This window comes from Pseudomonas sp. CFII68 (genome assembly GCF_000416195.1).
Lineage (GTDB): Bacteria > Pseudomonadota > Gammaproteobacteria > Pseudomonadales > Pseudomonadaceae > Aquipseudomonas > Aquipseudomonas kilonensis.
In genome coordinates, this window is sequence record NZ_ATLN01000085.1 from 1 (window position 1) to 97,004 (window position 97,004).

At 60.9% G+C, this 97,004-nt stretch carries 85 protein-coding genes, 1 tRNA gene and 1 pseudogene; 49 read left to right on the forward strand and 38 right to left on the reverse strand.

Features of this window, described 5'->3' with window-relative positions; genetic code table 11:
* Window positions 1-422 precede the first annotated feature (422 nt).
* Complete coding sequence (gene tyrS / locus CFII68_RS13720) at window positions 423-1,622, reverse strand: tyrosine--tRNA ligase (RefSeq protein ID WP_018607142.1); 1,200 nt, start codon at window positions 1,620-1,622, stop codon at window positions 423-425.
* Between the two features lie 212 nt (window positions 1,623-1,834).
* Between tyrS and CFII68_RS13715 the strand changes: the two genes are divergently transcribed.
* Window positions 1,835-3,253, forward strand: coding sequence for a peptidoglycan DD-metalloendopeptidase family protein (locus CFII68_RS13715; RefSeq protein WP_018607144.1), 1,419 nt, complete (start codon window positions 1,835-1,837; stop codon window positions 3,251-3,253).
* Between the two features lie 2 nt (window positions 3,254-3,255).
* Window positions 3,256-4,347 carry an anhydro-N-acetylmuramic acid kinase gene (locus CFII68_RS13710; RefSeq protein WP_018607146.1) on the forward strand — a complete coding sequence of 364 codons (1,092 nt, stop codon included), beginning with the start codon at window positions 3,256-3,258 and terminating at the stop codon, window positions 4,345-4,347.
* A gap of 67 nt (window positions 4,348-4,414) precedes the next feature.
* Here the strand turns inward: CFII68_RS13710 and erpA are convergent, their stop codons facing one another.
* Together erpA and argC are read right to left on the reverse strand one after the other, a co-directional pair.
* On the reverse strand, window positions 4,415-4,765 hold the full coding sequence (erpA, locus tag CFII68_RS13705) for an iron-sulfur cluster insertion protein ErpA (RefSeq protein WP_003177727.1): 351 nt from the start codon (window positions 4,763-4,765) through the stop codon (window positions 4,415-4,417).
* Between the two features lie 149 nt (window positions 4,766-4,914).
* Entirely contained in the window at window positions 4,915-5,949 is a 1,035-nt protein-coding gene (gene argC / locus CFII68_RS13700; protein ID WP_018607151.1) for an N-acetyl-gamma-glutamyl-phosphate reductase, read from the reverse strand.
* 135 nt (window positions 5,950-6,084) lie between these two features.
* Between argC and hemJ the strand changes: the two genes are divergently transcribed.
* The 6 genes from hemJ (at window position 6,085) to coq7 (ending at window position 10,530) form a co-directional block, all read left to right on the forward strand.
* Complete coding sequence (hemJ, locus tag CFII68_RS13695; RefSeq protein WP_003206117.1) at window positions 6,085-6,516, forward strand: protoporphyrinogen oxidase HemJ; 432 nt, start codon at window positions 6,085-6,087, stop codon at window positions 6,514-6,516.
* 35 nt (window positions 6,517-6,551) lie between these two features.
* Window positions 6,552-7,520: a nitronate monooxygenase family protein gene (locus CFII68_RS13690; protein ID WP_018607169.1), complete on the forward strand. Its 969-nt coding sequence runs from the start codon at window positions 6,552-6,554 to the stop codon at window positions 7,518-7,520.
* A gap of 51 nt (window positions 7,521-7,571) precedes the next feature.
* Window positions 7,572-8,537, forward strand: coding sequence for a DUF805 domain-containing protein (locus tag CFII68_RS13685; protein ID WP_018607171.1), 966 nt, complete (start codon window positions 7,572-7,574; stop codon window positions 8,535-8,537).
* Between the two features lie 60 nt (window positions 8,538-8,597).
* Window positions 8,598-9,386 (forward strand): SDR family oxidoreductase, encoded by a 789-nt coding sequence (locus CFII68_RS13680; protein WP_018607174.1) that lies wholly within the window; start codon window positions 8,598-8,600, stop codon window positions 9,384-9,386.
* Window positions 9,387-9,468: 82 nt separating this feature from the next.
* Window positions 9,469-9,807 (forward strand): histidine triad nucleotide-binding protein, encoded by a 339-nt coding sequence (locus tag CFII68_RS13675; RefSeq protein WP_018607175.1) that lies wholly within the window; start codon window positions 9,469-9,471, stop codon window positions 9,805-9,807.
* 75 nt (window positions 9,808-9,882) lie between these two features.
* Window positions 9,883-10,530 (forward strand): 2-polyprenyl-3-methyl-6-methoxy-1,4-benzoquinone monooxygenase, encoded by a 648-nt coding sequence (coq7, locus tag CFII68_RS13670; protein WP_018607177.1) that lies wholly within the window; start codon window positions 9,883-9,885, stop codon window positions 10,528-10,530.
* Window positions 10,531-10,643: 113 nt separating this feature from the next.
* On the opposite strand, the gene CFII68_RS13665 is transcribed toward coq7, so the two are convergent.
* The gene (locus tag CFII68_RS13665) at window positions 10,644-11,066 is read right to left on the reverse strand and encodes an OsmC family protein (RefSeq protein WP_018607179.1); all 423 of its coding nucleotides are present in this window, start codon (window positions 11,064-11,066) and stop codon (window positions 10,644-10,646) included.
* Window positions 11,067-11,304: 238 nt separating this feature from the next.
* On the opposite strand from CFII68_RS13665, the gene crp reads away from it, so the two are divergent.
* Entirely contained in the window at window positions 11,305-11,949 is a 645-nt protein-coding gene (gene crp, locus CFII68_RS13660) for a cAMP-activated global transcriptional regulator CRP (protein ID WP_018607181.1), read from the forward strand.
* Here crp and CFII68_RS13655 read toward each other — a convergent pair.
* From CFII68_RS13655 to CFII68_RS13590, 14 genes are all read right to left on the reverse strand, one after another.
* On the reverse strand, window positions 11,946-12,647 hold the full coding sequence (locus CFII68_RS13655) for a lipoate--protein ligase family protein (protein WP_018607182.1): 702 nt from the start codon (window positions 12,645-12,647) through the stop codon (window positions 11,946-11,948). The genes crp and CFII68_RS13655 overlap by 4 nt on opposite strands.
* A gap of 3 nt (window positions 12,648-12,650) precedes the next feature.
* Window positions 12,651-13,487: an indole-3-glycerol phosphate synthase TrpC gene (gene trpC, locus CFII68_RS13650; RefSeq protein WP_018607185.1), complete on the reverse strand. Its 837-nt coding sequence runs from the start codon at window positions 13,485-13,487 to the stop codon at window positions 12,651-12,653.
* A complete protein-coding gene (trpD, locus tag CFII68_RS13645) occupies window positions 13,484-14,533 on the reverse strand; it encodes an anthranilate phosphoribosyltransferase (protein WP_018607187.1) in 1,050 nt (349 codons plus the stop codon). The genes trpC and trpD overlap by 4 nt, the downstream gene beginning before the upstream one ends.
* Before the next feature lie 9 nt (window positions 14,534-14,542).
* The gene (locus CFII68_RS13640) at window positions 14,543-15,136 is read right to left on the reverse strand and encodes an aminodeoxychorismate/anthranilate synthase component II (protein ID WP_018607190.1); all 594 of its coding nucleotides are present in this window, start codon (window positions 15,134-15,136) and stop codon (window positions 14,543-14,545) included.
* Window positions 15,137-15,223: 87 nt separating this feature from the next.
* Window positions 15,224-16,705, reverse strand: a complete 1,482-nt coding sequence (gene trpE / locus CFII68_RS13635; RefSeq protein WP_018607192.1) for an anthranilate synthase component I — start codon at window positions 16,703-16,705, stop codon at window positions 15,224-15,226.
* Between the two features lie 70 nt (window positions 16,706-16,775).
* Complete coding sequence (locus CFII68_RS13630; RefSeq protein ID WP_018607195.1) at window positions 16,776-17,594, reverse strand: phosphoglycolate phosphatase; 819 nt, start codon at window positions 17,592-17,594, stop codon at window positions 16,776-16,778.
* A complete protein-coding gene (gene rpe, locus CFII68_RS13625) occupies window positions 17,591-18,265 on the reverse strand; it encodes a ribulose-phosphate 3-epimerase (protein WP_014340498.1) in 675 nt (224 codons plus the stop codon). Before rpe ends, CFII68_RS13630 begins: the two co-directional genes overlap by 4 nt.
* A 78-nt stretch (window positions 18,266-18,343) precedes the next feature.
* Complete coding sequence (locus CFII68_RS13620; RefSeq protein ID WP_018607197.1) at window positions 18,344-19,492, reverse strand: iron-containing alcohol dehydrogenase; 1,149 nt, start codon at window positions 19,490-19,492, stop codon at window positions 18,344-18,346.
* Between the two features lie 201 nt (window positions 19,493-19,693).
* Window positions 19,694-20,518: an ABC transporter permease gene (locus CFII68_RS13615; RefSeq protein ID WP_018607199.1), complete on the reverse strand. Its 825-nt coding sequence runs from the start codon at window positions 20,516-20,518 to the stop codon at window positions 19,694-19,696.
* 13 nt (window positions 20,519-20,531) lie between these two features.
* Window positions 20,532-21,779 carry an ABC transporter permease gene (locus CFII68_RS13610; protein WP_018607201.1) on the reverse strand — a complete coding sequence of 416 codons (1,248 nt, stop codon included), beginning with the start codon at window positions 21,777-21,779 and terminating at the stop codon, window positions 20,532-20,534.
* Between the two features lie 187 nt (window positions 21,780-21,966).
* Window positions 21,967-23,010, reverse strand: a complete 1,044-nt coding sequence (locus CFII68_RS13605) for an ABC transporter substrate-binding protein (protein ID WP_003206153.1) — start codon at window positions 23,008-23,010, stop codon at window positions 21,967-21,969.
* A gap of 49 nt (window positions 23,011-23,059) precedes the next feature.
* Window positions 23,060-24,184: an ABC transporter ATP-binding protein gene (locus tag CFII68_RS13600; RefSeq protein WP_018607204.1), complete on the reverse strand. Its 1,125-nt coding sequence runs from the start codon at window positions 24,182-24,184 to the stop codon at window positions 23,060-23,062.
* 348 nt (window positions 24,185-24,532) lie between these two features.
* Window positions 24,533-25,162, reverse strand: coding sequence for a response regulator transcription factor (locus CFII68_RS13595; RefSeq protein ID WP_003206156.1), 630 nt, complete (start codon window positions 25,160-25,162; stop codon window positions 24,533-24,535).
* A gap of 121 nt (window positions 25,163-25,283) precedes the next feature.
* Window positions 25,284-27,686: a PAS domain S-box protein gene (locus tag CFII68_RS13590; protein ID WP_018607207.1), complete on the reverse strand. Its 2,403-nt coding sequence runs from the start codon at window positions 27,684-27,686 to the stop codon at window positions 25,284-25,286.
* A 74-nt stretch (window positions 27,687-27,760) separates the two neighbouring features.
* Between CFII68_RS13590 and CFII68_RS13585 the strand changes: the two genes are divergently transcribed.
* Window positions 27,761-28,753, forward strand: a complete 993-nt coding sequence (locus CFII68_RS13585; protein ID WP_018607209.1) for an alpha/beta hydrolase family protein — start codon at window positions 27,761-27,763, stop codon at window positions 28,751-28,753.
* 218 nt (window positions 28,754-28,971) lie between these two features.
* On the opposite strand, the gene CFII68_RS13580 is transcribed toward CFII68_RS13585, so the two are convergent.
* The 3 genes from CFII68_RS13580 to CFII68_RS13570 are packed head-to-tail and all read right to left on the reverse strand — an operon-like array spanning window position 28,972 to window position 31,434.
* The gene (locus tag CFII68_RS13580; RefSeq protein ID WP_018607211.1) at window positions 28,972-29,739 is read right to left on the reverse strand and encodes a TerB family tellurite resistance protein; all 768 of its coding nucleotides are present in this window, start codon (window positions 29,737-29,739) and stop codon (window positions 28,972-28,974) included.
* A gap of 1 nt (window position 29,740) precedes the next feature.
* Window positions 29,741-30,412, reverse strand: a complete 672-nt coding sequence (murU, locus tag CFII68_RS13575) for an N-acetylmuramate alpha-1-phosphate uridylyltransferase MurU (protein ID WP_018607213.1) — start codon at window positions 30,410-30,412, stop codon at window positions 29,741-29,743.
* On the reverse strand, window positions 30,409-31,434 hold the full coding sequence (locus CFII68_RS13570) for an aminoglycoside phosphotransferase family protein (protein ID WP_018607215.1): 1,026 nt from the start codon (window positions 31,432-31,434) through the stop codon (window positions 30,409-30,411). The genes murU and CFII68_RS13570 overlap by 4 nt, the downstream gene beginning before the upstream one ends.
* 130 nt (window positions 31,435-31,564) lie before the next feature.
* Between CFII68_RS13570 and CFII68_RS13565 the strand changes: the two genes are divergently transcribed.
* The 11 genes from CFII68_RS13565 (at window position 31,565) to CFII68_RS13515 (ending at window position 45,654) form a co-directional block, all read left to right on the forward strand.
* Complete coding sequence (locus CFII68_RS13565) at window positions 31,565-34,363, forward strand: LPS-assembly protein LptD (RefSeq protein ID WP_018607216.1); 2,799 nt, start codon at window positions 31,565-31,567, stop codon at window positions 34,361-34,363.
* Complete coding sequence (locus CFII68_RS13560; protein WP_018607218.1) at window positions 34,344-35,660, forward strand: peptidylprolyl isomerase; 1,317 nt, start codon at window positions 34,344-34,346, stop codon at window positions 35,658-35,660. Before CFII68_RS13565 ends, CFII68_RS13560 begins: the two co-directional genes overlap by 20 nt.
* Complete coding sequence (gene pdxA, locus CFII68_RS13555; RefSeq protein WP_018607220.1) at window positions 35,657-36,646, forward strand: 4-hydroxythreonine-4-phosphate dehydrogenase PdxA; 990 nt, start codon at window positions 35,657-35,659, stop codon at window positions 36,644-36,646. The genes CFII68_RS13560 and pdxA overlap by 4 nt, the downstream gene beginning before the upstream one ends.
* On the forward strand, window positions 36,643-37,461 hold the full coding sequence (gene rsmA / locus CFII68_RS13550) for a 16S rRNA (adenine(1518)-N(6)/adenine(1519)-N(6))-dimethyltransferase RsmA (RefSeq protein WP_018607222.1): 819 nt from the start codon (window positions 36,643-36,645) through the stop codon (window positions 37,459-37,461). Before pdxA ends, rsmA begins: the two co-directional genes overlap by 4 nt.
* A 115-nt stretch (window positions 37,462-37,576) precedes the next feature.
* The gene (apaG, locus tag CFII68_RS13545) at window positions 37,577-37,957 is read left to right on the forward strand and encodes a Co2+/Mg2+ efflux protein ApaG (protein ID WP_003206172.1); all 381 of its coding nucleotides are present in this window, start codon (window positions 37,577-37,579) and stop codon (window positions 37,955-37,957) included.
* The gene (locus CFII68_RS13540; RefSeq protein ID WP_018607225.1) at window positions 37,957-38,832 is read left to right on the forward strand and encodes a symmetrical bis(5'-nucleosyl)-tetraphosphatase; all 876 of its coding nucleotides are present in this window, start codon (window positions 37,957-37,959) and stop codon (window positions 38,830-38,832) included. Before apaG ends, CFII68_RS13540 begins: the two co-directional genes overlap by 1 nt.
* Window positions 38,833-38,865: 33 nt before the next feature.
* On the forward strand, window positions 38,866-39,195 hold the full coding sequence (gene glpE / locus CFII68_RS13535) for a thiosulfate sulfurtransferase GlpE (protein ID WP_018607227.1): 330 nt from the start codon (window positions 38,866-38,868) through the stop codon (window positions 39,193-39,195).
* Between the two features lie 299 nt (window positions 39,196-39,494).
* Entirely contained in the window at window positions 39,495-41,417 is a 1,923-nt protein-coding gene (locus CFII68_RS13530) for a PrkA family serine protein kinase (protein ID WP_018607229.1), read from the forward strand.
* A 113-nt stretch (window positions 41,418-41,530) separates the two neighbouring features.
* Window positions 41,531-42,802: a YeaH/YhbH family protein gene (locus CFII68_RS13525; protein ID WP_018607231.1), complete on the forward strand. Its 1,272-nt coding sequence runs from the start codon at window positions 41,531-41,533 to the stop codon at window positions 42,800-42,802.
* Window positions 42,799-44,364: a SpoVR family protein gene (locus CFII68_RS13520; RefSeq protein WP_018607233.1), complete on the forward strand. Its 1,566-nt coding sequence runs from the start codon at window positions 42,799-42,801 to the stop codon at window positions 44,362-44,364. Before CFII68_RS13525 ends, CFII68_RS13520 begins: the two co-directional genes overlap by 4 nt.
* Window positions 44,365-44,427: 63 nt before the next feature.
* Entirely contained in the window at window positions 44,428-45,654 is a 1,227-nt protein-coding gene (locus CFII68_RS13515) for a multifunctional CCA addition/repair protein (protein ID WP_018607235.1), read from the forward strand.
* A 151-nt stretch (window positions 45,655-45,805) separates the two neighbouring features.
* Here CFII68_RS13515 and folK read toward each other — a convergent pair whose 3' ends face one another.
* Window positions 45,806-46,324 (reverse strand): 2-amino-4-hydroxy-6-hydroxymethyldihydropteridine diphosphokinase, encoded by a 519-nt coding sequence (gene folK, locus CFII68_RS13510; RefSeq protein ID WP_018607237.1) that lies wholly within the window; start codon window positions 46,322-46,324, stop codon window positions 45,806-45,808.
* Window positions 46,315-46,668 carry a dihydroneopterin aldolase gene (gene folB / locus CFII68_RS13505; RefSeq protein WP_018607238.1) on the reverse strand — a complete coding sequence of 118 codons (354 nt, stop codon included), beginning with the start codon at window positions 46,666-46,668 and terminating at the stop codon, window positions 46,315-46,317. Before folB ends, folK begins: the two co-directional genes overlap by 10 nt.
* A 74-nt stretch (window positions 46,669-46,742) precedes the next feature.
* Between folB and plsY the strand changes: the two genes are divergently transcribed.
* The gene (plsY, locus tag CFII68_RS13500) at window positions 46,743-47,312 is read left to right on the forward strand and encodes a glycerol-3-phosphate 1-O-acyltransferase PlsY (protein WP_018607239.1); all 570 of its coding nucleotides are present in this window, start codon (window positions 46,743-46,745) and stop codon (window positions 47,310-47,312) included.
* 8 nt (window positions 47,313-47,320) lie between these two features.
* On the opposite strand, the gene tsaD is transcribed toward plsY, so the two are convergent.
* On the reverse strand, window positions 47,321-48,346 hold the full coding sequence (gene tsaD / locus CFII68_RS13495) for a tRNA (adenosine(37)-N6)-threonylcarbamoyltransferase complex transferase subunit TsaD (RefSeq protein ID WP_018607241.1): 1,026 nt from the start codon (window positions 48,344-48,346) through the stop codon (window positions 47,321-47,323).
* A gap of 199 nt (window positions 48,347-48,545) precedes the next feature.
* Between tsaD and rpsU the strand changes: the two genes are divergently transcribed.
* From rpsU to CFII68_RS13465, 6 genes are all read left to right on the forward strand, one after another.
* Window positions 48,546-48,761 carry a 30S ribosomal protein S21 gene (gene rpsU / locus CFII68_RS13490; protein WP_002551877.1) on the forward strand — a complete coding sequence of 72 codons (216 nt, stop codon included), beginning with the start codon at window positions 48,546-48,548 and terminating at the stop codon, window positions 48,759-48,761.
* 479 nt (window positions 48,762-49,240) lie between these two features.
* On the forward strand, window positions 49,241-51,199 hold the full coding sequence (gene dnaG, locus CFII68_RS13485) for a DNA primase (RefSeq protein ID WP_018607333.1): 1,959 nt from the start codon (window positions 49,241-49,243) through the stop codon (window positions 51,197-51,199).
* A 67-nt stretch (window positions 51,200-51,266) separates the two neighbouring features.
* Complete coding sequence (gene rpoD / locus CFII68_RS13480) at window positions 51,267-53,114, forward strand: RNA polymerase sigma factor RpoD (RefSeq protein ID WP_018607334.1); 1,848 nt, start codon at window positions 51,267-51,269, stop codon at window positions 53,112-53,114.
* Between the two features lie 126 nt (window positions 53,115-53,240).
* Window positions 53,241-56,984, forward strand: coding sequence for a bifunctional diguanylate cyclase/phosphodiesterase (locus CFII68_RS13475; RefSeq protein ID WP_018607335.1), 3,744 nt, complete (start codon window positions 53,241-53,243; stop codon window positions 56,982-56,984).
* A gap of 15 nt (window positions 56,985-56,999) precedes the next feature.
* Window positions 57,000-57,076 (forward strand) — tRNA-Ile (locus CFII68_RS13470).
* Window positions 57,077-57,182: 106 nt separating this feature from the next.
* Entirely contained in the window at window positions 57,183-57,425 is a 243-nt protein-coding gene (locus CFII68_RS13465; protein WP_018607336.1) for a hypothetical protein, read from the forward strand.
* 140 nt (window positions 57,426-57,565) lie between these two features.
* On the opposite strand, the gene CFII68_RS13460 is transcribed toward CFII68_RS13465, so the two are convergent.
* Window positions 57,566-57,817 carry a helix-turn-helix transcriptional regulator gene (locus CFII68_RS13460; protein WP_018607338.1) on the reverse strand — a complete coding sequence of 84 codons (252 nt, stop codon included), beginning with the start codon at window positions 57,815-57,817 and terminating at the stop codon, window positions 57,566-57,568.
* A 215-nt stretch (window positions 57,818-58,032) separates the two neighbouring features.
* Here CFII68_RS13460 and CFII68_RS13455 point away from each other — a divergent pair, with 215 nt between their 5' ends.
* Window positions 58,033-60,396, forward strand: a complete 2,364-nt coding sequence (locus CFII68_RS13455) for a hypothetical protein (RefSeq protein WP_018607340.1) — start codon at window positions 58,033-58,035, stop codon at window positions 60,394-60,396.
* Window positions 60,397-60,432: 36 nt separating this feature from the next.
* Entirely contained in the window at window positions 60,433-60,894 is a 462-nt protein-coding gene (locus CFII68_RS13450; RefSeq protein WP_018607342.1) for an Lrp/AsnC family transcriptional regulator, read from the forward strand.
* Between the two features lie 122 nt (window positions 60,895-61,016).
* Here CFII68_RS13450 and CFII68_RS13445 read toward each other — a convergent pair whose 3' ends face one another.
* Window positions 61,017-61,331: an XRE family transcriptional regulator gene (locus CFII68_RS13445; RefSeq protein ID WP_018607344.1), complete on the reverse strand. Its 315-nt coding sequence runs from the start codon at window positions 61,329-61,331 to the stop codon at window positions 61,017-61,019.
* Window positions 61,324-61,689 (reverse strand): type II toxin-antitoxin system RelE/ParE family toxin, encoded by a 366-nt coding sequence (locus CFII68_RS13440; RefSeq protein WP_018607346.1) that lies wholly within the window; start codon window positions 61,687-61,689, stop codon window positions 61,324-61,326. The genes CFII68_RS13445 and CFII68_RS13440 overlap by 8 nt, the downstream gene beginning before the upstream one ends.
* Before the next feature lie 363 nt (window positions 61,690-62,052).
* Here CFII68_RS13440 and CFII68_RS13435 point away from each other — a divergent pair, with 363 nt between their 5' ends.
* The 9 genes from CFII68_RS13435 (at window position 62,053) to CFII68_RS13400 (ending at window position 72,454) form a co-directional block, all read left to right on the forward strand.
* A complete protein-coding gene (locus tag CFII68_RS13435; RefSeq protein ID WP_018607347.1) occupies window positions 62,053-63,735 on the forward strand; it encodes an NAD(P)/FAD-dependent oxidoreductase in 1,683 nt (560 codons plus the stop codon).
* Between the two features lie 12 nt (window positions 63,736-63,747).
* Window positions 63,748-64,542 carry a carbon-nitrogen hydrolase family protein gene (locus CFII68_RS13430; protein WP_018607349.1) on the forward strand — a complete coding sequence of 265 codons (795 nt, stop codon included), beginning with the start codon at window positions 63,748-63,750 and terminating at the stop codon, window positions 64,540-64,542.
* Window positions 64,543-64,604: 62 nt separating this feature from the next.
* Window positions 64,605-67,046 carry a pyrroloquinoline quinone biosynthesis protein PqqF gene (pqqF, locus tag CFII68_RS13425; RefSeq protein WP_018607352.1) on the forward strand — a complete coding sequence of 814 codons (2,442 nt, stop codon included), beginning with the start codon at window positions 64,605-64,607 and terminating at the stop codon, window positions 67,044-67,046.
* Between the two features lie 170 nt (window positions 67,047-67,216).
* Entirely contained in the window at window positions 67,217-67,291 is a 75-nt protein-coding gene (gene pqqA, locus CFII68_RS26800; protein ID WP_003177660.1) for a pyrroloquinoline quinone precursor peptide PqqA, read from the forward strand.
* A gap of 80 nt (window positions 67,292-67,371) precedes the next feature.
* Window positions 67,372-68,283 (forward strand): pyrroloquinoline quinone biosynthesis protein PqqB, encoded by a 912-nt coding sequence (pqqB, locus tag CFII68_RS13420; protein WP_018607354.1) that lies wholly within the window; start codon window positions 67,372-67,374, stop codon window positions 68,281-68,283.
* Between the two features lie 210 nt (window positions 68,284-68,493).
* Window positions 68,494-69,246, forward strand: a complete 753-nt coding sequence (gene pqqC / locus CFII68_RS13415) for a pyrroloquinoline-quinone synthase PqqC (protein ID WP_014340538.1) — start codon at window positions 68,494-68,496, stop codon at window positions 69,244-69,246.
* A complete protein-coding gene (gene pqqD / locus CFII68_RS13410) occupies window positions 69,243-69,518 on the forward strand; it encodes a pyrroloquinoline quinone biosynthesis peptide chaperone PqqD (protein ID WP_018607357.1) in 276 nt (91 codons plus the stop codon). The genes pqqC and pqqD overlap by 4 nt, the downstream gene beginning before the upstream one ends.
* Window positions 69,490-70,659, forward strand: a complete 1,170-nt coding sequence (gene pqqE, locus CFII68_RS13405) for a pyrroloquinoline quinone biosynthesis protein PqqE (RefSeq protein ID WP_033062648.1) — start codon at window positions 69,490-69,492, stop codon at window positions 70,657-70,659. The genes pqqD and pqqE overlap by 29 nt, the downstream gene beginning before the upstream one ends.
* On the forward strand, window positions 70,625-72,454 hold the full coding sequence (locus CFII68_RS13400) for a S9 family peptidase (protein ID WP_018607361.1): 1,830 nt from the start codon (window positions 70,625-70,627) through the stop codon (window positions 72,452-72,454). Before pqqE ends, CFII68_RS13400 begins: the two co-directional genes overlap by 35 nt.
* A 59-nt stretch (window positions 72,455-72,513) precedes the next feature.
* Here the strand turns inward: CFII68_RS13400 and CFII68_RS26805 are convergent, their stop codons facing one another.
* From CFII68_RS26805 to bioB, 9 genes and pseudogenes are all read right to left on the reverse strand, one after another.
* A complete protein-coding gene (locus CFII68_RS26805; RefSeq protein WP_003177654.1) occupies window positions 72,514-72,672 on the reverse strand; it encodes a YqaE/Pmp3 family membrane protein in 159 nt (52 codons plus the stop codon).
* Window positions 72,673-73,017: 345 nt separating this feature from the next.
* Window positions 73,018-74,796 (reverse strand): acyl-CoA dehydrogenase C-terminal domain-containing protein, encoded by a 1,779-nt coding sequence (locus tag CFII68_RS13390; protein WP_018607384.1) that lies wholly within the window; start codon window positions 74,794-74,796, stop codon window positions 73,018-73,020.
* A 218-nt stretch (window positions 74,797-75,014) separates the two neighbouring features.
* Window positions 75,015-76,815: pseudogene (locus tag CFII68_RS0125990) on the reverse strand (acyl-CoA dehydrogenase C-terminal domain-containing protein).
* Window positions 76,816-77,090: 275 nt separating this feature from the next.
* Window positions 77,091-77,387, reverse strand: coding sequence for a hypothetical protein (locus CFII68_RS13385; RefSeq protein ID WP_018607389.1), 297 nt, complete (start codon window positions 77,385-77,387; stop codon window positions 77,091-77,093).
* Between the two features lie 121 nt (window positions 77,388-77,508).
* Window positions 77,509-78,189: a dethiobiotin synthase gene (bioD, locus tag CFII68_RS13380; RefSeq protein ID WP_003206233.1), complete on the reverse strand. Its 681-nt coding sequence runs from the start codon at window positions 78,187-78,189 to the stop codon at window positions 77,509-77,511.
* Complete coding sequence (gene bioC / locus CFII68_RS13375; protein WP_018607393.1) at window positions 78,186-78,998, reverse strand: malonyl-ACP O-methyltransferase BioC; 813 nt, start codon at window positions 78,996-78,998, stop codon at window positions 78,186-78,188. Before bioC ends, bioD begins: the two co-directional genes overlap by 4 nt.
* Window positions 78,991-79,722 (reverse strand): alpha/beta fold hydrolase, encoded by a 732-nt coding sequence (locus tag CFII68_RS13370; protein ID WP_014340548.1) that lies wholly within the window; start codon window positions 79,720-79,722, stop codon window positions 78,991-78,993. The genes bioC and CFII68_RS13370 overlap by 8 nt, the downstream gene beginning before the upstream one ends.
* Window positions 79,715-80,893 (reverse strand): 8-amino-7-oxononanoate synthase, encoded by a 1,179-nt coding sequence (gene bioF / locus CFII68_RS13365; RefSeq protein ID WP_014340549.1) that lies wholly within the window; start codon window positions 80,891-80,893, stop codon window positions 79,715-79,717. The genes CFII68_RS13370 and bioF overlap by 8 nt, the downstream gene beginning before the upstream one ends.
* Before the next feature lie 184 nt (window positions 80,894-81,077).
* Window positions 81,078-82,133 carry a biotin synthase BioB gene (gene bioB / locus CFII68_RS13360; RefSeq protein WP_014340550.1) on the reverse strand — a complete coding sequence of 352 codons (1,056 nt, stop codon included), beginning with the start codon at window positions 82,131-82,133 and terminating at the stop codon, window positions 81,078-81,080.
* Window positions 82,134-82,224: 91 nt separating this feature from the next.
* Here bioB and CFII68_RS13355 point away from each other — a divergent pair, with 91 nt between their 5' ends.
* The 5 genes from CFII68_RS13355 (at window position 82,225) to rarD (ending at window position 88,011) form a co-directional block, all read left to right on the forward strand.
* Entirely contained in the window at window positions 82,225-82,965 is a 741-nt protein-coding gene (locus tag CFII68_RS13355) for a ComF family protein (RefSeq protein WP_018607400.1), read from the forward strand.
* A gap of 58 nt (window positions 82,966-83,023) precedes the next feature.
* Window positions 83,024-83,788 carry a TOBE domain-containing protein gene (locus CFII68_RS13350; RefSeq protein WP_018607402.1) on the forward strand — a complete coding sequence of 255 codons (765 nt, stop codon included), beginning with the start codon at window positions 83,024-83,026 and terminating at the stop codon, window positions 83,786-83,788.
* Window positions 83,789-83,854: 66 nt separating this feature from the next.
* Complete coding sequence (locus tag CFII68_RS13345; RefSeq protein ID WP_018607404.1) at window positions 83,855-85,750, forward strand: PhoX family phosphatase; 1,896 nt, start codon at window positions 83,855-83,857, stop codon at window positions 85,748-85,750.
* 196 nt (window positions 85,751-85,946) lie between these two features.
* Window positions 85,947-86,921 carry a serine/threonine protein kinase gene (locus tag CFII68_RS13340; protein ID WP_003206247.1) on the forward strand — a complete coding sequence of 325 codons (975 nt, stop codon included), beginning with the start codon at window positions 85,947-85,949 and terminating at the stop codon, window positions 86,919-86,921.
* A gap of 202 nt (window positions 86,922-87,123) precedes the next feature.
* Window positions 87,124-88,011, forward strand: coding sequence for an EamA family transporter RarD (gene rarD / locus CFII68_RS13335; protein ID WP_018607406.1), 888 nt, complete (start codon window positions 87,124-87,126; stop codon window positions 88,009-88,011).
* 217 nt (window positions 88,012-88,228) lie between these two features.
* Here the strand turns inward: rarD and CFII68_RS13330 are convergent, their stop codons facing one another.
* Window positions 88,229-88,747: a glycine cleavage system protein R gene (locus tag CFII68_RS13330; RefSeq protein ID WP_018607409.1), complete on the reverse strand. Its 519-nt coding sequence runs from the start codon at window positions 88,745-88,747 to the stop codon at window positions 88,229-88,231.
* 537 nt (window positions 88,748-89,284) lie between these two features.
* On the opposite strand from CFII68_RS13330, the gene CFII68_RS13320 reads away from it, so the two are divergent.
* The gene (locus CFII68_RS13320) at window positions 89,285-91,462 is read left to right on the forward strand and encodes a malate synthase G (protein WP_018607412.1); all 2,178 of its coding nucleotides are present in this window, start codon (window positions 89,285-89,287) and stop codon (window positions 91,460-91,462) included.
* 208 nt (window positions 91,463-91,670) lie between these two features.
* On the opposite strand, the gene CFII68_RS13315 is transcribed toward CFII68_RS13320, so the two are convergent.
* The gene (locus tag CFII68_RS13315; protein ID WP_003206256.1) at window positions 91,671-92,117 is read right to left on the reverse strand and encodes a response regulator; all 447 of its coding nucleotides are present in this window, start codon (window positions 92,115-92,117) and stop codon (window positions 91,671-91,673) included.
* A 252-nt stretch (window positions 92,118-92,369) separates the two neighbouring features.
* On the opposite strand from CFII68_RS13315, the gene CFII68_RS13310 reads away from it, so the two are divergent.
* The 4 genes from CFII68_RS13310 (at window position 92,370) to CFII68_RS13295 (ending at window position 96,747) form a co-directional block, all read left to right on the forward strand.
* The gene (locus tag CFII68_RS13310; protein WP_033062651.1) at window positions 92,370-94,310 is read left to right on the forward strand and encodes a putative nucleotidyltransferase substrate binding domain-containing protein; all 1,941 of its coding nucleotides are present in this window, start codon (window positions 92,370-92,372) and stop codon (window positions 94,308-94,310) included.
* Window positions 94,307-95,014 (forward strand): PolC-type DNA polymerase III, encoded by a 708-nt coding sequence (locus tag CFII68_RS13305; protein WP_018607415.1) that lies wholly within the window; start codon window positions 94,307-94,309, stop codon window positions 95,012-95,014. The genes CFII68_RS13310 and CFII68_RS13305 overlap by 4 nt, the downstream gene beginning before the upstream one ends.
* A gap of 243 nt (window positions 95,015-95,257) precedes the next feature.
* On the forward strand, window positions 95,258-95,776 hold the full coding sequence (locus CFII68_RS13300) for an RNA polymerase sigma factor (RefSeq protein WP_018607416.1): 519 nt from the start codon (window positions 95,258-95,260) through the stop codon (window positions 95,774-95,776).
* Entirely contained in the window at window positions 95,773-96,747 is a 975-nt protein-coding gene (locus CFII68_RS13295; protein WP_018607418.1) for a FecR domain-containing protein, read from the forward strand. The genes CFII68_RS13300 and CFII68_RS13295 overlap by 4 nt, the downstream gene beginning before the upstream one ends.
* The last annotated feature ends 257 nt before the right edge of the window (window positions 96,748-97,004 follow it).

The following is a 97,004-nucleotide window of genomic DNA, read 5'->3' on the forward strand; positions in this document are numbered from 1 at the left end:
TTGATTCAGTTGTTAAAGAGCGGTTGGTTGAGTCTTTCATCTCAACCGAGGCGCGCATTCTACAGCGCCCCGTGTATCTGTCAAGCGGTTATTTTAAGAAGTTTTCAAAGTTTCGCTTCGGAAACATCAACAACTTCAACCACTTGCGCTTCCGATCTCTCGTTAGCGGGAGGCGAATTCTACAGCGTTACTCGCTGCTGTCAACACCTCTTTTTCACCGCTTTCGACCGAGAAGATCGAATCGCCGATAGAGCCAAACAACACCGCTCTATCTGCTCCTTCCGGGCTTCGATGACCTGAAGCCCAACACCTTCGAAACTTACTTAACTCATTGAATCTCAAGGAGTTTTCCGTTTCGACTGCGCCGGAAGTGGGGCGAATTATAGACTTCCAGAATCTGCCGTCAACACCTATTTTCAGCTTTATTCAGATTTCAGCGTAATACGCGCAAAAGCCTTCTTGCCGGCCTGACAGACATGAGTAGAACCCAGCTCATATATATAGGTGCGATCCACAACCTCACCATCGATACGCACACCACCCGAACCCAAAAGGTCTCGCGCCACCGCTGCGTTCTTGACCAGGCCTGCTTTATTAAGGACTGCCGCAATCGGCATATCCTCGGCAGCAGTCAACTCGATCTCCGGCAGATCGTCCGGCAGCTCGCCATCCTTCATGCGATTACCCGCCGCGCGATGAGCATTGGCCGCAGCCTCCTCACCATGGAAACGCGCAACGATCTCTTCGGCCAGCTTGATCTTGATGTCACGCGGATTGGCGCCAGCCTCGACATCGGCACGGAACGCATCGATCTCATCCATGGACCGGAAACTCAACAGCTCGAAGTAGCGCCACATCAGCACATCAGGAATGGAGACCAGCTTGCTGTACATGACGCCCGGCGCTTCCTGGATACCCACGTAGTTGCCCAGCGACTTGGACATCTTCTTCACACCATCCAGACCTTCCAGCAACGGCATGGTCAGGATGCACTGTGCCTCCTGACCGTAACCACGCTGCAGCTCACGCCCCATCAACAGGTTGAACTTCTGGTCGGTACCGCCAAGTTCAACGTCCGCGCGCAACGCGACCGAGTCATAGCCCTGCACAAGCGGATAGAGGAACTCATGAATGGCGATTGGCTGATTGGATTTATAGCGCTTGTCGAAATCATCGCGCTCAAGCATGCGAGCCACGGTGTATTGGGACGTCAGACGAATGAAATCCGCCGGCCCCATCAGATCCATCCAAGTGGAGTTGAAAGCCACTTCGGTCCTGGCCGGATCAAGAATCTTGAAAACCTGAGTCTTGTAGGTCTCGGCGTTATCGAGAACCTGCTCACGAGTCAGCGGTGGGCGCGTAGCACTCTTGCCGCTTGGATCACCGATCATCCCGGTGAAGTCACCTATAAGGAAGATGACCTGGTGCCCCAGGTCCTGGAACTGGCGCAGCTTATTAATAAGCACGGTATGGCCCAGGTGCAGATCGGGTGCCGTCGGATCGAAACCTGCCTTGATACGCAGCGGCTGCCCGCGCTTGAGCTTTTCGATCAGCTCGGACTCGACCAACAGTTCTTCCGCACCACGTTTGATCAGCGCTAGCTGCTCTTCAACCGACTTCATAACAGACCCGTAAGGCTCAGATTCAAAGGGCCCCAACCATACAAGATCGCGCACCAAATACAAGGTTTGCCCGGCGCGCGGACGCCAATCCACAGAACAGAGCGTTCGCGGGCTTGCTTCGCAGGGGTTTTGGTTATATTTTATACAGTTATTTCATCTTCATCATGTCAGTCATCTTTTCCAATTCATCTTTTCAAAAGTCAAAATTACCTATGACCACAGAACCGTCTAAAGCGCCGCCGCTTTACCCGAAGACCCACCTGCTTGCCGCAAGTGGCATCGCAGCCCTCCTTAGCCTGGCGCTGCTGGTGTTTCCCTCCAGCGATGTTGAAGCCAAAAAGACGACCCTGAGTCTTGAACTGGAAAGCCCTGCTGAACAACTGACACAAGAACAAGACGCCGCCGAAACCGTTCAAGCCACAAACGAACCGGCCGCCTCTCCTTTTGCGCAGATTGAAAACAGCCCGCAAGACACCACCGAGGCAGCCGCTCAGGTAGAAGCGCCTGTAGCAGAAGAAAAGAAGGGACCAGACCATCGCGAAGTGATTGTTGCCAAGGGCGACACACTTTCCACCCTCTTCGAAAAGGTTGGCCTGCCCTCGACTTCGGTCCATGAAATCGTGGCCAGCGACAAGCAAGCCAAGCAGTTCACTCAACTGCAGCGCGGCCAGAAACTCGAATTCGAACTCGATCCAGAGGGCCAGCTGACCAACCTGCACACCAAGCTGAGCGACCTGGAAAGCATCACCCTGACCAAAAACGACAAGGGTTATGTATTCAATCGCGTCATCACCAAGCCTACCGTCCGCTCGGCCTACGTTCATGGCGTCATCAACAGTTCATTGTCCCAGTCGGCTGCACGCGCAGGCCTTTCCCACAGCCTGACCATGGACATGGCCAGTGTATTTGGCTACGACATCGACTTCGCCCAGGACATTCGCCAGGGTGACGAATTCGACATCATCTATGAGCAGAAAGTGGTCAATGGAAAAAGCGTCGGCAACGGCCCGATTCTCTCCGCGCGCTTCACCAACCGCGGCAAGACATACACCGCCGTGCGCTACACCAACAAGCAAGGCAACAGCAGCTACTACACCGCCGACGGCAACAGCATGCGCAAGGCCTTCATCCGTACACCGGTTGATTTCGCCCGCATCAGCTCGAAGTTCTCCGCCGGCCGCAAGCATCCAATCCTGAACAAGATCCGCGCCCATAAAGGTGTCGACTACGCAGCTCCCCGTGGCACGCCAATCAAGTCTGCCGGCGACGGCAAGGTATTGCTGGCCGGACGTCGCGGCGGTTACGGCAACACCGTGATCATCCAGCACGGCAATACCTACCGCACGCTGTACGGCCACATGCAAGGCTTCGCCAAGGGCGTGAAGACTGGCGGCACCGTCAAGCAAGGCCAGGTGATCGGATACATCGGCACTACCGGCCTGTCCACCGGCCCGCACTTGCACTATGAATTCCAGGTCAACGGCGTCCACGTCGATCCGCTTGGCCAGAAACTGCCGATGGCCGATCCGATCGCCAAGGGCGAACGCGCGCGCTTCCTGGCTCAAAGCCAACCCTTGATGGCTCGCATGGATCAAGAGAAAGCCACCATGCTGGCCTCGAGCAAGCGTTAAGCATGGCGCTCTATATCGGTGTGATGTCCGGGACCAGCCTGGATGGCCTGGATATCGCACTGATCGAACTGACCCCGGCGATCAAATTGATCGCCACGCACTACATTCCGATGCCCGCCATCCTGCGTACCGAATTGCTCGGATTGTGCAGCAGTGGGCCCGATGAGATCGCCCGCTCCGCCATTGCCCAGCAAAGCTGGGTAAAGCTGGCCGCACAGGGTATCCATACCCTGCTCAACGAACAGAAACTCAAGCCTGAAGACATCACGGCGGTCGGCAGCCACGGCCAGACCATCCGCCATGAACCAGCCCGCGGGTTTACCGTACAGATTGGCAATCCGGCCTTGTTGAGTGAGTTGACCGGCATCACCGTCGTCAGCGATTTCCGCAGCCGTGACGTCGCCGCCGGTGGACAAGGCGCCCCGCTGGTTCCGGCATTTCACGAAGCACTGTTCGAAGAACGAGCCGGTAAACGTGCCGTACTGAATGTCGGCGGTTTCAGCAATCTCAGCCTGATCGAGCCGGCAAAACCCGTCGCTGGTTTCGACTGTGGTCCAGGCAACGTATTGCTCGATGCCTGGATACATCAACAACGAGGCGACCATTTCGATCGTGACGGTCAATGGGCTGCCAGCGGGAAAGTCGAGCCAGTTCTGCTCAAGACGCTGCTCAGCGATCCCTTCTTTGTCACGAAGGGTCCGAAAAGTACCGGGCGAGAGGTATTCAACCTGCCTTGGCTGAGCCAGCATTTATCGCAGTTGCCAGCCTTCACCCCGGAAGACGTGCAGGCAACGTTGCTCGAACTGACAGCCCTGACCATCGTCGAATCACTCCAACATGCCCAGTCCAATACTCAAGAGTTGCTGGTCTGCGGCGGCGGTGCACATAACCAGACGCTCATGAAGCGCCTGGCCGATTTGCTGCCGGACGCCAAAGTCAGCAGCACGGCGGTGTACGGCGTAGACCCGGATTGGGTTGAAGCCATGGCTTTCGCCTGGCTTGCCCATTGTTGCCTTGAAGGTATTCCAGGTAACCGTCCAAGTGTCACCGGCGCCCGCGGCCTGCGCGTACTCGGCGCCATCTACCCAGCCTGAATCCAGTAATTACGGACAGAAAAAAGCCGCAGGGCCCTAAGGCTCTGCGGCTTTTTTATTGAAGCACTCAGATCGAGAACGAAGAACCGCACCCACAGGTCGTGGTCGCGTTTGGGTTCTTGATCACGAACCGCGAGCCTTCCAGGCCTTCCTGATAATCCACCTCGGCACCTGCCAGGTACTGGAAGCTCATCGGATCGACCACCAGGCTGACCCCTTCGCGTTCAACGATGGTGTCGTCTTCGGCCACTTCTTCATCAAAAGTGAAGCCGTACTGAAAACCGGAACAACCGCCGCCCGTTACAAACACGCGCAGCTTCAAACGATCATTGCCCTCTTCATCGACCAGGCTCTTCACCTTGTGCGCGGCACCGTGGGTGAATTGCAAAGCCGTGGGGGTGAAGGTTTCGACGCTCATGCTGAATATCTCCCGGCGCTTACGCCGCCATAATGCGTGATGGCGGGCATTATCCGCTTCTCCTAGAAAATCGGTCAACTATTTACAAGAGCAGCGGCGAACTACAAGCCCCAAGCTTGTAGCTGCCGACTTGAAGCGTGTGGCTGCCGTTATGGCAACATCCCCGCATGGGAGAGCCCCAAGCGCTCATCCAGCCCGAACAGGATGTTCAGGTTCTGCACGGCCTGGCCGGACGCGCCCTTGACCAGGTTATCGATGACCGACAACACCACCACCAGATCACCGTCCTGCGGACGATGCACGGCGATCCGGCAAACGTTCGCACCGCGCACGCTGCGGGTTTCCGGGTGGCTGCCGGCTGGCATTACGTCGACGAACGGTTCGTTGGCATAACGCTTTTCAAACAACGCCTGCAGGTCCACCGAACGATCGACGACGGTTGCATAAAGAGTGGAGTGGATGCCACGAATCATCGGCGTCAGGTGCGGCACGAAGGTCAGGCCGACCTCCTTGCCCGCGGCCCGGCGCAATCCCTGGCGAATTTCCGGCAGGTGGCGGTGCCCCTTGACCGCGTACGCTTTCATGCTTTCCGCCGTTTCGGCGTACAGCGAGCCGACACTGGCGCCACGCCCGGCCCCACTGACACCGGACTTGCAGTCGGCAATCAGACGCGAAGCATCGGCAAGACCGGCCTCGAGTAGCGGCAGGAACCCCAGCTGCGTCGCCGTCGGATAGCAACCCGGTACCGCGATCAGTCGGGCCTGCTTGATTTTCTCGCGATTGACTTCCGGCAATCCATAGACCGCCTCGTCGAGCAGATCCGGCGCGCCGTGAGGTTGACCGTACCACTTGGCCCATTCATCGGCGTCCTGCAGGCGGAAGTCCGCCGACAGGTCAATGACCTTGGTCCCGGCAGCCAGCAGTTCACCCGCCAGGGCGTGGGCGACACCGTGAGGTGTGGCGAAGAACACCACATCGCAGGCGCCAAGGGTCTTGATGTCCGGAACACTGAACGCCAGGCCGTCGTAATGACCTCGCAGGTTCGGGTACATGTCGGCAACGGCCAGGCCGGCCTCGGATCGGGAAGTGATGACCACCACCTCAGCTTGCGGATGCTGTGCCAACAGACGCAGCAGTTCGACACCGGTGTACCCCGTGCCGCCGACGATACCGACCTTGACCATAAACCTGCCCTCAACGAACCCACTGGAAAGCCGTCGATGATAGGGGCCGCAGGGCCCGGCGACAACCGCCAAGGTGACGTGCGGACGCTCTAACCTCTACTATCGGGCTACCGTGAATCCTGGGAATAACTAAAAATGCTCTATCTGTGGCTCAAAGCACTTCATATCGTCAGCATGGTCTGCTGGTTCGCCGGCCTGTTCTACCTGCCTCGCCTGTTTGTCTATCACGCCCAAAGCGAGGACAGCGTCAGCAAAGAACGTTTCAGCGTCATGGAGCGCAAGTTGTACCGCGGCATCATGGGCCCGGCGATGATTGCCACGCTCGTATTCGGCATCTGGCTGCTCAGCCTCAACGCCGGCGCCTACTTCACCCAAGGTGGCTGGATGCACGCCAAGCTGACCCTGGTCGTGCTGCTGATCGGTTACCACCATATGTGCGGCGCCCAGGTAAAGCGCTTCGCCCGTGGCGAAAACACCCGCAGCCATGTCTTTTATCGCTGGTTCAATGAAGTGCCGGTTCTGATATTGCTGGCTATCGTAATTCTGGTCGTCGTCCGACCGTTCTAATCTCCAATCAGCATCCATTATCCGGGGTACTTGCGATGTCGTTGCCCGCTCTGCTTGAACAACGCTTGCGCCTGCCCGTCGTGGCAGCGCCAATGTTCCTGATTTCCAATCCGAAACTGGTGCTGGCCTGCTGCCGCAACGGCATCGTCGGAAGTTTTCCGGCGTTGAACCAGCGCGAAAGCAGTGGCTTCAAGGCCTGGCTCGAGGAAATCGAAGCAGGCCTGGCGACCCTGGAGAATCCGGCACCCTACGCCGTGAACCTGATCGTCCATCACAGCAACCCGCGGCTTCAAGCCGACTTGGCCATCTGCATCGAACACAAGGTGCCGATTGTCATCACCAGCCTGGGCGCGGTGAAGGAGTTGGTGGATGCCGTCCATGCTTATGGCGGACTGGTGTTCCATGACGTGACGACCCGGCGTCATGCCGAGAAAGCCGCCGAAGCCGGTGTCGATGGCTTGATCGCCGTTGCCGCTGGTGCAGGCGGGCATGCCGGAACATGGAGCCCGTTTTCACTAGTCGCCGAGATCCGGCAGTTTTTCGACAAAACCGTGCTGCTTGCAGGATGCCTGAACCATGGCCATCAGATTTTGGCCGCACAATTGCTCGGCGCCGATCTGGCCTACTTCGGCACGCGCTTTATCGCTACGAGCGAAAGCCACGCCCCTGACGCTTATAAAGAGATGTTGCTCACATCCAGAGCCGCAGACATCGTGCATACTCCCGCTGTATCCGGAGTGCCGGCCAGTTTCATGCGCCAGAGCCTGGAGAGCGCCGGTTTCGATCTGGCCGCTCTGCAGAACAAGGGCGAGGTGGATTTTGGCTCGAAACTCAAACCGCTGAACGATGAAGCCAAGGCCTGGAAAACCGTATGGTCCGCTGGCCAGGGCGTGGGTGAAATCGATGATTTGCCCAGCGTCGATCAGTTGGTGGCACGCCTGGATGAAGAATACCGTCAGGCACATGCCCGGGCGGCGCAGCTTGGCGGGCAATGGCCCCGCTGAAGCAACCCCATAAAAACAGTTATTTAACTTTCAGAGACAAGGATGCCGGGCATGAGCGAAACCCGTTTCAACATTGTATTCGACGGAGGCCTGATGCCGGGCGTCGATACCACCACAGCCAAACTCAACCTCGCCGACCTGTTTAAAAGCGACATCAGCGCCATTGAACGGCTGTTCACTGGTCGCAAGGTAGCCCTTAAAAGCAACCTGTCCCAGAGCGAAGCGCAGCAATACCTGGAAGCGCTCAACAGGAGCGGAATCGATGCCCGAATCGAAGCTGAACCTGCCCTCCAACTGAGCCTCGGCGAAGTGCAGGAGTCGCCACAACAGCCGAGTGGGCGCCACCCGGAATCTATCGTCGACCCCGTCTCGCCGTATGCGCCTCCCCGGGCCGAAGTGGGTGAAACACTCGCCGAGTACAGCACCCTCAAGCCGTTCAGCTTCGATGGGCGTATCGGCCGTTTGCGCTACCTGGCCTGGACCATGGTGTTGACCCTGGCCCTGCTGCCCCTGGTCGGCCTGGGCTTCTGGTTAGCCACGGCCTGGCTGCTGGCTTCCGACTCGATAGCGGGACTCATCGTCGGCGGCCTGCTCGGCGCAGCCGTCGTACTAGCCTTTGCCTTCGTGAGCATCCAGTTCAACGTCCAGCGCCTGCATGATCTCGGCTGGTCGGGGTGGTTGTGGCTGGTCAACCTCGTTCCATTCGTGGGCAGCATCTTCCCGTTCATCCTCATCATCGCCCCGGGCAATACCGGTGCAAACCAGTATGGTCCGCCGCCACCGCGCAATACCACGGCGGTCAAATTGCTGGCGTCGCTTTGGCTTGTGATGATCGTCCTGATTTTCATGGCTACCTTTGCCGGCATCTTCGGAGCCCTCCAGGAGGACTACGACAGCAGTACCCTGAGCAGCTATGAAAGCAGCGAGTCCAGCACCGACACCGCCGAAGAACCCGCCGTCGAGGCAGCCGAGCCCGCTTCGCCTTCTGTAGACTATGAAGAAGAAGAGGAACAATAAGCGCGCTTCATGCCGGTGACAGCCCAGTCGCCTGGCGGCGGGCTGTTGATGGAGAACTGCATGACCCGTTACGCACTGATCACTGGCGCTTCCAGCGGCATTGGCCTGGCCATGGCCGAAGCGCTGGCCCGGCGCGGCCGCAACTTGATACTGGTGGCTCGACAACGTGATCGGCTGGAAAGTATTGCAATCGAACTGACTCAGCGGTTTGGCGTGGAGGTGTTGTTCCGGGCTTGCGACCTGGGCGAACCGCTGAGGCTTTCAGGCTTTCTCCTGGAACTGGAGGAAGGTGAGCGGCAGATCGACCTGCTGGTCAATTGTGCAGGCATCGGCACCAGCGGGCCGTTCCTGGGCCAGGACTGGATGACCGAGCAGGATCTGATCGAAGTCAACATCCTCGCCCTGACACGGCTTTGTCACGCCATCGGTAACAGCATGGCCCTGCTTGGCGGCGGCCAGATCCTCAACGTCGCCTCGATTGCCGCGTTCCAGCCCGGCCCCTGGATGAGTACCTATTACGCCAGCAAGGCCTATGTGCTGCACTTCTCCGAAGCCCTGCGGGTCGAGCTGAAGAAATGCTCGATCAAGGTCTCGGTGCTTTGCCCTGGCCCGACCCGGACCGGCTTCTTTTCCAGGGCGCAGATGGACGAACAGAAACTCATCGACAGCAAGTTGCTGATGAGCCCGGAAGAGGTGGCCCTGTACGCCGTGCGCGCGCTGGACCGCAACCGCGCCATCATCATTCCCGGACGCCGCAACCGCTGGCTGGCCGCACTGCCGCGACTGGGGTCGCGATGGCTGGTACGAACCATCGCCGGCATGATCAACAAGGCTTATTGCCCGCGCTGATCCCTTCAAGTTGAATAACCAGGCGCCTCAACCGGAGCCTTCAAGACACCCGACCTCGACGAACCCAACGGAGAAAACAGCTGTGGATACTCTGTTTACCAAGATCATCAACCGGGAAATCCCGGCGAAGATCATTTACGAGGATGACCAGGTATTGGCCTTCCACGACATCGCCCCGCAGGCGCCTGTACATTTCTTGGTCATACCGAAAAAACCGATCCGCACCCTCAATGACCTGGCCGAAGAAGACAAAGGCCTGGCTGGACACATCTTGTTCACTGCCCAGCGCCTGGCACTGGAATTGGGCTGTGCAGAAGGTTTTCGCGTGGTGATGAATTGCAATGAACTGGGTGGGCAAACGGTCTATCACATTCATATGCATGTGCTGGGGCAGCGCCAGATGAACTGGCCGCCGGGCTGATACCCCTGACCCAACGCAAATCTTCGGCGGTCGATTGGGTTAAACTGGCCGCTGTGATTTTTCCCGGAGGTAAGCATGACTACCCAACGTCACTACTCGCCGATTGACCGCCTGTTGCTGCAAGCGGATACCGCGATGCGCACGCTGCTGCCCTTCAGTGGCCAGCCGTACCGCCCATCACCGGCTATCGTGCAACCAGACGCGCAACTGAGTGACGAGCAAACCCGCCACGTCGCCGGACTGATGCGTATCAACCACACCGGCGAAGTCTGTGCCCAGGCGCTGTATCAGGGCCAGGCGCTGACAGCGAAGCTACCGCAAGTGCGTAAGGCAATGGAGCATGCCGCCGAGGAAGAAATCGACCATCTGGTCTGGTGTGAACAACGGATTCGCCAGCTGGGCAGTCATACCAGCGTCCTGAATCCGCTGTTCTATGGGATGTCATTCGGGATCGGCGCCGTTGCCGGGCTGATCAGCGACAAAGTCAGCCTCGGCTTCGTTGCGGCGACCGAGCATCAAGTGTGCAAGCATTTGAATGAACACCTCGAACAACTGCCGGCCGAGGATGAAAAATCCCGGGCGATCCTTGAACAGATGCGCGTGGACGAGGAACACCATGCCGAGAGTGCGCTTGAGGCCGGTGGCTTCCGTTTTCCGGCCCCGGTGAAGTTCGGCATGAGCCTGCTGGCCAAGGTCATGACCAAGAGCACTTATCGGATTTGACGGCAATTGAGGACTGACTAGCTCATTCCCACGGAAATTAAAAAGGCGACGTCCCCAAGGGAAGTCGCCTTTTTTCTGTCCGAATACATCAATACGGCCAGTCGACTCTCGACTCAACCCAACTCGATGATTTCATAATCGTGGGTGATTTCGACCCCGGCGACGCCAAGCATGATCGAAGCCGAGCAGTATTTCTCGGCGGACAGCTCGATGGCGCGCTTGACCTGGGCTTCCTTCAGGGCGCGCCCCTTCACCACGAAGTGCATGTGGATCTTGGTAAACACTTTGGGATCTTCAGTGGCGCGCTCTGCCTCCAGGAAAGCTTCGCAGCTTTCGACGGCCTGGCGAGACTTTTTGAGAATGCTGACCACGTCGAAGTTGCTGCAACCGCCCACGCCCAGCAGGAGCATTTCCATCGGCCGAACACCCAGGTTCCGCCCACCGGCCTCTGGCGGGCCGTCCATGACGACCACATGACCACTGCCTGACTCACCGAGGAACATGGCTTCGCCAGCCCATTGGATGCGTGCCTTCATCGCCAAGACTCCACTGTTAAAAAAGGGTCGCCAGCTTAGCACAGCGCTCCGGCATGACCGCTCTCCGTCTTAGGAGACCTGACCGACCAGCATGTAGGTAAATTCTCAAATCAATTAAGGACGCCTCTGTTAAGCTGGCCATACGCCAACTCGATGGCGCATGGCCAGCCTTTAGCGATAGCCATTCGCGTCTATAAAAAAACCAAACCATCACTGCGCAGTCTTTCGGGATACAACCATGGTTGCCATTACTCCCACGTTCAAGATCAAGAATCTCGACAAACTCTTGATGCATTGCCAGCGCCGCCGCCATCCAGCCAAACACAACATCATTTGTGCGGGAGATCGTTCCGAGACGCTGTTTTTCATCATCAAGGGGTCGGTCACTATCCTCATAGAAGATGACGACGGTCGGGAAATGATCATCGCCTACCTCAATTCCGGAGATTTTTTCGGCGAGCTGGGGTTATTCGAACAGGCGGGCAAGGAACAGGAACGCAGTGCCTGGGTACGGACCAAGATTGAATGTGAAGTGGCGGAGATCAGCTACGCCAAATTCCGAGAACTGTCCCTGCAAGACCCGGACATTCTTTACGTCCTCAGCGGACAAATCGCACAGCGCCTGCGCAATACCACCCGCAAGGTGGGCGATCTCGCATTTTTCGACGTCACCGGACGTGTAGCACGCTGCCTGTTGGAACTGTGCAAGCAACCCGATGCCATGACCCACCCGGACGGCATGCAGATCAAGGTGACGCGCCAAGAGATTGGTCGGATTGTCGGTTGTTCGCGTGAAATGGTCGGTCGCGTACTCAAGGACCTGGAAGAACGCAACCTGGTCAGCGTCAAAGGCAAGACCATGGTGGTGTTCGGAACGCGTTAAGCACCCAGCAGCTTGGTCAGCAGCTCCCGATACAACGCCTCGAGTCGCTCCAACGCATGAGGCGCCGGGAATTTTTCACGCAGGGCAATATGACTCTCGGCACGCACTCGCTGCTCCAGGCCACAGGCCTCATTGAAGCGATTGACTGCCGCGACCATGGACTCGCGCTCGCCCACCAGTAAAAGCGCACCATGGACCAGCCCCACCGGACGTTGACCACCCTTGCTCTGGCGCCAGCGCTGAGCGGTGCCCACCATTTTCCGGCCGTCGAGGTTGACGTTGAAGCGTCCGTCACAGAAAGCCCCCTCCACCTCTCCCAGCGAAGCCACTCCGCCCAGCTCATCCAACAGTTGGCAGATGGGATCGCACAACCGGCGATACCCGGTTTCGATACGTCCGTGGTCGCCTTCGCTGCGCGGTGGTGCGTAGACCAGGGCGATATTGACGGTGGCGGCCGATTGCGGCACCGGTTCGCCACCGGTTTCGCGCAGCAGGACCGGCCAGCCATGGGCAGCCGATACTTCACAGGCGTGTTCAAAGCCCGGTAGGCGACTCAAACGGCGCGGCATGACCAGCGCACGGTCTTTGGGCTGCCAGAACAGCAGGCCGAACTCAGCGTCGCCCGCGCAGATGCTGGCCAACAGATCCTGTTCGGCTTGCAGGCCAGCTTCGACGGTCAGGGAAATCACAGGCGACATGGATCAGTCCAGCGTCGAGCCGCTCACCGGCAGGCCACGTTCAGGAAAGAACAGTCGTTGCAACTCCGTACCCGGGTTCTCGGCGCGCATGAACGCTTCGCCCACCAGGAACGAGTACACATCGCTGACTTCCATCAGCTCGACATCGGCCCGGTTGAGGATGCCGCTTTCGGTGATGACCAGGCGATCGCGCGGAATGCGCGGCAACAGGTCCAGGGTGGTTTCCAGGCTCACTTCGAAAGTGTGCAGGTTACGATTGTTCACGCCGACCAGTTTGGTATCGAGGGTTTTCAGGGCTCGTTCCAACTCGTCACCGTCGTGGACTTCCACCAGGACATCCAGCCCGACGCTTTTGGCAACGGCCGCCAGCTCGGCCATTTTCACGTCGTCCAAGGCGGAAACGATCAACAGCACGCAGTCGGCACCCAACGCACGCGCCTCGACGATCTGGTACGGATCGATCATGAAATCCTTGCGGATCACCGGCAACTTGCACGCCGCCCGCGCCTGCTTCAGGTAGTCGTCGGCCCCTTGAAAAAAGTCGACGTCGGTCAGCACCGAGAGGCAGGTAGCACCGCCCTTCTCGTAGCTTCGCGCGATCTCGTCCGGGACGAAGTGCTCACGAATCACGCCCTTGCTGGGGGATGCCTTCTTGATTTCGGCAATCACCGCCGGCTGTTTTTTCTTGGCCTGATCGATCAAAGCCTGGGCAAAGCCGCGCGGCGCATCCGCTGAACGCGCCAGGTTTTCCAGCTCGGCCAGACTGACCCGAGCGCTGCGCTCGGCCACTTCCTGGGCCTTGCGAGCCAGAATTTTTTCCAGAACCGTTGGCACGCTCATCCTTCATTCTCCACTTTGAATACGGCGGTAAATGCACCCAGCTCTTCGAGCTTTTCCCTGGCCAGGCCAGTGTGCAGCGCATCATGGGCCAGTTCCACGCCTTGCTTGAGACTGCTGGCGTGGTCAGCGGCGTACAACGCAGCGCCGGCATTGAGCACGATCATCTCAGCGGCTTTCTGGCCATTCTCGGTTTTGCGACGCCCCAGGGCATCGCGAATCAGTTCCAGCGATTGGGCCGGGCTGTCGACCGCCAACCCGTGCAAACTCTGGCTCTTCATGCCGAGGTCTTCAGGTTCGACCCAGTACTCGCTGATCTGATCATTTTTTAGTTCGGCCACGAATGTAGGCGCCGCCAGGCTGAACTCATCCAGCCCATCCTTTGAATGGACCACCAGCACGTGCTTGCTGCCCAGGCGTTGCAGGACTTCAGCCAATGGCCGGCACAACGCCTGGCTGAACACACCGACTACCTGATGTTTCACGCCGGCCGGATTCGTAAGCGGGCCGAGCATGTTGAACAGCGTACGCAGCCCCAGCTCGCGGCGCGGCGCGGCGGCGTGTTTCATGGCGCTATGGTGGGTCTGGGCAAACATGAAACCGATGCCGACGTTATCGATGCAGCGTGCCACCTGGATCGGCGTCAGGTTCAGGTAAATGCCGGCCGCCTCCAGCAGATCGGCACTGCCGCTCTTGCCGGAAACTGCCCGATTGCCGTGTTTGGCAACGGTGCAACCGGCCGCCGCGACGACAAACGACGAAGCCGTGGAAACGTTAAAGATATTGGCGCCGTCACCGCCGGTACCGACCACATCCACCACACCGTCCAGCGTCTTGAGTTCGACCTTGTCCGCCAGCTCACGCATCGCCGAAACCGCACCGACGATTTCATCGATGCTCTCACTCTTCATGCGCATGGCCATCATGAACGCGCCGATCTGCGCATCCGTGCATTGGCCAGTCATGATTTCGCGCATCACGTCGCGCATCTCGTCGGTGCTCAGGTCGAGATGGCCGACGATACGGCTCAGGGCTGTCTTGATATCCATGAAAAGTCCTTAGCGCGTGCCGCCGGTTTGTTTGAGAAAGTTGGCGAACAGTTCGTGGCCCTGCTCGGTGAGAATAGACTCGGGATGGAATTGCACACCCTCGATATTCAATGTCTTGTGGCGCAGCCCCATGATTTCATCGACCGAGCCGTCTTCAAGCTGGGTCCAGGCCGTCAGTTCCAGGCAGTCCGGCAGAGTTTCGCGCTTGACGATCAGGGAGTGGTAGCGGGTTACGGTAAGCGGATGATTCAGCCCCTCGAACACGCCCTTGTCCTCGTGGAATACCGGGCTGGTCTTACCGTGCATGACTTGTCGGGCGCGCACCACGTCACCGCCGAACGCCTGGCCGATCGACTGATGCCCCAAACAAACACCCAGGATCGGCAGCTTGCCAGCGAAATACTTGATGGCGTCGATGGAAATGCCCGCTTCGGTCGGCGTGCACGGGCCGGGTGAAACCACGATGCGCTCAGGCTTGAGGGCTTCGATTTCGGCGATGGTCAGTTCGTCGTTGCGCACGACCTTGACCTCGGAGCCCAGCTCGCCGAGGTACTGCACAACGTTGTAGGTAAAAGAGTCGTAGTTATCGATCATCAGCAACATGGCGTAAGCAACCTATTGAATTCACTGGCTTTAAATACAGCCTTCAGGGCAAAAAAGCCCCTTGGCCGCAGGTTGTCGGGGAGGACTTCAGGCGCCTGAAGTCTGCTCCGCCAGCGCCACGGCGCGAAACATGGCCCGTCGCTTGTTCAGGGTCTCTTCCCACTCCAGTGCCGGCACCGAGTCGGCGACAATACCGCCGCCGGCCTGCACGTGCAGTTCACCGTTCTTGATGACCGCGGTGCGAATGGCAATGGCGGTGTCCATGTTGCCGTTCCAGGCGAAGTAACCCACGGCCCCGCCGTACACGCCCCGCTTGACCGGCTCCAGTTCGTCGATGATTTCCATCGCGCGGATTTTCGGCGCGCCGGACAAGGTGCCCGCCGGCAGGATCGCCCGCAACGCGTCCATCGCCGTCAGCCCGGCCTTCAACTGGCCGGTGACGTTGGAAACGATGTGCATCACGTTGGAGTAGCGCTCGATGACCATCTTCTCGGTGAGCTTCACCGAGCCGATTTCCGAGACCCGCCCGGTGTCGTTGCGCCCCAGATCAATCAGCATCAGGTGCTCGGCGATTTCCTTGTCATCCGACAGCAGGTCCTCTTCCAGCGCCCGGTCAGCTTCCTCCGTGGCGCCACGGGGGCGAGTGCCGGCGATCGGCCGCACCGTGATCAGGTTGTCTTCGACCCGCACCAGCACTTCCGGCGAACTGCCCACGACATGGAAGTCGCCGAAGTTGAAGAAGTACATGTACGGCGTCGGGTTGAAACAGCGCAGCGCCCGATAGAGATCGATGGGCGCCGCCTTGAAGTCGATGGACATCCGTTGCGACGGCACGACCTGCATGCAGTCACCGGCGAGGATGTACTCCTTGATGGTATCGACGGCGCGTTCGTAATCGTCCTGGGTGAAACTGGAACGAAACACCGGGTCGGCCGCCGACTGCTTGCTGAAGTCCAGGCCGGGACGCGGAGCGATCGGCTGACGCAACTTTTCCAACAGTGCTTGCAGGCTTTGTTGACCTTGCTCGTAGGCATCTTCCTGGGACGGATCGGCCAGGACGATGGCGTGCATCTTGCCGGCGAGGTTGTCGAAAACGACGACCGCGTCGGACACCATCAGCAAAATATCCGGCACGCCCAGCGGATCGGGGTTCGGGCAGGTGCCCAGGCGTTTTTCCACGTAACGCACGCAGTCGTAGCCGAAATAACCCACCAGGCCACCGTTGAAGCGCGGCAGGCCGGGGATGGTCGGCACGTTGTAGCGGGCCTTGAAGGTTTCGACGAACGCCAGCGGGTCTTCGACTTCGAGGCATTCGATTTCGACGCCGTCGTGGGTCACGCTGATGCGATGGTCATGGACTCGCAGCACCGTGCGGCACGGCAGGCCGATGATGGAATAACGGCCCCATTTCTCGCCGCCCTGCACCGATTCGAGCAAGTAGGAGTTGGGTTGGTCGGCCAACTTGAGGTAGATCGACAGCGGTGTGTCGAAGTCGGCCAGGGTTTCACAAGCAAGGGGGATGCGGTTGTAGCCGGCAGCGGCTAGACGCAGGAATTCTTCGCGGATCATGGGGTGCCTCGTGGCAAGAGGAGCTGACAGTCAGGTATGCAAACGCGCCGGATAACCGGCCAGGATCACGTCAGGCGCGCCAACGCCAGCGGGCCAGGGCCTTCATGACTTTCATCCAGAGTTTGCGAGTGACCACCACGATGGCGTTTCCAGAAGAGGATTGAACAGCGTCGGGCAACGTTATCTCAGCGGCCGGGTCCAGGCAACCGGGAATTAACAGACGCAAATCGTCGATCACCAGCGTCGGAAACTCTTCGGCGATGGGCCGGCCGTGGTTGTAGCCATAACTCAACGCCACGCACTTGACCCCTGCCGCCTTGGCCGCCAGCACATCGCTGCGCGAGTCGCCGACGAACAGGGATTGGGAAGCCGGGATGTTGGCCATTTTCATCACGAAAAACAGCGCGGCCGGATCCGGCTTTTTCTGCGGCAAGGTATCGCCGCCGATGATCCAGCGGAAATAGCGGCCGATTTTCATCTGGTCCAGCAACGGCGCAACGAAGCGCTCCGGTTTGTTGGTAATCAGGGCCATTTCCACGCCCTGCTTTTTCAGCCATTTGAGGGTGGAGCGCACGCCGGGATAGACCACCGTCAGTTGGTGATTGTCTTCGTAGGCGTCATTGAACAACGCCAGCGCCCGCTCGGCCTCGGCATCATCGACACCTTGGGCATCGATGTCATTGGCCAAGGCCCGGCGCACCAGCATGGGCGCGCCGTTGCCGACCCAGTGGCGCACCGAGTCGATACCGGCAGGCGGGCGTCCAAGCTTGAGCAGCATCGTGTCCACGGCCGCCGCGAGGTCCGGGACCGAATCGACCAATGTGCCATCGAGGTCGAACATCACCAGACGCGGCAAGCTGCCGGGGAACAGCTGCTCGAAGCCGCTCATGGGCGCGCCAGGGCCAGTTCGGCGCGCATTTTTGCAATCACCTCTTCGTAGTTCGGTGCGTTGAAGATCGCCGAACCCGCGACGAACGTATCGGCACCGGCCGCGGCGATTTCACGGATATTGTTCACGTTCACGCCACCGTCGATTTCCAGGCGGATATCACGGCCCGAGGCATCGATCAGCGCACGGGCTTCGCGCAGCTTGTCGAGCGTACCCGGGATGAACTTCTGCCCGCCGAAGCCAGGGTTGACGCTCATCAGCAGGATCATGTCGACCTTGTCCATCACGTACTTGAGCACGTCCAGGGGCGTGGCCGGGTTGAACACCAGGCCGGCCTTGCAACCGCCTTCGCGGATCAACTGCAGGGAGCGGTCGATGTGCTGCGTGGCTTCAGGGTGGAAAGTGATGTAGGTAGCACCGGCTTCGATGAAGTCACCGACGATGCGGTCCACCGGACTGACCATCAAGTGCGCGTCGATCGGCGCGGTGACGCCGTACTTGCGCAGCGCCGCGCAGACCATCGGGCCGATGGTCAGGTTGGGCACGTAGTGGTTGTCCATGACATCGAAGTGGACGATGTCGGCCCCGGCGGCCAGAACGTTGTCCACTTCCTCGCCCAGGCGGGCGAAGTCGGCAGAGAGAATCGACGGAGCAATAGCGAAGGGCTGCATGACGCACCTGTTTTGAGCGAAATCACGATGGCGCGCATTGTATACCTCAAGATTTGGCGCGCCCACCGTGACAATCGATCAATACGCCGCGCGGTAGATCTTCTCGATATCGGCGGCGCTCAGTTGGCGTGGATTGTTGCGCATTAGCCGTTCTATTCCCGCCGCTTCCACCGCCATGGAGGGAATCACGTCATCGGTCACGCCCAGGCTGCTGAGGCCCTTGGGTATTTCCACGGCAGCACACAGCGTAATCATCGCCTCCACAGCCTCATCGGCCGCCTCGAGATCGCTCAGGTGAGCGGTCTTGATGCCCATGGCTTCGGCGATATCACGCATGCGCTCGACACAGGCCATCTTGTTCCAGGTCATGACATACGGCAGCAACAAGGCGTTGGCAACGCCATGGGACACGTGAAAACGCCCGCCCAACGGATAGGCCAGCGCATGCACCGCCCCGACCCCGGCATTGCCGAATGCCATGCCGGCCATCAGGCTGGCCGTGGCCATGTCTTCCCGGGCTTGCAGGTGAGCCGGGTTGGCATAGGCCTTGGGCAGCGCGCGGCTGATCAGCTTGATTGCGCCGATCGCCAGGGCATCGGTGATGGGTGAAGCATTGAGCGACAGATAGGCCTCGATGGCGTGTGCCAGCGCATCAACGCCACTGGCAGCCGTGACGCCGCGCGGGCAGGTGAGGGTCATCTGCGGACTGACCAGCGCCACGTCCGGCAACAGATAATCGCTGACGATGCCTTTTTTCAGCTGCGCGGCCTTGTCGGAGAGGATCGCCACGTTGGTGACTTCCGAACCAGTACCGGCCGTGGTCGGGATGGCAATCATGGGCGGGCCTTTGCGAGGCACCTGATCGACACCGAACATATCCTGCAGCTCGCCGTGGTACCCGGCATAGACCCCCACGCACTTGGCGATGTCGATGGCACTGCCGCCACCCAGGCCGATCAAGCCATCATGACCACCGTCGCGGTAGGCTTGCATGCAGTCCTCGACAATGGCGATTTCCGGGTCCGGCATGACCCGGTCGAAAATCTCGTAGTCCCGTCCGCCCAGATGTTGCAGGGCCAGTTCCACGGTGCCGGACTTGACCAACGCCGCATCGGTCACGATCAGTGGGTTGTCGACGTCCAGCCGGGTCAGCTCAGCCGCCAGTTGCTCGATGGCAGCGGCACCGGTGATCAGTTTATGGGCGATCTTGAATGAGGAAAGACTCATGTGCGCGGCCTCTTATTCGAGTATGGGCTGGCACAAGGATAGCTCGGTATTGAGGGTTGTCAGCTATTGAGCTTATGAATACACCGCAAACCCAATGTGGGAGCGGGCTTGCTCGCGAATGCGGCGGAACATCCAACATCTATGTCGACTGTTACACCGCTTTCGCGAGCAAGCCCGCTCCCACAGGGACCAACGCTGGCCTCAGACTTGGGTAGTACGCAGCTTCTCGCTACGCCCACGCAACCACTCCAGGGTCAGCAACAGGATCACCGAGAAGGCAATCAGCAGGGTCGCCGCCGCCGCGATGGTGGGGCTGAGGTTTTCGCGGATGCCGCTGAACATCTGCCGTGGCAGGGTTGCCTGCTCGGGGCCGGCCAGGAACAGGGTCACCACCACCTCATCGAACGACGTCGCGAAGGCGAACAGCGCGCCAGAGATCACGCCTGGGGCGATCAACGGCAGGGTCACCCGACGAAACGCCGTCAGTGGCGAAGCCCCGAGGCTGGCAGCGGCCCGAACCAGGTTGTGGTTGAACCCCTGCAGGGTCGCCGACACCGTGATGATGACGAACGGTACACCCAGCACGGCGTGGACCACGATCAGCGAGAAGAAGCTGTTGCCCATCCCCAACGGTGCGAAAAACAGGTAACTGGCCACGCCGATGATCACCACCGGCACCACCATGGGCGAAATCACCAGGGCCATCACCAGTGCCTTGCCTGGGAAGTCACCACGGGTCAGGCCGATGGCCGCGAGCGTGCCGAAGATCATCGCCAGCAACGTCGCTGCCGGAGCCACGATGATGCTGTTTTTCAGCGCCCGCATCCATTCGGCCGAGGCGAAGAAATCGTGATACCACTGCAGCGAGAAACCTTGCAGCGGGTACACCAGGAAACTGCCGGAGTTGAACGACAGCGGAATGATCACCAGCACCGGCAGGATCAGGAACAACAGGATCAACCCGCAGAGTATGCGCAGACTGTAGAACCACACCCGCTCAATGGGGGACATGTAAGGACTCACCATTTTCGATCTCCCCTTAGCTCAGGCGCAGGCGACTGGCGCCCACCAACCAGCTGTAAATCAGATAAAGCACGATGGTCGCCAGCAACAGCAGCCCGCCGAGCGCCGTGGCCATGCCCCAGTTAATGCTGGTATTGGTGTAGAACGCGACGAAGTAGCTGACCATCTGATCGTTCGGGCTGCCCAGCAGCGCCGGCGTGATGTAGTAGCCGATGGCAAGGATGAACACCAACAGGCAACCGGCACCGACACCTGCATAGGTCTGTGGGAAGTACACCCGCCAGAAACTGGCGAACGGGTGACAGCCCAGGGAGATCGCCGCCCGCATGTAAGTAGGCGAGATGCCTTTCATCACGCTGTAGATCGGCAGGATCATGAATGGCAGCAGGATGTGGACCATGGAGATATACACACCGGTGCGGTTGAACACCAGTTCCAGAGGCTTATCGATGACGCCCATGGCCATCAGGGCGCTGTTGATCAAGCCGCCCGACTGCAACAGCACGATCCATGCGGCGACTCGCACCAGGATCGAGGTCCAGAACGGCAGCAGCACCAGGATCATCAACAGGTTGCTTTGGCGCGATGGCAGGTTCGCCAGCAGGTAGGCCAGCGGATAGGCCAGCACCAGGCAGATCGCGGTGATCACCAAGCCCATCCAGAACGTGCGGGTGAAGATATCCAGGTAAATAGCCTGGTCAGGGGTGGCTGGGGCCAGCTCGCCGAGGTCATCGATGCGGTGATCGACGGCCGCCAGCAGGTAATACGGGGTAACGTCGCTGGTGTTGCGGCGGATCACCTGCCAGTACGCGGGGTCGCCCCAACGCTCATCGAGGTTTTCCAAGGCTTCTTTATAGGAAGCCGGCTCGGTGGCAAACGGCAACGCCCGAGCGGTCTTGGTCAGCAGGCTGCGATAGCCGGCCAGTTCCATGTTCAGGCGCTTGGACAAGTCGCCCAAGGTCTGATTCTTGCGGGCTTCGGCCAGGTCTTCACTGGCAGCCTTGTACACTGGTTCGCCCGGCAAACCGCGTCCGTCCCAGGCAGCGACGGCGGCGACAGTGCGCGGCATGGCGCCCACCACCTCCGGGTTGCTGACGCTTTTGAACAGCAGCGCCACGATCGGCACCAGGAACACCAGCAACAGAAACAGCACCAGCGGCGCGATCAAGGCCTGGGCCTTCCAGCGGTTGATCCGCTCGGCGTGCTTGAGCCGCTGCTTGAGGGTGGGGCTGGTGCCCGCGTTCAGTGGAACGGCGATGGCCATGGCGAACTCCGCAAATCTCTTTGATCGTTACAGGGGCGGCGGGCCGCCTCTGTTCTTTTGAAACACCCAACTGGTGCAAAACCTGTGGGAGCGGGCTTGCTCGCGAAAGCGCTGGGTCAGCCAACACTGATGTTGGAAGTGATGACGCCTTCGCGAGCAAGCCCGCTCCCACACAACCGTCACCGGTTTACTTGGCAGCCCAGGAGTTGAAGCGCTGTTCCAGTTGCTCGCCGTTGTCAGCCCAGAAGCTGACGTCGATCTGCACTTGGTTGGCGATGTTTTCCGGGGTGGTCGGCATGTCCTTCAGGACATCCTTGGCCAACAGCGGTACAGCCTGGGTATTGGCCGGACCGTAGGCGATGTTTTCCGAGTAGGTCTTCTGCTGCTGCGGCGCCACCGAGAAAGCGATGAATTTCTTCGCAGCTTCGGCGCGGGTCTTGTCCAGGCCGCGTGGGATGGCCCACGCATCAAAGTCGTAGATGCCGCCGTTCCACACCACTTTCAGGTTGCTTTCTTTCTGTACCGCGGCGATCCGGCCGTTGTAGGCCGAGCTCATGACCACGTCACCGGAAGCCAGGTACTGCGGCGGCTGGGCGCCAGCTTCCCACCACTGGATGTTCGGCTTGAGCTCATCGAGCTTCTTGAACGCACGGTCCTGGCCGTCTTTGCCAGCCAGCACTTTGTAGACGTCTTTCGGCGCTACGCCGTCGGCCATCAAGGCGAATTCCAGGGTGTACTTGGCGCCCTTGCGCAGGCCGCGTTTGCCCGGGAATTGCTTGGTGTCCCAGAAGTCTGCCCAACTGGTCGGCGCGGTCTTGAGTTTGTCGGCGTTGTAGGCCAGCACGGTCGACCACACGAAGAAGCCCACGCCGCAAGGCTGAATGGCGCCCTTGACGTAGTCTTCGGCCTTGCCGAACAGGGCCGGATCGAGTTGTTCGAACATGTCTTCGTCACAACCACGGGACAATTCCGGGGACTCGACCTCTACCAAATCCCAGGAAACGCTCTTGGTATCGACCATGGCCTTGACCTTGGCCATTTCGCCGTTGTACTCGCCAGCCACGATCTTGCCGTTGCCAGCCGCTTCCCACGGTGCGTAGAAGGCTTTGACCTGAGCCGCCTTGTTCGCCCCACCGAAAGACACCACGGTCAGGTCCGGGCCCGCCGCCATCGCGCTTGCCGCACCCATCATGCCCAGTGTCAGGGCTGTGAACTTCAGGGATCTCAACATTTATTGTTCTCTCCACGTGCAGGGTTGGTGTTGGTACAGCAGGGGGCGATCAATTCGCCTCTAGAAGGGGATCGAGCGCACGCACATGCTCGACTTGCCAGCCAAGCGGAACCACGTCCCCGACGGCGAGCCCGGGATCGAGCTCGGCAATCGGCTGTTTCACGAAGAAGTCGGTCTTGCCGCAGACTTCCAGGCGAACCCGGACGTGGTCGCCCAGATAGATGAATTCCGCCACCCTCCCTGAGAAGCGGTTGACACATTGTTCGCTTGCGCCGTTGAGACTCACCCGCTCCGGGCGGATCGACAGGGTCACCGGCTCGCCGGGCTGGCCGACGTTCACCGCCAGTGCCTCGACCTTTTCACCGCGCCCCAGCTCCACCAGGCAGCGCTCGCCGGTTTGACTGTGCAGACGACCGTTGAGACGGTTGTTCTCGCCAATGAAGTTGGCGACGAAGGTGTTTTTCGGCTCTTCATACAGGGTGCGCGGCGGGGCGATCTGCTGGATCTCGCCCTGATGGAACACCGCCACGCGGTCGGACATGGTCAAGGCTTCGCCCTGGTCATGGGTCACGTAGACCACTGTCACGCCAAGGCGCTGGTGCAGGTGTTTGATTTCCATCTGCATGTGCTCGCGAAGCTGCTTGTCCAGCGCACCCAGGGGTTCGTCCATCAGCACCAGCTGCGGCTCGAATACCAGCGCCCGGGCCAGGGCTACCCGTTGTTGCTGGCCGCCGGACAATTGCGCCGGGTAGCGTTGGGCGAAGCTGTCCAGCTGGACCATGCTCAAGACGCGCTTGACCCGATCACTCACATCGCTCTTGTTCAAGCCTCGCACGGTCAGCGGGAACGCCAGGTTCTCGGCAACGGTCATGTGCGGGAACAAGGCGTAGTTCTGGAACACCATGCCGATGTCGCGCTTGTGCGGTGGCACATTGTTGATCGAGCGCCCGGCCAGCAGAATCTCACCGGCGGTTGGGGTCTCAAACCCGGCGAGCATCATCAGGCTGGTGGTCTTGCCAGAGCCGGAGGGCCCGAGCAGGGTCAGGAATTCGCCTTTGCGAATATCCAGGTTGAGGTCTTTGACGATCAGGTTCTCGCCGTCGTAGCTCTTTTGCACACCACGAAAGCTGACCAGTACATCACTGGCCCCCGCGCTTGAATCGACCTGGCTCATACCCGCACCTTTTGTATTGATGACTGCTTGTGAGTCAAGCCTAGTGGAGCCTGGGGCCCGCGCAAATCGGGACGCAGGAGAGAATCACCTCAGCGGGATGGAAGAGTCGGGGTAGGGATTGCCCTACAGGGATGGCGGGATTGGGTAAATGCAGTGGCGCGTTTTAAGCGGCAAGCCGCAAGTAGGGGCAAAAAGCGCTGTTGGGGTGTGTCGCAAATGGATATGCCAACGCATTCCCCTGTGGGAGCGGGCTTGCTCGCGAAGGCGGTGTATCAGTCGACACATGTGTTGGATGTCAGACCGCCTTCGCGAGCAAGCCCGCTCCCACAGTAAGGATGGTGGGCGGGCTTAGAGCAGCTTGTGCTCCATCGCATATTTCACCAGTTCCGCCAATGAGGTGATGTTGAGCTTCTGCATCAGCCGCGCCTTGTGGGTGCTGATGGTCTTGCTGCTCAGGGCCAGTTGCTGGGCGATGTCGTTGACGTTGGCGCCCTGGGCCAGGCGTTCGAAGACTGAGAATTCACGCTCGGACAGCAGCGAGTGCAGCGGTCGCGTGTCGGTCAGGCCGACTTCAAAGACCATGCGGTCGGCCAGGTCCGGGTCGATGTAGCGCCCGCCAGCCGCGACCTTGCGAATCGCCATGAGCAGCAAGGCCGGGTCGCTGTCCTTGGTCGCGTAGCCGGCGGCGCCGACCTTCAGGGCGCGGGCGGCCATTTGCGCCTCGTCATGCATCGACAGCACCAGGATGGCCGGCGGATTGTTCAGCGCCCGGATCCGTGGGATCGCCTCCAGGCCGTTGACGCCCGGCATGGAAATATCCAGCAGCACCACTTCGCAGGGCACATGCCGTAAGGTTTCGAGCAACTGTTCGCCATTGCTCGCCTCCCCCACCACCACCAGATCCTTGGCCAGGCCGATCAACTGCTTGATGCCTTCGCGGACGATGGTGTGGTCTTCGGCTACCAGTACACGGATCACATTGTTCTCCAGATTCAGGATCTCATCGCGAGCAAGCTCGCTCCCACAGGGTGTATCTACATCTCAATCAATGTGGGAGCGAGCTTGCTCGCGATTGGGCCCGCCCAGGCAACCCACCCCATCAGGCCTCCTGCAACGGCACCCGCACCGACAGGGTCGTCCCCTCCCCCGGCTCACTCTCCAGGGTCAACTGCCCGCCCATGATCAACACCCGTTCACGCATGCCGACCAGGCCAAAGGAGGTTGGCCGACCCGTATCGGCAATAAATCCTACACCGTCGTCGCTGACGGTCAGACACAATTCGTCGTCGTCCTGAACCAGCGTCAGCTCTACAGTATGCGCCTGGGCATGGCGCATCACGTTGGTCAGCGCTTCCTGGAGAATCCGGAACAGGCCAATGGCCTTGGCGTCGCTCAGGGGCGGCAGGTTGTCCGGCACCTGCACCAGGCACGGGATCTGCGTACGCGCCTCGAAACGCCGGGCCTGCCATTCGATAGCCGAGGCAATGCCCGCATCCAGGATCGGCGGGCGCAAGGCCGTCGCCACGTCCCGCACCAGTTGGAACAACTGGGCAATCAAGCGCTTCATGCTGTTAAGCCGCTCATGCAGGCCCGGATCAAGTTGTGCGTAGGCCAATTCACACATGGACGTTTCAAGCTTCAACACCGTCAGCATCTGACCCAGCTCATCGTGGACCTCCCGGGCGATGCGCGCCTTCTCCTCTTCCCGCACGCTTTCCAGGTGCGCCGACAACTCGCGCAACTGCTCCCGGGAGCTGGCCAGTTCCAGCTCGATGCGCTTGCTTTCGGTGATGTCCCAGACGATTCCGTCCCAAACGTAGGCGCCATCTTCCAGACGACGGGTGATCGCCTTGATCTCGGCCCAACGCTCCTGGCCTTCGCGGGTCAGGATGCGGCCCTGCCATGACCAGTCACTGTCAGTGTCCAGCGCCTGGTCCTGGGTACGGTGGTAATCGGCCTTGTCCTGCGGGTGCACCAGGCTGCGCAGCCCGGTGTCGCTGCGGGCCAAGGTCGCGGGGGAATAACCCACCAGGCTTTCGCTGCCCTCGCTGATGTAGGCAAAGTCGATCTGGCCGGTCACCGGCGCCCGCTCCAGGCGAAAGACCAGGCCTGGCACATTGGCGGCGATGCCTTGCAACCGCGCTTCGCTTTCGCGCAACGCCGCCAGCGCACGTCGGCGTTCGGTCACGTCGTTGAGGTAGACCACCAGGTATTCGGCGTCGCGAAAACGCAGGAAGCTCAGGGAAACGTCAGCCGGCAGGATGCTGCCATCGGCTCGCACGCATTCGGTCTCGAAACTCTGCGGCCCGTCGTCACTGGCCCGGGCGCGCTTCCACAGGTTCAGCCAGCGATCCATGTGCAAGCCCGGCTCGAAGTCGATCAAAGGGCGGTCGATGATCGCGCCCGAGGCGTAGCCGAGCATGGTTTCGGCCGCTCGGTTGGCATAACGCACGTGGCTGTCCCAATTGACCCAAAGGATGCCGACCGTGCTTTGATCGATGGAAAACTGCGTCAGGCGCAAGGCTTCTTCGCTGGCAGCGCGCTGGACGATGTCCTCCTTCGCGGCTCGCAGACGGCGCTCCAGTGCGCGTTGCTGGCGGCGCTGCCAGAACACGATGGCAATGCTGCTGAGCAGTAGAACCAGAATCAACAGCGTCAGGTTCTGCCAGAAGCCCGGGGTCTCGGTCAGGCGTGGGTATTTTGGCTTGAGCCAACGGCTGTGCAGTTGCTCCAGATCCTTGGCCGGGATCGCCTGCAAACCGCTGTCGATGATCTCGGCCAGTTCCGGCCAGTCCCGGCGCGTGGCAACCCGCAGCAACTGCGGCAGGCCAATGTCGCCCACTACCGCCAGCTCAGCGAATTCGGGCTCGACCATCAGCCGCCCGAGTTGTGCCTCGTCGACCACCGCATATCGGGCCTGCTGGGTCAGCAATAATTGCAGGGCTTCGCGCTCCATCGGCACACCTTGCAGATTCAGCGCCGGGTAGTTGCTGCGCAAGTAATCGGCTATGGCGCTGGGCATGCGCACCGCGACCCGGGCCTGGGTGTCGAGTTTTTCCAACTCCACCCCTTCGGCCCCCTTCTGCGCGCCGACGATCAATTGCGGCACGCGCATATAGGGATCGGAAAACTGCCAGAGCTTGAGCCCGCCCGGGGATTGGGTCAGGCCCGGAGCAATGTCCACCTCGCCGGCGCGCACCGCGGCTTCCAGTTGCGCCACGTCCTGGAAATTGCGCCAGGTCAGCTCGACGTTCAACGCCTTGCCCAGCCATTGCATCAACTCGACGTTGGTGCCGGACAAACGCTGCAAGCGCCGGTCGTATTGCGCATAGGGCGCCTGCAACACCAGGCCAACCCGCCATTGCGGATGCTGCACCAGCCATTGGCGCTGCCCTGCATTCAATTGCACCCCGTGCGCCGACGGCGCGGGCGCGGGCGCGGCCCACGCCATCAAGGGAAGCCATAAACAGCCGATAACCCACAGGCAGCAAAAACGCATCATCGAAGTCTCATGCACTGACAAATACTGACCAACCCATTAGGCTGCCGGAAATACTTCTGGTCATGGAATATCCGATGCCCTCTGTTTATCGCCTGGCGTTGCCAGCATTGTGCCTGTCGCTGATCCTGCCAAGTGCCTTTTCTGTACAGGCCAGCGAAACGGCCCCCGCCGCCGAGCAACCTGCCGAAGAAAAACCCGTCGAGCGCCAGCCTTTGCTCGAGCGTAGCCAGGAAGAAGCGAGCGCACTTGAACGAAAAGTCCCGGTCCAGGAACAGCAACAGTTGCAGACTGGCAGCGATACCTTCCTGGCGCTGTGGAAACCGGCCAATACCAGTGATCCCAGGGGCGCAGTCATCATAATCCCCGGTGCTGGCGAAACAGCTGACTGGCCTCAAGTTATCGGCCCTTTGCGGAAAAAGTTGCCCGATGTTGAATGGAGCAGCCTGAGTATCACCCTGCCGGACCTGCAAAGCGACGTCATTGCACCGCGCGTGGTGCAAGCACCACCTGAGACCAAGCCGGCCGACACCGCTGCCGCAGCACCGGACGCCACCACTGCGGCACCGATCGAACAGGTCGCCGGTGGCGAAGCCGATGCGATAGATCCAGTCGTTGCCCCAACCGATGAAGAACACGCCAAGGCCGACGCCGAGCGCATCTTCGCCCGTATCGATGCCGCGCTGGCCTACGCCGAACAGCAAAGCGCACGCCGCATCGTGCTGCTGGGCCATGGCACCGGCGCCTATTGGGCAGCACGTTACTTGAGTGAGCGGCAGCCCTCGCAAGTCGAACGCTTCGTGATGGTGGCCGCCCAGACCCCGGTTACCGCCAAGCCCGCCCTGGCCGAACTGACCCCGACCTTGAAACTGGCGACCGCCGACATTTTCTACATGGACAAGCCGCTGGATCGCAACGCGGCGCTGGAGCGCTTGCAGGCGAGCAAACGCTTGAAAGGCTCGACCTTCAGCCAGGTGTCCCTCAAGGCCCTGCCGAACCAGGCGGCGGAGCAAGAACAGCTGTTTCGTCGGGTTCGGGGTTGGTTGAATCCGCAGAGGACGGGGGAGTAAGGGCTGGCTCTGCCCCCTTCACCGTGGCAAGGGAGCTTGCTCCCGCTGGACCGCGCTGTAGGAGCTGCCGAGCGAAGCGAGGCTGCGATCTTTCCAAGACCAGTTGAATATCAAGCGAAAGATCAAGATCAAAAGATCGTCCGAACGCGGCCCGAGCCTTCGGCAGCTCCTACCCCAGCCGAGCGGGAGCAAGCTCCCTCGCCACAGGGGGCAGTGGGCTAGCGAAAATCCCGCCGCTCGCGAATCAGTCGATAGGCGTTATGCAGCTCTCGGGTTTTGTCGGTGGCTTCACGCACCTGCAAGGGCGTTGCCCCGCTGCCGGCAATCTTGTCCGGGTGATGACGGCTGAGCAGGCGACGATAAGCGCGCTTGATCTGCGACGGTTCGCTGGTGGCCGAAACCCCCAGCAAGCGCATTGCTTCCTGGTAGGTCACACCACTGTTGGGCCGCGACAGTTTCTGCGGCTCGTAATCAGCCGCCAGCGCCTGGACCTGTTGCGGCGTCCAGCCCAGCCACCGGCCCCACTGAGTCACCAGTTCTCGCTCGGTGACACCGGCACGCCCATCGGCCCAGACCATCCGCCAACACGCGCGCAATACCCCTTCAGCCGCATGGGGCTGAACGGCCAGGCGGCGCATGTAACCGCGCAAGCGATCGTTTCCGGACTTGCCCCGGTTGAACGCCGCGATCGCCCGGCGCTGCGCTGATTCGCTCAAGTCCAGCGCACGCATTTCCTGACGAGCCTGCTGGATGTGGCCATCGACCACACGCCCATCACTTTTCGCCAGACGCCCGAGCAATACAAACAACAACTCATCGTTGCGTAACGCCGGACGTCCCCCCAGGCGCTCACGTACCTGCGCCCAGCCCTGCAGGTTCAGGCGCCGATCCAGTGCCTGTCCCAACAACGCCCCAAGCATGGCCCCCGGGATGCTGGCTATGGCAAAGCCCGCCCCGGCTCCAATCAGAGTCCCTGGCCACCACATATCAACCGCTCGCTTCTATCAAGGTTTCGACCTGCGCCAAACGTTCATGGGTGCCGACATCGACCCAATGCCCTTTGAGGTGCTCGCCACTGACGCGCCCCTCGGCCATGGCCGCGCGCAACAGCGGTGCGAGCTTGAACGCACCGTCCGAGCAACCGTCGAACAACCGCGGGTGCAGGACGGCAATGCCGCTATAGGTCAGGTTGTCGGCAGGCGCGTGCCTATCGTGAACCTTTCCGTCGACCAGGACGAAATCGCCGCCTGGGTGATGCTCGGGATTATCGACGAGCACCAGATGCGCCAACCCTTCGAGCGGCCGGCGCAAAGCACTGAAATCGTAGTCGGTCCAGACATCACCATTCACCACCACAAACGCTTCATCGCCCAGCAGCGGCAAGGCCCGGAAGATTCCACCGCCGGTTTCCAGCGGCTCGCCTTCGGGGGAAAACCGAATGTTCACGCCAAACCGTGAGCCGTCCCCCAGGTGATCTTCGATCTGCTGACCGAGCCAGGCGTGATTGATCACGATCTCGGTGAACCCGGCCCGCGCCAGCGCCCGCAAGTGGTATTCGATCAAGGGAACACCACCGACGCGAATCAACGGTTTTGGCGTGGTAAGGGTCAAGGGCCGCATGCGTTCGCCCTTGCCCGCCGCCAGGATCATCGCCTTCATGCCGTTGCTCCGGCCGATTGCCGCAGGCTGCCCAGCAGTTCATCGAGCGGTGCCAGTTCCGGACGACGGGCAATGACCGCTTCTATATAAGCAAAGAAACGCGGCACATCGCCGAGGTAACGTGGCTTGCCGTCACGATGACAAATGCGCGCGAAGATCCCGATGACCTTGAGATGGCGCTGCACGCCCATCAAGTCGCTGGCCCGCAGGAAGTCCTCAAGATCCGGCTGGACGGGAATGCCGAGGGCGCCGGCCTGCTGCCAGTAACTCTCCAGCCAGCCGCGCACACGCGCCTCGGGCCAACTGAGGAAGGCATCCTTGAACAGACACGTCACGTCGTAGGTGACGGGGCCATAGACCGCATCCTGAAAATCCAGCACGCCGGGGTTCGGCACGCTGAGCATCAGGTTGCGCGGCATGTAGTCGCGGTGCACCAGTACTTTGGGCTGGGCCAGGGCACTGTCGATCAGCAGCTCGCTGGCCTGCTGCCAGAGTTGCTGCTGGGCCGAATCCAATTCGATACCCAGCTCGCGCTTGACGTACCACTCAGGGAACAATTCCAGCTCCCGACGCAGCAACGCGACATCGTAGCTCGGCAACGGCGCAACCATCGGCAGTTGCTGGAAAGCCAACAAGGCTTGCAGGGCATCGCGGAATAAATCGTCGGCATTTTCGCCGGTGATCACGTCCAGATAGGTCTGGTTGCCCAAGTCATTGAGCAAAAGAAAGCCGCGTTCGAGGTCTTCGGCATAAATTTTTGGCACGTTAATGCCAGATTTCGCCAGCAAAAAAGCAATATCCACGAAGGGTTTGCAGTTTTCCTGGGGCGGTGGCGCATCCATTACGATCAAACTGCGACCCTCGCCTTCCCAGCGGAAATAACGCCGAAAACTCGCGTCACTGCTGGCGGCGGTCAACGTGGCCGGGGGTACGGCACCCCAGCCCTGTTGAGTGAAAAGGATCGGCAGTTGTTCATCGAGCCAAACTTTCAGGTGTTGCAAGCGTACATCTTGGTCGGGCATTGCAAGGGTCTCCGACGGCGCTAGCCGTCAAGCGGGTCATGCTTTATTATCCAGCATCTTTTTCAGACCATCGAGAGGCGTGCGGCCCACACCGCGGGCAGATGGCACGCAGGAAGCCCGGACTAATAAGATGGCATTGAAATCCCCCGCGTTTCGTAAAAAATTTCCGTTGCTGGTCACCGGCAGTCTGCTGGCCCTGCAACCCCTGGCCTCTTCATTCGTCGTCGCGGCGCAGCAGTATGACTGCTCCGTCTCCGCTTCGGGTGCCTGGGACTGTGCACCCAAGACACCGGCCGCCGCGTTGCCGCCGCGTCCCGTGCATGACGGCAGTGCGGTTTCCGACAGCGGCGCAGCTGCGGCCGACAGCAGCTCGGGCGAGGAAGCCGGCGAAAAGCCGATGCTCGTTACCGAAGCCAAGGGCCGTGGCCTGAAGTCACGCAGTGCAGACTACAGTCACCTGGATTGGGTTCCACGGGAGAACCTCACCCCGGCGCAATTGGCTGAAACCGGCCCTTACTGTGCAGGGGCCTATATCGAGCCGACGCGTCCTGGCATGAACGACAAGACGGCCAAGAGCGACGCCCCCACCTTCCTCGGCGCCAAGACGTCACGCTATCAGCAGGAAGAACAGGTGGCGACCCTGGCCGGTGACGTGGTCATGCGCCAGGGCAGCATGCAGGTCGAGGCCGACGAGGCCAGCCTGTACCAGGCCGAGAACCGCGGTGAGCTGAGCGGCAACGTGCGGGTGCGCGACAACGGTGCGCTGATCGTCGGCGACCACGCCGATGTACAGCTGGACACCGGCGAAGCCAAGGTCGACAACGCCGAATACGTGATGCACAAGTCGCGTATCCGGGGTAACGCGCTGTACGCCAAGCGCGCCGAGAACGCGATCATCCGCCTCAAGGACGGTACCTACACCACGTGCGAACCGGGCAGCAACGCCTGGACGCTCAAGGGCAACAACATCACCCTGAACCCGGCCACCGGCTTCGGTACCGCGACCAACGTGACGCTGCGGGTCAAGGACTTCCCGGTCCTGTACACGCCGTACATCTACTTCCCGATCGACGACCGTCGCCAGTCCGGCTTCCTGCCGCCGACCATCGGCAGCGGCAGCGACACCGGTTTCCTGCTGGTCACCCCGTACTACTTCAACCTGGCGCCGAACTACGATGCCACGTTGTACCCGCGCTACATGAGCAAGCGCGGCATGCTGATGGAAGGCGAGTTCCGCTACCTGACCAAGTCCAGCGAAGGTCAGTTCGGCGCGGCGTACCTCAACGATGAAGAAGACGAGCGCAACAAGCAGTCCGACTACAGCAAGACCCGCTACATGTACAACTGGCAGCACAAGGGCGGGCTCGATTCGCGCGTGCTGACGGAAGTCGACTACACCAAGATCAGCGATCCTTACTACTTCCAGGATTTGCAGACCGACCAGATCGGTGTCGAGTCCAAGGACTATGTGAACCAGCAAGGAGCCGTCAGCTATCGGGGCGACAACTATGTTGCCCGCGTGAATGCCCAGGCTTACCAGATGGCGACGATTTCGAAGATCACGCCTTATAACCGCCTGCCTCAGATCACGTTCAACGGTGAGCTGCCTCAGCATCCGTACGGCCTGGATTTCGCCTACAAGACCGAGCTGGTGCGATTTGATCGAAATCTGCGCGACGGTCTCTATAGTGATAAAGATGGCGTCACGACACCGTGGCTGGATACCCGGGTTTGGGGCCTTGCCCGGGCAAATGGCAATCGTCTGAACCTGGCGCCTGTCATCAGCCTGCCGATGAACGCAAGTTATGGCTATATCAAGCCATCGCTCAAGTACCAGTACACCCAATATGATCTGGATCTGGACGGCGAAGGCAAAGGCGATATCGCTGGGCAGACCGCAGAACTGGATCGCCTACGCGGCACGTACAGCAGCAGCCAGAGCCGTGGCGTTCCAATCGCCAGCATCGACAGCGGCTTGTATTTTGACCGTGATACTCAATGGTTCGGCACCAACTATCGCCAGACCCTGGAACCACGCCTGTTCTATCTTTATGTACCGGAGAAGGATCAGAGCGATATTCCGGTATTCGATACCAGCGAATCGACTTTCAGCTATTCCTCGCTGTTCCGTGATAACCGCTTCACCGGCTCCGACCGTGTCGGCGACGAGAACAAACTTTCCCTGGGCGTGACCAGCCGCTGGATCCAGGAAAACGGTTTCGAGCGCCAGCGCGTCAGCGTCGGCCAGGCCTTTTACTTCAAGGACCGCGAAGTTCAACTACCAGGCATCGACTTCAACACGCGTGAAGATGCCAAGTCAGACGTATCTCCATACGCACTGGAGTACGAATTCCGCTGGAACCGCGACTGGCGAACCACAGCTACCTACAACTGGGACCCTGACACCCACAGCCCTCGTTCGGGCAGCGCGATGTTCCACTATCAGCCTGAAGACAACCCGAACAAGGTTATCAATGCTGGCTATCGCTATCGCAACGATCAGGTCCGTTACGACGAAGCTACCGGTACATGGCAAGTGGGCGGCGGCGACTACGGTACGCCAGGTACACCTGGCTACGTGAAGGACTACTACAAGATCAAGCAGCACGACTTCTCGGTCATCTGGCCGATCGTGCCGCAGTGGAACGCGATCAGTCGCTGGCAGTATGACTACAACCGCAACCGTACCCTGGAAGCCTTCGGTGGTTTCGAATACGACAACTGCTGCTGGAAACTGCGCCTGATCAACCGTTACTGGGTCGACTATGAAGAGTTCAGTCAAGCCGCCCCGGAAAACGAAAAAGGCGACCACGGCATCTTCCTCCAAATTGTTCTGAAGGGACTCGGCGGCCTGACCGGCGCCAAGGTAGAGAGCTTCCTCGACAAAGGCATCCAAGGTTATCGTGAACGTGAAGACCAAGCTTTCTGATTGTCTGCGCCCGCTGATGCTGGGCGCGCTGTTCCTGGGTACCGCGGCCAACGCCGCGGTAGAGTCCATCGATAAAGTGGTGGCCATCGTCGACAACGACGTGGTCATGCAGAGCCAGCTGGACCAGCGCGTCCATGAAGTGCAGCAAACCATCGCCAAGCGCGGCGGTGGCCAGCCGCCTCCAGGCGTGCTGGACCAGCAAGTGCTCGAACGCCTGATCGTCGAAAACCTGCAACTGCAGATCGGCGAACGTTCCGGTATCCGCATCACCGATGAAGAACTGAACCAGGCCGTCGGCACCATTGCCCAGCGCAATAACATGAGCATCGACCAATTCCGCGCCGCCCTGGCTCGCGACGGCCTCTCCTACGAGGACGCCCGCGACCAGATCCGCCGCGAAATGGTCATCAGCCGTGTGCGTCAGCGCCGCGTAGCCGAACGCATCCAGGTGTCGGAGCAGGAAGTGAAGAACTTCCTCGCTTCCGACCTGGGCAAGATGCAGCTTTCCGAAGAGCTGCACTTGGCGAACATCCTGATTCCGACCCCGGAAAGCGCCAACTCCGAAGCGATCCAGAGCGCTTATCGCCAGGCAATGGATGTCTACCAGCAGCTCAAGCAAGGCGCTGATTTCGGCCAGATGGCCATTGCCAAGTCGGGCAGCGACAACGCCCTGGAAGGCGGTGACATGGGCTGGCGCAAGCCCGCTCAACTGCCGCCTCCGTTCGACCGCGAACTGAGCGCCATGGCCGTGGGCGACATCACCCAGCCAGCGCGTACGCCAGGCGGCTTCATCATCCTGAAAGTGCTGGAGAAGCGCGGTGGTGGAACCCAGGTCCGTGACGAAGTGCATGTTCGCCACATCCTGATCAAGCCAAGCGAGATTCGCAGCGAAGCCGAGACCAAGCGCCTGGCTGAGAAACTCTACGACCGCATCGAAGCGGGCGAAGACTTCGCTGAACTGGCGAAGAGTTTCTCGGAAGACCCGGGGTCGGCCCTCAACGGCGGCGACCTGAACTGGGTTGACCCCAATGCACTGGTTCCAGAATTCCGCCAAGTCATGGCCGATACGCCGCAAGGCCAGTTGTCCAAGCCGTTCAAGAGCCCTTATGGCTGGCACGTGCTGGAAGTCCTTGGCCGCCGCGCCACCGACAGCACCACCCAGGCTCGTGAACAGCAGGCGATGACCGTATTGCGCAACCGCAAATACGACGAAGAACTGCAAACCTGGCTGCGTCAGATTCGCGACGAAGCCTACGTTGAAATCAAACTTCCTGGTGCAGACCAGGCAGCGCAGTGAAACCCAAGCGTTTCGCGCTGACACCCGGCGAACCAGCCGGCATCGGTCCCGACCTGTGCCTGCTGCTCGCCTCGCAAGCCCAGCCACATCCCCTGATTGCCATCACCAGTCGCGACCTGCTCCTTGAGCGGGCCGCGCAGCTGGGGGTGGTCGTCGACCTGTTACCCGTGACACCGCAGGCCTGGCCGGACGTCCCGGCGCCCGCCAACAGTCTGTATGTCTGGGATACCCCCCTGGGTGCTCCAGTCGTCACCGGGCAGCTGGACAAGGCCAACGCCGCGTTCGTCCTGCAAACCCTGACCCGCGCAGGCGAAGGCTGCCTGGACGGATCGTTCGCAGGTATGATCACCGCACCGGTGCACAAGGGTGTGATCAACGAGTCCGGGATTGCCTTTTCCGGGCACACCGAATTCCTGGCGGACCTGACCCACACCGCGCAAGTGGTGATGATGCTCGCCACCCGTGGCCTGCGAGTGGCCCTGGTGACCACTCACCTGCCCTTGCGCGACATCGCCGACGCCATCACCCCGGAACGCCTGGAACGGGTCACGCGCATCCTGCACGCCGACCTCCAGGAAAAATTCGGCATCGCCCGGCCACGCATCCTGGTCTGTGGGCTCAATCCCCATGCCGGTGAAGGCGGACACCTGGGCCGTGAAGAAATCGACATCATCGAACCTACCTTGGAGCGCTTGCGCAGCGAGGGCATGGACCTGCGTGGCCCGCTGCCTGCCGACACTCTGTTTACCCCAAAATATCTGGAGCACTGCGACGCGGTGCTGGCGATGTACCACGACCAGGGCCTGCCCGTGCTGAAGTACAAAGGCTTCGGCGCGGCAGTCAACGTGACGCTGGGCCTGCCGATCATCCGCACCTCCGTGGACCATGGCACTGCCCTGGACCTGGCCGGCAGCGGCAAGATCGATACCGGCAGCCTGCACGTCGCGCTGGAAACCGCCTACCAGATGGCCGAGACTCATTTATGACCGAGCAATACCAACACCGCGCGCGCAAGCGCTTCGGCCAGAACTTCCTGCATGACGCCGGCGTGATCGATCGCATCCTGCGCTCTATCCGGGCCAAGCCCGACGACCGCCTGCTGGAAATCGGCCCGGGCCAGGGCGCCCTGACCGAGGGCCTGCTCGACAGCGGCGCGCAACTGGATGTGGTGGAACTGGACAAGGACCTGGTCCCGATCCTCAACCAGCAATTCGCCGGCAGGAGCAATTTCAGCCTGCACCAGGGCGACGCGCTGAAGTTCGACTTCAATAGCCTGAACGCCGCGCCGAACAGCCTGCGGGTGGTGGGAAACCTGCCGTACAACATCTCCACGCCGCTGATCTTCCACCTGCTGAGCAATGCCGGCCTGATCCGCGACATGCACTTCATGCTGCAAAAAGAAGTGGTCGAGCGCCTCGCCGCCGGCCCTGGCGGTGGTGACTGGGGTCGCCTGTCGATCATGGTCCAGTACCATTGCCGGGTCGAACACCTGTTCAACGTCGGCCCAGGCGCATTCAACCCGCCGCCGAAAGTCGACTCGGCCATCGTCCGACTGGTGCCCCATGCCGTCCTGCCGCACCCGGCCAAGGATCACCGCCTGCTGGAGCGGGTGGTGCGCGAAGCGTTCAACCAGCGCCGCAAGACCTTGCGCAACACCTTGAAACTTCTGCTCAGCAGCACTGAAATCGAAGCCGCTGGCGTCGATGGCAGCCTGCGCCCCGAGCAGCTGGACCTTGCCGCTTTCGTGCGCCTGGCCGACAAGCTCAGCGAACAGGTCGCCCCGCAAGTCGACGCCAACTGAACGGGTGACGATGGCTATCGGGCAGTACACCAATCTGGTCTACTACCCGATATCTGGCCTAGACTGATCTCCTGAGTCGCGCCCGCGTCCCGCTTCGCTTTTAAGGCCTTTTTGCATGTCCGATCCTCGTTACCAGGTCGACGTCAGCGTCACCACCCGTTTTCTGGCAGAACAGTCGCAACCCGAGCATGACCGCTTCGCCTTCGCCTACAGCATTACCGTGCGCAACAACGGCTCCTTGCCGGCCAGGCTGCTGTCGCGGCACTGGATCATCACCGACGGCGATGGCCATGTCGAAGAAGTGCGTGGCGAAGGTGTGGTCGGCCAGCAGCCGTTGATCGACGCCGGCAAAAGCCACAGCTACAGCAGCGGCACGGTGATGACGACCAAGGTCGGCACCATGCAGGGCACCTACCAGATGCTGGCCGAGGACGGCAAACGCTTCGACGCCGTCATCAAGCCCTTTCGCCTGGCCGTGCCCGGAGCTCTTCACTAATGGCCACGTATGCGGTCGGCGACCTGCAAGGCTGCCTCGACCCGCTCAAATGCCTGCTGGAGCGCGTCGCCTTCGACCCGCAAAAAGATACGCTGTGGCTGGTGGGCGATCTGGTCAACCGTGGCCCTCAGTCCCTTGAGACGCTGCGCTTTCTCTACGGCATCCGCCAGTCGCTGGTGTGCGTGCTCGGCAACCACGACCTGCATCTGCTGGCCGCCTGGCAGAACATCGAACGCCTGAAAAAATCCGATACCCTGAACGAAATACTCGCGGCCCCCGATTGCGTTGAGCTGCTGGAGTGGTTGCGCCAGCAAAAGCTCATGCACTACGACGAGGCGCGCAACCTGGCGCTGGTCCATGCCGGCATCCCGCCCCAATGGTCCCTGCGCAAGGCGCTCAAGTGCGCTGGCGAAGTCGAACACGCATTGCGCGACGACAATCTGTTCGCCCCTTACCTGGACGGCATGTACGGTAACGAGCCGATCAAGTGGGACAACGACCTCACCGGCAGCGCCCGTCTTCGCATCATCACCAATTATTTCACGCGCATGCGCTTCTGCACCCGCGACGGCAAGCTCGACCTCAAGGGCAAGGAAGGCATCGAGACCGCACCGCCCGGCTATGCCCCCTGGTTCAAGCACGGTGAGCGCAAGACCCGTAACCTGAAGATCATTTTCGGGCACTGGGCGGCACTGGGAGGTCAATGCGACGAGCCCGGCGTCTTCGCCCTCGATACCGGCTGCGTGTGGGGCAGCGCCATGACGCTGATGAACGTCGACACGAGCGAGCAACTGCATTGCGATTGCGACGAACAGGGCCACGCCAGAACCCATCACCTGACCACTGCACCATTGCCGGCCGGCACTGCCGTCTGACCGGCGTTGCGCCTCAGCGCTAAAGGAGCCCTCATGACTGAATTCAAACGCATCCCCCCGGAACAAGCCCAGGCCCTGCGCGAGCAAGGCGCGGTCGTCGTCGACGTTCGCGACCCAGCCACCTTTTCGGTTTCGCACATCAGCGGTTCCAGGCACCTGGATAACCATTCCATCGCCGACTTCATCCGGGCCGCCGACCTCGATGCACCTACCGTCGTGGTCTGCTATCACGGTAACTCCAGCCAGAGCGCAGCCGCCTATCTGGTCAGCCAGGGCTTCAGCGACGTCTACAGCCTGGACGGTGGTTTCGAGTTGTGGCGTGCGACTTATCCTTCAGAAACAGCGCAAGACAATCACGAATAATTTTTTAAGCCGTCCAAGCCCGCGTGAACCGTGGGCTTGAGCGATGGCAGACGAACGGTCTGCCATAACTAATTACGTATTCCACCTTTACCTCCGCGATTCCGAACTATCCTTAGCCTCAGGCCATCCAAAACAGGGGAGAGCCGGTACACCGGCGCGCGGGTCATCGGGAGTCAGCTTTCAAGAGCCTGCATGCTTGGAAGCATTCTGGGGGGTAAACGGCAACTGGGTTCCCAGCGGCTGTCCAGCATCGACTGATTGATCCGACACCGGCTCCACGTATCGAGCGAGGTGACGTCATGAGCATTTTTAGCCACTTCCAGCAACGTTTCGAGTCCACGCGGCAGGAGGAATACTCGCTGCAGGAATACCTCGAACTCTGCAAGCAGGACCGCAGCGCCTACGTATCGGCTGCGGAGCGTCTGTTGCTGGCAATCGGAGAACCGGAGCTGCTGGATACCTCGGCCAACTCGAGGCTTTCGCGGATTTTCTCCAACAAAGTGATTCGCCGCTATCCGGCCTTTGAGGACTTCCACGGGATGGAAGAATGCATCGACCAGATCGTGTCCTATTTCCGCCACGCCGCCCAAGGCCTGGAAGAGAAGAAGCAAATCCTCTATCTGCTCGGCCCCGTGGGTGGTGGTAAATCGTCCCTGGCCGAAAAACTCAAGCAACTGATCGAAAAAGTGCCCTTCTACGCCATCAAGGGCTCGCCGGTGTTCGAATCGCCCCTGGGGCTGTTCAACGCCACCGAGGACGGCGCGATCCTCGAGGAAGACTTCGGCATTCCACGCCGCTACCTCAGTACCATCATGTCGCCCTGGGCGACCAAGCGCCTGGCCGAATTTGGCGGTGACATCAGCCAGTTCCGGGTGGTCAAGCTCTACCCGTCGATCCTCAACCAGATCGCGGTGGCCAAGACCGAGCCGGGTGACGAAAACAACCAGGATATTTCGGCCCTGGTGGGCAAGGTCGATATCCGCAAACTGGAAGAATTCCCGCAGAACGACGCCGACGCCTACAGCTATTCGGGTGCGCTGTGCCGGGCCAACCAGGGCCTGATGGAATTCGTCGAAATGTTCAAGGCGCCCATCAAGGTGCTGCACCCGCTGCTGACCGCCACCCAGGAAGGTAACTACAACAGCACCGAGGGCCTGGGGGCCATTCCGTTCACCGGCATCCTGCTGGCTCACTCCAACGAGTCGGAATGGCATACCTTCCGCAACAACAAGAACAACGAAGCCTTCATCGACCGGATCTATATCGTCAAGGTGCCGTACTGCCTGCGCGTGACCGATGAGGTGAAGATCTACGACAAGCTGCTGTTCAACAGCTCGCTGTCCAAGGCTCATTGCGCCCCCGACACCCTGAAGATGCTGGCCCAGTTCACGGTGCTGTCGCGTCTCAAGGAGCCGGAAAACTCCAACATCTATTCGAAGATGCGTGTGTACGACGGTGAAAACCTCAAGGACACCGATCCGAAGGCCAAGTCGATCCAGGAATACCGCGACAACGCGGGGGTTGATGAAGGGATGAACGGGCTATCCACACGTTTCGCGTTCAAGATCCTGTCCAAGGTCTTCAACTTCGACCCCCACGAGATCGCGGCCAACCCGGTTCACCTGCTGTATGTGCTGGAACAGCAGATCGAGCAGGAACAATTCCAGGCCGAAACCCGCGAGCGCTACCTGCGTTTCCTCAAGGAATACCTGGCCCCGCGCTACATCGAGTTCATCGGCAAGGAAATCCAGACGGCGTACCTGGAGTCCTACAGCGAGTACGGCCAGAACATCTTCGACCGCTACGTGCTGTACGCAGACTTCTGGATCCAGGACCAGGAATACCGCGACCCGGAAACCGGCGAGATACTCAATCGCGTGGCCCTCAACGAGGAACTGGAAAAAATCGAGAAACCGGCGGGCATCAGCAATCCGAAGGACTTCCGCAACGAGATCGTCAACTTCGTACTGCGCGCCCGGGCCAACAACAACGGCAAGAACCCAACCTGGCTCAGCTATGAAAAGCTGCGGGTGGTCATCGAGAAGAAAATGTTCTCCAACACCGAAGACCTGCTGCCAGTCATCAGCTTCAACGCCAAGGCCAGCAAGGAGGACCAGCAAAAACACAACGACTTCGTCACACGCATGGTCGAACGTGGCTACACCGACAAACAGGTACGACTGCTCTCCGAGTGGTATCTGCGGGTCCGGAAATCGCAGTAAGCAGCGGCAAGCTTCTAGCTACAGCCTGCAAGGGAACGGCGTTGAGCCCATGGCTCGACGCCACGCCCCTTGCAGCTTGAGGCTTACGACTTGAAGCTCCCCCGGAGGGGCCTATGAGCTATGTGATCGACCGACGCCTTAATGGCAAGAACAAGAGCACGGTGAACCGCCAGCGGTTTCTGCGGCGTTACCGTGACCACATCAAGAAGGCCGTCGAAGAGGCGGTCAGCCGGCGCTCCATTACCGACATGGAACACGGCGAACAGATCAGCATCCCCGGCCGCGACATCGACGAGCCGGTGCTCCACCATGGTCGCGGCGGCAAACAGACCGTCGTGCACCCTGGCAACAAGGAGTTCACCAGTGGCGAGCACATCCCCCGTCCCCAGGGCGGAGGCGCCGGCAAGGGCCCCGGCAAGGCCGGCAACTCCGGCGAAGGCATGGATGAGTTCGTGTTCCAGATCACCCAGGAGGAATTCCTGGAGTTCATGTTCGAGGACCTGGAGCTGCCGAACCTGGTCAAGCGTAACCTGACCGGCACCGACACCTTCAAGACCGTGCGTGCTGGTATCAGCAATGAAGGCAATCCGTCACGCATCAACATCATCCGCACCCTTCGTTCAGCCCACGCCCGGCGCATCGCGTTGTCGGGCAGCAGCCGGGCAAAACTGCGCGAGGTCAAGGAAGAACTGGCCCGCCTGAAACGCGAAGAACCCGACAATTTCGGCGACATTCAGGACCTTGAAGCGGAAATCGAGAAACTCAGCGCCCGCATCCACCGCGTACCGTTCCTCGACACGTTCGACCTCAAGTACAACCTGCTGGTGAAACAGCCAAACCCCAGCTCCAAGGCGGTGATGTTCTGCCTGATGGACGTGTCCGGCTCCATGACCCAGGCCACCAAGGACATCGCCAAGCGCTTCTTCATCCTGTTGTACCTGTTCCTGAAACGGAACTACGACAAGATCGATGTCGTGTTCATCCGCCACCACACCAGCGCCAGGGAAGTGGACGAAGAGGAATTCTTCTATTCCAGGGAGACAGGCGGCACCATTGTCTCCAGCGCCCTGAAGCTGATGCAAGAGATCATGGCCGAACGCTACCCAGCCAACGAATGGAACATCTATGCGGCCCAGGCGTCGGACGGCGACAACTGGAACGACGATTCACCGATCTGCCGCGACATCCTGATCAACCAGATCATGCCGTTCGTCCAGTACTACACTTATGTGGAGATTACTCCACGCGAACACCAGGCCTTGTGGTACGAATACGAACGAATTGCCGAAGCTTTTTCCGACACATTTGCCCAACAGCAACTGGTCTCGGCCGGGGATATCTACCCGGTCTTCCGTGAACTCTTCCAGCGCAGGTTAGTGACATGACCGCCAAAAAAGAGCAGAAGCGCCAGCCCATTTCCACCGGCTCCGAATGGACGTTCGAGCTGATCAAGGCCTACGACCGCGAAATCAGCCGTATCGCGGACCGTTATGCCCTCGACACCTACCCGAACCAGATTGAGGTGATCACCGCCGAGCAGATGATGGACGCCTACGCGTCAGTCGGCATGCCGCTGGGCTATCACCACTGGTCCTACGGCAAGCACTTCCTCAGTACCGAAAAATCCTACAGCCGCGGCCAGATGGGACTGGCCTATGAGATCGTCATCAACTCCGACCCCTGCATCGCCTACCTGATGGAAGAAAACACCATCTGCATGCAGGCACTGGTGGTGGCGCACGCCTGCTATGGGCACAACAGTTTCTTCAAGGGCAACTACCTGTTCCGCACCTGGACCGACGCCAGCTCGATCATCGATTACCTGGTGTTCGCCAAGCAGTACATCATGCAATGCGAGGAACGCCACGGCATCGACGCGGTGGAAGACCTGCTGGACTCCTGCCACGCCCTGATGAACTACGGCGTGGACCGCTACAAGCGGCCTTACCCGATTTCCGCCGAAGAGGAACGCCGGCGCCAGAAGGATCGCGAAGAGCACCTGCAAAAACAGATCAACGATCTGTGGCGCACCATTCCCAAGGGTGCAGACAAGTACAACGAAAAAGACAATGCCCGTTTCCCTGCCGAGCCCCAGGAGAACATTCTCTATTTCATTGAAAAACATGCGCCGTTGCTGGAGCCCTGGCAGCGGGAAATCGTGCGCATCGTGCGCAAGATCGCCCAGTATTTCTATCCACAGCGCCAAACCCAAGTGATGAACGAAGGCTGGGCCACGTTCTGGCACTACACGCTGATGAACGACCTGTACGACGAAGGCCTGGTCACCGACGGCTTCATGATGGAGTTCCTGACGTCCCACACCAGCGTGGTGTTCCAGCCCGGCTTCGACAGCCCGTACTACAGCGGTATCAACCCCTACGCACTGGGTTTCGCCATGTACCGCGACATCCGGCGCATGTGCGAAAACCCTACCGAGGAAGATCGTCACTGGTTCCCGGAAATCGCCGGTTCGGACTGGTTGTCCGCCATTAAATTCGCCATGAGCAGCTTCAAGGACGAAAGCTTCATCCTGCAGTACCTTTCGCCCAAGGTGATCCGCGATCTGAAACTGTTCAGCATCCTCGATGACGATCAGAAAGATGACCTGCTGGTACCTGCCATTCACGACGAGGGCGGCTACCGCATCATTCGCGAAACCCTCGCGGCGCAGTACAACCTGGGCAATCGGGAGCCCAATGTGCAGATCTACAGCATTGACCGCCGCGGGGATCGTTCGCTGACGCTGCGGCACCAGGCGCACAACCGCAAACCACTGGGCGATTCCACCGACGAAGTGCTCAAGCACCTGCATCGCCTCTGGGGTTTCGACATCCACCTGGAAACCCTGCAAGGCGACCAAGTGATGAAAACCCATCACGTGCCCCCCAGAAGCGAACAAGCCGAAGGCGACTATGGCCGCCTGGACCTGGCCGTCATTCATCTTTGATCCCGTTTTCGCCTCCGGACGTCTGACGCAAAGGTTATCCTGTCGGACCAACGGAGGTTTTTTATGCAGATCTATAAAGTTGGCGGCGCCGTTCGCGATCGCCTGCTGGGCATTCCCGTCACCGACGTCGATCGGGTCGTGGTGGGGGCCACCACCGAGGAAATGCTCGCCAAGGGTTTTCGCCCCGTGGGGGCCGATTTTCCGGTATTCCTCGAGCCGAAGACTGGCGAGGAATACGCCCTCGCCCGCACAGAGCGCAAAAGTGGTCGCGGCTATGGCGGCTTCGTGTTCCATGCCAGCCCTGAAGTGACCTTGGAGGAGGACCTGGTTCGCCGGGACTTGACCATCAACGCCATGGCAGAAGACGACCATGGCAACCTGACCGATCCGTATCACGGCCAGCGCGATCTGGAAGCCCGGATACTGCGTCACGTTTCCCCTGCTTTCGCCGAAGATCCACTCCGAGTCCTGCGGGTTGCCCGCTTCGCCGCGCGTTATGCTCCGCTGGGTTTCAAGGTGGCAGACGAAACCCTTGAACTGATGCGCCAACTCAGCGATTCCGGCGAGCTGGAAGCACTGACGGCCGAGCGCAGTTGGAAAGAAATTTCCCGTGCGCTCATGGAAAAACAGCCACAGGTATTTATCCAGGTCTTGCGCGACTGCACGGCCCTCAAGGTCCTGATGCCTGAGGTCGATGCGCTGTTTGGCGTACCCCAGCCTGAAGCCCATCACCCGGAAATCGACACCGGCGTCCATACCCTGAGCGTGCTGGAACAAGCCGCCCTGCATCGACAGCCGCTGACGGTCCGCTGGGCCTGCCTGCTCCATGACCTGGGCAAAGGCCTGACGCCCCAACACGAATGGCCGCGACACATCGCCCATGAGCACACGGGGTTGAAGCTGATCAAAGCGGTCAACGAGCGCTTCAAGGCGCCCCGCGACTGTCAGGAGCTGGCGTTGTTGGTCGGCCAATACCACACCCATGGCCATCGCGCGCTTGAACTGAAGGCGTCTACTTTGCTTGAGCTGCTGCAGAGTTTCGATGTGTACCGTCGACCTCAGCGCTTCGAGGAGTTCATCGCAGCCTGTGAGATGGATGCGCGAGGGCGCAAAGGGCTTGAAGAACGGAGTTATCCACAGGCTGATTATCTGCGAGGCGCAGCGGCAGCGGCCCGCGCGGTGGCGGTGCAGCCTTTGCTGGAGAAGGGTTTCAAGGGGCCGGAGCTGGGAGAGGCGATCAAGCGTGAGCGTCTCAGGGTGTTGAAGGCCTACAAGGAAGCGGCAAGCTGACGGAATCTTGGATCAGCTTGCATTTGTGTTGGATGTTCCGTCGTCATCGCGAGCAGGCTCGCTCCCACAGTGGATTTCGGTTGAACACAAGCTATGTGCACGCTGAAATCCTAATGTGGGAGCGAGCTTGCTCGCGATAGCGGCAGGCGCCTCAGCGCAGATTCGATGGCGTAAGCTGCCGGCCTCGCCATTCAAAAGCCACCGGCGCCAGCACTTGGTCGATCTGCGCTTCTTCCCACAACGTGGCAAAGCTTTTGCCCACACCCGGATGAATTCGATCCGGCGCGATCAACGACAAAGGCCACAGGACGAAGGCGTTCTTGAGGATTTCCGCGCGCGGCAGGATCAACCCATCGAAGTTGCCGACCTGTTCGCCATACAACAACACGTCGATATCCAGCGGCAGCCCCTTGCGGTCCGGCGCATAGCGACCGTTGTCCGCCTCAATGAACTTGAGGCGACGATCCAGTTCCATCAGCGGCAGATCCGTGAAGGCCGAGACGACAAAATTGAAGAATGGCCCGCTCTTGATACCCACCGGCTGGCTCTCGAACACCGCCGAACAGCGCATGTCCACCAGGAAACCGGCCAAGGCCTCCAGACCGGCGCACAGATGGGTTTCGCGCTCGATATTGCTGCCGAGCCCGAGAAAAACCTGAGTCAGCGACATCCGCGCTCGATCTCCACACCCACGCCGCTGGCCGCCGGTACAGCGCCAGGCTTGGTCACTTTCAGACGCAGCCAGGTGATCTTGAACTCATCCATGAGCGCCTGGGCCAGCCGCTCGGCAAAGGTCTCGACCAATTGGAACTGCGCCTGCTCGGCAAACGCCTGGATGCGCGACGATACGCTGGCGTAGTCGAGCGCCAGGGTCAGGTCGTCGCCCGCGGCGGCCGGGCGGTTGTCCCAGGCAAAGCTCAGGTCAAGCCGCAGGCACTGTCGGATGCCTCGCTCCCAGTCGTAGGCACCGATTACCGTGTCGACTTCCAGGCCTTCGATAAACACTCTGTCCAAGCACTCTTCTCCGCAGCACGACAAGGGCGCAATGCGCCGTTAGAATCAGGGCGTCCTCGCCCGGAATAGTTAGCATGTTTTGGTTACTGGCGATTCTCGCCTACCTGCTCGGCTCGCTGTCCTTCGCCATTTTGCTCAGCCGCCTGACCGGTCACCCGGATCCGCGAATGAGTGGCTCAGGCAATGCCGGCGCCACCAACATGCTGCGCCTGGCCGGACGCAAACTCGCCATCCTGACCCTGCTGGGCGACCTCTGCAAAGGCCTTGTCCCGGTATTGATCGCCAGCCTTGCAGGGCTCTCGTTGCAGCAACAGGCCTGGATCGGCGTCTGCGCCGTTATCGGCCATCTATTCCCGCTGTACTTTCGCTTTCGTGGCGGCAAGGGTGTCGCCACCGCCGCCGGCATGCTGCTGGGCCTGTACCCGCCCGCCGCCCTGCTGGCTGTCTGTGCCTGGCTGCTGACGTTCTACCTGACCCGCACCAGCTCCCTGGCCGCGCTGATCGCCACACCGCTGACCCTGCCGTTGCTGGCCTGGCAGGAACCGGCGGCCTTGCTGCCAATGACCGCACTGGTTGCACTGATCGTCTGGCGTCACCGGGGCAATCTACGCGACCTGTTCGCCGGGCGCGAACGGCATTTTTAAATGACGCTTCACAGCGGCGCCAACTGCTCCATCGGCCAGCGCGCCTGCACGCTGATCGCCAGGCTTTCGTGCTGGCCGGCCTGCAAACGCTGGCAGCCGGCAAAGGCAATCATCGCGCCGTTATCTGTGCAGAACTCCGGCCGGGCGTAGTAAACGTCGCCCTTCATGTCGCCGAGCATTTTCTCCAGCGATGTCCGCAAGGCCTTGTTCGCACTCACACCGCCAGCGATCACCAGGCGCTTGAGCCCGGCCTGCTTGAGGGCACGCTTGCACTTGATGGTCAAAGTCTCCACCACGGCCTGCTGGAACGCCAGCGAGATGTCGCAACGGGCTTGTTCACTGTCGTCCCCGGCGCTGACACACTGCTGCCAGGTGTTCAGGGCAAAGGTCTTCAGCCCGCTGAAACTGAAATCCAGGCCGGGACGGTCACACATCGGCCGCGGGAACACGAAACGCCCACCGACCCCTTGCGTCGCAAGCCGGGAGATTTCCGGCCCACCGGGATAATTGAGGCCCATCATTTTTGCAGTTTTGTCGAACGCTTCGCCGGCAGCATCGTCGAGGGTTTCGCCGAGCAGCTCGTATTGGCCGATCCCATCGACCCGAATGAGCTGCGTATGGCCGCCCGATACCAACAAAGCGACGAACGGAAATTGTGGCGGTTGCGACTCCAGCATCGGCGCCAGCAGGTGGCCTTCCATGTGATGCACGCCCAGGGCCGGAATCCCCCAGGCAAAGGCCAGCGCCTGGGCACAGGACGCGCCCACCAGCAACGCGCCCACCAGGCCCGGGCCGGCGGTGTAGGCGATGCCGTCGATCTCGGTCGGCACGCAGCCAGCCTCGGCCAGGACCTGGCGAATCAAGGGCAGCATGCGCTTGACGTGATCGCGGGAGGCAAGCTCGGGCACCACCCCGCCATAGGCGCGGTGCAGGTCGATCTGGCTGAACAGCGCATCGGCCAGCAGGCCACGTTCACTGTCGTAAAGTGCGACACCAGTTTCGTCGCAGGAGGTTTCTAATCCCAGTACTAGCATGGGTTTGCGCCTTGTAGAGGCTGAATTCGAAGGCGCGCATAATAGTCGCCGCGTTGTGCCCCGACCAGCGGTTTTCGATCAGAGGCTTTGCATTCCGAGCGTTGAGGGGTTAACATCCGCAACCCTTAAAAACCGACGTCTTCAAGTGCTCTTTTGCCGCGAGGATGTTGACCCCGGTAATGAATGAAGGTAGCTCTGGATGCCAGCCGTCAAAGTAAAAGAGAACGAACCCTTCGACGTAGCTCTGCGTCGTTTCAAGCGCTCCTGCGAAAAAGCCGGTGTTCTGGCTGAAGTTCGTAGCCGCGAATTCTACGAGAAGCCGACTTCTGAGCGTAAGCGCAAGGCAGCAGCCGCTGTTAAGCGTCACGCCAAGAAAGTTCAGCGCGAACAGCGCCGCGCCGTACGTCTGTACTAATACACAGACGTCCGTAGCAAGCTTCTGCCAAGCCCGGCCCTCAAGCCGGGCTTATGGCATTTGCGGAATAACGCTTGATGCTTCACTGTCAAAGCCGCAGACGCGACCAAGACAACCTGCTTCACCGCGTCAGACCTGGCTCTTTTGCCAGCGGTGCACGTCTTTCCTGACGAGCCTTCCAAGGCTACCGACGAGCACACCCTGATTCCTCTAACGACGATCAGCCCAAGGCACCTGCCTGCGTGTCCGCTTCATGAGCTATCCGAGGCCTGAACGGCCGTTACCGGACTCAGCGCAACACATTCAAACAGTCGAATACTGATAGTTATTAACGTCAGTGGATTATCGGCAGATACACTTCCCGACAGCGATGATGCAGACGACCCGGTCGAGCCACCGATTTAGCGTGCCTCAAACCCAGACCCGGTTACGCCTGCCGATTTCGGGTCCATATTTCGCGCAGTGATGATGAGAACGCCATGGCCGGGCTGATTCCCCAGAGCTTTATTGACGACCTCCTGAACCGCACCGACATCGTCGACGTGGTCAGCTCTCGCCTGCAAATGAAGAAAGCGGGCAAGAACTACACGGCCTGCTGCCCGTTCCATAAAGAGAAAACGCCTTCTTTCAGCGTCAGCCCCGACAAGCAGTTCTACTATTGCTTCGGCTGCGGCGCTGGCGGCAACGCCCTCGGCTTCATCATGGACCACGACAACCTGGACTTTCCCCAGGCCGTCGAAGAACTGGCCAAAGCCGCCGGCATGGAAATACCCCGCGAGGAAAGCGGTCGACCGCACAAACCACGCCAACCGACCGACTCTCCACTTTACCCACTGCTGACGGCGGCGGCGGATTTTTATCGCCAGGCCCTCAAAAGCCATCCGGCACGCAAGGCCGCGGTGGATTATCTCAAGGGCCGCGGCCTGACCGGCGAAATCGCCCGGGACTTCGGCCTCGGCTTCGCCCCGCCCGGCTGGGACAACCTGTACAAGCACCTAAGCAGCGATACGCTGCAACAGCGCGCCATGATCGACGCTGGCCTGCTGATTGAAAATGCCGAAACCGGCAAGCGCTACGACCGCTTCCGCGACCGGGTCATGTTTCCGATCCGCGACACACGCGGGCGGATCATCGCCTTTGGTGGCCGGGTGCTGGGCGACGACAAGCCGAAATACCTGAACTCCCCGGAAACCCCGGTGTTCCATAAGGGCCAGGAACTCTACGGCCTGTACGAAGCACGCAAGAACAACCGCAACCTCGACGAAATCATCGTCGTCGAAGGCTACATGGACGTGATTGCCCTGGCCCAGCAAGGCCTGCGCAATGCCGTCGCGACCCTGGGCACAGCCACCAGCGAAGAACACATGAAGCGCCTGTTTCGCGTGGTGCCCAACGTGCTGTTCTGCTTCGACGGCGACCAGGCCGGCCGTAACGCCGCCTGGCGCGCACTGGAGGCCACCTTGCCATGCCTGCAGGACGGGCGCCGGGCGCGTTTTCTGTTCCTGCCCGAGGGCGAGGACCCGGACACCCTGGTGCGCTCCGAGGGTACCGACGCGTTCCGTGCGCGGATCAACCAGCACGCACAACCGTTGGCCGATTATTTTTTCCAGCAGTTGACCGAAGAAGCCGACCCACGCTCCCTCGAAGGCAAGGCCCACATGGCCACCCTCGCGGCACCGCTGATCGACAAGGTGCCCGGCGCCAACCTGCGCACACTCATGCGCCAGCGCCTGACCGAGATCACCGGCCTGAACAGCGAAGCGGTCAATCAACTGGTGCACAGCGCCCCCCAGGAGGCGCCACCCGCTTATGACCCGGGCATCGATTACGACGCGATGCCGGATTTCGCCGACTATCATCAACCCCAGCAGGATTACGCCCCCCAGCAGGAATGGACACCGAAAAAACCCGGCAGTGGCGGCAAGAAATGGGACAAGAAACCCTGGGACAAGAACGGCAAGCGCGGCGATCGCGACCAACCACGTGCCCCGCGCGTGCCGGCCGCCGTCGAACCACCAACACTGGCCGCCTTGCGCACCTTGCTGCATCACCCGCAACTGGCGGAAAAAGTAGAGGACGCCGGGCACTTCGCCGCCGAGGATCACAGCAATACGCAATTGCTGGTTGCACTCCTTGAAGCCGTGCAGAAGAACCCCAAGTTAAACTCTTTCCAGTTGATCGCACGGTGGCACGGGACCGAGCAGGGGCGCCTCTTGAAGGCCCTGGCCGAGAAGGAATGGCTGATTGAAGGAGACAACCTTGAACAACAGTTTTTCGACACCATTACTAGCTTGTCCGCCCGCCAACGCGAGCGAAACCTGGAACAACTTCTGCGAAAAGCTCGCCAGAGCGAGTTGACCAGCGAAGAGAAAAACCAATTGCGCGACTTACTCAGCCGCAATGTTTGCGCATCAAACCCGACCTCAACTGGCGCGTGAGGTCACAGCTCAGGTATAATCCTCGGCTTGTTTTTTGCCCGCCAAGACCTTCAGTGGATAGGGTGTTATGTCCGGAAAAGCGCAACAGCAGTCTCGTATCAAAGAGTTGATCCTATTGGGTCGTGAGCAGGGCTACCTGACTTACGCGGAGGTCAACGACCACCTGCCGGAGGATATTTCAGATCCGGAACAGGTGGAAGACATCATCCGCATGATCAACGACATGGGGATCAACGTATTCGAGGTTGCTCCAGATAAGGATGCCCTTATGCTGGCCGACGCCGATACCGACGAGGCGGCCGCTGAAGAAGCGGCCGCAGCGTTGGCAGCGGTCGAGACCGACATTGGTCGCACCACCGACCCCGTGCGCATGTACATGCGTGAAATGGGTACGGTAGAGCTCCTCACGCGTGAAGGCGAAATCGAAATCGCCAAGCGTATTGAAGAAGGCATCCGTGAAGTGATGGGCGCAATCGCGCACTTCCCTGGCACGGTTGACCATATTCTCTCCGAGTACACCCGCGTCACCACCGAAGGTGGGCGCCTGTCCGACGTCTTGAGCGGCTATATCGATCCGGACGACGGCATCGCGCCGCCTGCCGCCGAAGTGCCGCCGCCGATCGACGCGAAAGCCGTCAAGGCCGACGACGACACCGATGACGACGACGCCGAAGCGAGCGACGACGAGGAAGAAGCCGAAAGCGGTCCGGATCCAGTCATCGCAGCACAGCGTTTCGGCGCTGTGGCTGACCAGATGGAAATCACCCGCAAGGCGCTGAAAAAGCACGGCCGCAACAACAAGCAGGCGATTGCCGAGCTGTTGGCACTGGCCGAGCTGTTCATGCCGATCAAGCTGGTACCGAAGCAATTCGAAGGCCTGGTCGAGCGTGTTCGCAGTGCTCTGGATCGCTTGCGCCAGCAAGAGCGCGCGATCATGCAGCTTTGCGTGCGTGATGCCCGCATGCCGCGTGCCGATTTCCTGCGCCAGTTCCCTGGCCACGAAGTTGACGAAAGCTGGACCGATGCACTGGCCAAGGGCAAGAGCAAATACGCTGAAGCCATTGGTCGCCTGCAACCGGACATCATTCGTTGCCAGCAGAAGCTGACCGCGCTGGAAACCGAAACCGGTTTGACGATCGCCGAAATCAAGGACATCAACCGTCGCATGTCGATCGGCGAGGCCAAGGCCCGCCGCGCGAAGAAAGAGATGGTCGAAGCGAACTTGCGTCTGGTGATCTCCATCGCCAAGAAGTACACCAACCGCGGCCTGCAATTCCTCGACCTGATCCAGGAAGGCAACATCGGCCTGATGAAGGCGGTGGACAAGTTCGAATACCGTCGCGGCTACAAGTTCTCGACTTATGCCACCTGGTGGATCCGTCAGGCGATCACTCGCTCGATCGCCGACCAGGCCCGCACCATCCGTATCCCGGTGCACATGATCGAGACGATCAACAAGCTCAACCGTATTTCCCGGCAGATGCTGCAGGAAATGGGTCGCGAACCGACGCCGGAAGAGCTGGGCGAACGCATGGAAATGCCTGAGGACAAGATCCGCAAGGTATTGAAGATCGCCAAAGAGCCGATCTCCATGGAAACCCCGATCGGTGATGACGAAGACTCCCATCTGGGTGACTTCATCGAAGACTCCACCATGCAGTCTCCGATTGATGTCGCCACTGTCGAGAGTCTCAAGGAAGCGACTCGCGAAGTACTCTCCGGCCTCACTGCCCGTGAAGCCAAGGTACTGCGCATGCGCTTCGGCATCGACATGAATACCGACCACACCCTTGAGGAAGTCGGTAAGCAGTTCGATGTGACCCGTGAGCGGATTCGTCAGATCGAAGCCAAGGCATTGCGCAAACTGCGCCACCCGACGCGAAGCGAGCATCTACGCTCCTTCCTCGACGAGTGACCCTTCAAAACCCCCGGCCCTGCCGGGGGTTTTGTTATGCACAGATAAAATCCCCCTCGTTACACCCCACCACCCTGTTGCCCGTCTACACTCGAATCATCCTCCCCAAGCCATGACGAGACAGTGATGCCCAGACTGACGGCCGCGCTTTTGCTGTCATTGATGACCTGGACCGCAACAGCTGGCGCGTTGACGCTCACCGACGAGGAGCTCCGCTGGCTCAAGAACCACCCCGACCTGCGCCTGGGTGTCGATGCCTCATGGCCGCCGTTTGAGTTTCGCGATGACCAGGGCCGCTATCAGGGCCTGGCCGCCGACTACGTCGACGTCATTCGTGAACGGCTGGCCATCAAGCTCACCCCCATCGAGCCGGTCAGTTGGACCGCCGTGCTCGAGCAGGTCGCACAGGGCAAAATCGACCTTTTGCCGGGCATCATGTCCACACCGGAGCGTCAGAATTACCTGGCGTTTACCCGGCCTTACCTGGATTTCCCCATTGTCATCCTGGCCCATCGCGGTGGCGCCCAGCCGCACAACCTCAAGGAACTGTACGGGCTGAAAATCGCCGTGGTGGAGAACTATGCCCCCCATGAATTGCTGCGCAACCACCATCCCGACCTGAACCTCGTGGCGCTGCCCAACGTCAGTTCAGCCCTGCAAGCACTGGCAACCGATGAAGTGGACGCGGTGGTGGGCGATCTGGCTTCCAGCGTCTGGAGCCTGCGCCAACTCAAGCTCGAAGGCCTTTATGTCAGCGGGGAAACGCCTTATCGCTATCAGTTGGCAATGGCCGTCCCTCGAGACAACAAGATATTGGTGGGCATCCTGGACAAAGTCCTGGCAGACATGAGCCCGGCCGAGGTCGCCGAGATCCAGCAGAAGTGGGTCGGCAATGTGCACGACTATCGCCAGCTCTGGTCAGACTTACTGTTTTACGGCCTGCCTGCGCTGCTGCTGATGGTCGGCATACTGGCGGTGGTGATTCGTATCAACCGCCGACTCAGCTCGGAAATCTCCCGACGGGTCGAGCTTGAGCAGGAGCTGCGCAGCAGTGAATACCATTACCGTGGGCTAGTGGAGAGCCTGTCGGCCATTGCCTGGGAGGCAAGGGTCAGCGATTTCACCTACAGCTACGTGTCGCCCCACGCCGAAGACCTGTTGGGCTATCCCCTCTCCCATTGGCTGGTCCCAGGTTTCTGGCGCAACATCATTCATCCGGCCGACCTGATCCGCGCCCAGACCTACTGCGATCATGAAGTGCTGGCAGGTCGCGACTACTGCGTCGATTATCGCGTGATCACCGCCGATGGCCGCTGCCTGTGGGTGCGCGATATTGTCAGCCTGATCGAGCACGGGCACGAACCAGTGATGCGCGGGCTGATGATCGATATCAGTGAAGCCAAGCGCACCGAGGAAGCGCTGCGCCTTTCGGAGCAGAAATTTGCCTCGGTATTCCGCCAGTGCCCGGACATCCTGGTGATTGCACGGTTATTGGACGGTTGCCTGCTGGAAGTTAACAAGGCCTTCGAAGAACAGATCGGTTTGAGTGCCGCCGAGGTGGTGGGACACAGCGCAACCGAACTGGATATCTGGGGCATCCAGGGCGTGGGGCCGGGCCTGTTGCAGCGCTTGCAGGCCGGCAGCATTCGCAACCTGGAAATGCCCTTCCGCCGTAGCAATGGCCAGGTGTTCACCGGGCTGATCTCCGCCGAGCCCTTCGACCTCGACACGACGCCAGCCCTGGTCGTGGTGGTACGGGACATCAGTCAACTCAAGGAAACCCAGCAGCAATTGCAGACATCCGAAGAGAAGTTTGCCAAGGCGTTCCACGCCTCGCCCGATGGCCTGCTGCTGTCCCGGCAAAGCGACGGCCTGCTGATCGAAGTCAACGAAGGCTTCAGCCGCATTACCGGCTTCAACAGCGCCCTGTCGGTGGACCGCTCCACCTTGGACCTGGGCATCTGGGTCAACCTCAACGAGCGAAAGCAGATGCTCGACCTGCTGAAGCGGGACGGCTTCGTCAGGGATTTCAGCTGCCATATCCGTCGCAACGACGGGCAGATCCGGCTGTGCGAAGTCTCCAGCCGCCCGCTGCCCATCGGCAACGAAGACTGCATGCTGACCATCGCCCGGGACATCACCGAACGCCACCTCATGCAGGAGAAACTGCAACAGGCCGCCACCGTGTTCGAAAGCACTGCCGAAGGCGTGCTGATCACCGATACGCAACAGCACATCAGCGCAGTGAACCGAGCCTTCACCGAAATCACCGGCTACAGCGAAACCGAAGCCTTGGGCCATACACCTCGGTTGTTGGCTTCAGGCCTGCATGACAGTGCGTTTTACGCCGCGATGTGGCACCAGTTGACGGCGGAGGGCCACTGGCAGGGAGAGATCTCCAATCGGCGCAAGAACGGCGAGCTCTACCCTAGCTGGCTGACCATCAGCGCGGTGCGCAATCGGGATCGACAGATCACCCATTTCGTCGCGGTCTTCGCCGATATCTCCAGCCTCAAACACGCTCAGGCCCGCCTCGATTACCAGGCCCACCACGACCCGCTGACGGGCCTGCCGAATCGCACACTGTTCGAAAGCCGCTTGCTGGCAGCCCTCAATGGCCAGCAGGAAAACGGTGGCCAGGGTGCCGTGCTGTTCCTGGACCTGGACCGCTTCAAGCACATCAATGACAGCCTCGGGCACCCGGTCGGCGATCTGTTGCTCAAGGGCATTGCCGTACGCTTGCGCGAACAGTTGCGCGACATCGACACCGTGGCACGCCTGGGCGGCGACGAGTTCATTATCCTGCTGCCGGGCCTGCAACAGCCCAGCGATGCCGAGCACATCGCCCAGAAACTGCTGAACTGCTTTGCCGCGCCATTCCAGGCCGGCGAGCACGAGTTCTTCATCAGTGCCAGCATCGGTACCAGCCTCTACCCACAGGATGGCTGCGACGTCGCCACGCTGGTCAAGAACGCTGACGCGGCGATGTACCGCTCCAAGGCCAAGGGCCGCAACCGGGTGGAGAAATACACCTGTGACCTCACCGCCCAGGCCAGCGAGCGCGTGGCCTTGGAACACGAGCTGCGACGAGCGATCGAGCGCAACGAACTGTCACTGTCCTTCCAACCGAAAATCAGCCTCGCCGACAACCGCCTGGTGGGCGCCGAGGCGCTGATTCGCTGGTATCACCCGACATTTGGCGACGTCCCGCCCGAACACTTCATCCCGTTGGCGGAAGAAAACGGCATGATCCTGCAAATAGGCGACTGGGTACTGGAACGCGCCTGCCGGCAACTGTGCGAATGGAACAGCACCTATGAAAGCCTCGGCCCCCTCTCGGTCAACCTGGCCGGCGCCCAACTGCGCCAACCCAACCTGCTGGGGCGTATCGAGCAACTGCTGCGCGAACACCAGCTCCAGCCCGACTTATTGCAACTGGAAATTACCGAAAATTTCATCATGAGCCAGGCCGAAGAGGCCCTGACGGTGCTGCACCAGTTGAAAAACCTCGGCGTGCAACTGGCCATCGACGACTTCGGCACGGGCTATTCCTCCCTGAGTTACCTCAAGCGCCTGCCGCTGGATATCCTCAAGATCGACCAATCCTTCGTCCGCGGCCTGCCCGACGACCCCCACGACGCGGCCATCGTGAGGGCAATCATCGCGCTGGGCCGCAGCATGCAATTCACCATCATCGCCGAGGGCGTCGAAACCCTGGCCCAGCAGCAATTCCTGACCGAAGAAGGTTGCGAACAGATCCAGGGCTACATCGTCAGCCTGCCCCTGGGCGCCGACGAATTTGCCGCAACGTTTCTTCGTGTGACCGTATCGGATTTTTCGGATAGCACAGCCGAGAAACCGTCGCTATAATCCGCGGCCTACTGAGGGCCTATAGCTCAGTTGGTTAGAGCAGAGGACTCATAATCCTTTGGTCCACGGTTCGAGTCCGTGTGGGCCCACCATACAAAAAGCCGCGCATTGCGCGGCTTTCGTGTTTCTGGATGGACCACCACAGATACAGTCGCTTAGACCTATCGACGCTGGTCATCAAGGTCTGAGGAACTGCACATGCCCTACATCATGCAAACTGTCGTCCTTCTGGTGCTGGGCGCGATCCTCGTTCAGTTTCTGAAACCATACTCGCTGCGCAAGTGGCTGGGTTTGGCGCTGCTGGCAACGGGCTTGGTCAGCATCTTCAAGGTTGGTGAGCAGCAGGTGCTGGGCTTTGACCTGGAGCTGCTAGCACTGCTGGCCGTGCCGCTGGGCGTGGTGCTTTTTCTGACGCGGCGGCGGTTCACGGAGGGGGACTGAAGCCCTGGCACGATTTCTCGGTGCCGTCTCTGACCCAAAATCATATGGGACAACAGTCGATCAACAGTGGTCTCCACCACTGCCATGAATCATTTTCCCGCTGTCGCCTTCAGGCGTCGCAACCTGTAGTAAGGTCGTCATCAGTCGAACACTCCCTGGATTTCGTCAAGCGTGGGCATTGCAGCTGGCACCACGGCGAATTCACAATCCAGAGCCCCCAGAATTCGCGCGTAGGCGAGCATGCCCACCGACAGGTCACCCTTTTCAATGGCGATGATCTTCTGCCGGGTGATACCCGCCAAAGCAGCGAGATCGGCTTGGGTCAGACCGCGATTCAGGCGGCGCTGCCGGACCTGTTCGCCAAGACGTGTTGTGATAAGGGCATAGTCCATGTTCTGTATACGCAACAAGTCACTTTGGATGTAACGTATACCTAACTTGCCGAAAAATCAAAACCGTTGTGTCACACAGAGGATCAGTTCTCCCGTTAGCCTCTTTCGCTCCATTACAATAAAAATCCCCCTCCCTCACCGAGACGCCCATCATCGCCAGCCCCAGCCTCCCCCGACTGTTTCTTGAACTGTTCTGGCAACTCGGCATCCTGCTGGTGCCGGCCTTTTTCGTCACCGTGCTGCCACCCCCATTGGCTTTGCTGGCGGTGGTGTTCCTTGGGCTGCTGATGGGCCTGGCCGCTCGCCTGGGCTTTTTGGCGATGGGCCGAGGCATTGCCCGGCTGACGGTCGGCGCTGTGTTTGGCCTGGGTTTCAGCCTGGGCCGGGCGTTGCCTGAGTGGTGGGGCATCTTGGTAGCGATCGTCGGCATCATGGTCGGGCTCGCCTGCGTCAGTAGCTGGGAGAGGCGCCTTGGGTTGACACCCACTTCCAGCAAAGGGCCGAGTGCCTGGGGCGGAAACGAACCGCTGCTGACCCCTGAAGGCGAGCCGATCCGGGCGTTCAACCACGGCGAAATCGCCATGGGCGGCCCGACTTATTGCGACTATCTGTTCCCCGACGGCGTGCTCCTGCAAGGCCTGGGCTCTTCGGCCGTGTTCTCCAGCGACGGGCGCTATTTCGCGGCACCGGTACCGTCCCGGCAAGCATGGGGACTGGTGGTCCTCGACCGTCAGCAACGCCAGCTGTACCGCTGCGCCGACAGCGAGCTCTGGGAGCTGGACGCTTTTGACCTCGACCTGTTGAATGGACGCCATAGCCCACTGGTGGATAACAGCGTTCGCGAAACCCGGCTCGATGAGCTGTTAAAAACCGCCAGCGTTTCCAATCTGGTGCCTGTCGCCGATCTCTGGCTGGAACCCGACTGGCACCCGGAGCATGTCCTGCACACGTTCGAACGACGTTCCGCCGACGGCCTGCAATGCCTGCAAGGCAACATTTCATTGCCTTCGACGTTCCGTGATCTGGACCAGCCACTGGAACCGCTGCGTTCACCGCGCTACACCGTCAGCATCAACGGACAACCGTCTGGCCTGCTGATGGCGGCCGATGCGCCACTGGTGTGGAGCACCGATCAACGCGCCCTGGTGTGCCTGGCCCAGGCGCGGGATCCTCAAGCAGATGGCGACCAGTATTGGTTGTGGCAGCTCGACAAAGGCTGGCGCGCCCTGCCCTCGCCGTGGGTGAAGAGTGCTGCTGAACCGTCCTTCTACTGGCATGAGTTGCTGAGCCTCGACGCGCACCATGTGCATATCGGCGCGTACCTCGACTATCCGCGACCGGGTTCCGGCCGGTATGGTTACCGTCTGGACAGCATCCACAGCGATACCGAAACCCAGGCCGGTCATGACGCCCAGGGTCGCGTACAGGTTGCTGAGTTCAAACTGACCCGCACGGCCATTGTGATGCCGCTGGACAGTCCGGGAGTGCGAGGTGACTCGTACATCGAGACGCAGCCGCTGCTGGGTGGCGCATGCGCTCAGCTCATCTGGCTTTGCGACAATCGCGAGGGGCTTGGCGGTTATCGCTGCCAGATTGGTGATTGGCACTTGCCAGGCAGTTGGTTGCTGGATCATCGCGCCTCTGACTGCGGGCGCTACCTGGCACTGCTGCCCTTTGCAGACTCAACGACAGTGGCCACCCATGCGGTCATTGCAGATGTGCAGGATCGACGCCTGCTGGAAGGCCCCTCCATGTGGGTGGAACGAATACTCGATTTTCGGGATGGCCGCCTGAGTCTGGCCGTGGTGGCCGGTCGTCTTGACCACGACCTGGACAGCCGCGCGCTTCAACGCTTCAACATCCCGGCGCCGCCGATCGGCAGCGATCCTTCGTTCTTTCATCACAGCGAGCAATCCCGGCTGTTCTACAACACCGTGGACCTGCAGGTGACAAACTCACAACTGCACAGCGTCGCCCCCTGGCGCCTGGTGGATCGTCCGCAAGTGGCCAACGCTGACGGAGACTTCATCCAGCCCGCCCCCGACCATCAGGATGCCGCCTGGCTGTTCGGCAGCGAAACGGAATATGCCGACAGTTGGGTGCGTGCGCAGACGCCCCGGCTCGGAGGCCATCTGCTGACAGCCTCAGGCTGCGCGTTGGTCGACCTGGCACCGTCGATGATCTGGTCGACGGATAGCCGCTATCTGGCCCTGACCTGCATGGCGACCGATGTGACAGAACAGTGTGGAAGTTATCGAGGCTGGCAATTGCTGCTCCTGGATGTCCAGGAACACACATTGCGGGTGCATCCGCAGTGGCTCGGCAACCGGCCGCTGTTTGAAAGCTTCGACGACGAACAGCTGCATGTACGGTGTTTCGAGCACGATTGGGAAGCGCAAGACGATGACGACCCGGGTTCAGTGCAGTCGTTCTCACTGGATCTGTTGTTGCAGTTGCCCACCGAACAGCTGGTTCGCCAGGACGGTTTCTGGTTCAGGGCTTCACAGGTACACCTGGCCCCCGCCTGGCGCGCACTGGCTTTGCCTGCCGTTGGCTATTTCGCACGTGAGAGCCTGTAACATGCTCGCCATCGAATGCCTGCGCCGGAGCCCACTTTGACTGACACCCGCCCTCCCGTCCTCGACGAAATCGACCGTCAGCTGATCGCGGCGCTGCAAATCAACGCCCGGGAAAGCGTCGCCATGCTCGCCCGGCAACTGGGTATCGCCCGCACGACCGTGACCTCGCGGCTGGCGCGCCTGGAAAAGACCAAGGTGATTACCGGATATGGCGTGCGCCTGGGACAACGGGTGATTGACGGTGGCTTGCAGGCTTACGTCGGCATCAAGGTCCAGCCGCGTTCCGGCAAGGACGTGCTGCGGCGCCTGAGCGCCATGGCCCAGGTACAGCAGCTGTGCGCGGTCAGCGGTGAGTTCGACTATGTCGCCTGGTTGCGCACGGACTCGCCGGAACAGCTGGACCAGTTGCTGGACCAGATCGGCAGCGTGGACGGCGTGGAAAAGACCACCACCTCGATCATCCTCAGCAGCAAGATCGATCGAGGCCAGCCAGTCTAAACCCTGCGTCACTTAACCTGTGGGAGCGAGCTTGCTCGCGATGGCGTCAATCCAGTCAACACCGCCATGGATTGACATACCGCTATCGCGAGCAAGCTCGCTCCCCCAGGGAACAACGCAAGTTACGGTGTTGGATGAGAGAAATTTTCGATCCTGACCTGCCCCTCCGGAAAGGTCGCGATAATCTCCAATTCCCCCCCCATGGCCCGGATGTAGTTGCGCAATGTGCTGATGTACATGTCCGTACGGCGCTCCATTTTCGAGACTGCCGCCTGGTTGATATGCAGTGCCTTGGCCAAGGCCTCCTGGCTCAACTCCTGCGCCTGACGCAACTCGTGCAACGGCATTTCTGCACGCAACTGCTGATACAGAGCCTGTGCACGAGCCTGGGAGTCAGGCGAACGACGCGCCATCAAATCGGAAAAATTCTTAGCCATGGTCAAAGCCCTCTCTCTTCAATACTTCCAAATGCTCGTCATAGAGGCGTTCGGCCAAAGGCACATATTGCTGATACCACCGGTCCTGGCCGGTTTTGTCTCCCCCGATCAGCAGGATGGCGCAGCGTCGTGGATCAAACGCATAGAGCACACGATAAGGCCTACCTGCATGTTGCACCCGTAACTCACGAAGGTTGCCATGACGCGAACCTTTGATATCACTGGTGTGAGGAAAGCCCAGATACGGCCCGGTATCGCCGAGCAGCATCACCGAGACCTGTACCGAGTCTTGCTCTGACTCACTGAGACGGTCCCACCACAACCCAAATTCGTCAGTGTATTCAACGTCCCATTTCATACAAATATGCCACCCAGGATATATAACCTCAAGGGAATAACCATAGGAGTTTCGGCAGGTATCTGTTGCTGTTGATCGCGCAGACAATTGTCAGGGAGCGTTTCTGTGGGAGCGAGCTTGCTCGCGATGGCGTCAATCCAGTCAACACCGTCATGGACTGACATACCGCTATCGCGAGCAAGCTCGCTCCCACAGGGGACTGGTTTCGTCATTATGCTTTATGAATAGATCAAGATGACTGATATGCGCTCAAAACGACGACATATTGTGTCTTATTAACGTGTTCCACCCTCCCTAGAATGGCTGGCATCTTTCCTATACTCAGACGCGAACACTGCGTCGAGTCGCCCACCAAGGTCAGCCATGAACAAGAACAATCGCCACCCAGCAGACGGTAAGAAGCCCATCACCATTTTCGGGCCGGACTTTCCTTTCGCCTTTGACGAGTGGATCGAACATCCGGTTGGCCTGGGCAGCATTCCCGCCCACAACCACGGTACCGAAGTGGCGATTGTCGGGGCCGGAATCGCCGGTCTGGTGGCGGCGTACGAGCTGATGAAGCTGGGTCTCAAGCCCGTCGTCTACGAGGCGTCGAAGATGGGTGGGCGCCTGCGTTCACAAGCGTTCAACGGCGCCGAAGGGGTGATCGCCGAGCTGGGCGGCATGCGTTTTCCGGTGTCCTCCACCGCGTTCTACCATTACGTCGACAAGCTGGGCCTGGAGACCAAACCTTTCCCCAACCCGCTAACCCCAGCGTCCGGCAGCACGGTCATCGACCTGGAAGGCCAGACCTACTACGCACAGAAACTGGCCGACCTTCCCGCACTGTTCCAGGAAGTTGCCGATGCCTGGGCCGATGCACTGGAGGATGGCTCGCGCTTCGGCGACATCCAGCAGGCGATCCGCGACCGCGACGTGCCACGCCTCAAGGAGCTGTGGAACACCCTGGTGCCACTGTGGGACGACCGCACCTTCTACGACTTCGTCGCCACTTCCAAGGCCTTCGCCAAGCTCTCTTTCCAGCACCGCGAAGTGTTCGGCCAGGTCGGTTTCGGCACCGGCGGCTGGGATTCGGACTTCCCCAATTCGATGCTGGAAATCTTCCGTGTCGTGATGACCAACTGCGACGACCACCAGCACCTGGTGGTCGGCGGCGTCGAGCAGGTGCCCCACGGCATCTGGAATCACGTGCCGGAACGCTGCGTGCACTGGCCGCAAGGGACCAGCCTGAATTCGTTGCACCTGGGCGCCCCACGCAGCGGCGTGAAGCGCATCGCCCGCGCGGCCGATGGCCGGTTCAGCGTGACCGACGTCTGGGACAACACCCGCGAGTACGCCGCGGTGCTGGTCACCTGCCAGAGCTGGCTGCTGACCACCCAGATCGAATGTGAAGAAGCGCTGTTCTCGCAAAAAATGTGGATGGCCCTGGACCGCACCCGCTACATGCAATCGTCGAAGACCTTCGTGATGGTCGACCGGCCATTCTGGAAGGACAAGGACCCGGAGACCGGCCGCGACCTGATGAGCATGACCCTGACCGATCGTCTGACCCGTGGCACCTATTTGTTCGACAACGGGGACGACAAGCCAGGGGTGATTTGCCTGTCGTATTCCTGGATGAGCGACGCGCTGAAAATGCTTCCGCACCCGGTGGAAAAACGCGTGAAGCTGGCCCTCGATGCCCTGAAGAAAATCTATCCCAAGGTGGACATCGCCGCCCGGATCATCGGCGATCCGATCACCGTGTCCTGGGAAGCCGACCCTCATTTCCTCGGCGCGTTCAAGGGCGCCCTGCCCGGCCACTATCGCTACAACCAGCGCATGTATGCGCATTTCATGCAGGACGACATGCCGGCCGAACAACGCGGGATCTTTATCGCCGGCGATGACGTCTCATGGACACCGGCCTGGGTCGAAGGCGCGGTACAGACCTCACTCAATGCCGTGTGGGGAATCATGAAGCACTTCGGCGGTGAAACTCACGCCGAGAACCCGGGTCCAGGTGATGTGTTCCATGAGATCGGTCCGATCGCCCTGCCCGAATAAAAGGAGTTATTGATGCGTGTAGCCCTCTACCAATGCCCGCCGCTGCCACTGGATCCGGCCGGCAACCTGCAACGCCTGCACCAGGTGGCGCTGGAGGCCAGGGGCGCCGATGTGCTGGTGCTGCCGGAGATGTTCATGACCGGCTACAACATCGGCGTCGACGCGGTGAATGTATTGGCCGAGGTCTACAACGGCGAGTGGGCGCAACAGATCGCCCGCATTGCCAAGGCCGCCGGCCTGGCGATTGTCTATGGCTACCCTGAGCGCGGCGAAGACGGGCAGATCTACAACGCCGTGCAACTGATCGACGCCCAGGGTGAGCGCCTGGCCAACTACCGCAAGAGCCACTTGTTCGGTGACCTTGATCACGCCATGTTCAGCGCTGGCGACTCAGCGCTGCCTATCGTCGAGCTCAACGGCTGGAAGCTCGGCCTCCTGATCTGCTACGACCTGGAGTTTCCGGAAAATGCCCGACGCCTGGCCCTGGCCGGCGCCGAGCTGATCCTGGTGCCAACCGCCAACATGCAACCCTACGAGTTCATCGCCGACGTCACCGTGCGGGCCCGGGCCATCGAGAACCAGTGTTTCGTGGCGTACGCCAACTACTGCGGCCACGAAGGAGAATTGCAGTATTGCGGCCAAAGCAGCATCGCCGCCCCGAATGGCAGCCGCCCGGCGCTTGCAGGGCTGGATGAGGCCTTGATCGTCGGAGAACTGGATCGACAACTGATGGAAGACTCCCGCGCGGCCTACAACTACCTGCACGATCGCCGCCCTGAGCTTTACGACGACCTGCACAAACACTGATTGAGGATTGAGAACGCAGCCTAATCCGCTAGCATGAGCGCATCTTAGTTCTGGAAGCGCTCATGCCGGCCCCCGACTCCCTCCGCCCCCACACTGAAACCCTGGCCAACGGCTTGCGGGTGACATTGCGTCACGTCCCAGGCCTCAAGCGCAGCGCTGCAGTACTGCGAGTCGCGGCTGGCAGCCATGACGCGCCCCTGGCCTGGCCGGGATTGGCGCACTTGCTCGAACATCTGTTCTTCCTCGGCACCGCGCGTTTTCCCGCGGGGGAGAACCTGATGGCCTACGTGCAGCGCCATGGCGGCCAGGTCAATGCGCGCACCAGCGAACGCACCACGGATTTTTTCTTCGAATTGCCACCTGCAACCTTCGCCGACGGACTGGAACGACTGGGGGACATGCTCGCTCACCCACGCCTGGATGAGGCCGATCAGTTGCGCGAACGGGAAGTGCTGCACGCCGAGTTCATCGCCTGGTCCCAGGATGCTGCAGCCCAGCGACAGCTTGCCTTGCATGACGGCCTGTCGGCGACCCATCCACTGCGGGGTTTTCATGCCGGCAATCGCGATAGCCTGGTGGTGACGCAAGCCGAATTCCAAAGCGCATTGCACGACTTCTATCGCCGCTTTTACCAGAGCGGCCAGATGACCCTGAGCCTGGTCGGCCCGCAGAGCATCGACGCCTTGAAAGCGCTGGCTGAACAGTTCGACAGCCACATACCGGCCGGCGAAGCGCTTGCCAGGCCGGCACCACCAAGTTTGATGGCATCGTCCCAGACGAGTTATCAACAGCCCCGCGAGGGTTGCCTTGATCGGCTGTTCGCCTTCGAAGACTTGCCCGCCGCCTCGCCTCAAGCCCTGGACTTTCTGTGTACGTGGCTGAACTCCAGCAAACCGGGCGGCTTGCTCGCCACGTTGCGTCAGCGCGGCCTGGCTGACAGCCTCAAGGCCACCGCGCTGTATGAGTTTGCCGGGCAGGCGCTGCTGCACATCGAACTCAAGCACGCCAACGCCCAGACAGCGGCGCAGATCCAGCCGTTGCTGCACGACTGGCTGGGGTTCTTTGCCGCCCAGGACGACTGGGCGCCGTTGCGCGAGGAGTTCACCGCACTGTTGCAGCGCCGGCAAGAGACAGGATCGGCCTTGCAGGTGGCCCGCTGGGACGGTGAAGGACGTGACGGGCCGCTGTTGGCAAACGACCTCGTCAGGCTCAGGGAAATCCTCAGGCAACTGCACCCGGCCGATAACGTCGCGGGGCAATGGCAACTGCCCGCGCCCAATCCGTTCCTGCAAACGCCAAGCGAAGCGCCCCGCGCCGGGCTGATACGCGGCCAGACCAGCGCCCACCGCGGCTTGCGAACCTTCGCCCAGGACCGCTCCCGGGGTCGCCGGGAACGCTCGCCCATGCAGTTCAGCCAGGCGCTGCCAGACAACGGTCGTGAAGGCGCGGTGTACCTGCGCTGGCAACTGACGACCCAGGCACCGCTGGACTTTCAATCCAGGCTCGACCGGCACCTGCAGGATCTGCGAGAGGATGCTCGCCAGGCCGGCGTGGACGTCAGCTTCGAGCCCTCCGGTCATCAATGGCTGCTGAAACTGGTTGGCTTACAAGCGCCGATACCGTTGGTGCTCGAACACGTTCTGACGAAGCTTGCACAACCGCTGCCAATGGCCCAAGCCGGTCACGAAACCCTGCCGATGCCGATTCGGCATCTGTTGAAGGCGCTGCCAGATCACTGCCGCCACAACCGCCAAGCACCAGCGTTGCCAATGCCCGACAGCGACCAAAGCGTGTGGACAACGGCCCGATGGGACGGGCTGTCCATCGGCCTGTCGACGGCCACTCAAGGGGCGTTGGGCCCTGCGTTGGCTCGAGTGCCGGGCATTGCCGGCGATAAAGCCAGCCTGGCGCCGGCACCTCGTGGGCAACGCCTCTGGCATAGGCTCCAGACTCACGGCGAAGAACCGGCCGTGTTGCTGTTTTGCCCGACAGCCACCCCGACGCTGGCCGACGAAGCCGCCTGGCGGTTGCTGGCACAGCTGTGCCAGACGCCGTTCTACCAGCGCCTGCGCGTCGAGTTGCAGTTGGGTTATGCGGTGTTCAGTGGGTTGAAGCAGATCGACGGGCAAACCGGGGTGTTGTTCGGCGTCCAATCGCCCAGCCTTTCGGCAACGCAACTGAGCGCCCACATCGAACAATTCCTGGCTGGGCTACCGGCGCTGATCGAGCAGCTCGATGACTCATCCCTGACCGGCCAGCAGCAGGCGCTTGCCGCCCAACTCCAGGACACCACCCTGCCCTGCGCCCAGGCCGCCGAACTGCTCTGGCAGGCCAAGTTGGCCGCCCGCCCGTCGGATTATCTTGAGCAACTGTCCGCTGCCATCGTGTATCTGGATCGCAAGCAGCTACAAATGGCCGCCCAACGTCTGATCAAGGCTGAAGGAGGATGGTATTGCCTGAGCAACGGAGCCTGCCCGGGAGAGCGCTGGCAAGCGGCGCAGTGATCATTGCAGGGGCCGTAATGAGCTTTCTTCGAGAATCGCGGCGAACGAATATGTCAGATTTAGTAACATAGGCGTCTAAGCATCTGAACATCTCCGAACGGAGGTGGACTATATGTATAGGTCTCAACCGTTCTATCTAACGAAAGCATCCCAACCAAAGGAGTATTCCCATGTCCTGGTCCAAACCCGCATATATCGACCTGCGTATCGGTTTCGAAGTCACCATGTACTTCGCCAGCCGTTGAATGCTGCAGGCGGTTAAGCACGCAGCACTACGCCTCGGCCAGCCGAGGCGTTTTTATTTCGGTTTGCAGATGGAGCAGCCATGTTCGTCCAGATTCTAGGTTCTGCCGCCGGTGGCGGTTTCCCCCAGTGGAACTGCAACTGCGCCAATTGCGCAGGTTTTCGCGATGGCAGCCTGCGGGCCCAGGCGCGCACCCAATCGTCCATCGCCCTGTCCGATGACGGTGTGAACTGGGTGCTGTGCAACGCCTCTCCGGACATTCGCGCCCAGCTCCAGGCGTTTGCCCCAATGCAGCCGGGCCGGGCCCTGCGCGACACCGGCATTGGCGCGATCATCCTGATGGACAGCCAGATCGACCACACCACCGGCCTGCTCAGCCTGCGTGAAGGTTGCCCGCATCAAGTCTGGTGCACCGACATGGTCCATGAAGACCTGAGCACCGGCTTTCCGCTGTTCAACATGCTGACCCACTGGAACGGCGGGTTGAGTTGGAATCGCATCGAACTCGACCAGAGCTTCACCATCGCCGCCTGCCCGAACCTGCGCTTCACCCCACTGCCCCTGCGCAGCGCCGCACCGCCCTATTCACCGCATCGCTTCGACCCGCACCCGGGCGACAACATCGGGTTGATCGTCGAAGACCTGCGCACGGGTGGCAAGCTGTTCTATGCCCCGGGCCTGGGCAAGGTCGACGAGTCGTTGCTGGCGATCATGGCCGGCAGCGATTGTCTGCTGGTGGACGGTACGATGTGGGACGACGATGAAATGCAGCGCCGTGGCGTCGGCACCCGCACTGGCCGGGAAATGGGCCACCTGGCCCAGAATGGCCCCGGTGGTATGCTCGAAGTACTGGAACAAGTACCTGGGCCGCGCAAAGTCCTTATCCATATCAACAACACCAACCCGATCCTGGACGAAGACTCGCCCGAGCGGGCTGAACTTGTACGTAGAAAGATTGAAGTGGCCTACGACGGAATGAGTATTGAGTTGTAAGAAGGGCGGAACCAATGTGGGGTGAGCTTGCGGTGTGCCAGTCAACGCTTGTGCTGGCTGATAGGACGCCTTCGCGAGCAAGCCCGCTCCCACAGAGGCCGAGTAGCACTTGATATTTTATGCACCGCAAAACCAATGTGGGAGCGGGCTTGCTCGCGAAGAGGCCAGCCCAGCCCCCCAACCGCCAGCGGTTATTCCCCGGAGCCCCAAATGACTGACACCCCCCTGTCCCCCGCCGAGTTCGAAGCCGCCCTGCGTGCCAAGGGCGCGTATTACCACATCCATCACCCGTATCACGTGGCGATGTATGAAGGCCGCGCGACTCGCGAGCAGATCCAGGGCTGGGTCGCGAACCGTTTTTACTACCAGGTGAATATCCCGCTCAAGGACGCCGCGATCCTGGCCAACTGCCCGGACCGGGAGATCCGCCGCGAGTGGATTCAGCGCCTGCTCGACCACGACGGCGCTCCCGGCGAAGACGGCGGCATCGAAGCCTGGCTGCGGCTGGGCCAGGCGGTGGGCCTGGACCCCGATCAACTGCGCTCCCAGGAGCTGGTGCTGCCCGGGGTGCGTTTCGCCGTGGATGCCTATGTCAACTTCGCCCGCCGGGCCTGCTGGCAGGAAGCCGCCAGCAGCTCGCTGACCGAACTGTTCGCCCCGCAGATCCACCAGTCGCGCCTGGACAGTTGGCCCCAGCACTACCCCTGGATCGACCCGACCGGCTATGAGTACTTCCGCACCCGCCTGGGCCAGGCCCGGCGTGATGTGGAACATGGCCTGGCGATCACCTTGCAGCACTACACCACCCGCGCAGGGCAGGAACGCATGCTGGAGATTCTCCAGTTCAAACTGGACATCCTCTGGAGCATGCTCGACGCCATGAGCATGGCCTATGAATTGAACCGCCCGCCCTACCACAGCGTGACCGGGCAACGGGTGTGGCACAAAGGGATCACCTTATGAGTTTCGACCGCAGCAAAACCCCGCGCTGGCGCCCCGGCTATCGCTTCCAGTACGAACCGGCCCAGAAAGGCCACGTGCTGCTCTATCCTGAAGGCATGATCAAGCTGAATGACAGCGCTGCGCTGATCGGTGGCCTGATCGATGGTGAACGGGATGTCGCGGCCATCATCGACGAGTTGGCGAAGCAGTTTCCCGGCGTGCCGGAACTCGGTGACGACATCGAGCAATTCATGGAGGTCGCCCGTGCACAGCACTGGATCGAACTTGCCTGAGAACACCGGTCTGCCGCCCAAGCCTGAAGTCGGCTTGCCGCTGTGGTTGCTGGCGGAGCTGACCTATCGTTGCCCGCTGCAATGCCCGTACTGCTCCAACCCGCTGGACTTTGCCGAGCAAGGCAAGGAGCTGAGCACCGAGCAATGGCTCAAGGTCTTTCGCGAAGCCCGCGAGATGGGCGCTGCGCAGCTGGGTTTTTCCGGCGGCGAGCCGTTGGTGCGCCAGGACCTGGCCGAGTTGATCGGCGAGGCACGCAGGCTGGGTTTCTATACCAACCTGATCACCTCCGGCATCGGCTTGACCGAGCAGAAAATCAGCGACTTCAAGAAGGCCGGCCTCGACCATATCCAGATCAGTTTCCAGGCCAGCGACGAGCAGGTGAACAACCTCCTGGCCGGTTCGAAGAAAGCCTTCGCGCAAAAACTCGAAATGGCCCGAGCGGTAAAGGCCCACGGTTATCCGATGGTGCTGAACTTCGTGACCCATCGGCACAACATCGACAAGATCGATCGCATCATCGAGCTGTGCATCGCCCTGGAAGCCGACTTCGTAGAACTCGCCACGTGCCAGTTCTACGGCTGGGCGCAGCTCAACCGCGTCGGCCTGCTGCCCACCCGGGAGCAACTGGTACGCGCCGAGCGTGTCACCAACGAATACCGCGCCAAGCTGGAAGCGCAAGGCAACCCGTGCAAGCTGATCTTCGTCACGCCGGACTACTACGAAGAACGCCCCAAGGGCTGCATGAACGGCTGGGGCAGCATTTTCCTCACCGTCACGCCGGACGGCACGGCATTGCCCTGTCACGGTGCCCGCCAGCTGCCGGTGCAGTTTCCCAACGTGCGCGACCACAGCATGCAGCACATCTGGTACGACTCGTTCGGCTTCAACCGCTTCCGCGGTTATGACTGGATGCCCGAACCGTGTCGCTCCTGCGATGAAAAAGAAAAGGACTTCGGCGGCTGCCGCTGCCAGGCGTTCATGCTCACAGGCGACGCCAGCAACGCCGACCCTGTGTGCAGCAAGTCCGAACACCACGGGGTGATTCTCAAGGCACGTGAAGACGCCGAGCACGCCACGCAAACCATTGAACAATTGGCCTTTCGCAATGAACGAAACTCGCGCCTCATCACCAAAAGCTGAGCCTTTCAGCGCCGCCCAGGCCGTTGCCGCCGGCACCGACTTCGCCGAACTGCAGCTCGGGCCTTTGGGCCTGTTCTGGAATGAATACCGCCCCGCAGACGGCGCCTGCCGGATCTGGCATTGGCAAGACGCCATGCCCCGCTGCCTGACACCGGACGGGTTCAGCGCGCGCAGCCGAGTCTATGAATACGGCGGTGGATCATTCTGCCTGAGCCATGACGGTGTGCTGTTCGTCAATGAGGCTGACCAGCAGCTGTACCACCAATCCCTGAACGACGAACGCCCCGTAGCGCTGACCTCGGGTGACTGCCGTTATGGGGATCTGAGCTTCGCCGACGGCCAGGTATTGGCGGTGGAAGAACAGGCCAACCAGCATCGCCTGGTGTCGATCGGGCTGGTGGATCATCAGCGGCATCTGCTGGCCGAAGGTGCAGATTTCTACGCGTCACCCACCGTGAGCCCGGACGGCCAGCGGCTCGCCTGGATAGAGTGGAGCCGTCCGCATCAACCCTGGACCGCCACGCGCTTGATGCTGGCCGAGCGCAACGCTACGGGTTGGGGTGCGCCACGCTGTGTCGCGGGCAACGGTGAAGAAGAGTCCATCCAGCAACCGCGCTTCGATGCGACCAGTCGTCTTTATTGCCTGACTGATCGCGGTGGTTATTGGCAGCCTTGGCTGGAGTCGGCCCAGGGCCTGGAACCGCTGCCTGCCGCCCAAGCCGATCACGCCCCAGCGCCGTGGCAACTGGGTGGCTGCACCTGGCTGCCGCTGGGCGAACACACGTACCTGGCCAGTTGGACCGAAGCGGGTTTCGGGCGCCTGGGCCTGTGTCACGGTGACGATGCCGATGAGGACTTCACCGGCACCTACACCCGCTTTCGCAGCCTGGCGCTGGATGAGCGGTTCATCTACGCCGTTGCAGCCTCGCCGACCCGCCCATCGGCGGTCATTACCATTGAGCGGCATAGCCACGAAGTGGCCGTGCTGGCCGGCGGCGTCACGCCCTTGCCCGTCGAACAGATCAGCCGTCCTCGCACCCTGCGCTATCCATCCGCGTCAGGCGAGGCCCACGGGTTCTTTTACCCGGCCATGAACGCACCCGCAAAGCCGCCCTTGGTGGTGTTCATTCACGGCGGCCCCACCTCGGCCTGTTATCCCTTGTTCGACCCGCGTATCCAGTATTGGACCCAACGTGGCTTTGCCGTCGCCGATCTCAACTACCGCGGCAGCAGCGGCTATGGCCGGGCCTATCGACAGGCGTTGCATCTGAATTGGGGCGTGGTGGATGTCGAGGACGCCTGCGCGGTGGTCGCGTATCTGGACGAACAAGGCCTGGTCGATGGCCGACGTGCGTTCATTCGCGGAGGCAGTGCCGGTGGCTACACGACCCTCTGCGCCTTGGCATTCCATGATGTATTCCGTGCCGGCGCCAGCCTCTATGGCGTGAGCGATCCTGTCGCCCTGGCCCGTGCTACGCACAAGTTCGAAGGTGATTATCTGGACTGGCTGATCGGCGATCCGCAAGAGGACGTCGAACGCTACCACGCCCGCACCCCACTGCTGCACGCCGGGAACATCCATGTGCCGGTGATCTTTTTCCAGGGTGAACTGGACGTGGTGGTCGTACCGCAGCAAACCCGCGACATGGTCAGTGCTTTACAGGCCAACGGCGTGGCGGTCGAGGCGCACTACTATCCCGATGAGCGCCATGGTTTTCGCAAGGCCGCGAACCAGGCCCATGCGCTGGAGCATGAGTGGTTGTTCTATCGAAAGGTGATGGATGGCGACCTGTAGGATGCCAAAAAACTGTGGGAGCGAGCTTGCTCCCACAGGGGGTTCTATAACCGATGAATTCAGCGCTTGGCGATGATGTACACCGCATGGACGATGCCAGGGATATAACCCAGCAGCGTCAGCAGGATATTCAGCCAGAAAGCCCCGCCGAAGCCAACCTGCAGGAACACTCCCAGTGGCGGCAGCAGGATGGCGATAATGATGCGAATGAAATCCATGGATAACTCCCTGATCGACGATGGCCAAATTGCCCTATAGCTCATTGACCCCAGGCCGCTCGCCAGGGTTCAGTGAAACGCAACCAGAAGCAGCCTCGATGAAGGGCGCCTGCCAGGAACAAAAAACGCAGGCAAAAGAAAGCCCCGCCGAAGCGGGGCTTTGCAGACTGTTTCCCTGACGTCCATTTCACTCCGCCGTCCTGGCAGAATCCTACGTGTCCGTGTCGTTACTTTGCGCGTCCTGCGCTACATCCATGGAAGCTAGATTAGCCCTGGATCCAATCCGCCGGTAGAGGGAAAACGCCAGCACGATGTGTAAGAGAATGCTTACACATCGTCATGATTTCAGAACTGGCCGGCTTCCAGCAGGAACAGCGACTCGCTGCCCGCCTTGACCGAAGCGCTCAAGGAATGAATACGCGGCAGCAGGCGGGCGAAATAGAACCGCGCCGTGCCCAGTTTGCTCGCGTAGAAATCATCCTGGCTTTCTTTGCCCAAGGCCGCCCTGGCCATCAGCGCCCACATGTAGGCATACGCGGTGTAGCCAAACGCCTGGAGATACTCCACCGACGCCGCGCCGATTTCGTTCGGGTTGCTTTTCGCCCGGTCCAACAGCCAGTCGGTCAACTCGTCCAGCGTGTCGACAGCGCTGTTCAACGGCTTGATGAACTCCGCCAGATCGCTGTTCGCGGTGGCCGTGAAGTGACGGATTTCATCGGCAAACAACTTGTAGAACGCACCGCCGCTGCCGACGATCTTGCGCCCCACCAGGTCCAGCGCCTGGATACCGTTGGTGCCTTCGTAGATCTGGGTGATACGCACATCGCGCACCAGTTGCTCCTGGCCCCATTCACGAATGTAACCGTGGCCGCCGAACACCTGTTGACCATGGACGGTGGTTTCCAAGCCCAGGTCGGTCAGGAAGGCCTTCGCCACCGGCGTCAGCAACGCCACCAGGTCTTCGGCGCGCTTGCGAGTGGTTGGGTCTTCGCTGAACTTGGCGGTATCCAGTTGCATCGCCACGTAGGTGGAAAAGGCCCGACCGCCTTCGTTCGAGGCTTTCATGGTCAGCAGCATCCGACGCACGTCGGGGTGGACGATGATCGGGTCAGCGAGCTTGTCCTTGTTCTGCGCACCGGTTGGAGAACGACTTTGCAGGCGGTCACGGGCATATTCGATGGCGTTCTGGTAGGAACGCTCACCGGAGGCCAGGCCCTGGATACCCACCCCCAGGCGCTCGTAGTTCATCATGGTGAACATCGCCGCCAGGCCCTTGTTCGGCTCGCCCACCAGATAACCCACGGCTTCGTCGAAGTTCATCACGCAGGTGGCGGACGCCTGGATGCCCATCTTGTGTTCGATCGAGCCGCAGTTGGCCGCGTTGCGCGCGCCCAGGCTGCCGTCGGCATTGACCATGAACTTGGGCACCAGGAACAGCGAGATGCCCTTGGGGCCTGCCGGCGCGTCCGGCAGTTTCGCCAGCACCAGGTGAATGATGTTCTCGGTGAGGTCGTGTTCGCCGCCAGTGATGAAAATTTTCGTGCCACTGACCTTGTAGGAACCGTCGGCCTGGGGTTCGGCCTTGGTGCGGATGATCCCCAGGTCCGTACCGGCATGAGGCTCGGTCAGGCACATGGAACCGGCCCAGACGCCGGCGTACATGTTCGGCAGGTACGCCGCTTTCAGTTCTTCACTGGCGTGGGCATTGATCGACAGGCAGGCGCCGGCGGTCAGCATCGGGTACAAACCGAAGGACAGGCTGGCGGAGTTGACCATTTCCTCGACCTGGGCCGAAACGGCCTTGGGCATGCCCATGCCGCCGTACACCGGGTCACCGCCGACACCGACCCAACCACCTTCAGCGTAAGTCTTGTAGGCCTGTGGAAAACCTGCCGGCGTGGTGACGGCGCCGTCGGCCCAGTGGCAACCTTCTTCGTCAGCGGCGCGACTGAGGGGCGCGATGCTTTTGCTGGTGACTTTGCCGGCTTCTTCAAGGATCGCTTCGACCGTTTCGGCATCCACGGTGTCGGCCAGCGCCGGCAATTGGGCCCAGAGTTTCGCGACCTCGAACACTTCATTGAGGACGAAGCGCATATCGCGCAGGGGCGCTTTGTAGTCAGCCATGGCAAACCTCGCAGGATCTAAACAGTTGGTTCGTAAAAGACGGTTTTCGCAATGACCTGAGTGTACCTCAACAACTTTTGCGACACATAGGGTCAACCCATGACCATTTTGTTATTTTTAGTCACCAGAAAAGATCGCAGGCTTCGCCAGCTTCTACATGGAAATGCGTATTCCCTGTAGGAGCTGGCGAAGCCTGCGATCTTTGGCATTCCTCTCAATCAAAGCGCAAACAACTCCGCCGGCAACTTCATCAGGCAATCACTCCCGGCCTCGACGGCAGCCCGATGGGCGGTCGTGCGCGGCAACAGGCGCTTGAAGTAAAACTCGCACGTAGCCAATTTGGCCCGGCAAAAATCGTCATCTCCAGTGCCACTGTCGAGTTGCGCCTGGGCCACCAAGGCCATGCGCAGCCACAGGTAGGCCAGGATGATGTAGCCGCTGTACATCAGGTAATCCACGGAGGCGGCCCCCACTTCATCGGGATTCTTCATGGCAGCCATGCCGACCCGGGTGGTCAGTTCGCCCCATTGCTGGTTGAGCCCGTCGAGTTGCGCGACGTAATCGTTAAGCTGCGGATGTCCGGCATTCGCGGCGCAGAATTTGTGGACGATCCGGGTAAAACCACGCAACAACTTGCCCTGGCTGCCCAGCACCTTGCGCCCCAGCAGATCCAGGGCCTGGATGCCGTTGGTGCCCTCGTAGATCGGCGCGATGCGGCAGTCGCGCACCAACTGCTCCATGCCCCACTCACGAATGAAGCCGTGACCGCCGAACACTTGCATGCCGTGGTTGGTCACCTCCAGCCCGGTGTCGGTCATGAAGGCCTTGCAGATCGGGGTGAGGAACGCCAGCAGGTCCTCGGCCTCCTGGCGGGCGGTTTCGTCCGGGCTCAGGTGCGCGGTATCGACCTGCTTGCGCGGTGAAATACGTCAGCGCCCGGTTGCCTTCGTTGAAGGCTTTCATGGTCAGCAACATCCTGCGCACATCAGGATGGACGATGATCGGGTCGGCGACCTTTTCCGGCGCCTTGGGGCCGGTCAGCGCGCGCATCTGCAACCGGTCGTTGGCGTATTTGATCGCACCCTGGAAGCTCGCCTCGCCGAGACACAGGCCCTGCATGCCGGTACCGAGCCGGGCGTGGTTCATCATGGTGAACATGCAATTGAGGCCCTTGTTCGGCTCGCCAATCAGGACCCCCTTGGCCCCATCGAAATTCAGCACGCAGGTGGCCGAGGCCTTGATGCCCATCTTGTGTTCGATCGAACCACAGGACACGCCATTGCGTGCCCCGGCCTCACCCGTGGCGTCGGGCAGGAACTTGGGCACGATGAACAACGAGATGCCTTTGGTCCCGGCAGGAGCGTCCGGCAACTTGGCCAGCACCAGGTGGATGATGTTATCGCTCATGTCGTGTTCGCCGGCGGAAATGAAGATCTTGCTGCCGGAGATCGCGTAGCTGCCGTCGGCCTGGGGCACGGCACGGGTCTTGATGATGCCCAGGTCGGTGCCGCAGTGGGCTTCGGTCAGGCACATGGTGCCGGTCCACTGGCCGGCGGTGAGTTTGCTCAGGTAGGTCTGTTTCTGTTCTTCCGTGCCGTGGGCATGGATCGCCGACATGGCGCCGTGAGTCAGGCCCGGGTACATGCCCCAGGAGGTGTTGCTGGAGCCAATCATCTCGCTGATGACCAGGCCCAGGGACTCCGGCAAGCCCTGACCACCGTGCTCGACGTCGTGGGCCAGGCTTGGCCAGCCACCTTCGACGAATTGCTTGTAGGCTTCCTTGAAACCCGTCGGGGTCTTCACGCCGGACTCGCTCCAGGTGCAACCTTCGATGTCGCCCACGCGGTTCAGCGGCGCCAGCACCTGCTCACAAAACTTGGCGCCTTCTTCGAGAATGGCGTCAACCATGTCCGGAGTTGCGTCCTGGCAAGCCGGAAGGCTCTGATAATGCGCTTCGTAGCCAAGCAGTTCGTCACGAACGAAGCGAATATCACGCAAGGGGGCCTTGTAGTCAGGCATAGCGATAAACCTCTGCTGATGTAACCGGGAATGAACGACCGCGTGGATTTGTTGTAGCGGTCAAACAGTTGTTTGAAACATACGTTTACGCCCAAATCTTGTCAAGCGCCGATCTTTTGCCGTTCGTCATCAGCCGAGAAAAATGTCGGACACGGGAAATCCATCGCGCTGAAGAATCCGCGATGCGCGTAGGAAAAGATTAGTTGAGCAATAAGACGTTAGAGACAAGAACGCCGCGAATAATCGCGGCGTTTTCGTCAATCTGAAGGGCAGGATCAGGCGAAGGTATCGATCAACGTACCGAGCATTTCGTCGGATGCCTTGGCGACGTTAACACCCAGTTGCACCTGGAACTTGCCTTGGGACAGTTCAACCATGTTGCTGGTCAGGTCCGACTGCTGACTACGATCCACTGACCGCAGGCGATCCACCTGGACTTCGGACGACTGGCTGGTGACCGAACGCTCGATCGTATTGTTGGCGATCTGGCTGGAGGCCTGATCGACACGGTTCTGCCCTGTCTGAATCGTGCTCAGACCGGCATAGAACGCGGTATTTCCTGAGATTTCCATGACAGAGCTCGTCTTCTTGAAGGGTCGACAATGGCCATTGAAGCAGAACCCCAAGGAAAAGGCCCGACAAAAACACTAATGGCACAGTGCCTTGTCATAGTGAAAACCTTCCCTTGGATGATTAATCCAGCAGATCCAGGTGCAGATGCGCAGCCACGATATCGGCAGTGATGCCTTTGACCCTCGGTACTCGCCCCAGGCAAGGCGCCGGGAGGCGTTCGGCCAGAGTGGCGAGGTTTTCTTCCAGGCGCGAGGTCTTGGGATCAATGATATTCGCCACCCAACCGGCCAGTTGCAGACCGTCCCGGGCGATGGCCTCGGCGGTCAGCAGCGCATGGCTGATGCACCCCAGGCGCACGCCCACCACCAGGATCACCGGCAGGCCCAGGGCCATTGCCAGGTCCGAAAGATTATCCTGATCGGCCAACGGCACACGCCAGCCGCCCGCGCCCTCTATCAAGGTGAAATCGGCCTCCAGGGCCAGCACCTCACGCATCGGCCCCAGCAAGGATTGCACCGTCAGCGCCACGCCGGCTTCCCGGGCGGCCAGGTGCGGCGCAATGGCCGGCTCGAATGCCAGCGGATTGACCTGGGCATACTCAAGCGGCACCGAACACTCGGCCAGCAGCGCCAGGGCATCGGCATTGCGCAGGCCCTTGGGCGTCACGTCGCAGCCAGAGGCCACTGGTTTTCCAGCCGCCGTGCTCATGCCAGCCTGCCGCGCAGCATGCAGCAGGCCCGCCGCGACGGTGGTCTTGCCTACATCGGTGTCGGTGCCGGTGATGAAATAAGCCTGGCTCATAGCGGTTTCTCCAAAACGGCGTAGACCACCTGGTAAGTCGCCGGCAGTCCCTGCGCCTGACGAAACTGCTCATAGGCTTCAACCAGCGCCAGGATCCCCGCCCTGCCGGTCAAGCCGCCGGGGCGACCGGGGTTCAGATTGTGGGCGCCCAAGGCTTTCAATTCGTGAGTCAGACTGCGCACGTCGGGGTAATGCAACACATGGGGACAGTTTTCAAGACTGACGACATTCAGCCCGTTGTCCGCGCAAAGGTGTTGATACGTCTCGAACCCACGGAAACGGTTGACGTGCACCAAGCCATCCACCTGACGCCAACTGTCGCGCAATTCGTACAAAGTGCCCACGCAGAGGCTGGTGAAGGCAAACACCCCACCCGGTTTCAACACACGATGGGCCTCGCTCAGCACCGCGGCAAAATCCGCACACCACTGCACCGCCAGGCTGGAGAACACCAGGTCACAGCTCGCCGCTTGCAAAGGCAGTCGCTCAGCGTCACCAGCGACGAAATACAAGGCGCCACCTTGAGGACGCGCATGGTTGAGCATGCCTTCGGCGATATCCAGTGCCAATCCGTTTGTCTCACCGAATCGCGCGCCCAGCGCCCGAGTGAAATAACCGGTGCCGCAGCCCAAGTCCAACCAACGTTGCGGCATGAATGAGGGCGGCAAGCGCCCGAGCAATTGCTGGCCCACGTCGCGTTGCAGTTCGGCCACGCTGTCGTAACTGGTCGCTGCACGGGAAAACGAAGCCGCTACCTGGCGCTTGTCAGGCAAGGCACCGGGCAATGGGGGAAAAGACAAATCAGTCATCACCGGACTCATGCAAAAAAGCCTGGATCGCCGCCGCTACACCGTGCGGGTCTTCCAGAAGGAATCCGTGGCCGGCCTGTTCGATCAGACCGATTTCGACATCCGGCAGCAAGACCAGCAAATCACCCGCGGCTTCGGCAGGCACCAGGGCATCGAGGCCGGCAAACAAATGCAGTTGCGGGCCGCGAAAGCGCTGCAACGCGGCGCGTGTGTCCAGTTGCGCCAGCACTTCAAGCCCGGCCATCAAGACCTCGGGTGAAGTACTCGGCGCCCCGGCCAACAACAACCGCGACAACCCGCGCGGATCGCTGCAGCCCTGGGCACACAGCAAGCTGAAGCGCTTGAGGGTCTGGCGCGGGTCGGCCGCACAGCCGGCGAGAAAACCATCGAAGGTTTCTCCGTCCATCGCGCTCGGCCATTGCTCGTGGGCGACAAAGGACGGATTGCTCGCCAGGGTCAGCAGGCCGCAGCAGCGCTCGCCCCGACGCGCCGCCAGCGCCGAGGCCAGCATGCCGCCCAGGGACCAACCGCCCAACCAGGCGTCCTGGGGCACGGTGGCGTCCAGCTCTTCGAGCCATTCATCGGGGTCGTTCGATAGCAACGCCGGCAACGGTTCGATTTCCACGCGCAGGTGTTCGTCGAGCCCTTGCAACGCCGCCGCCAGCGGTTCCAGCGGTGAAACGCCCAAGCCCCAACCAGGCAGCAATATCAGTCGATCACGCATCGCTCGGCTCCGGCCCCAACAGGGCAAAACACTCGGCCAGTGCATTCAACAATAGCTGCACCTGGGCCTCGCTGTGGGCGGCGGTCAGGGTCACGCGCAAACGGGCACTGCCGGCCGGTACGGTGGGTGGGCGGATCGCGGTAACCATCAGCCCGCGCTCACGCAGCATTTGCGACAAACGCATGGCCCGTCCTGCATCGCCAATCAGGATCGGCTGGATCGGCGTGAAGCTGTCCATCAATTGCAGGCCGATCTGCTCGGCGCCCTGGCGGAACTGACGAATCAGCACCTGCAAGTGCTCGCGCCGCCAATGCTCGCTGCGCAGCAGCTCAAGGCTCTTGAGCGTGGCGCAAGCCAGGGCCGGCGGTTGGCTGGTGGTGTAGATGTAGGGGCGAGCGAACTGGATCAGGCTTTCGATCAGCTCTTCACTGCCGGCGACAAAAGCCCCGGCGGTACCAAAGGCCTTGCCCAGAGTGCCCACCAGCACTGGCACGTCATCCTGGCTCAAGCCAAAATGCTCGACGATACCGCCGCCATTGGCCCCGAGCGGGCCGAAGCCGTGGGCATCGTCGACCATCAGCCAGGCGCCCTTGGCCTTGGCTTCACGGGCCAGGGCCGGCAGGTCGGCAATGTCGCCGTCCATGCTGAATACGCCATCGGTGACCACCAGGGTATTGCCGGTGGCTTTCTCCAGGCGGCTGGCCAAACTCTGGGCATCGTTGTGCAGGTAACGGTTGAAACGCGCGCCGGACAACAGCCCGGCGTCGAGCAGCGAGGCATGATTGAGCCGGTCTTCCAGCACCGTGTCGCCCTGCCCCACCAGCGCCGTGACCGCGCCGAGGTTGGCCATGTAGCCGGTGGTGAACAGCAACGCCCGCGGGCGGCCGGTCAGGTCGGCCAAGGCTTCTTCCAGGGCGTGATGAGGACTGCTGTGGCCGATCACCAAATGGGAGGCGCCACCCCCGACACCCCAACGGAGTGCCCCGGCGCGCCAGGCTTCGATCACTTGCGGGTGATTGGCCAGGCCCAGGTAATCGTTGTTGCAGAACGCCAGCAACGGCTGGCCGTCCACCACCACTTCCGGGCCCTGCGGGCTTTCGAGCAGCGGGCGCTGGCGATAGAGGTTGTCGGCACGACGGGCAGCCAGGCGTGCGGCGAGATCGAAGGGCATGCAGGCCTCGGGGTGAACTACTTATTTGAGACGGGATGAAATCCCCTGTGGGAGCCGGCTTTTGTGGGAGCCAAGCTTGCTCGCGATGAAGGCATCGCGGTCTATAGCAGGACCGCGTTATCGTTCATCGCGAGCAAGCTTTGCTCCCACAAAAGCCCGCTCCCACACTTGGTTTTGCGTCAACTCAAACAGCGGCGTTATAGAACTGCTCGCTGCTCTTCTGCTCCACCAGCGCCTGTTCAATCGCCGCCTGGTGCACTTCGTCGGCATGTTCTTCGCGGGCTTCAGGCTGGATACCCAGGCGTGCGAACAATTGCATGTCTTTGTCGGCTTGCGGGTTGGCGGTGGTCAACAGCTTGTCGCCGTAGAAAATCGAGTTGGCACCGGCAAAAAATGCCAGGGCCTGCATCTGCTCGTTCATCGCTTCACGGCCGGCGGACAGGCGCACATGGGACTGGGGCATCATGATCCGCGCCACGGCGAGCATGCGGATGAAATCGAACGGATCGATGTCTTCGGCATTCTCCAGCGGCGTGCCGGCGACTTTGACCAACATGTTGATCGGCACCGATTCCGGGTGCTCCGGCAGGTTCGCCAGTTGGATCAGCAGGTTCGCGCGATCGTCCAGGGACTCGCCCATGCCGAGGATACCGCCGGAGCAGATCTTCATTCCCGAATCACGCACGTAGGCCAGGGTTTGCAGGCGCTCGCTGTAAGTGCGGGTGGTGATGATGCTGCCGTAGAACTCCGGCGAGGTGTCGAGGTTGTGGTTGTAGTAGTCCAGGCCGGCCTGGGCCAGCGCTTCGGTCTGTTCCTGGTCGAGGCGGCCCAGGGTCATGCAGGTTTCCAGCCCCATGGCCTTCACGCCCTTGACCATTTCCAGTACATACGGCATGTCCTTGGCCGACGGATGCTTCCAGGCAGCGCCCATGCAGAAACGGGTCGAACCGATGGCCTTGGCGCGCGCGGCCTCTTCAAGGACCTTCTGCACTTCGAGCAATTTCTCTTTATCCAGGCCGGTGTTGTAGTGACCGGACTGCGGACAATATTTGCAATCTTCCGGGCAAGCGCCGGTCTTGATCGACAGCAGCGTGGAAACCTGGACGCGGTTGGCGTCGAAGTGCGCGCGGTGCACGGTCTGCGCCTGGAACAGCAGGTCATTGAATGGCTGGACGAAGAGTGCTTTGACTTCGGCCAAAGACCAGTCATGACGCAGGTTGGCAGTGGTGCTGGCGCTCATGGGCATTTCCTTGATTTATGCTTGGCTGGCGCCTGGGGCATGGAATACCCACAAGCGCGACACGGATGTTCGGCATATTTAAGGAAGAGTCATGCGCTGTCAACCACGATACAACGGACCGGTTTACATCTGGTTAAAAAACAAACAATTCTGCCTGTTGTGCGGCGAAAGCACCGACACCCCGCAGCCTATCTGCACCCCCTGTGAAAGCGAGCTGCCCTGGCTCGGTGACCAATGCTGCGTCTGCGCCCTGCCGCTGCCCATGGCTGGACTGCGTTGTGGACAATGTGCCTCGCGACCGCCGGCCTTCGAACGGGTCCTGGCGCCCTGGGCCTACGACTTCCCGATCGACAGCCTGATCACCCGTTTCAAGCATCAGGCGAAATGGCCCCTGGGCCGGCTGTTGGGCGAACTGCTGGCGCAGTCGCTGCAACATCATTTCGACGAAGGGCTGGAACGGCCCGACGCACTGGTACCGGTGCCACTGGCGACCCGTCGTTTGCGCCAGCGCGGTTTCAACCAGGCAGCGCTGCTGGCCCGCTGGCTCAGTGGGCCGTTGGCGATCCCTTGCGAAGAACACTTGCTGCGACGCACCCAGGACACCCCCGCCCAACAGGCTCTCGACGCCAAGTCCCGACGGCGAAACCTGCGCCAGGCCTTTGCCCTCGCGCCCCAGGCTGCGTTGCGCAACCGTCACTTGGCGTTGGTCGACGACGTGCTCACCACGGGCGCCACCGCCCAGGCACTGGCTGCCCTGCTGCTCGACGCCGGCGCTGCGCGGGTCGATGTGTACTGCCTGGCTCGCACGCCGAAACCCGGAGAGTCGGCTTGACGGGCCGCGCCCAAGGCGCCAACGTCCGCTCATCGACCTTTGCACGCAGTTTTCCGTCATGTCCTTGCCCACGCTTCTGACCCAGCACATCGTTCGGCGACCACAACGCATCGCCCTGTTGCAGCACATCGCCGAACAAGGCTCGATCACCCGCGCCGCCAAGAGCGCGGGCCTGAGCTACAAGGCGGCGTGGGATGCCATCGATGAGTTGAACAACCTGGCGGACCAACCGTTGGTGGAGCGCAGCGTTGGCGGCAAGGGTGGTGGCGGCGCCAAGCTGTCGGAGGAAGGCCACCGCGTGCTGCGCCTGTATCTGCGCCTGCAAGCGCTGCAGACGCAACTGCTGGAAGCAAGCGAGGATGCCGGCGACCTGGGCCTGCTCAGCCGCTTGATGCTGCGCACCAGCGCCCGTAATCAATTGCATGGCAAGGTCGTGGGCATCGAGGCCCAGGGGCACAACGACCGGGTACGCCTGGAGCTGGCCCGGGGCCTGGTCATCGAAGCCCAGATCACCCACGACAGCACGCTGCGCCTGGAGCTGGATGTCGGCACCGACGTGGTGGCGCTGATCAAGGCTGGCTGGCTGGAATTGCACCCTGTCGAGCAAGCGGAAAAACCGGGGATCAATTCGCTGCGCGGCATGATCGAACAGGTCGACGCCGCCGAAGACGGCCCCAGCGAAGTACGCATCAGCCTGCCCAACGGCCAGACGCTGTGCGCCCTGGCCGACCCGCTTGAGCTACAAAAGCAGCATCTGGAAGGCGGCTCACCGGTGCAAGTGACGTTTTCAGCGACAAATGTGCTGCTCGGCACACCGCTGTAGCGTGTTGCAACAATAGTTTCATCGACCCGCTTTAAGGTGACTGCCAAAACCAGCAGGGAGCCTGAGATGAGCCTATTAGAAGAAAACCAATCCACCGACCTGGAAAAGATCGTCGGCCTGAGCCGTCGAAGCTTCATCAGCGCCGGCGCCCTGTGCGGCGCGGCGATGTTCTTGGGCGGCAACCTGTTGAGTCGCAGCGTCCTGGCCGCCGCCGTGAGCGAAGGCAACAGCCGGCTGCTGGGCTTTAAAAGCATCGCCGCCGCCACGGCCGACACCATCACCCTGCCGCCGGGCTACAAAGCCTCGGTACTGATCAGTTGGGGCCAGCCGCTGCAGAAAAATGCACCGGCGTTCGATCCAAGCGGCAATGGAACAGCCCGCGCACAGGAAATGCAGTTCGGCGACAATAACGACGGCATGAGCCTGTTCGAATTCCCCGGCGACAAAAACCGGGCGCTGATGGCGATCAATAACGAGTACACCAACTACCAATACCTGTTCCCTCACGGCGGCCAGCCACAGTCGGCCGAAGACGTGCGCAAGGCCCAGGCCAGCGAAGGCGTGTCGGTGATCGAAATCCAGCGTCGTCGCGGCCAGTGGCAGTTCGTCCAGGACTCGCGCTACAACCGCAGGATTCACGGCAACACGCCGATTCGCCTGCGTGGTCCTGCAGCCGGGCACGACCTGCTGAAAACCAGTGCCGACAACAGTGGCAAGAAAGTACTCGGCACATTCCAGAACTGCGCCAACGGCATGACCCCGTGGGGCACTTACCTGACCTGCGAAGAAAACTTCACTGACTGCTTCGGCAGCAGCAAGGCGGACCTGCAATTCGATGCGGCACAGAAACGCTATGGCGCCACCGTCGCCAGCAGTGAAATCAATTGGCACTTGCACGATCCGCGTTTCGACCTGGCGAAGAACCCCAACGAACTCAATCGCCACGGCTGGGTGGTGGAAATCGACCCGTTCGACCCGCAATCCACCCCGGTAAAACGCACCGCCCTGGGCCGCTTCAAACATGAAAACGCCGCCCTGGCGCAGACCAATGACGGTCGCGCCGTGGTGTACATGGGCGATGACGAACGCGGCGAGTTCATCTACAAGTTCGTCAGCCGCGAGCGCATCAACCATCGCAATGCCAAGGCCAACCGCAACCTGCTGGACCATGGCACCTTGTACGTGGCGCGCTTCGATGCCGGCGACGGCAACCCGGACCATCCGAAAGGCCAGGGCCAGTGGATCGAGCTGACCCATGGCAAGAACGGTCTGGACGCCAGCAGCGGGTTTGCCGACCAGGCCGAAGTACTCATCCATGCACGCCTGGCCGCCAGCGCCGTTGGCGCTACGCGCATGGACCGCCCGGAGTGGATCGTGGTCAACCCCAAGGATGGGCAGGTTTACTGCACCCTGACCAACAACTCCAAGCGCGGCGACGCCGGCCAACCGGTGGAGGGGCCAAACCCTCGGGCCAAGAACGTCTATGGGCAGATCCTGCGCTGGAAAACCGACCGCGACGATCACGCCTCCAAGACCTTCGCCTGGGACCTGTTCGTGGTCGCCGGCAACCCGACGGTACACGCCGGCACGCCGAAAGCCGGATCGTCCAACATCAACCCGCAGAACATGTTCAACAGCCCCGATGGCCTGGGCTTCGACAACGGCGGGCGGCTGTGGATCCAGACCGACGGCGACTCGAGCAACGCTGGCGACTTCGCGGGCATGGGCAACAACCAGATGCTCTGCGCCGACCCCAACAGTGGTGAAATCCGCCGTTTCATGGTTGGCCCGGTAGGCTGCGAAGTGACCGGCATCAGTTTCGCGCCGGACTACAAGACCCTGTTCGTCGGAATCCAGCATCCCAGCGGCGGTTCAACCTTCCCCGAGCACCTGCCCAACGGCAAGCCGCGGTCTTCGGTAATGGTGATTACCCGGGAAGATGGCGGGGTCATCGGCGCCTGACACTGATCGTTCCCACGCTCTGCGTGGGAATGCAGCCAGGGACGCTCCGCGTCTCCGAAGCGTAACGCGGAGCGTCACATGAGGCGTTCCCACGCAGAGCGTGGGAACGATCACCGACAGCCACCACCTATCTGCCTCTGTCTGCGCTACCATGCTGGGCCGGACGCGGCAGCCCTGCCGCTGCGCAGGAGTCAGCATGTCCCATCCGTTTGAAACCCTCACGCCCGACCTGGTACTCGATGCCGTTGAAAGCATCGGCTTTCTCAGCGACGCCCGCGTGTTGGCCCTCAACAGTTATGAGAACCGCGTCTACCAGGTCGGCATCGAAGATTCCGAGCCGCTGATCGCCAAGTTCTATCGCCCTCAGCGCTGGACCAACGAAGCGATCCTGGAAGAGCACAGCTTTACCTTCGAGCTGGCCGAATACGAAGTGCCCGTGGTCGCGCCACTGATCCACAACGGCACCAGCCTGCACGAACACGCCGGGTTTCGTTTCACCCTGTTCCCCCGTCGCGGCGGCCGTGCACCGGAGCCGGGCAACCTCGATCAGCTCTATCGCCTGGGACAATTGCTCGGGCGCCTGCACGCAGTCGGAGCAACCCGTCCGTTCGAACATCGTGAAGCCCTGGGCGTGAAGAACTTCGGCCACGACTCACTGGCCACCGTGCTGGCAAGCGGCTTCGTCCCTCGTAGCCTGCTGCCGGCCTACGAGTCGGTCGCCCGGGACCTGCTCAAGCGCGTCGAAGAGGTCTACGCCGCCACGCCCCACCAGAACATCCGCATGCACGGCGATTGCCACCCAGGCAACATGATGTGCCGCGACGAGGTGTTCCACATCGTCGACCTGGACGACTGTCGCATGGGCCCGGCGGTGCAGGACCTGTGGATGATGCTCGCCGGCGATCGCCAGGAATGCCTGGGGCAATTGTCGGAATTGATGGACGGCTACCGTGAGTTCCACGACTTCGACCCACGGGAATTGGCGCTGATCGAACCGCTGCGGGCCCTGCGCCTGATGCACTACAGCGCCTGGCTGGCGCGACGCTGGGACGACCCGGCGTTCCCGCGCAGCTTCCCGTGGTTCGGCAGCGAGCGCTACTGGGGCGACCAGGTGCTGGCGTTGCGCGAGCAACTGGCGGCGCTCAATGAAGAGCCGTTGAAGCTGTTCTGATGTCCCGCAGAGCCACCCTGTGGGAGCGGGCTTGCTCGCGAAAGCGTTAAGTCTGGCAAAGTTGTGCTGCCAGGCACGCCGCCTTCGCGAGCAAGCCCGCTCCCACAGGGGGGCTGCGGTGATTGTGCACAAGGTTCACAGCACAACCAGACAAATCTCCTTACAATCACTCCTTTGTTAGCTGCCTAAGCAAGGATTCTGCATGCAAGCCGCCAACCCGCGTCGCGGGTACATCCTGGGCCTGAGCGCCTACATCATCTGGGGTCTGTTCCCGATCTACTTCAAGGCTATCGCCAGTGTGCCGTCGGTGGAGATCATCATCCACCGGGTGCTGTGGTCGGCCTTGTTCGGCGCGGCGTTGCTGATGGTCTGGAAACACCCGGGCTGGTGGCGCGAACTGCGGGACAACCCACAGCGCCTGGCGATCCTCGCCCTGAGCGGGACGCTGATCGCAGCCAACTGGCTGACCTACGTCTGGGCGGTGAACAACGAGCGTATGCTCGAAGCCAGCCTGGGTTACTACATCAACCCGCTGGTGAATGTATTGCTGGGCATGTTGATCCTCGGCGAGCGCCTGCGCCGCATGCAATGGCTGGCGGTGGGGTTGGCGGCGGTCGGTGTGGCGCAGCAGGTCTGGCAAGTGGGCAGCCTGCCGTGGGTGTCGCTGGTGCTGGCGCTGACCTTCGGTTTCTATGGGTTGATCCGTAAGCAGGCACCGGTCAAGGCGTTGCCGGGGCTGGTGGTGGAAACCTGGATGCTGGTGCCGATCGCCATCGCCTGGTTGCTGTTCAATCCCACGGCCACCAGTGCCCAGGCGGCATTCTGGACCACCTCCGAAGCCTGGTGGCTGGTAGCGGCCGGCCCCGTGACGCTGGTGCCGTTGGTGTGTTTCAACGCCGCAACACGGCATTTGCCCTACACCACCATCGGTTTTCTCCAGTACGTCGCGCCGACGCTGGTGCTGCTGCTCGCCGTGATGCTGTTCGGTGAGCACCTGTCGTCCAGCACACTGGTGGCGTTCCTGTTTATCTGGGCCGGGCTGGCGGTGTACAGCGTCGATGCCGTGATCAGCATGCGTCGGCGCAGCTGATCAAAAAACGCACAAACCTCTACAGGCCACGTCTGGCGTGGCCTGCGCTCATCCTTCCCAAGGTTATCCACAGCGTGATCCCCGCCGTTTGTGCACAACCCCTTGAAAACTGGTGATTTTTTGATCATCGACCGCTAAGCCCCGGCGAGCCTGGGCTGGAGCCGGGTCTCTACAGGTTATCCACAGGCAGGCGCAGTTTTTCCTTGGATAACCTTCATCACGCTTCGTCGCTGAGCTTGAGCTCCACCATCAACTCATCGGCCAGGGTCTCCAGGCGTTCCTGCAACGTCTCCAGCGACAGGGTCAACGGCACCCCCAGGATCGCTTCGGCATGAAACAGCAACTCGCTGCTCATCGGCGCCGGCCGAACATCGGTCACCAAGCGCTCAACGTTCACTCCCTGTTCACTCAACAACCGGGTAATGTCACGCACGATGCCGGGACGATCATTGCCTACCAGTTCCATGGCAATGGGTTTCCAGGTGCAGGCTTCTTCAAGGCCGCCCTCAGCGATCAACACACGAATGCCATGGGCCGAAAGCCCCTGCAAGGCTTCGATCAGTGCCTCATGGGCCTCGGCCGGGGCGCTGATTCGCAGGATCCCGGCAAACTGCCCGGCCAGGTGCGACATGCGGCTTTCCAGCCAGTTACCACCATGCTCGGCGATGCAATCGGCAATGCGCTCGACCTGCCCGGGCTTGTCCGGGGCGAAAACAGTAATGACAAGGTGGTCCATGGCGCAGTCCTCTTGTTGGGGAAGGGACAGTATAGGCAGGTGATCGCGAGCAGACTGTGGCCTAAAGATTTATACCTTCCCCCTGTGGGAGCAAAGCTTGCTCGCGATGAAAACAACCCGGTCCTTCTGAAACCAAGGCGCCTGTATCGCGAGCAAGCTTTGCTCCTACAGGATGACACCAGAGATATCGTGTACAAACCTCAAGATTTATCTGGAACAATCTATCTGTTTTTTGAGAACATCCCGTGTCTCGACGTGACCGTAACACTTTAGTCGGTCGCGGAACGACGCAATTAGTCTAATTTTCACAACCGCAATTGATCATGTAGTATGCCGCAGCGAGCACTACATAACGTTGTACCGATGTCTGCTTAAGGCGCAGTCGCATCCCTGAAAAGCCCCGTCAGCAAGGCTTAACACCCAGCCGCCAGCGATGGCATGTACTGGTTCCGGGGTTTGTGCTTTAAATGGCCCGAGGCTTCATTGTCAAAATCGAAGAGCTGAAAAGCGAAATAGCTGAGCAGAGTGAGGCAAGCAATGACTGAACACGTTCAAGTCGGTGGCCTGCAGGTCGCCAAAGTCCTGTTCGACTTCGTGAATAACGAAGCCATTCCCGGAACCGGCCTCACCGCCGACGCGTTCTGGGCCGGTGCCGACAAGGTCATCCACGACCTGGCGCCGAAGAACAAAGCCCTACTCGCCAAACGCGATGATTTCCAGGCGCGGATCGATGCCTGGCACCAGGCCCGTGCCGGCCAGGCCCACGACGCCGTGGCTTACAAAGCCTTCCTGCAAGACATTGGATACCTGCTGCCAGAAGCGGCGGATTTCCAGGCTACGACCCAAAACGTCGACGATGAAATCGCCCGCATGGCCGGCCCGCAGCTGGTGGTGCCGGTGATGAACGCCCGCTTCGCCCTCAACGCATCGAACGCCCGCTGGGGTTCGCTGTATGACGCGCTGTACGGCACCGACGCCATCAGCGAAGCCGATGGAGCGGAAAAAGGCAAAGGCTACAACAAGGTCCGCGGCGACAAGGTCATCGCCTTCGCCCGTGCCTTCCTCGACGAAGCCGCGCCCCTGGCGGCCGGCTCCCATGTCGACTCCACCGCTTACAAAATCGTCGACGGCAAACTGGTGGTCACCCTCAAGGGCGGCAGCAACAGCGGCCTGCGTGACGATGCCCAGTTGATCGGCTTCCAGGGCGATGCCTCGGCACCGACCACCGTGCTGTTGAAACACAACGGCCTGCACTTCGAAATCCAGATCGATGCCAGCACCCCGGTCGGCCAGACCGACGCCGCCGGCGTCAAAGACATCCTGATGGAAGCCGCGCTGACCACCATCATGGACTGCGAAGACTCGGTCGCCGCCGTCGATGCCGATGACAAAGTGGTGATCTACCGCAACTGGCTCGGCCTGATGAAGGGCGATCTGGCTGAAGAAGTCGCCAAAGGCGGCCAGACATTCACCCGCACCATGAACCCCGACCGTGTCTACACCGCCGTCGACGGTTCGAGCGTGACCCTGCACGGCCGCTCGCTGTTGTTCGTGCGTAACGTCGGCCACCTGATGACCATCGACGCGATCCTGGACCAGCACGGCAACGAAGTGCCGGAAGGCATTCTCGATGGCCTGATCACCAGCCTGGCAGCGATCCACAGCCTCAACGGCAACACCAGCCGTCGCAACAGCCGCACCGGCTCGGTGTACATCGTCAAGCCGAAGATGCACGGCCCGGACGAAGCCGCGTTCACCAACGAGCTGTTCGGTCGTGTCGAAGACGTGCTGAACCTGCCGCGCAATACCCTCAAGGTCGGGATCATGGACGAGGAGCGCCGTACCACGGTCAACCTCAAGGCCTGCATCAAGGCCGCCAGCGAGCGCGTGGTGTTCATCAACACCGGCTTCCTCGACCGTACCGGCGATGAAATCCACACCTCCATGGAAGCCGGCCCGATGGTGCGCAAGGCCGACATGAAAGCCGAGAAGTGGATCGGCGCGTATGAGAACTGGAACGTCGACATCGGCTTGAGCACCGGCCTGCAAGGTCGCGCACAAATCGGCAAGGGCATGTGGGCCATGCCGGACCTGATGGCGGCGATGCTCGAACAGAAAATCGCTCATCCGCTGGCCGGCGCCAACACCGCCTGGGTTCCCTCGCCGACCGCCGCGGCCCTGCACGCGCTGCATTACCACAAGGTCGACGTGTTCGCTCGCCAGGCCGAGCTGGCCAAGCGCGCCAGCGCATCGGTGGACGACATCCTGACCATCCCGCTGGCCGTCAACCCGAACTGGACACCGGAGCAGATCAAGAACGAACTGGACAACAATGCCCAGGGCATCCTTGGTTACGTGGTGCGCTGGATCGACCAGGGCGTGGGCTGCTCCAAGGTGCCGGACATCAACGACATCGGCCTGATGGAAGACCGTGCGACGCTGCGTATCTCCAGCCAGCACATCGCCAACTGGCTGCGCCACGGCATCGTCACGCAAGACCAGGTGATGGAAAGCCTCAAGCGCATGGCCCCGGTGGTCGACCGCCAGAACGCCAGCGACCCGCTGTACCGTCCGCTGGCACCGGACTTCGACCGCAACATCGCCTTCCAGGCGGCGGTCGAGTTGGTGATCGAAGGCACGAAGCAGCCCAACGGCTACACCGAGCCGGTGCTGCACCGTCGTCGTCGTGAGTTCAAGGCCGCCAATGGGTTGTGATTGAGCGGCAGACGCGGCACAAAAAAAGCCCTGATCGAAAGATCAGGGCTTTTTTATTGCAAAATCACCAAGCATCTGGCTGATGCTTGAGTCATTGCGGCAAGGGGATTTATCTGTGGGAGCAAGGCTTGCCCGCGATGAGGGCCGCGCGGTCCTTGGTGAACCGAGGCGCCTGCATCGCGGGCAAGCCTTGCTCCCACAGACAATCTTAGAGATCCATCCCCAACTCATGCTTGACCAACCCCAGCAGCTTGTCGGTATCGATCGGCTTGAGCAAAAAGTCCACCACGCTCAGGTGCATGGCTTCGATGGCGTCCTTCACGTCGGCATCGCCCGACACGATGATGATCGGCAGCGCCGCCCGCGGAGACTCGCGCACCAGGCGGATCAGCTCCAGGCCATCGACATTGCCCATGCGCAGGTCGGTGATCAACAGGCCAATCGATGGCTTGGTTTCCAGCATCTTGAGTGCCGTTTCACCACTGGCGGCGGTCATGCAGTGAATCCCGTCCAACGCCAGGATCTCCGACAGCAGCTCACGAGCGTCCTTGTCGTCATCGACGATCAAGACGCGCTGCGGCGGCAAGTCAGGTTCCAGCATGACGGCACTCAGCGCCTCGCGCTCGGCGTCACTCAAAATATCGTGGTCGGACATGGTGCTCTCTACGTTCTTTAAATCGATCCCCTGGCACAGTGGTCAGACATCGTTCTGCGGCGCTTCAATGTGCACTTCGTCGGATTTTTTTCCAAGAACATTCAATGAAGATTTTTCCGACGCCTTGCGTAGGATTTTTCCGTAAGCCCTCCCCTGTGCAGCGACCTAGACTTACGTCCAATGGGCACCCCGCGCTGAGGGGCCGACCATGGGAGAACGGATCGACCACAACAATTCAAAAAAGACTGCGTAATGGTTATGAAAAAAGCGGACGCCTTCACCCAGGCAGGGAAAACCGCGGTGTTGCAAAACATCCAGGGGACACTGCAGTTTCTCCAGCGTTTCCCACCGTTCAACCAGATGGAAAACGCCCACCTGGCCTATCTGGTGGAGCAATGCCTGCTGCGTTTTTATGCGCCGGGCGAAACCATCATCAAACCAGCCGACGGCCCGGTGGAGCACTTTTACATCGTCAAGCAAGGCAGGGTGATAGGCGAACGTCCGCATTCGGCCAAGGGTGGCACCGAAACCACCTTCGAAATCACCACCGGCGAATGTTTCCCCCTCGCCGCGCTACTGGGCGAACGAGCCACGCGCACCGAGCACCGGGCCGGCGAAGACACGTTCTGCCTCCAACTGAACAAACAGGCCTTCATCAAGCTGTTCGCCCTGTCCGGCCCGTTTCGCGACTTCGCCCTGCGTGGGGTCAGCAGCTTGCTCGACCAGGTCAATCAGCAGGTCCAGCAGAAGTCCGCGCAAACCCTGGGCACCCAGTACTCCCTCAACACCCGGCTGGGCGAACTGGCGATGCGCCATCCGGTGAGTTGCAGCCCGGACACGCCGCTGCGCGAAGCCGTGAAGCTGATGCACGAACAGCAGGTCGGCAGTATCGTGGTGGTGAATGAGCAGAAAGTCCCGGTGGGAATTTTCACCTTGCGCGACCTGCGGCACGTGGTGGCCGATGGGGACGGGGATTTTTCCCAGGCCATCGTCGGACACATGACCCAGGCACCGTTTTTTCTCTCGCCGGACCACAGCGCCTTCGACGCGGCCATCGCCATGACCGAACGGCACATCGCCCATGTCTGCCTGGTCAAGGACCATCGCCTGTGTGGCGTGGTGTCGGAGCGCGATCTGTTTTCCCTGCAACGGGTCGACCTGGTGCACCTGGCCCGGACCATTCGCAACGCGCCAAAGGTGGAGAATCTGGTGGCCCTGCGCGGTGAAATTGGCCAACTGGTGGAGCGCATGCTGGCCCACGGCGCGTCGTCGACCCAGATTACCCACATCATCACCCTGCTCAACGACCACACCGTGAGCCGGGTCATCGAACTGACCCTGGCCGACAAGGGCGACCCGGGGGTGCCGTTCAGTTGGTTGTGTTTCGGCAGTGAAGGCCGGCGCGAGCAAACCCTGCACACCGACCAGGACAACGGCATTTTGTTCGAGGCCCGGGACGCCGCCCATGCCGCGCAGATCCGCGGTCTGCTGCTGCCCATCGCCCAACAGATCAACCAGAGCCTGGCCTTGTGCGGCTTCACCTTGTGCAAGGGCAACATCATGGCCGGCAACCCCGAGCTGTGTTTGTCCCGTGCCGAATGGGCCCGGCGCTTCGCGGCATTCATTCGCGAAGCGACCCCGGAAAACCTGCTGGGCTCGAGCATCTATTTCGACCTGCGGGTGGTCTGGGGCGATGAGCAAGGCTGCGAGCAGCTGCGCCGGCAGATCCTCGACCAAGTGGCCGACAACCGTTTGTTCCAGCGCATGATGGCCGACAACGCGCTGCGTCATCGCCCACCCGTGGGACGTTTCAGGGACTTCGTGCTCAGCCGCAAGAATGGCGAAAAGGCGACCTTGGACTTGAAAGTGCAGGGCCTGACGCCCTTCGTCGACGGCGCCCGTCTGCTGGCGCTGGCCAACGGCATCGAAGTCAACAATACCTTGGAACGCTTGCGGCAATTGGTCGTCAAGGAAGTGATCGAACCGCTCGATGGCGCCGCCTATGAAGAGGCCTATCACTTCATCCAGCAGACCCGCATGCAGCAGCACCAACTGCAAACCCGCGAGAACCTGCCCTACTCCAACCGCGTCGACCCCGACAGCCTCAACCATCTGGACCGACGCATCCTGCGCGAATCCCTGCGCCAGGCCCAACGCCTGCAAAGCAGCCTGACCGTGAGGTATCAGCTGTGAGCATTTTTTCCTGGTTGCGCCCAGCCCAACCCATGTTGCCCGAAGAAATACAAAGGCGCCTGGAACGCCTGCCGACGGCTTCAGCCTTGGGTGAATGCGACCTGCGGGAACAACGCTGGGTCGTGCTGGACCTGGAAACCACCGGGTTGAACCTGAACAAGGACCAGGTGCTGTCCATCGGCGCGGTGGTCATCGAAGACGGCGCCATCGACTTCAGCCAGCAGTTCGAACGCACCCTGCAATGCGATAAGCAGAAACTCGGGCCGAGTGTGTTGATCCATGGCCTGGCACCCAGCGCCATCGCCGCCGGCAGCGACCCGGCCGAGGCGCTGCTGGCGTTCATGGAGTTCGTCGGCGACAGTCCGCTGCTGGCTTTTCACGCGCCGTTCGATTCGCACATGCTCGGGCGCGCCTTGAAAGACTACCTGGGCTATCGCCTGCAGCATTCATTCCTCGACGTGGCGGACCTGGCCCCGATGCTTTGCCCGCAAGCCCATCTGCGCAAGTCAGGCCTGGACGAGTGGATCGACTGGTTCAAGCTGCAAGTCTTCGACCGCCACAACGCCAGCGCCGACGCCCTGGCCACGGCGGAACTGGCGCTGATCCTGTTCAGCCGCGCCCGCCAGCAACAGATCCACAGCCCACTTGACCTGCAACAGCGCCTGAGCCACTGGAAACGGCGGCAGCAGGCGCCTTCGCTCTAAACCCTCTGCTCCGCGGGTGGTTCACCTGTGGGAGCAAGGCTTGCCCGCGATGGCATCGCCTGGTTTGACAGCCAAACCGAGTCGCCTGCATCGCGGGCAAGCCTTGCTCCCACAGACCTACTTGGGCCCACAGACTTATTTGGGCCCACAGATCGGGTCCCGACCAGCGCCAATTGCTTTCCCGCCTCCGCCTCTGCCACAATCGCGAACAATTCTCGTTACTTAAAACGTCGGTGATGCTAGGTGTCGTCAGTCCCCACCCCCCACAGTGATTTGGTTGGTGCGTTGTACCGCGACCATCGCGCTTGGCTATTGGCCTGGCTGCGACGCAACGTGGCGTGTGCGCACCGGGCCGAGGACCTGAGCCAGGACACCTTTGTGCGCTTGCTGGGTCGCGAGGAACTGAAGGCGCCCCGCGAACCACGGGCATTTCTGGTGGCCATCGCCAAGGGCCTGCTGTTCGATTATTTCCGTCGAGCGGCATTGGAGCAGGCCTACCTCACCGAACTGATGCTGATCCCCGAGGCCGAGCAGCCCTCGGTGGAAGAACAGCAAATCATCCTCGAAGACCTCAAGGCCATCGACCGCCTGCTCGGCAAACTGTCGAGCAAGGCCCGCGCAGCCTTCCTCTATAACCGCCTCGACGGCCTCGGCCACGCCGAAATCGCCGAGCGCCTGGGGGTTTCGGTGCCGCGCGTACGGCAATACCTGGCCCAAGGCATCCGACAGTGCTACATCGCACTTTATGGTGAGCCGACATGAGCCAGGCCCATGCCAAACCGGTCTCGGCCAGCGTGCTGGATGCCGCCATTGCCTGGCAGTTGTCCCTGGACTCGAGCAGCGCCCAGGAGCGTGAAGCCTTCGCCCAATGGCATGCCGCCGACGAAGAACACGCCCGGGCCTGGCGACAGCTGGGCATGCTTGACCAGCGCTTCAGTGTGGCCACCGGACCGGCGCGCGCCGCGTTGCTGCAATCGCGGGTCAGCATACGCCGGCGGATACGCAAGGTCGGCAGCGGCCTGGCCAGTGTTGTCGCGGTCATCGGCCTGGCGCTGTTTGCCGGCGATCGTTACCTGCCGCTGGATTACTGGCTGGCCGATCAGCGCACCGCGACAGGCGAACAGCGCACCCTGCGCCTGGCCGACGGCACGCTGATCAACCTCAACACCCACAGTGCCCTGGACGTGCGTTTCGATGACAAGCAGCGCCGCATCGTCCTGCAGGAAGGTGAGATCCTGGTGGAAACCGGTCACGACGACCCGCGTCCGTTCATCGTCGAGACCCGCGAAGGCAGCCTGCGCGCCTTGGGCACACGGTTCCTGGTCAAGCGTGAAGACGAAGGCACGCGCCTGAGCGTGTTGAAATCCGCTGTGGCGGCGCATCCCCAGGCCACGGACAAGGAACTGATCCTGCGCGAAGGCCAACAAGTGCTGATGCACCGCGACGGCCTCGGGCCGACCATTGCCCTGAACCCCGGCGCCGATGCCTGGACCCGCGGCATGCTGGTGGTGGACAACGCGCGCCTTGAAGACCTGGTCCACGAATTGGGACGTTACCGGCGCGGCTACCTGGGCGTCGAGCCACAAGTGGCAGACCTGCGCATCACCGGCAGTTTCCCGCTGCACGACACCGACCTGGCCCTGACGGCCCTGCTGCCGAGCTTGCCGGTGCAGATCGAGCATCACACGCGGTGGTGGGTGGTGGTGGGGCCAAGCACCGCGCCGAAACCCTGAGAGATCTTTTCTCAGATAAGCCGCCTTCGCGAGCAAGCCCGCTCCCACAGGGGAATGCGGACTCCTGTGGGAGCGGGCTTGCTCGCGAAGAGGCCTGTTGCCTCAGCACAAAACCAGGCTGGATGCCCCAACCCGCAAAACGAATCTAAATTATTTTCATCCACCCCTATCACTTTTCAATTTTCATCCGGCACCCAGGCAATTGAGAAATATTTCCATTCAGGAGCCGCCGTATGTCCCGCCCGCTAGACACCCTG

Excerpts from the sequence above, each read along its gene's own strand:
- tyrS (WP_018607142.1), bottom strand. The coding sequence starts at position 1,622 with ATGAAGTCGGTTGAAGAGCAGCTAGCGCTGATCAAACGTGGTGCGGAA.
- CFII68_RS13715 (WP_018607144.1), top strand. The coding sequence starts at position 1,835 with ATGACCACAGAACCGTCTAAAGCGCCGCCGCTTTACCCGAAGACCCAC.
- CFII68_RS13710 (WP_018607146.1), top strand. The coding sequence starts at position 3,256 with ATGGCGCTCTATATCGGTGTGATGTCCGGGACCAGCCTGGATGGCCTG.
- erpA (WP_003177727.1), bottom strand. The coding sequence starts at position 4,765 with ATGAGCGTCGAAACCTTCACCCCCACGGCTTTGCAATTCACCCACGGT.
- argC (WP_018607151.1), bottom strand. The coding sequence starts at position 5,949 with ATGGTCAAGGTCGGTATCGTCGGCGGCACGGGGTACACCGGTGTCGAA.
- hemJ (WP_003206117.1), top strand. The coding sequence starts at position 6,085 with ATGCTCTATCTGTGGCTCAAAGCACTTCATATCGTCAGCATGGTCTGC.
- CFII68_RS13690 (WP_018607169.1), top strand. The coding sequence starts at position 6,552 with ATGTCGTTGCCCGCTCTGCTTGAACAACGCTTGCGCCTGCCCGTCGTG.
- CFII68_RS13685 (WP_018607171.1), top strand. The coding sequence starts at position 7,572 with ATGAGCGAAACCCGTTTCAACATTGTATTCGACGGAGGCCTGATGCCG.
- CFII68_RS13680 (WP_018607174.1), top strand. The coding sequence starts at position 8,598 with ATGACCCGTTACGCACTGATCACTGGCGCTTCCAGCGGCATTGGCCTG.
- coq7 (WP_018607177.1), top strand. The coding sequence starts at position 9,883 with ATGACTACCCAACGTCACTACTCGCCGATTGACCGCCTGTTGCTGCAA.
- CFII68_RS13665 (WP_018607179.1), bottom strand. The coding sequence starts at position 11,066 with ATGAAGGCACGCATCCAATGGGCTGGCGAAGCCATGTTCCTCGGTGAG.
- crp (WP_018607181.1), top strand. The coding sequence starts at position 11,305 with ATGGTTGCCATTACTCCCACGTTCAAGATCAAGAATCTCGACAAACTC.
- CFII68_RS13655 (WP_018607182.1), bottom strand. The coding sequence starts at position 12,647 with ATGTCGCCTGTGATTTCCCTGACCGTCGAAGCTGGCCTGCAAGCCGAA.
- trpC (WP_018607185.1), bottom strand. The coding sequence starts at position 13,487 with ATGAGCGTGCCAACGGTTCTGGAAAAAATTCTGGCTCGCAAGGCCCAG.
- trpD (WP_018607187.1), bottom strand. The coding sequence starts at position 14,533 with ATGGATATCAAGACAGCCCTGAGCCGTATCGTCGGCCATCTCGACCTG.
- CFII68_RS13640 (WP_018607190.1), bottom strand. The coding sequence starts at position 15,136 with ATGTTGCTGATGATCGATAACTACGACTCTTTTACCTACAACGTTGTG.
- trpE (WP_018607192.1), bottom strand. The coding sequence starts at position 16,705 with ATGATCCGCGAAGAATTCCTGCGTCTAGCCGCTGCCGGCTACAACCGC.
- CFII68_RS13630 (WP_018607195.1), bottom strand. The coding sequence starts at position 17,594 with ATGAGCGGCTTCGAGCAGCTGTTCCCCGGCAGCTTGCCGCGTCTGGTG.
- rpe (WP_014340498.1), bottom strand. The coding sequence starts at position 18,265 with ATGCAGCCCTTCGCTATTGCTCCGTCGATTCTCTCTGCCGACTTCGCC.
- CFII68_RS13620 (WP_018607197.1), bottom strand. The coding sequence starts at position 19,492 with ATGAGTCTTTCCTCATTCAAGATCGCCCATAAACTGATCACCGGTGCC.
- CFII68_RS13615 (WP_018607199.1), bottom strand. The coding sequence starts at position 20,518 with ATGGTGAGTCCTTACATGTCCCCCATTGAGCGGGTGTGGTTCTACAGT.
- CFII68_RS13610 (WP_018607201.1), bottom strand. The coding sequence starts at position 21,779 with ATGGCCATCGCCGTTCCACTGAACGCGGGCACCAGCCCCACCCTCAAG.
- CFII68_RS13605 (WP_003206153.1), bottom strand. The coding sequence starts at position 23,010 with ATGTTGAGATCCCTGAAGTTCACAGCCCTGACACTGGGCATGATGGGT.
- CFII68_RS13600 (WP_018607204.1), bottom strand. The coding sequence starts at position 24,184 with ATGAGCCAGGTCGATTCAAGCGCGGGGGCCAGTGATGTACTGGTCAGC.
- CFII68_RS13590 (WP_018607207.1), bottom strand. The coding sequence starts at position 27,686 with ATGATGCGTTTTTGCTGCCTGTGGGTTATCGGCTGTTTATGGCTTCCC.
- CFII68_RS13585 (WP_018607209.1), top strand. The coding sequence starts at position 27,761 with ATGCCCTCTGTTTATCGCCTGGCGTTGCCAGCATTGTGCCTGTCGCTG.
- CFII68_RS13580 (WP_018607211.1), bottom strand. The coding sequence starts at position 29,739 with ATGTGGTGGCCAGGGACTCTGATTGGAGCCGGGGCGGGCTTTGCCATA.
- murU (WP_018607213.1), bottom strand. The coding sequence starts at position 30,412 with ATGAAGGCGATGATCCTGGCGGCGGGCAAGGGCGAACGCATGCGGCCC.
- CFII68_RS13570 (WP_018607215.1), bottom strand. The coding sequence starts at position 31,434 with ATGCCCGACCAAGATGTACGCTTGCAACACCTGAAAGTTTGGCTCGAT.
- CFII68_RS13565 (WP_018607216.1), top strand. The coding sequence starts at position 31,565 with ATGGCATTGAAATCCCCCGCGTTTCGTAAAAAATTTCCGTTGCTGGTC.
- rsmA (WP_018607222.1), top strand. The coding sequence starts at position 36,643 with ATGACCGAGCAATACCAACACCGCGCGCGCAAGCGCTTCGGCCAGAAC.
- apaG (WP_003206172.1), top strand. The coding sequence starts at position 37,577 with ATGTCCGATCCTCGTTACCAGGTCGACGTCAGCGTCACCACCCGTTTT.
- CFII68_RS13540 (WP_018607225.1), top strand. The coding sequence starts at position 37,957 with ATGGCCACGTATGCGGTCGGCGACCTGCAAGGCTGCCTCGACCCGCTC.
- glpE (WP_018607227.1), top strand. The coding sequence starts at position 38,866 with ATGACTGAATTCAAACGCATCCCCCCGGAACAAGCCCAGGCCCTGCGC.
- CFII68_RS13530 (WP_018607229.1), top strand. The coding sequence starts at position 39,495 with ATGAGCATTTTTAGCCACTTCCAGCAACGTTTCGAGTCCACGCGGCAG.
- CFII68_RS13525 (WP_018607231.1), top strand. The coding sequence starts at position 41,531 with ATGAGCTATGTGATCGACCGACGCCTTAATGGCAAGAACAAGAGCACG.
- CFII68_RS13520 (WP_018607233.1), top strand. The coding sequence starts at position 42,799 with ATGACCGCCAAAAAAGAGCAGAAGCGCCAGCCCATTTCCACCGGCTCC.
- CFII68_RS13515 (WP_018607235.1), top strand. The coding sequence starts at position 44,428 with ATGCAGATCTATAAAGTTGGCGGCGCCGTTCGCGATCGCCTGCTGGGC.
- folK (WP_018607237.1), bottom strand. The coding sequence starts at position 46,324 with ATGTCGCTGACTCAGGTTTTTCTCGGGCTCGGCAGCAATATCGAGCGC.
- plsY (WP_018607239.1), top strand. The coding sequence starts at position 46,743 with ATGTTTTGGTTACTGGCGATTCTCGCCTACCTGCTCGGCTCGCTGTCC.
- tsaD (WP_018607241.1), bottom strand. The coding sequence starts at position 48,346 with ATGCTAGTACTGGGATTAGAAACCTCCTGCGACGAAACTGGTGTCGCA.
- rpsU (WP_002551877.1), top strand. The coding sequence starts at position 48,546 with ATGCCAGCCGTCAAAGTAAAAGAGAACGAACCCTTCGACGTAGCTCTG.
- dnaG (WP_018607333.1), top strand. The coding sequence starts at position 49,241 with ATGGCCGGGCTGATTCCCCAGAGCTTTATTGACGACCTCCTGAACCGC.
- rpoD (WP_018607334.1), top strand. The coding sequence starts at position 51,267 with ATGTCCGGAAAAGCGCAACAGCAGTCTCGTATCAAAGAGTTGATCCTA.
- CFII68_RS13475 (WP_018607335.1), top strand. The coding sequence starts at position 53,241 with ATGCCCAGACTGACGGCCGCGCTTTTGCTGTCATTGATGACCTGGACC.
- CFII68_RS13465 (WP_018607336.1), top strand. The coding sequence starts at position 57,183 with ATGCCCTACATCATGCAAACTGTCGTCCTTCTGGTGCTGGGCGCGATC.
- CFII68_RS13460 (WP_018607338.1), bottom strand. The coding sequence starts at position 57,817 with ATGGACTATGCCCTTATCACAACACGTCTTGGCGAACAGGTCCGGCAG.
- CFII68_RS13445 (WP_018607344.1), bottom strand. The coding sequence starts at position 61,331 with ATGGCTAAGAATTTTTCCGATTTGATGGCGCGTCGTTCGCCTGACTCC.
- CFII68_RS13440 (WP_018607346.1), bottom strand. The coding sequence starts at position 61,689 with ATGAAATGGGACGTTGAATACACTGACGAATTTGGGTTGTGGTGGGAC.
- CFII68_RS13435 (WP_018607347.1), top strand. The coding sequence starts at position 62,053 with ATGAACAAGAACAATCGCCACCCAGCAGACGGTAAGAAGCCCATCACC.
- CFII68_RS13430 (WP_018607349.1), top strand. The coding sequence starts at position 63,748 with ATGCGTGTAGCCCTCTACCAATGCCCGCCGCTGCCACTGGATCCGGCC.
- pqqF (WP_018607352.1), top strand. The coding sequence starts at position 64,605 with ATGCCGGCCCCCGACTCCCTCCGCCCCCACACTGAAACCCTGGCCAAC.
- pqqB (WP_018607354.1), top strand. The coding sequence starts at position 67,372 with ATGTTCGTCCAGATTCTAGGTTCTGCCGCCGGTGGCGGTTTCCCCCAG.
- pqqC (WP_014340538.1), top strand. The coding sequence starts at position 68,494 with ATGACTGACACCCCCCTGTCCCCCGCCGAGTTCGAAGCCGCCCTGCGT.
- pqqD (WP_018607357.1), top strand. The coding sequence starts at position 69,243 with ATGAGTTTCGACCGCAGCAAAACCCCGCGCTGGCGCCCCGGCTATCGC.
- CFII68_RS13400 (WP_018607361.1), top strand. The coding sequence starts at position 70,625 with ATGAACGAAACTCGCGCCTCATCACCAAAAGCTGAGCCTTTCAGCGCC.
- CFII68_RS26805 (WP_003177654.1), bottom strand. The coding sequence starts at position 72,672 with ATGGATTTCATTCGCATCATTATCGCCATCCTGCTGCCGCCACTGGGA.
- CFII68_RS13390 (WP_018607384.1), bottom strand. The coding sequence starts at position 74,796 with ATGGCTGACTACAAAGCGCCCCTGCGCGATATGCGCTTCGTCCTCAAT.
- CFII68_RS13385 (WP_018607389.1), bottom strand. The coding sequence starts at position 77,387 with ATGGAAATCTCAGGAAATACCGCGTTCTATGCCGGTCTGAGCACGATT.
- bioD (WP_003206233.1), bottom strand. The coding sequence starts at position 78,189 with ATGAGCCAGGCTTATTTCATCACCGGCACCGACACCGATGTAGGCAAG.
- bioC (WP_018607393.1), bottom strand. The coding sequence starts at position 78,998 with ATGACTGATTTGTCTTTTCCCCCATTGCCCGGTGCCTTGCCTGACAAG.
- CFII68_RS13370 (WP_014340548.1), bottom strand. The coding sequence starts at position 79,722 with ATGCGTGATCGACTGATATTGCTGCCTGGTTGGGGCTTGGGCGTTTCA.
- bioF (WP_014340549.1), bottom strand. The coding sequence starts at position 80,893 with ATGCCCTTCGATCTCGCCGCACGCCTGGCTGCCCGTCGTGCCGACAAC.
- bioB (WP_014340550.1), bottom strand. The coding sequence starts at position 82,133 with ATGAGCGCCAGCACCACTGCCAACCTGCGTCATGACTGGTCTTTGGCC.
- CFII68_RS13355 (WP_018607400.1), top strand. The coding sequence starts at position 82,225 with ATGCGCTGTCAACCACGATACAACGGACCGGTTTACATCTGGTTAAAA.
- CFII68_RS13350 (WP_018607402.1), top strand. The coding sequence starts at position 83,024 with ATGTCCTTGCCCACGCTTCTGACCCAGCACATCGTTCGGCGACCACAA.
- CFII68_RS13345 (WP_018607404.1), top strand. The coding sequence starts at position 83,855 with ATGAGCCTATTAGAAGAAAACCAATCCACCGACCTGGAAAAGATCGTC.
- CFII68_RS13340 (WP_003206247.1), top strand. The coding sequence starts at position 85,947 with ATGTCCCATCCGTTTGAAACCCTCACGCCCGACCTGGTACTCGATGCC.
- rarD (WP_018607406.1), top strand. The coding sequence starts at position 87,124 with ATGCAAGCCGCCAACCCGCGTCGCGGGTACATCCTGGGCCTGAGCGCC.
- CFII68_RS13330 (WP_018607409.1), bottom strand. The coding sequence starts at position 88,747 with ATGGACCACCTTGTCATTACTGTTTTCGCCCCGGACAAGCCCGGGCAG.
- CFII68_RS13320 (WP_018607412.1), top strand. The coding sequence starts at position 89,285 with ATGACTGAACACGTTCAAGTCGGTGGCCTGCAGGTCGCCAAAGTCCTG.
- CFII68_RS13315 (WP_003206256.1), bottom strand. The coding sequence starts at position 92,117 with ATGTCCGACCACGATATTTTGAGTGACGCCGAGCGCGAGGCGCTGAGT.
- CFII68_RS13310 (WP_033062651.1), top strand. The coding sequence starts at position 92,370 with ATGGTTATGAAAAAAGCGGACGCCTTCACCCAGGCAGGGAAAACCGCG.
- CFII68_RS13295 (WP_018607418.1), top strand. The coding sequence starts at position 95,773 with ATGAGCCAGGCCCATGCCAAACCGGTCTCGGCCAGCGTGCTGGATGCC.